General features: G+C 70.2%; 104 protein-coding genes (1 of these 104 running past the window's edge). 43 read left to right on the top strand and 61 right to left on the bottom strand.

All coding sequences use genetic code 11. The features are described from left to right. The 3 genes in view from ACFVRO_RS18230 to rsmA are tightly spaced (at most 9 nt apart) and all read right to left on the bottom strand, a layout consistent with a single transcriptional unit that may run on beyond the window. Window positions 1-113 carry the 5' portion of a 4-(cytidine 5'-diphospho)-2-C-methyl-D-erythritol kinase gene (locus ACFVRO_RS18230; protein WP_386954990.1) on the bottom strand. It extends 820 nt beyond the left edge of the window, so only the first 113 of its 933 coding nucleotides appear in the window; it begins with the start codon at window positions 111-113; its stop codon lies beyond the left edge, outside the window. Window positions 114-120: 7 nt separating this feature from the next. Beyond that, the gene (gene mgrA / locus ACFVRO_RS18235) at window positions 121-1188 is read right to left on the bottom strand and encodes an L-glyceraldehyde 3-phosphate reductase (protein ID WP_386954992.1); all 1068 of its coding nucleotides are present in this window, start codon (window positions 1186-1188) and stop codon (window positions 121-123) included. A 9-nt stretch (window positions 1189-1197) separates the two neighbouring features. Continuing rightward, window positions 1198-2055, bottom strand: a complete 858-nt coding sequence (gene rsmA / locus ACFVRO_RS18240) for a 16S rRNA (adenine(1518)-N(6)/adenine(1519)-N(6))-dimethyltransferase RsmA (RefSeq protein WP_105672286.1) — start codon at window positions 2053-2055, stop codon at window positions 1198-1200. Window positions 2056-2091: 36 nt separating this feature from the next. Here rsmA and ACFVRO_RS18245 point away from each other — a divergent pair, with 36 nt between their 5' ends. Then, the gene (locus ACFVRO_RS18245; RefSeq protein WP_386954995.1) at window positions 2092-3315 is read left to right on the top strand and encodes an MFS transporter; all 1224 of its coding nucleotides are present in this window, start codon (window positions 2092-2094) and stop codon (window positions 3313-3315) included. Here the strand turns inward: ACFVRO_RS18245 and ACFVRO_RS18250 are convergent. From ACFVRO_RS18250 to rsmI, 5 genes are read right to left on the bottom strand one after another with little or no spacing between them, the layout of a single operon-like run. Further along, on the bottom strand, window positions 3297-4172 hold the full coding sequence (locus ACFVRO_RS18250) for a TatD family hydrolase (protein ID WP_386954998.1): 876 nt from the start codon (window positions 4170-4172) through the stop codon (window positions 3297-3299). The two genes, ACFVRO_RS18245 and ACFVRO_RS18250, sit on opposite strands and share 19 nt — an antisense overlap. 3 nt (window positions 4173-4175) lie before the next feature. Beyond that, a complete protein-coding gene (metG, locus tag ACFVRO_RS18255) occupies window positions 4176-5753 on the bottom strand; it encodes a methionine--tRNA ligase (protein ID WP_386955001.1) in 1578 nt (525 codons plus the stop codon). 42 nt (window positions 5754-5795) lie between these two features. Further along, the gene (locus ACFVRO_RS18260) at window positions 5796-7313 is read right to left on the bottom strand and encodes a molybdopterin-dependent oxidoreductase (RefSeq protein ID WP_386955004.1); all 1518 of its coding nucleotides are present in this window, start codon (window positions 7311-7313) and stop codon (window positions 5796-5798) included. Continuing rightward, window positions 7310-7963: a class I SAM-dependent methyltransferase gene (locus ACFVRO_RS18265; RefSeq protein ID WP_386955006.1), complete on the bottom strand. Its 654-nt coding sequence runs from the start codon at window positions 7961-7963 to the stop codon at window positions 7310-7312. The genes ACFVRO_RS18260 and ACFVRO_RS18265 overlap by 4 nt, the downstream gene beginning before the upstream one ends. Then, complete coding sequence (gene rsmI, locus ACFVRO_RS18270; protein ID WP_386955009.1) at window positions 7960-8781, bottom strand: 16S rRNA (cytidine(1402)-2'-O)-methyltransferase; 822 nt, start codon at window positions 8779-8781, stop codon at window positions 7960-7962. Before rsmI ends, ACFVRO_RS18265 begins: the two co-directional genes overlap by 4 nt. Window positions 8782-8816: 35 nt before the next feature. Between rsmI and ACFVRO_RS18275 the strand changes: the two genes are divergently transcribed. Continuing rightward, window positions 8817-10370, top strand: a complete 1554-nt coding sequence (locus ACFVRO_RS18275) for a dolichyl-phosphate-mannose--protein mannosyltransferase (RefSeq protein ID WP_386955011.1) — start codon at window positions 8817-8819, stop codon at window positions 10368-10370. After that, window positions 10370-11260, top strand: a complete 891-nt coding sequence (locus ACFVRO_RS18280) for a DUF2262 domain-containing protein (protein WP_386955014.1) — start codon at window positions 10370-10372, stop codon at window positions 11258-11260. Before ACFVRO_RS18275 ends, ACFVRO_RS18280 begins: the two co-directional genes overlap by 1 nt. On the opposite strand, the gene ACFVRO_RS18285 is transcribed toward ACFVRO_RS18280, so the two are convergent. Genes ACFVRO_RS18285 through ACFVRO_RS18295 form a run of 3 tightly spaced genes read right to left on the bottom strand, consistent with a single transcriptional unit; the run spans window position 11257 to window position 14189 of the window. Beyond that, window positions 11257-11739: an Lrp/AsnC family transcriptional regulator gene (locus ACFVRO_RS18285; RefSeq protein ID WP_386955017.1), complete on the bottom strand. Its 483-nt coding sequence runs from the start codon at window positions 11737-11739 to the stop codon at window positions 11257-11259. The genes ACFVRO_RS18280 and ACFVRO_RS18285 overlap by 4 nt on opposite strands. Before the next feature lie 3 nt (window positions 11740-11742). Next, window positions 11743-13131 carry an amino acid permease gene (locus tag ACFVRO_RS18290; RefSeq protein WP_386955020.1) on the bottom strand — a complete coding sequence of 463 codons (1389 nt, stop codon included), beginning with the start codon at window positions 13129-13131 and terminating at the stop codon, window positions 11743-11745. Next, window positions 13128-14189: a histidinol-phosphate transaminase gene (locus ACFVRO_RS18295; protein ID WP_386955023.1), complete on the bottom strand. Its 1062-nt coding sequence runs from the start codon at window positions 14187-14189 to the stop codon at window positions 13128-13130. The genes ACFVRO_RS18290 and ACFVRO_RS18295 overlap by 4 nt, the downstream gene beginning before the upstream one ends. Window positions 14190-14499: 310 nt before the next feature. On the opposite strand from ACFVRO_RS18295, the gene trpS reads away from it, so the two are divergent. Both trpS and ACFVRO_RS18305 read left to right on the top strand, forming a co-directional pair. Beyond that, a complete protein-coding gene (gene trpS / locus ACFVRO_RS18300; RefSeq protein ID WP_386955026.1) occupies window positions 14500-15549 on the top strand; it encodes a tryptophan--tRNA ligase in 1050 nt (349 codons plus the stop codon). A gap of 22 nt (window positions 15550-15571) precedes the next feature. Then, a complete protein-coding gene (locus ACFVRO_RS18305; RefSeq protein ID WP_386955029.1) occupies window positions 15572-15790 on the top strand; it encodes a hypothetical protein in 219 nt (72 codons plus the stop codon). 1 nt (window position 15791) lies between these two features. Here the strand turns inward: ACFVRO_RS18305 and ACFVRO_RS18310 are convergent, their stop codons facing one another. The 4 genes from ACFVRO_RS18310 to ACFVRO_RS18325 form a co-directional block, all read right to left on the bottom strand. Further along, window positions 15792-17591 carry a thioredoxin domain-containing protein gene (locus tag ACFVRO_RS18310; protein ID WP_386955032.1) on the bottom strand — a complete coding sequence of 600 codons (1800 nt, stop codon included), beginning with the start codon at window positions 17589-17591 and terminating at the stop codon, window positions 15792-15794. 25 nt (window positions 17592-17616) lie between these two features. Next, window positions 17617-18186 carry an FMN reductase gene (gene msuE / locus ACFVRO_RS18315; RefSeq protein ID WP_105672420.1) on the bottom strand — a complete coding sequence of 190 codons (570 nt, stop codon included), beginning with the start codon at window positions 18184-18186 and terminating at the stop codon, window positions 17617-17619. 76 nt (window positions 18187-18262) lie between these two features. Beyond that, window positions 18263-19099, bottom strand: coding sequence for an aldo/keto reductase (locus ACFVRO_RS18320; RefSeq protein ID WP_386955035.1), 837 nt, complete (start codon window positions 19097-19099; stop codon window positions 18263-18265). 20 nt (window positions 19100-19119) lie between these two features. Next, complete coding sequence (locus ACFVRO_RS18325) at window positions 19120-19707, bottom strand: TetR/AcrR family transcriptional regulator (protein ID WP_386955038.1); 588 nt, start codon at window positions 19705-19707, stop codon at window positions 19120-19122. A 79-nt stretch (window positions 19708-19786) separates the two neighbouring features. Here ACFVRO_RS18325 and ACFVRO_RS18330 point away from each other — a divergent pair, with 79 nt between their 5' ends. After that, window positions 19787-20572, top strand: coding sequence for an SDR family NAD(P)-dependent oxidoreductase (locus ACFVRO_RS18330; protein WP_386955041.1), 786 nt, complete (start codon window positions 19787-19789; stop codon window positions 20570-20572). 5 nt (window positions 20573-20577) lie between these two features. On the opposite strand, the gene ACFVRO_RS18335 is transcribed toward ACFVRO_RS18330, so the two are convergent. Continuing rightward, entirely contained in the window at window positions 20578-21714 is a 1137-nt protein-coding gene (locus ACFVRO_RS18335; protein WP_386955044.1) for a heparan-alpha-glucosaminide N-acetyltransferase domain-containing protein, read from the bottom strand. Window positions 21715-21757: 43 nt separating this feature from the next. On the opposite strand from ACFVRO_RS18335, the gene hrpA reads away from it, so the two are divergent. The 3 genes from hrpA to ACFVRO_RS18350 are packed head-to-tail and all read left to right on the top strand — an operon-like array spanning window position 21758 to window position 27385. Then, window positions 21758-25588, top strand: coding sequence for an ATP-dependent RNA helicase HrpA (gene hrpA / locus ACFVRO_RS18340; RefSeq protein ID WP_386955047.1), 3831 nt, complete (start codon window positions 21758-21760; stop codon window positions 25586-25588). 52 nt (window positions 25589-25640) lie between these two features. Beyond that, window positions 25641-26585 carry a zinc-binding alcohol dehydrogenase family protein gene (locus ACFVRO_RS18345; RefSeq protein ID WP_386955050.1) on the top strand — a complete coding sequence of 315 codons (945 nt, stop codon included), beginning with the start codon at window positions 25641-25643 and terminating at the stop codon, window positions 26583-26585. After that, the gene (locus ACFVRO_RS18350) at window positions 26582-27385 is read left to right on the top strand and encodes an alpha/beta fold hydrolase (protein ID WP_386955052.1); all 804 of its coding nucleotides are present in this window, start codon (window positions 26582-26584) and stop codon (window positions 27383-27385) included. Before ACFVRO_RS18345 ends, ACFVRO_RS18350 begins: the two co-directional genes overlap by 4 nt. 3 nt (window positions 27386-27388) lie before the next feature. On the opposite strand, the gene ACFVRO_RS18355 is transcribed toward ACFVRO_RS18350, so the two are convergent. From ACFVRO_RS18355 to ACFVRO_RS18390, 8 genes are all read right to left on the bottom strand, one after another. Further along, window positions 27389-27997, bottom strand: coding sequence for an alkylhydroperoxidase domain protein (locus ACFVRO_RS18355; protein ID WP_386955055.1), 609 nt, complete (start codon window positions 27995-27997; stop codon window positions 27389-27391). Continuing rightward, the gene (locus ACFVRO_RS18360) at window positions 27994-28578 is read right to left on the bottom strand and encodes a CMD domain protein (RefSeq protein ID WP_386955058.1); all 585 of its coding nucleotides are present in this window, start codon (window positions 28576-28578) and stop codon (window positions 27994-27996) included. Before ACFVRO_RS18360 ends, ACFVRO_RS18355 begins: the two co-directional genes overlap by 4 nt. Continuing rightward, window positions 28575-29591: a putative FMN-dependent luciferase-like monooxygenase gene (locus ACFVRO_RS18365; protein WP_105672307.1), complete on the bottom strand. Its 1017-nt coding sequence runs from the start codon at window positions 29589-29591 to the stop codon at window positions 28575-28577. The genes ACFVRO_RS18360 and ACFVRO_RS18365 overlap by 4 nt, the downstream gene beginning before the upstream one ends. After that, window positions 29588-31279, bottom strand: coding sequence for a dipeptide ABC transporter ATP-binding protein (locus tag ACFVRO_RS18370; protein WP_386955061.1), 1692 nt, complete (start codon window positions 31277-31279; stop codon window positions 29588-29590). Before ACFVRO_RS18370 ends, ACFVRO_RS18365 begins: the two co-directional genes overlap by 4 nt. 61 nt (window positions 31280-31340) lie before the next feature. Then, complete coding sequence (locus tag ACFVRO_RS18375; protein ID WP_386955064.1) at window positions 31341-32219, bottom strand: ABC transporter permease; 879 nt, start codon at window positions 32217-32219, stop codon at window positions 31341-31343. Next, window positions 32216-33163 carry an ABC transporter permease gene (locus ACFVRO_RS18380; RefSeq protein ID WP_386955066.1) on the bottom strand — a complete coding sequence of 316 codons (948 nt, stop codon included), beginning with the start codon at window positions 33161-33163 and terminating at the stop codon, window positions 32216-32218. Before ACFVRO_RS18380 ends, ACFVRO_RS18375 begins: the two co-directional genes overlap by 4 nt. After that, window positions 33163-34797 (bottom strand): TIGR04028 family ABC transporter substrate-binding protein, encoded by a 1635-nt coding sequence (locus tag ACFVRO_RS18385; RefSeq protein WP_105672311.1) that lies wholly within the window; start codon window positions 34795-34797, stop codon window positions 33163-33165. The genes ACFVRO_RS18380 and ACFVRO_RS18385 overlap by 1 nt, the downstream gene beginning before the upstream one ends. Before the next feature lie 110 nt (window positions 34798-34907). Beyond that, a complete protein-coding gene (locus ACFVRO_RS18390; RefSeq protein ID WP_386955068.1) occupies window positions 34908-36278 on the bottom strand; it encodes an NtaA/DmoA family FMN-dependent monooxygenase in 1371 nt (456 codons plus the stop codon). A 117-nt stretch (window positions 36279-36395) separates the two neighbouring features. Here ACFVRO_RS18390 and ACFVRO_RS18395 point away from each other — a divergent pair, with 117 nt between their 5' ends. The 3 genes from ACFVRO_RS18395 to ACFVRO_RS18405 are packed head-to-tail and all read left to right on the top strand — an operon-like array spanning window position 36396 to window position 39680. Further along, window positions 36396-37688 (top strand): O-acetylhomoserine aminocarboxypropyltransferase/cysteine synthase family protein, encoded by a 1293-nt coding sequence (locus ACFVRO_RS18395; protein WP_386955071.1) that lies wholly within the window; start codon window positions 36396-36398, stop codon window positions 37686-37688. Window positions 37689-37717: 29 nt separating this feature from the next. Then, on the top strand, window positions 37718-38728 hold the full coding sequence (locus tag ACFVRO_RS18400) for a Gfo/Idh/MocA family protein (protein WP_386955074.1): 1011 nt from the start codon (window positions 37718-37720) through the stop codon (window positions 38726-38728). Further along, window positions 38721-39680 (top strand): NYN domain-containing protein, encoded by a 960-nt coding sequence (locus tag ACFVRO_RS18405; RefSeq protein WP_386955077.1) that lies wholly within the window; start codon window positions 38721-38723, stop codon window positions 39678-39680. Before ACFVRO_RS18400 ends, ACFVRO_RS18405 begins: the two co-directional genes overlap by 8 nt. Before the next feature lie 13 nt (window positions 39681-39693). Here ACFVRO_RS18405 and ACFVRO_RS18410 read toward each other — a convergent pair whose 3' ends face one another. Both ACFVRO_RS18410 and ACFVRO_RS18415 read right to left on the bottom strand, forming a co-directional pair. Then, a complete protein-coding gene (locus tag ACFVRO_RS18410; protein WP_386955080.1) occupies window positions 39694-40833 on the bottom strand; it encodes a Gfo/Idh/MocA family protein in 1140 nt (379 codons plus the stop codon). Beyond that, window positions 40833-41639: a sugar phosphate isomerase/epimerase family protein gene (locus tag ACFVRO_RS18415; RefSeq protein ID WP_386955082.1), complete on the bottom strand. Its 807-nt coding sequence runs from the start codon at window positions 41637-41639 to the stop codon at window positions 40833-40835. The genes ACFVRO_RS18410 and ACFVRO_RS18415 overlap by 1 nt, the downstream gene beginning before the upstream one ends. A gap of 112 nt (window positions 41640-41751) precedes the next feature. On the opposite strand from ACFVRO_RS18415, the gene ACFVRO_RS18420 reads away from it, so the two are divergent. Next, on the top strand, window positions 41752-42381 hold the full coding sequence (locus tag ACFVRO_RS18420; RefSeq protein ID WP_386955085.1) for a TetR/AcrR family transcriptional regulator: 630 nt from the start codon (window positions 41752-41754) through the stop codon (window positions 42379-42381). Here ACFVRO_RS18420 and ACFVRO_RS18425 read toward each other — a convergent pair. From ACFVRO_RS18425 to ACFVRO_RS18455, 7 genes are all read right to left on the bottom strand, one after another. Then, window positions 42359-43375 carry a sugar phosphate isomerase/epimerase family protein gene (locus ACFVRO_RS18425; protein ID WP_386955087.1) on the bottom strand — a complete coding sequence of 339 codons (1017 nt, stop codon included), beginning with the start codon at window positions 43373-43375 and terminating at the stop codon, window positions 42359-42361. The two genes, ACFVRO_RS18420 and ACFVRO_RS18425, sit on opposite strands and share 23 nt — an antisense overlap. 10 nt (window positions 43376-43385) lie before the next feature. Next, entirely contained in the window at window positions 43386-44336 is a 951-nt protein-coding gene (locus tag ACFVRO_RS18430) for a sugar phosphate isomerase/epimerase family protein (RefSeq protein ID WP_386955088.1), read from the bottom strand. A 19-nt stretch (window positions 44337-44355) separates the two neighbouring features. Next, window positions 44356-45183, bottom strand: a complete 828-nt coding sequence (locus ACFVRO_RS18435; protein ID WP_386955091.1) for a carbohydrate ABC transporter permease — start codon at window positions 45181-45183, stop codon at window positions 44356-44358. Further along, window positions 45180-46136, bottom strand: coding sequence for a carbohydrate ABC transporter permease (locus ACFVRO_RS18440; RefSeq protein WP_386955094.1), 957 nt, complete (start codon window positions 46134-46136; stop codon window positions 45180-45182). The genes ACFVRO_RS18435 and ACFVRO_RS18440 overlap by 4 nt, the downstream gene beginning before the upstream one ends. A 4-nt stretch (window positions 46137-46140) precedes the next feature. Then, entirely contained in the window at window positions 46141-47451 is a 1311-nt protein-coding gene (locus ACFVRO_RS18445) for an extracellular solute-binding protein (protein WP_386955097.1), read from the bottom strand. 170 nt (window positions 47452-47621) lie between these two features. Continuing rightward, complete coding sequence (locus ACFVRO_RS18450) at window positions 47622-49106, bottom strand: GMC oxidoreductase (RefSeq protein ID WP_386955099.1); 1485 nt, start codon at window positions 49104-49106, stop codon at window positions 47622-47624. Between the two features lie 14 nt (window positions 49107-49120). Continuing rightward, a complete protein-coding gene (locus tag ACFVRO_RS18455; protein WP_386955100.1) occupies window positions 49121-50233 on the bottom strand; it encodes a Gfo/Idh/MocA family protein in 1113 nt (370 codons plus the stop codon). Window positions 50234-50347: 114 nt separating this feature from the next. Here ACFVRO_RS18455 and ACFVRO_RS18460 point away from each other — a divergent pair, with 114 nt between their 5' ends. From ACFVRO_RS18460 to ACFVRO_RS18470, 3 genes are read left to right on the top strand one after another with little or no spacing between them, the layout of a single operon-like run. Further along, complete coding sequence (locus ACFVRO_RS18460) at window positions 50348-51565, top strand: ROK family protein (RefSeq protein ID WP_386955103.1); 1218 nt, start codon at window positions 50348-50350, stop codon at window positions 51563-51565. Window positions 51566-51574: 9 nt separating this feature from the next. Next, the gene (locus ACFVRO_RS18465) at window positions 51575-52195 is read left to right on the top strand and encodes a DUF4166 domain-containing protein (protein ID WP_386955106.1); all 621 of its coding nucleotides are present in this window, start codon (window positions 51575-51577) and stop codon (window positions 52193-52195) included. Next, a complete protein-coding gene (locus ACFVRO_RS18470; RefSeq protein WP_386955108.1) occupies window positions 52192-53151 on the top strand; it encodes an epimerase in 960 nt (319 codons plus the stop codon). Before ACFVRO_RS18465 ends, ACFVRO_RS18470 begins: the two co-directional genes overlap by 4 nt. Here ACFVRO_RS18470 and ACFVRO_RS18475 read toward each other — a convergent pair. The 3 genes from ACFVRO_RS18475 to ACFVRO_RS18485 all read right to left on the bottom strand — a co-directional run bounded on the left by ACFVRO_RS18475 (window position 53148) and on the right by ACFVRO_RS18485 (window position 54848). Continuing rightward, window positions 53148-53522, bottom strand: a complete 375-nt coding sequence (locus tag ACFVRO_RS18475; RefSeq protein ID WP_105672321.1) for a PLDc N-terminal domain-containing protein — start codon at window positions 53520-53522, stop codon at window positions 53148-53150. The genes ACFVRO_RS18470 and ACFVRO_RS18475 overlap by 4 nt on opposite strands. A 28-nt stretch (window positions 53523-53550) precedes the next feature. Next, window positions 53551-54480 (bottom strand): aldo/keto reductase family oxidoreductase, encoded by a 930-nt coding sequence (locus tag ACFVRO_RS18480; protein ID WP_386955111.1) that lies wholly within the window; start codon window positions 54478-54480, stop codon window positions 53551-53553. Window positions 54481-54596: 116 nt separating this feature from the next. After that, window positions 54597-54848, bottom strand: a complete 252-nt coding sequence (locus tag ACFVRO_RS18485; protein WP_386955113.1) for a hypothetical protein — start codon at window positions 54846-54848, stop codon at window positions 54597-54599. 93 nt (window positions 54849-54941) lie between these two features. On the opposite strand from ACFVRO_RS18485, the gene ACFVRO_RS18490 reads away from it, so the two are divergent. Genes ACFVRO_RS18490 through ACFVRO_RS18500 form a run of 3 tightly spaced genes read left to right on the top strand, consistent with a single transcriptional unit; the run spans window position 54942 to window position 56354 of the window. Then, window positions 54942-55325, top strand: coding sequence for a helix-turn-helix domain-containing protein (locus tag ACFVRO_RS18490; protein WP_223586105.1), 384 nt, complete (start codon window positions 54942-54944; stop codon window positions 55323-55325). 8 nt (window positions 55326-55333) lie between these two features. Continuing rightward, window positions 55334-55717: an ImmA/IrrE family metallo-endopeptidase gene (locus ACFVRO_RS18495; protein ID WP_105672324.1), complete on the top strand. Its 384-nt coding sequence runs from the start codon at window positions 55334-55336 to the stop codon at window positions 55715-55717. Between the two features lie 34 nt (window positions 55718-55751). Then, window positions 55752-56354 (top strand): GNAT family N-acetyltransferase, encoded by a 603-nt coding sequence (locus ACFVRO_RS18500; RefSeq protein ID WP_386955116.1) that lies wholly within the window; start codon window positions 55752-55754, stop codon window positions 56352-56354. An 18-nt stretch (window positions 56355-56372) separates the two neighbouring features. Here the strand turns inward: ACFVRO_RS18500 and ACFVRO_RS18505 are convergent, their stop codons facing one another. Both ACFVRO_RS18505 and ACFVRO_RS18510 read right to left on the bottom strand, forming a co-directional pair. Further along, window positions 56373-56576 (bottom strand): hypothetical protein, encoded by a 204-nt coding sequence (locus tag ACFVRO_RS18505; protein WP_386955119.1) that lies wholly within the window; start codon window positions 56574-56576, stop codon window positions 56373-56375. Window positions 56577-56629: 53 nt separating this feature from the next. Beyond that, window positions 56630-57634, bottom strand: a complete 1005-nt coding sequence (locus ACFVRO_RS18510) for a hypothetical protein (RefSeq protein ID WP_386955121.1) — start codon at window positions 57632-57634, stop codon at window positions 56630-56632. 23 nt (window positions 57635-57657) lie between these two features. On the opposite strand from ACFVRO_RS18510, the gene pgi reads away from it, so the two are divergent. Further along, the gene (gene pgi, locus ACFVRO_RS18515; RefSeq protein WP_386955124.1) at window positions 57658-59337 is read left to right on the top strand and encodes a glucose-6-phosphate isomerase; all 1680 of its coding nucleotides are present in this window, start codon (window positions 57658-57660) and stop codon (window positions 59335-59337) included. 31 nt (window positions 59338-59368) lie between these two features. On the opposite strand, the gene ACFVRO_RS18520 is transcribed toward pgi, so the two are convergent. The 5 genes from ACFVRO_RS18520 to ACFVRO_RS18540 all read right to left on the bottom strand — a co-directional run bounded on the left by ACFVRO_RS18520 (window position 59369) and on the right by ACFVRO_RS18540 (window position 63758). Next, window positions 59369-59734: a cupin domain-containing protein gene (locus tag ACFVRO_RS18520; RefSeq protein ID WP_386955126.1), complete on the bottom strand. Its 366-nt coding sequence runs from the start codon at window positions 59732-59734 to the stop codon at window positions 59369-59371. Next, window positions 59731-60696, bottom strand: coding sequence for an acyltransferase (locus ACFVRO_RS18525; RefSeq protein WP_386955129.1), 966 nt, complete (start codon window positions 60694-60696; stop codon window positions 59731-59733). The genes ACFVRO_RS18520 and ACFVRO_RS18525 overlap by 4 nt, the downstream gene beginning before the upstream one ends. 116 nt (window positions 60697-60812) lie before the next feature. Continuing rightward, window positions 60813-62177 (bottom strand): NAD-dependent succinate-semialdehyde dehydrogenase, encoded by a 1365-nt coding sequence (locus ACFVRO_RS18530; RefSeq protein WP_386955132.1) that lies wholly within the window; start codon window positions 62175-62177, stop codon window positions 60813-60815. Between the two features lie 95 nt (window positions 62178-62272). Continuing rightward, window positions 62273-63007, bottom strand: a complete 735-nt coding sequence (locus ACFVRO_RS18535; protein ID WP_386955135.1) for a cache domain-containing protein — start codon at window positions 63005-63007, stop codon at window positions 62273-62275. After that, window positions 62991-63758 carry a FadR/GntR family transcriptional regulator gene (locus tag ACFVRO_RS18540; RefSeq protein WP_105672332.1) on the bottom strand — a complete coding sequence of 256 codons (768 nt, stop codon included), beginning with the start codon at window positions 63756-63758 and terminating at the stop codon, window positions 62991-62993. Before ACFVRO_RS18540 ends, ACFVRO_RS18535 begins: the two co-directional genes overlap by 17 nt. 113 nt (window positions 63759-63871) lie before the next feature. Between ACFVRO_RS18540 and ACFVRO_RS18545 the strand changes: the two genes are divergently transcribed. The 3 genes from ACFVRO_RS18545 to ACFVRO_RS18555 are packed head-to-tail and all read left to right on the top strand — an operon-like array spanning window position 63872 to window position 67663. After that, entirely contained in the window at window positions 63872-65029 is a 1158-nt protein-coding gene (locus ACFVRO_RS18545; RefSeq protein WP_386955138.1) for a CaiB/BaiF CoA transferase family protein, read from the top strand. Further along, window positions 65026-66216 (top strand): acyl-CoA dehydrogenase family protein, encoded by a 1191-nt coding sequence (locus ACFVRO_RS18550; protein WP_386955141.1) that lies wholly within the window; start codon window positions 65026-65028, stop codon window positions 66214-66216. The genes ACFVRO_RS18545 and ACFVRO_RS18550 overlap by 4 nt, the downstream gene beginning before the upstream one ends. A gap of 1 nt (window position 66217) precedes the next feature. Further along, on the top strand, window positions 66218-67663 hold the full coding sequence (locus ACFVRO_RS18555) for an aldehyde dehydrogenase (NADP(+)) (protein WP_386955143.1): 1446 nt from the start codon (window positions 66218-66220) through the stop codon (window positions 67661-67663). Window positions 67664-67729: 66 nt separating this feature from the next. On the opposite strand, the gene ACFVRO_RS18560 is transcribed toward ACFVRO_RS18555, so the two are convergent. After that, window positions 67730-69151 carry a flavin monoamine oxidase family protein gene (locus ACFVRO_RS18560; RefSeq protein ID WP_386955146.1) on the bottom strand — a complete coding sequence of 474 codons (1422 nt, stop codon included), beginning with the start codon at window positions 69149-69151 and terminating at the stop codon, window positions 67730-67732. Between the two features lie 206 nt (window positions 69152-69357). On the opposite strand from ACFVRO_RS18560, the gene ACFVRO_RS18565 reads away from it, so the two are divergent. Beyond that, complete coding sequence (locus ACFVRO_RS18565; protein WP_386955149.1) at window positions 69358-70053, top strand: TetR/AcrR family transcriptional regulator; 696 nt, start codon at window positions 69358-69360, stop codon at window positions 70051-70053. A gap of 105 nt (window positions 70054-70158) precedes the next feature. Here the strand turns inward: ACFVRO_RS18565 and nrdF are convergent, their stop codons facing one another. The 5 genes from nrdF to ACFVRO_RS18590 form a co-directional block, all read right to left on the bottom strand. Beyond that, on the bottom strand, window positions 70159-71139 hold the full coding sequence (gene nrdF / locus ACFVRO_RS18570; protein WP_105672337.1) for a class 1b ribonucleoside-diphosphate reductase subunit beta: 981 nt from the start codon (window positions 71137-71139) through the stop codon (window positions 70159-70161). 31 nt (window positions 71140-71170) lie between these two features. Further along, window positions 71171-73315: a class 1b ribonucleoside-diphosphate reductase subunit alpha gene (nrdE, locus tag ACFVRO_RS18575; protein ID WP_386955152.1), complete on the bottom strand. Its 2145-nt coding sequence runs from the start codon at window positions 73313-73315 to the stop codon at window positions 71171-71173. After that, window positions 73312-73773: a class Ib ribonucleoside-diphosphate reductase assembly flavoprotein NrdI gene (nrdI, locus tag ACFVRO_RS18580; protein ID WP_386955155.1), complete on the bottom strand. Its 462-nt coding sequence runs from the start codon at window positions 73771-73773 to the stop codon at window positions 73312-73314. Before nrdI ends, nrdE begins: the two co-directional genes overlap by 4 nt. 6 nt (window positions 73774-73779) lie before the next feature. Continuing rightward, window positions 73780-74013 (bottom strand): glutaredoxin-like protein NrdH, encoded by a 234-nt coding sequence (nrdH, locus tag ACFVRO_RS18585; protein WP_067118559.1) that lies wholly within the window; start codon window positions 74011-74013, stop codon window positions 73780-73782. A 330-nt stretch (window positions 74014-74343) separates the two neighbouring features. Beyond that, window positions 74344-75204, bottom strand: coding sequence for a GNAT family N-acetyltransferase (locus tag ACFVRO_RS18590; RefSeq protein ID WP_386955157.1), 861 nt, complete (start codon window positions 75202-75204; stop codon window positions 74344-74346). Window positions 75205-75418: 214 nt separating this feature from the next. On the opposite strand from ACFVRO_RS18590, the gene ACFVRO_RS18595 reads away from it, so the two are divergent. The 5 genes from ACFVRO_RS18595 to ACFVRO_RS18615 all read left to right on the top strand — a co-directional run bounded on the left by ACFVRO_RS18595 (window position 75419) and on the right by ACFVRO_RS18615 (window position 80448). Beyond that, window positions 75419-76582 (top strand): MFS transporter, encoded by a 1164-nt coding sequence (locus tag ACFVRO_RS18595; RefSeq protein WP_263294797.1) that lies wholly within the window; start codon window positions 75419-75421, stop codon window positions 76580-76582. 20 nt (window positions 76583-76602) lie between these two features. Further along, a complete protein-coding gene (locus ACFVRO_RS18600; RefSeq protein ID WP_386955159.1) occupies window positions 76603-77361 on the top strand; it encodes an alpha/beta fold hydrolase in 759 nt (252 codons plus the stop codon). Beyond that, complete coding sequence (locus ACFVRO_RS18605) at window positions 77358-78518, top strand: acyl-CoA dehydrogenase family protein (protein WP_386955162.1); 1161 nt, start codon at window positions 77358-77360, stop codon at window positions 78516-78518. The genes ACFVRO_RS18600 and ACFVRO_RS18605 overlap by 4 nt, the downstream gene beginning before the upstream one ends. Window positions 78519-78598: 80 nt before the next feature. Then, window positions 78599-79066 carry an Lrp/AsnC family transcriptional regulator gene (locus ACFVRO_RS18610; protein ID WP_105672344.1) on the top strand — a complete coding sequence of 156 codons (468 nt, stop codon included), beginning with the start codon at window positions 78599-78601 and terminating at the stop codon, window positions 79064-79066. Next, the gene (locus ACFVRO_RS18615; protein WP_105672345.1) at window positions 79063-80448 is read left to right on the top strand and encodes an aspartate aminotransferase family protein; all 1386 of its coding nucleotides are present in this window, start codon (window positions 79063-79065) and stop codon (window positions 80446-80448) included. Before ACFVRO_RS18610 ends, ACFVRO_RS18615 begins: the two co-directional genes overlap by 4 nt. Here ACFVRO_RS18615 and ACFVRO_RS18620 read toward each other — a convergent pair. Next, the gene (locus tag ACFVRO_RS18620) at window positions 80445-81983 is read right to left on the bottom strand and encodes a PucR family transcriptional regulator ligand-binding domain-containing protein (RefSeq protein WP_386955164.1); all 1539 of its coding nucleotides are present in this window, start codon (window positions 81981-81983) and stop codon (window positions 80445-80447) included. The two genes, ACFVRO_RS18615 and ACFVRO_RS18620, sit on opposite strands and share 4 nt — an antisense overlap. Before the next feature lie 97 nt (window positions 81984-82080). Between ACFVRO_RS18620 and ACFVRO_RS18625 the strand changes: the two genes are divergently transcribed. Then, window positions 82081-83565 carry a CoA-acylating methylmalonate-semialdehyde dehydrogenase gene (locus ACFVRO_RS18625; protein WP_386955167.1) on the top strand — a complete coding sequence of 495 codons (1485 nt, stop codon included), beginning with the start codon at window positions 82081-82083 and terminating at the stop codon, window positions 83563-83565. A 28-nt stretch (window positions 83566-83593) separates the two neighbouring features. Beyond that, window positions 83594-84982 carry an aspartate aminotransferase family protein gene (locus ACFVRO_RS18630; protein ID WP_386955170.1) on the top strand — a complete coding sequence of 463 codons (1389 nt, stop codon included), beginning with the start codon at window positions 83594-83596 and terminating at the stop codon, window positions 84980-84982. A 69-nt stretch (window positions 84983-85051) separates the two neighbouring features. Here the strand turns inward: ACFVRO_RS18630 and ACFVRO_RS18635 are convergent, their stop codons facing one another. From ACFVRO_RS18635 to ACFVRO_RS18665, 7 genes are all read right to left on the bottom strand, one after another. Next, entirely contained in the window at window positions 85052-85894 is an 843-nt protein-coding gene (locus ACFVRO_RS18635; RefSeq protein ID WP_223586094.1) for an ABC transporter permease, read from the bottom strand. Beyond that, complete coding sequence (locus tag ACFVRO_RS18640; RefSeq protein ID WP_386955174.1) at window positions 85891-86781, bottom strand: ABC transporter permease; 891 nt, start codon at window positions 86779-86781, stop codon at window positions 85891-85893. Before ACFVRO_RS18640 ends, ACFVRO_RS18635 begins: the two co-directional genes overlap by 4 nt. Further along, a complete protein-coding gene (locus tag ACFVRO_RS18645; protein WP_386955177.1) occupies window positions 86774-87952 on the bottom strand; it encodes a spermidine/putrescine ABC transporter substrate-binding protein in 1179 nt (392 codons plus the stop codon). The genes ACFVRO_RS18640 and ACFVRO_RS18645 overlap by 8 nt, the downstream gene beginning before the upstream one ends. Further along, window positions 87949-89067 (bottom strand): ABC transporter ATP-binding protein, encoded by a 1119-nt coding sequence (locus ACFVRO_RS18650; RefSeq protein WP_223586093.1) that lies wholly within the window; start codon window positions 89065-89067, stop codon window positions 87949-87951. The genes ACFVRO_RS18645 and ACFVRO_RS18650 overlap by 4 nt, the downstream gene beginning before the upstream one ends. Window positions 89068-89203: 136 nt before the next feature. Next, the gene (locus ACFVRO_RS18655; protein ID WP_105672353.1) at window positions 89204-89476 is read right to left on the bottom strand and encodes a metal-sensitive transcriptional regulator; all 273 of its coding nucleotides are present in this window, start codon (window positions 89474-89476) and stop codon (window positions 89204-89206) included. 38 nt (window positions 89477-89514) lie between these two features. Then, window positions 89515-89925: a type II toxin-antitoxin system VapC family toxin gene (locus ACFVRO_RS18660; RefSeq protein WP_386955180.1), complete on the bottom strand. Its 411-nt coding sequence runs from the start codon at window positions 89923-89925 to the stop codon at window positions 89515-89517. Window positions 89926-89928: 3 nt separating this feature from the next. After that, complete coding sequence (locus ACFVRO_RS18665; RefSeq protein WP_386955183.1) at window positions 89929-90204, bottom strand: type II toxin-antitoxin system prevent-host-death family antitoxin; 276 nt, start codon at window positions 90202-90204, stop codon at window positions 89929-89931. A gap of 126 nt (window positions 90205-90330) precedes the next feature. Between ACFVRO_RS18665 and ACFVRO_RS18670 the strand changes: the two genes are divergently transcribed. The 3 genes from ACFVRO_RS18670 to ACFVRO_RS18680 are packed head-to-tail and all read left to right on the top strand — an operon-like array spanning window position 90331 to window position 93074. Then, a complete protein-coding gene (locus ACFVRO_RS18670; RefSeq protein ID WP_386955185.1) occupies window positions 90331-91608 on the top strand; it encodes a DUF445 domain-containing protein in 1278 nt (425 codons plus the stop codon). A gap of 3 nt (window positions 91609-91611) precedes the next feature. Beyond that, window positions 91612-92529, top strand: coding sequence for an arginase family protein (locus tag ACFVRO_RS18675; protein WP_386955188.1), 918 nt, complete (start codon window positions 91612-91614; stop codon window positions 92527-92529). Further along, window positions 92526-93074, top strand: a complete 549-nt coding sequence (locus tag ACFVRO_RS18680) for an AAA family ATPase (protein WP_344011359.1) — start codon at window positions 92526-92528, stop codon at window positions 93072-93074. The genes ACFVRO_RS18675 and ACFVRO_RS18680 overlap by 4 nt, the downstream gene beginning before the upstream one ends. On the opposite strand, the gene ACFVRO_RS18685 is transcribed toward ACFVRO_RS18680, so the two are convergent. Continuing rightward, window positions 93049-94053, bottom strand: a complete 1005-nt coding sequence (locus tag ACFVRO_RS18685; RefSeq protein WP_341941587.1) for a LacI family DNA-binding transcriptional regulator — start codon at window positions 94051-94053, stop codon at window positions 93049-93051. The two genes, ACFVRO_RS18680 and ACFVRO_RS18685, sit on opposite strands and share 26 nt — an antisense overlap. A gap of 169 nt (window positions 94054-94222) precedes the next feature. On the opposite strand from ACFVRO_RS18685, the gene ACFVRO_RS18690 reads away from it, so the two are divergent. Genes ACFVRO_RS18690 through ACFVRO_RS18705 form a run of 4 tightly spaced genes read left to right on the top strand, consistent with a single transcriptional unit; the run spans window position 94223 to window position 99259 of the window. Further along, window positions 94223-95473, top strand: coding sequence for an extracellular solute-binding protein (locus tag ACFVRO_RS18690; RefSeq protein ID WP_223586089.1), 1251 nt, complete (start codon window positions 94223-94225; stop codon window positions 95471-95473). 2 nt (window positions 95474-95475) lie between these two features. Continuing rightward, complete coding sequence (locus tag ACFVRO_RS18695; protein WP_386955191.1) at window positions 95476-96561, top strand: carbohydrate ABC transporter permease; 1086 nt, start codon at window positions 95476-95478, stop codon at window positions 96559-96561. Continuing rightward, window positions 96558-97397, top strand: a complete 840-nt coding sequence (locus ACFVRO_RS18700) for a carbohydrate ABC transporter permease (protein ID WP_258132419.1) — start codon at window positions 96558-96560, stop codon at window positions 97395-97397. Before ACFVRO_RS18695 ends, ACFVRO_RS18700 begins: the two co-directional genes overlap by 4 nt. Continuing rightward, the gene (locus ACFVRO_RS18705; RefSeq protein ID WP_386955194.1) at window positions 97394-99259 is read left to right on the top strand and encodes a glycogen debranching N-terminal domain-containing protein; all 1866 of its coding nucleotides are present in this window, start codon (window positions 97394-97396) and stop codon (window positions 99257-99259) included. Before ACFVRO_RS18700 ends, ACFVRO_RS18705 begins: the two co-directional genes overlap by 4 nt. A 24-nt stretch (window positions 99260-99283) precedes the next feature. On the opposite strand, the gene hutI is transcribed toward ACFVRO_RS18705, so the two are convergent. From hutI to hutH, 3 genes are all read right to left on the bottom strand, one after another. After that, window positions 99284-100450: an imidazolonepropionase gene (hutI, locus tag ACFVRO_RS18710; RefSeq protein WP_386955196.1), complete on the bottom strand. Its 1167-nt coding sequence runs from the start codon at window positions 100448-100450 to the stop codon at window positions 99284-99286. An 88-nt stretch (window positions 100451-100538) separates the two neighbouring features. Further along, window positions 100539-102191, bottom strand: coding sequence for a urocanate hydratase (gene hutU, locus ACFVRO_RS18715; RefSeq protein ID WP_223586086.1), 1653 nt, complete (start codon window positions 102189-102191; stop codon window positions 100539-100541). After that, entirely contained in the window at window positions 102188-103726 is a 1539-nt protein-coding gene (gene hutH / locus ACFVRO_RS18720) for a histidine ammonia-lyase (RefSeq protein ID WP_344011367.1), read from the bottom strand. The genes hutU and hutH overlap by 4 nt, the downstream gene beginning before the upstream one ends. 52 nt (window positions 103727-103778) lie before the next feature. Between hutH and ACFVRO_RS18725 the strand changes: the two genes are divergently transcribed. The 5 genes from ACFVRO_RS18725 to ACFVRO_RS18745 all read left to right on the top strand — a co-directional run bounded on the left by ACFVRO_RS18725 (window position 103779) and on the right by ACFVRO_RS18745 (window position 107985). Next, window positions 103779-104558, top strand: coding sequence for an IclR family transcriptional regulator (locus ACFVRO_RS18725; protein ID WP_386955198.1), 780 nt, complete (start codon window positions 103779-103781; stop codon window positions 104556-104558). A gap of 70 nt (window positions 104559-104628) precedes the next feature. Further along, window positions 104629-105819, top strand: coding sequence for an OmpA family protein (locus tag ACFVRO_RS18730; protein ID WP_386955200.1), 1191 nt, complete (start codon window positions 104629-104631; stop codon window positions 105817-105819). A 20-nt stretch (window positions 105820-105839) separates the two neighbouring features. Further along, window positions 105840-106349, top strand: a complete 510-nt coding sequence (locus tag ACFVRO_RS18735) for a hypothetical protein (RefSeq protein WP_386955203.1) — start codon at window positions 105840-105842, stop codon at window positions 106347-106349. A 2-nt stretch (window positions 106350-106351) separates the two neighbouring features. Continuing rightward, window positions 106352-107059, top strand: a complete 708-nt coding sequence (locus ACFVRO_RS18740; RefSeq protein ID WP_105672369.1) for a response regulator transcription factor — start codon at window positions 106352-106354, stop codon at window positions 107057-107059. Next, on the top strand, window positions 107056-107985 hold the full coding sequence (locus tag ACFVRO_RS18745) for a sensor histidine kinase (protein WP_386955205.1): 930 nt from the start codon (window positions 107056-107058) through the stop codon (window positions 107983-107985). Before ACFVRO_RS18740 ends, ACFVRO_RS18745 begins: the two co-directional genes overlap by 4 nt. The last annotated feature ends 224 nt before the right edge of the window (window positions 107986-108209 follow it).

The raw sequence follows: 108209 nt of genomic DNA on the forward strand, positions 1-108209 counted from the left end.
ACCGTCGCCAGCGCGTGATAGCCGTCGTCATGCCGTCCGCCGACGCCGAGGTACACGTTGATCTTCCCCGGTGCGCGCACGTGCACGCGGGGCGACGACGATGCCATGCTCATGACCCGCTCAGAGCTCCGAGGACTTCGCCCACAGGTTCACGTCGATCGCGCCGGCCAGCTCGTCGATGCGCGCCAGCTCCTCGACGGTCAGCTCGGGACCGTTCACCGCGGCGATGTTCTCGTCGAGCTGCTCCGGACGGGAGGCGCCGATGAGGGCCGAGGCCACCACCGGGTCGCGCAGGGTCCACTGCAGTGCGAGCTGGGCCAGCGACTGGCCGCGCTCGCGCGCGACCTCGTTCAGCGCGCGGAGCGTCTGCACGGCCTCCTCGGTGAGAGGGGCGTCAGGCAGCGAACCGCGCTTCTGCGCCCGGCTCGCCGTGCCGTCGCCGAGGTACTTGTCGGTGAGCAGCCCCTGCGCGAGCGGGGTGAAGGCGATCGCGCCGAGCCCGCTCTCCCGGAGGGTGTCGGTCAGGCCGTCCTCGACCCAGCGGTTCAGGATCGAGTAGGCCGGCTGGTGGATGACCAGCGGGGTGCCGAGTTCCCTCGCCACCTCGACGGCCTCCGCCGTGCGCTCCGCGCTGTACGAGGAGATGCCGACGTAGAGCGCCTTGCCCTGACGGACGAGCGTGTCCAGCGCGCCGACGGTCTCGGCGATGGGCGTCACGGGGTCGACCCGGTGCGAGTAGAAGATGTCGACGTAGTCGAGCCCCATCCGCGTCAGCGACTGCTCGGCGCTCGCGAGGATGTACTTGCGGCTCGCGAAGTCGCCGTAGGGGCCGGGCCACATGTCCCATCCCGCCTTCGACGAGACGATGAGCTCATCGCGGTACGGACGGAAGTCCTCGGCGAAGATGCGGCCGAAGTTCTTCTCCGCGGATCCGTAGGGCGGGCCGTAGTTGTTCGCGAGGTCGAAGTGCGTGATGCCGTTGTCGAACGCGTGACGCAGCAGCGCGCGCTGGTTGTCGAGCGGGATGTTGTCGCCGAAGTTCCACCACAGGCCGAGCGAGATGGGCGGGAGGTACAGGCCGGAGCTGCCGACCTGGCGGTAGCCGAACCGCTGATAGCGGCTCTCGTCGGCCGCATACGGGCGGTGCAGTTCGGGAACGTCGGGTCGGAAGCGCGGAGACTCTGTCACCGTGCCAGATTAGTCCTCCGCGGCGGACAGGGCGTGCTGAGCGATGCGCTGATAGTCATCGACCGTAAGATCCTCGCCGCGCGCCGTCGGGGCGACGCCGGCGGAGACGAGCACGGCGGATGCCGCGGCGGAGCTGCCGAAGAGCCCGGACAGCGCCTGGCGGAGCATCTTGCGACGCTGGTTGAAGGCCGCGTCCACGATCTCGAAGGTGCGCCGCCTCTCCTCGATCGGGCCGCGCTCGCCCTCGGCGCGGTCGAACCCGACCAGGAGGCTGTCGACGTTCGGCACGGGCCAGAAGACCTGGCGCGACACGGTGCCCGCGAGCTTCCACTCGCCGTACCAGGCCGCCTTCACACTGGGGGCGCCGTAGATCTTGGAGCCCGGCTTCGCCGCGATCCGCTCGGCGACCTCGGCCTGGACCATGACCACTCCGCGCTGCAGATAGTCGAAGTTCTCCAGGAAGTGCAGCAGCACGGGGACCGAGACGTTGTAGGGCAGGTTCGCGACCAGCACCGTCGGCTCGCCGGGCAGTTCGGTGATGCGCAGCGCATCCGCGTCCACCACCGTCAGCCGCTCGGGGTCGACCCCGTGCTCGACGGCCGTCTGCGCGAGACGGGCGGCGAGACGGTGATCGATCTCGACGGCGGTGACGGATGCCCCCGTCTCGAGGATCGCGAGGGTCAGCGACCCGAGGCCGGGGCCGACCTCCACGACGCGCTCCCCCGGCTGCACGCGGGCCGCGTGCACGATCTTGCGCACGGTGTTGGCGTCGACGACGAAGTTCTGTCCGAGCTTCTTGGTGGGGGTGACGTCGAGCTCGGCGGCAAGACTGCGGATCTCGGTGGCGCCGAGGAGGGTGACGGTCATCCTCCCATTGTCCCCTACCCTCAGTAGTCTTCTGGGATGCCCTCCATCGGTGAACTGATCGCGCCCCGCCGCATGGGTCGGGACTTCCGGTGGCTGCTGGCGTCGTCGTGGACGAGCAACGTCGGAGACGGGGTGGCTCTCGCCGCCGCTCCCCTGCTGATCGCGTCGATGACGTCCTCGCCGATCCTCGTCGCCGCCGGCGCCATCCTGCAGTTCCTGCCGTGGCTGGTCTTCGGCCTGCACGCGGGGGCCATCGCCGACCGCTTCGACCGCCGCCGCCTGGTGATGATGGCCAACGCGGCGAGAGCCGTCGTGCTGCTCGCCCTGTGCGTCTTCCTGGTGACGGGCACCGCGAACATCTGGGTCGTGCTCGCGGTGGCGTTCCTGTACGGCACGGCCGAGGTGTTCGTCGACACCGCGGGCAGCACGCTGCTGCCCATGTTGGTGCAGCCGGCCGACCTCGGGATCGGCAACGCACGGCTGCAGGCCGGATACCTCGTGGCGAACCAGTTCGCCGGCCCTCCCCTCGGTGCGTTCCTCTTCGCGGCGGGCACGGCGTGGCCGTTCCTGCTGGAGGTCGTGTGCGTGGGGTTCGCCGTCGTGCTCATCTCCCGCATGGCGAAGACGCCGGTGCCGCGCGAGACCCACGCCCCCGTGCACACCGACATCGCGGAGGGCGTGCGCTGGCTGTGGCGCAATCCCCCGGTGCGGATGCTCGTGCTGATCATCCTGCTCTTCAACGTCACGTGGGCCGCCCCGTGGGGCGTGCTGGTGCTCTACGCGACCGAGCACCTGCACATGGGGCCCGTGGGCTACGGCGCCCTCACGACGGCGTCGGCGGCCGGCGGTCTGCTCGCCACGGTGAGCTTCGGCTGGCTGGAGCGCCACGTGTCGTTCGCGACGCTCATGCGCGTGGTGCTGTCGCTCGAGGTGATCATGCACCTCGCGTTCGCCCTCACCACCGCGGGCTGGGTCGCCCTGATCATCATGTTCGTCTTCGGCGCGTACGCGTTCGTGTGGGGCACGATCTCGACGACCGTCCGGCAGCGGCTCGTACCCGCGGCTCTGCAGGGCCGGGTGGCCTCGGTCAACATGGTCGGGGTGTTCGGCGGCATGGTGATCGGCCAGGCGCTCGGCGGAGTGATCGCCGAGGTGTGGGGTCTCACCGCGCCGTGGTGGTTCGCCTTCGCCGGAGCGGCCCTCACGCTGCTGTTCGTGTGGCGGCCCATCTCCGCCATCGTTCAGGCGAAAGCGCCGTAGACGCGGAGCGTGTTGGCGGCCAGCTGCGCGCACAGCTCGTCGACGTCGACCTCGAGCTCGGCGGCCATGAAGCGCACCGTGATCGGCACGAGGTAGGGCGCGTTCGGGCGCCCGCGCAGCGGAGTCGGGGTGAGGAACGGCGCGTCCGTCTCGACGAGGATGCGCTCGATCGGGGTCACCTTGAGCGCATCGCGGAGGTTCTGCGCGTTCTTGAAGGTCACGTTGCCGGCGAACGACAGGTGGTAGCCGGCATCCGCGCAGGTCCTCGCCATGACGTCGTCGCCGGAGAAGCAGTGGAAGACCGTGCGCTCGGGCGCGCCGACCCTCGCCAGCGTCTCCAGCACGGCGTCGTGCGCGTCGCGATCGTGGATCTGCATCGCGATGCCGTGCTTCTTCGCGAGCGCGATGTGCGCCTCGAACGACTCGAACTGCGCATCCCTGCGGTCGGGCTCCGTGCGGAAGAAGTCGAGCCCCGTCTCGCCGATCGCACGCGTGCGGGGGTGCGCCGCGAGCTCGTCGATCACCGCGATCGCCTCGTCGAGGCGCCCCTGCTCCGCGTACACGGGGGCGTCGTTGGGGTGGATCGCCACGGCCGCGAGGACGCGGGGGTCGGATGCCGCCGCCTCCACGGCCCACCGTGACGACTCGATGTCACCCGAGGCCTGCACGACACCGGCGATGCCGACGGCCTGCGCCCGATCGAGCTGCTCCGTCAACGAGAGCGGCTCGTCGCCGTCGAGGATCTCCAGGTGCGCGTGGTTGTCGTACACCGGGACGGCGAGGGGCTCAGGAGCCGCGGGGTACCGCAGATCCTTGCGCCCGTCGCCGGCCCGGGACTGCACGTAGGTGTGAGCCATGGGTCAGACGGTCGACTCCACCCGCGGGAACAGCGGTGCGAGACCGTTGACGCTCGTGCCTGGGCGCAGCACGCCCCAGGCTCCGGCCTCGCGGATCGGCTGGTCCTGCAGACGTCCGAGCGTCTCGGCCGCGCCCAGCGCGATCCACAGCTTCTCGGTCGACTTCGGCATCACCGGCGAGAGCAGCACGGCGAGGGCGCGCAGCCCCTCCGCGCACGTGTACAGCACGGTGCCGAGGCGGGCGCGCTGATCCTCGTCGCGGGCCAGCGCCCACGGCTCGTTCTCGGTGATGTAGCCGTTGAGCGCGTCGACGATGGTCCAGATCTCCTTGATGGCCTCGTCGATGCGGAACTGCTCGATCGCGGCGTCCGCGTTCGACGCGGCATCCGCGACGATCCGCTGGATCTCCAGGTCCTTCTCGGTGTACTCGGCCGCGGGCGGCACGATCCCCTCGAAGTACTTCTCGATCATCGCCGTGGTGCGCGAGGCCAGGTTGCCGAACCCGTTGGCGAGCTCGGCCTGGTAGCGGGCCGACAGGTCCTCCCAGGAGAACGAGCCGTCCTGCCCGAACGCGATCGCCGACAGGAAGTAGAAGCGGTACGCGTCGGAGCCGAAGACGTCGGTGATCTCGGTCGGCGCGATGCCGGTGAGCTTCGACTTGGACATCTTCTCGCCGCCGACGAGCAGCCAGCCGTGCGCGAACACGCCCTTGGGCACGTCGAGCCCCGCGGCCATCAGCATCGCGGGCCAGATGACGGCGTGGAAGCGGAGGATGTCCTTGCCGACCACGTGGTACGCGGGCCAGCGGCGGGCGAACGTCTCCTCGTCCTCGCCGTAGCCGACGGCGGTGGCGTAGTTGAGCAGCGCGTCGACCCACACGTAGATGACGTGGGAGCTGTCCCACGGGACCTCGATGCCCCAGTCGAACGCGGACCGCGAGATCGACAGGTCCTTGAGCCCCTGGCGCACGAACGAGACGACCTCGTTGCGGGCCGACTCGGGGCGCACGAAGTCGGGCTCCGTCTTGTACAGCTCGAGCAGGCGGTCCTGGAACTCGCTGAGCTTGAAGAAGTAGTTCTTCTCCTGGAGCAGCTCCAGCGGCTTCGAGTGGATCGCGCAGACCTTCAGCCCCTCGAACGGACCGATGCCGTCGAGGATCTCGGACTCGGGCTTGAACTCCTCGCAGCCCACGCAGTACAGCGCCTCGTACTCGCCCGCGTAGATGTACCCGCGGTCGTAGATGGCCTGAACGAACTTCTTCACGCGCTCCTCATGCCGCGCCTGCGTGGTGCGGATGAAGTCGTCGTTCGCGACGTCGAGGGTCGCGAGCTGCGGGAACCATGCCTCGGTGACGAGCTTGTCGACCCACTCCTGCGGCGTGACGTTGTTCGCCGCCGCGGCGCGGAGCATCTTCTGCCCGTGCTCGTCGGTGCCCGTCAGCATCCAGGTGTCGTCACCGCCCTGGCGGTGCCAGCGCGCGAGCGCGTCGACAGCCACCGACGTGTACCCGTGGCCGATGTGAGGCACATCGGAGGGGTAGTAGATGGGCGTGGTGATGTAGAACGATTCGCCTGCGGGCATGGGGACAATTCTAGGTGGGATGCCGAGGGTCGTTACGCCGCGTCAGCGCACCGTCACCGAGATGCGGTGCCACCCCGTGGCGCCGTCCGGAGCAGGGGGCGCGAGCGCATCGGTCTGCGTGACGCCGTCGGCGCCGACCGCCCGGCATTCGATGTCGTGCTGCCCGCTCTCGGCCGCCCACGGGAGGCTCCACTGCACCCAGGTGTCGTCGGAGATGGCCGTCGCGAGCGTCGCGGGCCGCCACGATCCTCCGTCGATGCGCACCTCGACGCCGCGGACGCCGACGTGCTGCTGCCAGGCCATGCCGGCGATGACCGTGTCGCCCGCGTCGACCGAGCCGCGCGGCACGTCGATGCGCGACTGCAGCTTGATGGGCCCGTGCTCCGACCACCCCCGGGTCGTCCAGTACGCCGTCGCGCGGTCGAAGCGGGTGACCTCGAGCTCGGTGACCCACTTCGTCGCCGACACGTAGCCGTAGAGCCCCGGCACCACGAGCCGCACGGGAAAGCCGTGCGGTATGGGCAGCGGTTCGCCGTTCATCCCGATCGCGAGCAGCGCATCGCGATCGTCGGTGAGGGCTTCGAGCGGGGTGGACGCCGTGAAGCCGTCGATCGACGTGGACAGGACCATGTCGGCATCCGCATCCACCCCGGCGCGGGCGAGCACCTCCCGCACGGGGAGGCCGAGCCACCGCGCGTTGCCGATGAGATCGCCGCCGACGGTGTTGGAGACGCACGCGAGCGTCACATCGGCCTCGGTGAGCGGCGAGGCGATCAGCTCGTCCCACGTGAGCACGACCTCCCGATCGACCATCCCATGCACCCGCAGCGACCAGTCCTTCGGGTCGACCTGGGGAACGACGAGCGCGGTGTCGATGCGGTAGAACTCGGCGTTCGGCGTGACGACCGGCGCCAGGCCGGGGATGCCGAGCTCCGCGGTCGCGGGCACGGCCGGCGCCGACGTCGCGGGCGCGGGCAGTCCGAGGGCGGCGCGCACGGCCTCGACGGCCCTGGACGCTCCCGTCGCGATGCGCGAAGCCGCGACGGCCAGGAGGCCCGCGGCCGTCGCGGCTCCCGTCCAGATGAGGAACCGCCGCCGGTCCTGGTCCTGGGCGCTCTCCTGCTCGGTCTCGCCGAGAGACACGAGCGCGCGCAGCGTCATCGCTCCGGCGCCGCCCGCGACGAGGGAGGGCAGCGCCGCCAGCAGGCCGAGGTCGGTGCGGATGACGGCGATGACCGCACCGGCGACGCCGATCGCCGCGACGACGGCCGCGCCGACGGAGCGACGCCGTCGCTCCAGCATCCCCGCACCGAAGGCGACGGCCGCGAGGACGATGGCGATCCCGGTGAGCAGGGCGATCTTGTCTCCCGTGCCGAACAGGGCGATCGCCGTGTCCTTCGCCCAGGCCGGGGCGAGGTCGATCAGCGCGCCGCCGACCGCGGCGAACGGGCTGGCCGACGCGGCGAAGAATGCGGCGACGAGCTCGCCGAGGCCGGCGCCGAGCAGCACGGCGACGATGCCGAGCACCCCCGTCCGAAGCCCCGATCGCCTGCGCGTCATGGAGAGAGCGTACGCTCTCGCCGCGTCGACGGAGAGCGGACCGCCGCGACCGCCGCATGCGGGCGCACGCTGATCTCCGCCGCGTCGCGCCCGCGGACCTCGGTGCGTGTCACCTCGAATCCGGCATCCGCGAGCAGCTCGCTCATGGTCGCCGGCGTCCAGAACCAGGCCGGCGCCACACGGTGGTCGAAACCCTGCCGCGACGGCCCGTCGAAGAAGCCGAGCAGAAGGCCCCCTCCGGGCGCGAGCGCGCGGGCGAACTCCGCGAGCACGGCGGGGACGTCGTCCGGATCGGTGTGGATCAGCGAGTACCAGGAGAGGATGCCGCCCAGCGAGCCGTCCTCGACGGGGAGCGCGCGGAACGAGCCGACGTCGAACCTCAGCTGCGGGTGCGCGGCGCGAGCCGCGGCGATGAACGCGTCCGACAGGTCGATGCCGCGCACCTCGCGTCCCCCTCGGGCGAGGAACTCCGCCCACAGCCCCGGACCGCATCCGGCGTCGAGGAGCGGGCCGGAGCATGTGTCCCGCCACTGCGCGATCGTGTCACGGTCGCGCTGATCCATCTGCGCGAGCGTGCCGGCCACCTCGATGTACTCGTCCGCACGCGCGTCGTAGGCGGCGCCGACCGCGGCATCCGCGGAGGGCGTCACGGCTTCTTCGCGGCGAGCGCGGCCTGGTACAGATCGCGCGAGGACAGGCCGGTGAGTCCGGCGACCTCCGCCGCGGCCTCCTTCAGCCGGACGCCCGACGCCACGAGCGACTGCACCTGCGCCAGCGCATCGTCGGGCGAGGCCTCGCGGCGCGGTGCGCCCTCGACGACGACGACGATCTCGCCCTTCACTCCGTCGGCGGCCCACTCCGCGAGCTCGGATGCCGAGCCGCGGCGCACCTCCTCGTAGAACTTGGTCAGCTCGCGGCACACGGCGATCCGCCGGTCGTCTCCGAAGGCGGCGCCCATGTCGGCCAGCGACGAGGCGAGCCGGGACGGGGACTCGAAGAACACCATGGTGCGCGGCTCTGCGGCGAGCGCGCGCAGCGTCGAACGCCTCTCCCCCGGCTTGCGAGGGAGGAAGCCCTCGAAGGTGAAGCGGTCGGTCGGCAGGCCCGAGATCGCGAGCGCCATGAGCACCGCGCTCGGGCCGGGGATCGCCGTGACCGTGACCCCCTGGGCGACGGCCTCGGCGACGAGACCGTAGCCGGGGTCGCTGATCGCCGGCATCCCTGCATCGCTCACCACGACGACGTCCGATTCGAGGGCGAGGGCCGCGAGCTCCCCGGCCTTCTGCTTCTCGTTGTGGTCGTGCAGGGCGATCAGCCGCGGGCGGTTCGCGATCTGCAGCGCCTGCAGCAGGCGGCCGGTCGTGCGGGTGTCCTCCGCGACCACGACCTCGGCGTTCTCCAGCACCTCGATGAGGCGGCGAGAGACGTCGCCGAGATTTCCGATGGGCGTGGCGGCGAGGATGATCACACGCTCAGCCTATGCGCGTTGTCTAGGCTGTACCCGTGACCGCGCCCGTGCCCCTGCTGCCCGCCCCCGAGGAGCGCCTCACCCGCTACGGACAGCTGCGCGACAGCATCCTGCGCAGCCCCGACTGGGGGCGGATGATCCACTGGTTCGCGCCGCTGGTCATCGCCCTGCTCGCCGGTGTGCTGCGACTGGTGAACCTCGGGCACCCCCATCAGCTGGCCTTCGACGAGACCTACTACGTCAAGGACGCCTGGTCGCTGTGGACCCTGGGGTACGAGGGGACGTGGGGCGAGAACGCGAACGAAGCTTTCATCACGCTGCAGCAGCTCCCGCTCGACGCGAAGGGCGCGTTCGTCGTCCACCCGCCGCTGGGCAAGTGGCTCATCGCTCTCGGCATGGCTCTCGGCGGACCCGACAACAGCGTCGGCTGGCGCCTCGCCACCGCTCTCCTCGGCACCGGGACCGTGCTGCTCACCTACCTCATCGCGCGCAGGCTCACCGGCTCGGTCGTCGTGGCGTCGGTCGCGAGCGGCCTGCTCGCGATCGACGGGCTCAGCATCGTGCTCTCGAGGATCGCCCTCCTCGACGGCATCCTCACCTTCTTCATCATGCTCGGCGTCCTGTTCATCCTGTACGACAGGGAGCGCACGATCCCCCTCCTGGAGCGCAGGGACGACGACGCCCCCGATCCGATGTGGGGGCGCGTGCTCTGGCGACGCCCATGGCTCATCGCCGCCGGGCTCGCCTTCGGCGCCGCGTGCGCCGTGAAGTGGTCGGGGCTGTACGTCCTCGCGGCCTTCGGACTCTACGTCGTGGTGACGGATGCCCTCGCCCGGCGCCGGGCGGGAGTCGTGCTGTGGCCGACCGCCGCCGCCGTCAAGCAGGGACCCGTGTCGTTCGTGCTCCTGGTGGTCCCGGCGTTCGCCGTGTACCTCGCGAGCTGGACGGGCTGGCTCGTCACCTCCGGCGGCTACAACCGCGACCTCGACCCGAACCCCTTCGCCTCCCTCTGGCGCTATCACCAGGCGATCCTGAACTTCCATGTCGGCCTCACCAGCGGGCACCCGTACGCGAGCCCCGCGTGGGAGTGGCCCCTCCTGCTGCGTCCCACCGCCGTGTGGGTCGGCGCTGAACCCAGCGGGTGCGGCACCGACCACTGCATCGCGGTGATCTCCAGCATCCCGAACCCGCTCATCTGGTACGCGGCGGTGGCGGCATCCGTCTACCTGCTCTACCGTCTGGTACGCAGCTGGATCGCGAAGCAGCCGCTCGACCCCGCGCTCACCTACCCGCTGATCGGGCTGGCCGCGACCTACGTGCCGTGGCTGCTGTTCCCCGAGCGCACGATCTTCCAGTTCTACACGGTCGCGATGATGCCGTTCATGGTGATCGGGCTCGCCGTCACGATGCGCGTGATCGCGGGGCGTCGTGAGGATCCCCTGCATCGGAGGCAGTCCGGCGAGCGCACCGTGCTGATCTTCCTGGCGTTCGCGCTGCTCGTCTCCGCGTTCTTCTACCCGGTGTGGACCGGCATGAGCGTGCCGTACGACTTCTGGCTGCTGCACAACTGGCTGCCGGGCTGGGTGTGATGGACGCGGCTCACCAGCTCGCTCTGCAGGATCAGAAGTTCGAGCGGAGCACCGAGGACATCACCGTCGTCACGGGCCCCAACGGCGTCTCGGCCTCGAAGCACGGCGCACAGCACCCGTCCGGACCGGCCGAGCTGTGGGCCGCGTCGATCGAGATCGCGGCCTGGATCGACGGGGACATCGACGCCGGCGCTCCCCTCATCAGCAAGAGCTGCCGACTGGAACAGCTCGTCGACGACGACGGCCTGGCTGCTCTGCGCGGGCGACTCACCGGAGACAGCATCCTGACCGTGCGGGTGCGGCGCTCCAACGGCTACCTCTCCCCCGAGGAGGCCGATGCGCGACGCCAGCTCGAAGAGCGAGGATTCTCGTTCGCCGACCCGCGCCGCTTCCTCCTGGTCGAGGTTCTTCCCACCAGGTCCGTCCCCGCGCTGGAGTCGTTCCTCGCGGCGCGGAGGACGCCCAAGACCTTCCTGTCCGCCGATCTCGGCGCGCTGACCGAGGACCGCTCCACGGGGTGGTACTCGACACGACGGGAGTGGATGGGGCGCGACGCCGAGGTGTCGATCGTCTCGTCGACGGATGCGCGGATGACGATGATGTGCGGCACGATCGCCGCGCTCCTCTCCGCGCCCTCGGAGTGGCAGTCGGCGGCCACGGGGTTCGCCGCCGAGGCGCTCCTGGCGCTGTACAACGAGAGCTGGGCGGAGAGCGAGGAGGCGCGGCTGACGGGCGCCGAGTTCGCCGCCCGGTTGCGACTCATCTCGATCCACGTCGCGCACGACGACGGCTCGTTCTCGCTGGAGTTCGACGACGCAGACATGTTCGGCGGGCACGGCGTGCATCTGGACGGCACGCTGACCGGCGAGTTCTCGAACGCGGGTATCTAGCCGTTCTCCGCCTCGGCGACGTGCTCGACGAGCGGGAGCACGCGGCCGGACAGGTGGGTGCGCATCGCGATCGAGGATGCTGTCCGCGCCACCCCCGGCACCAGCGCCACCCTGTCGAGGACCTCCTGCAGCTGGGCGGCGTCCCGAGCGACGAGGCGCAGCTGCATGTCGCTCGCCCCGGTGACGGTGTGCATGTCGACGATCTCTGGCACCGCGTCGGCGAGGGCGACCGCGACCTCGTCGTGACCGACCTTCTGGTCGATCTCCACCAGGCAGAACGCCACGACCGAGTAGCCGAAGCCGGCGGGGTCGAGCTGCGGCACGATCGCCTGGATCACACCTCCCTCGTGCAGACGCGCGAGCCTGCTCGTCGCGGTGCCCCTGGCGACGCCGAGCCGCCGTGCGCACTCGAGGATCGGCAGCTGCGGCTCCTCGGTGAGCAGGCGGATCAGCGCCGCATCGAGACGGTCGATCCGCACGGGCTACTCCCGCACCACGCCGGGCCGTGCGACCCCGCGCGTGAGGCGGGCGACGACGAGGAGCACCGCGGTGAGGCCGATCGTGAGCAGCAGCTGCACGCGAGCGCGCCCGTCGATCATCGCGAGGGCGATGACGACGCCGAGCAGCACCAGGCACAGCCACGACAGCCACGGGAAGCCCCACATCCGCATCGGCATCGCCTCGCCGTCGCGGTCGGCGCGACGGCGGAGGATGATCTGCGACACGGCCGTCGCGGTCCAGATGACCAGGATCGTCGAGCCGACGACGTTGAGCAGCGCGGGCAGCACGGCGTCGGGGTAGATCCAGTTCAGCGCCACGGTCACGAAGCCGAACGCCACCGACGCGAGCACGGCGACGTAGGGCACGCCCTTGACGCTCGTGCGGGTGGCGACGAGGGGGGCGAGGCCGCGCTCGCCGAGCGAGTACGCCATGCGCGAGGCGCCGTAGATGTTCGCATTCATGGCCGAGAGCAGCGCGATGACGACGATGAGGTCCATCACAAGCCCCACACCGGGCACGTTCAGCGTGTCGAGCACCGCGGAGAACGGTCCCTTCTTCACCGCCGGGTCGTTCCATGGGAGCACGGCGACGATCACGAAGATCGAGCCGACGTAGAAGATGAGGATGCGCACGAGCACCTCGCGGACGATGCGGCGGATGTTGCGAGAGGGGTCGTCGGATTCCGCCGCGGCGATGGCCACGACCTCGGTGCCGCCGAACGCGAACACCACGATGAGCAGCGCGGCGGCGATGCCGGTCATGCCGCTCGGAGCGAAGCCGCCGTGGTCGACGATGTGGGAGACGCCCGTCGCGGGGACACCGGGGATCAGCCCGATGATGGCGCACACGCCCACCACGAGGAAGGCGATGATCGCGGCGACCTTGATCGCGGCGAACCAGAACTCGAAGCGTCCGTAGTTGCGCACGCCGAACAGGTTCACGGCGGTGAGGGCGACGACGAAGACCAGCACCCAGGCCCAGGCCGGGATGCCGGGCACCCACTGGGCGATGATGCCGCCGGCGCCCGTCGCCTCGGCGGCGATCACGACGACGAGCTGGATCCAGTACAGCCACCCCACGGCGCTGCCCGCGCTGCGGCCCATCGCCTTCTGCGCGTAAGAGCTGAACGCCCCGGAGCTGGGGCGGGCGGCGACCATCTCGGCGAGCATCGCCATCACGAGGACGACGATGCCGCCGGCGACGAGGTAGGAGACGAGCACGGCGGGACCCGCGATGCTGATCGCCTGGCCGGATCCGACGAACAGGCCGGCGCCGATCGCGCCGCCGAGCCCCATCATGGAGATCTGCCGACGGGTGAGTCCCGGATGCAGGCCCTTGGTCGTGGTCGTGGTGGTGGGCACCTCGGTCATACGGTCGCCTCCTTGCGAACGAGCGTGGCAGCCACGCGGTCGATGTCGTCGATGCTGCCGGACGAGATGCGCACGCCCTCGCCGGGGAAGGCGCGCGCGATCACGCCGCCCTCGTGGAGCAGCGCCTCCAGCTCCGCGGTGCGCTCCCCCGCTGGCACCCACACGAAGTTCGCCTGAGAGGCGACGGCCGGCCACCCGGCATCCACGAGGAGAGCCTTCAGGCGGTCGCGCTGCGCGACGACCTCCTCGATGCGCACGGCGAGTTCGTCCTCGGCATCCAGAGACGCCCTGGCCGCCGCCTGCGCGAGGTCGGTGACGCCGAACGGCACCGCGACCTTGCGCTGATTGTCGGCGACCTCGCGCGGGGCGATCGCGTAGCCGACACGGAGACCGGCCAGCCCGTAGGCCTTCGAGAACGTGTGCAGCACCGCGACGTGCGGATGCCGGCGGAACAGCTCGATGCCGGCGCCGTAGCTGTCGGTGCGGTCGAAGTGCACGTACGCCTCGTCGATCACGACGAGGATGTCGTGCGGCACCGCGGCGACGAAGCGCTCCAGCTCCGCCGCACTCACGACGGTGCCGGTGGGGTTGTTGGGGTTGCACACGAAGATCGCGCGGGTGCGCGGGGTGATCGCGGCGAGCATCGCGTCGAGGTCGTGCGCGTGCTCGGCGTCCAGCGGCACGGCCACGGGAACGGCCCCGGCGATGCGCACGAGCGAGGGGTAGGCCTCGAACGATCGCCACGCGAACATCACCTCGTCGCCCTCGCCCGCGACGGCGTGGATGAGCTGTGCGGCGAGCTCCACCGAGCCCGCGCCCACCGTGACGAGCGCGGCGTCGACGTCGTACCTGGCCGCGAGGGCGTCGCGCAGCGCGGCGGCGCTCATGTCGGGATAGCGGTTGATCGTGCCGAGACGATCCTGCACGGCGGCCACCACCGAGGCGAGCGGCGGGTGCGGAGACTCGTTCGAGGAGAGCTTGGACGCGCCGGCCGGCGCCGAACGGCCTTGACGATAGGCGGGAACGGCCTCGAGGCCTGGACGGGTGGGGAGGGACATCGTCAGAGCATCCTTGCTGAGATCGGAGGCGACCGGCGTCGGCCGCTGTCGCGCAACACTAGACCGGATGCCGCCCGCTGGGCAAACGGTGCAGCATTCCCTGCGCAGGGCGCGCAGCCGAGCGGGTGCTTCCCTCGAATCGCTGAGCAGTCTGCACAGTGATTCCCCCGCCGTAGGATGGATGCATGCGTTCTCTCCTCTCGGTGAGCTGGTGGCTGCGGTAGCAGCCCTCTGACGCATGTCTCGCGGGCTGCACGGCGGCCCGCGACCCGCGGATGTCCGTTCGTGCACCCATCGACCTGGAGCACACATGGATTCCTTCACCGCGACCGCCGCACGCATGCCCTCCCTGGAGCGCCGCATCGCCGACGACCCGTCCGGCTTCCGCATCCTCACGGGAGAGCGCCCCACCGGCGCCCTCCACCTCGGCCATCACTTCGGCACGATCAGGGAGCGCGTGCGGCTCCAGGAGCTCGGGGTCGAGACCTTCGTGATCCTCGCCGACTATCAGGTGATCACCGACCGCGACGCGTCGGACGGCGTCGCCGCGAACGTCCGCTCGGCGATCCTCGACTACCTGGCCGCGGGGCTCGACCCCGAGCGCACGACGATCTTCACGCACTCCGCCGTGCCGGAGCTCAACCAGCTCCTGCTGCCGTTCCTCAGCCTGGTCAGCGAGGCGGAGCTGCACCGCAACCCGACCGTGAAGGCCGAGCACGCGGCATCCGGCAGGGCTCTGAACGGACTGCTGCTGACCTACCCCGTGCACCAGGCGGCCGACATCCTCTTCTGCAAGGGCACCCTCGTGCCCGTGGGGAAGGACAACCTCCCCCACGTGGAGATCACCCGGCTCATCGCCCGGCGGTTCAACGAACGCTACGCCGCGGTGTTCCCCGAACCCGAAGCGCTCGTGACGGAGACGCCGGAGCTGCCGGGACTCGACGGACGAAAGATGTCGAAGAGCTACGGGAACGCGATCTCCCTGTCGATGACGGCGGACGAGACGGCTGCCCTGATCCGACGCACCCCGACCGATTCGGAGCGCCTCATCACCTTCGACCCCGAGCGGCGCCCCGGAGTGTCGGGGCTGCTCCAAGCCGCCGCGGCATGCCTCGGCACGACCCCGGAGCGCGTCGCGGAGGAGGTCGGCACGGCGGGCTCCTCCGGACTCAAGACCCTCGCGATCGAGGCCGTCAACGGCTTCCTCGCCGGGCATCGGTCCCGCCGGGCCGAGCTCGCCCAGGAGCCGGGTCTCGTCGACGACGTGCTGCGCAGGGGCAACGCCCGCGCCCGCTCGATCGCCGACGCCACCCTGCGCGAGGTCAGGTCCGCGATGGGCATGGGCTACGCCAACGTCTGATGTCACGGTCTACGATCGCCTCATGGCGGCCCCGGCAGGATTCGAGTACGTGGTGCGCGGAGGCGACGTCGTCATCCGCCATCACGGCACGACGGCGACCGTGCTGCGCGGAGCGAAGGCCGCCGTCTTCCTCGCCGAGGTCGACGCCGGCGACCCGCAGCTGCTGATGGCGCGGGTCACCGGCAACTACCGCCGCGGCAACGAACGCGCGGCGAAGCGGCATCCGCGCAACGCGAGTTGACTCAGCGCGTCGCGACGACCTCCGCCGGATCGCTCACGGGGAGACGGCACACGAACGCACGGCAGTCGTGCACGCGCTCCGGCACCGCGTCCTTGCCCTCGAACAACTCGAACCCGGCCTCCGCGAAGGCGCGCGCCTGCGCGGGCGAGACCACGGCGACCGCCTCGGCATCCGCCGCGCGCGCCGCGACCGCGAGAGGGCCGTCCGGCGCCGATGTCACGGCGACGACCTGCCGCGGCGCATCGACGAGCCCTGCGGCCGCGCGCAGCATGCTGCCGTGCGCGAAGGGCTGCGCCACCGAGGCCGCGCCGTGGACGCGCACGATCTCGGACGCCGCCTCCCGATAGCGCTCCCCCGCTCCCAGCCGCCACGCCGTCAGGGCGGCCGCCGCCACGGCGGACGCACCCGACGGGAGGTCGCCGTCGGAGTGATCGGGTGAGGCGGCGATGCCCTGCGCGGACAGCAGCGGATCGCCCGCGACGCCGGCGAGCGCCTGGTCGAGCAGCTCCCGTGCCGTGACCGCCCATGCGACCTCTCCTCTCGCCAGGGCGAGCGCGAAGAGCCCGTCGGCGAGCAGAGCGAGATCGGATGCCGTCGTGGCGGCGGACGACGGGATCCCCGCGAGCGATGTGCGCACGAGCCGGCCGTCCGGGGCGCGGTTGGCGCGCAGCACGGACTCCGCGGCCTCCGCCGCGGAGTCGATCCAGGTGCTCTCCCCGAGCCGAGCGCCCGCCCGTGAGAGCGCCCCGATCGCGAGTCCGTTCCAGCCCGTGATGATCTTGCCGTCGACCTCCGGGGGTTCGAGACCGGCGCGCTCCTGCGCGGTCCTCGCGTAGTAGCCGCCCTCGCTGCGGGTTCCGTCGATCCACGACTCCGAATCCTGGGCGGCGCCGAACCCTCCGCCCTCGCGGCGCAGGGAGCCCCGCAGGAACGAGACCACCCCCTCGACCGTCGCGTCGTCGCCGGAGGCGAGAGCGACGTCGAGAAGCTGCGCGTTGTCGGTCAGCATCCGCTCGTAGTGCGGCACCGTCCAGTCTCGCTGGGTGGCGTAGCGGAAGAACCCGCCGTCCCGATCCCGCAGCTCGGAGCCGACCATCGCGAGGAGCGCTCTCTCGGCGGCAGCGGCCGCCTCGGGAGCCTCCCGGCGCACCAGCGGCGTCTGCAGGAAGCTCAACGCGGTCGCCACCGGGAACTTCGGCGCTCCGCCGAACCCTCCGTGGACCCGATCCTCTCGATGGGCGATCGCCGTGGCCGCAGCGGCCAGATCAGCGGCGGTCGGCAGGTCGGAGGGCGCCGACCCCGTCGCTCTGGCGAGCGCGTCGGACACCGCATCCGCCGACTCCTCCGCCTGCGCGCGCCGCAGCGTCCAGGCCTCGCGCACCGCCGCCAGCACCTCGCGGAACGACGGCATCGGCGGGCGTGACTCCGGCGGCCAGTAGGTGCCGGCGTAGAAGGCGCGGCCGCGCGGGGTCGCGAACACGGTGAGCGGCCAGCCGAGGCTCTGCGTGAAGGCGGATGCCGCCGCCATGTAGGCACCGTCGACGTCAGGGTGCTCCTCCCTGTCGACCTTCACCGCGACGAACCCCTCGTCGATCAGCGCCGCGATGGCCTGATCGGCGAAGGACTCGCGCGCCATCACATGGCACCAGTGGCAGGTGGAGTAGCCGATCGAGATCAGCAGCGGCACATCCCGGCGCTGGGCCTCGGCGAAGGCCTCGGGACCCCAGGGGTACCAGTCGACCGGGTTCTCGGCGTGCGCGCGCAGGTACGGGCTGAGGGCGTCGGCGAGCCGGTTGGTCATAGCCTCACCGTACGCCGCCGTCGGATCAGCCGGCGAGCAGCTCGACGGGTCTGGTGGCCGCGTAGCCGACGAGGGGCAGCGCACGCTCAGCGGCGAGGGCGATCCTGCTGTGCAGGACCTCGGAGCTGATCTCGTACCCCGCGAAGTCCGTGTCGCTCGCGTACACGCCGAGCGGAAGCGTGAGCGCCTGGAAGAACGCGAACAGCGGACGCAGCTGGTGCTCGATGATCAGGGCGTGGCGCTCGCCGCCGCCCGTGGCGGCCAGGAGCACCGGCTTGCCGACGAGCTCGTACTGCCCCACGAAGTCGAACAGGTGCTTGAACAGACCCGTGAACGACGCCCGGTAGACGGGGCTGCCGACGATCAGCAGATCGGCCTTCTCGACCGCGAGGAGCTTGTCCTCCACCCGCGCGGGCAGCTGGTCGCGGCGCAGCGCACCGGCGAGGTCCGGACCGATGTCGGTGAGCTCGATGAGCTCGAACTCGATGTCGGCGCGCTCGGCGATCGCGGCGCCGATGGCGCGGATGAGAGCGGTGGTCTTGCTCGGTTCGTGCAGGGAACCCGAGACGGCGACGACACGGTAGGCAGCTGTCATGCCGACGAAGCTACCCGCGACGACGCCCTGTGTCGCGGGCCGCGACACAGGGCGTCATGCAAGGAACGAGAGGGACTCAGTTCACGTCGTCGGGGTGGGATCCGACGCGGCCCGACCCGTCCAGCGGGTCGAGTGCGTCGATCGCGGCGATCTCGTCCGCGGTGAGCTCGAAGCCGAAGACGTCGAGGTTCTCGCGCAGGCGCTCGGCGCGCACCGACTTGGGGAACACGATGTTCCCCTTCTGCAGGTGCCAGCGCAGCACCGCCTGCGCCGGGGTGACGCCGTGGGCGGCCGCGGCATCCGCGACAGCGGGCACGCCGAAGAGGTCGTACTTGCCCTGGCCGAGCGGTCCCCACGCCTCGATGCGGACGTCGCGGGCTTCGGCCCACGCGACGACATCGCGCTGCTGGTAGGCGGGGTGCAGCTCGATCTGGTTCACCGCGGGCACGACCCCCGTCTCCGCCACCGTGCGCTCCAGGTGGGGCACCAGGAAGTTCGAGACGCCGATGCTGCGCGTGAGCCCTGCCTCGCGCAGCTCGATCAGCTTCGCGAAGGCGTGCACGTAGTCGTCCTTCGCCGGCGTCGGCCAGTGCACGAGGTAGAGGTCGACGCTGTCGAGGCGCAGCTTGTCGAGGCTCTCACGGATCGCGGCACGGGGCTCGTCGTCGTGGTGGCGGTCGTTCCACAGCTTGGTGGTGACGAACAGCTCCTCGCGCGGGACGCCGGATGCCGCGATCGCCGCCCCCACGCCCTCCTCGTTGCCGTAGATCGCGGCCGTGTCGATGTGCCGGTAGCCGATCTCGAGCGCCTCGCTCACCGCGCGCTCGGTCTCCGCCGGCGGCACCTTGAAGACGCCGTAGCCGAGCTGCGGGATGGAGTGGCCGTCGTTCAGTTCGAGAGCAGGAATCGTCATGATCTCCACCCTACGACCGCTCAGTCGAGCCCGGAGATCCCCGCGGACATGAGACGGAACATCTCGACGGCGAGCACGTCGGGCCGTGGTCCGTCGTCAGTGGAGGCCCACTCCTCGAAGGCGATGCGGATCGCGTCCGTCGCCACGGCGGCGAGGATCCGCGCATCGGCTCCGGCTGCACCGCGGCGCTGCAGGATCTCCCTCAGCCGCCGCTCGGAGTCATCGTTGACGCGCAGCCACACGTCGCGCAGCGCATCGTCGGACTCGATCCCGATCAGCAGCGCGCGCATGACCTGGAGGTCTCCCTCGCCGTCGGCGCCGAGCTGGCCGGCGATCACCGCGGGGATGCGGTCGCGGAGAGGACCCTCCCCCGCTTCCGCGAACGCCGCCTGCCAGCGGGCGGCGCCGACCGTGAGGATCGGCGCGATCGCGTCCTCCTTGCGCGCGAAGTAGCGGTAGAACGTGCGCACAGACACCCCGGCGCGCTGGGCGATCTGCTCGGCGGTGACCTGCGCCACGCTCTGCTCCGCGAAGAGGGCGGCCGCCGCGCCCGCGATGTCGCGCTCGGTCGCAGCCTTGCGCCGCGCGGTCAGGGTCTGCGTCTCCACCGCCCCAGAGTACTGGTTGGCACATCGTGCCAACCAGACATATCCTGCCAAGTGATCACACATCGACGAAGGGAAGATCATGAACCGCTACGAAGGACGTCGGGCGCTCGTCACCGGCGGAGGCTCTGGCATCGGCCAGGCCACCGTGCTGCGGATGCTGAGCGAGGGCGGCAGCGTCGTCGCCGCCGACGTCAGCGCCGCCGGCCTCGACGACACGGTCGCGAAGGCAGGGGCGCTCTCCGACCGCCTCACCACCGTCACCATGGACATCGGAGACGAGGCGTCCGTCCGCGCCGGGGTCGCCGCCGCCGTCGAGGCCCTCGGCGGGCTCGACGTGCTCATCAACGCCGCCGGCATCCTGCGCTCCTCGCACACGCACGAGACGACGCTCGACCAGTTCGAGCAGATCATCCGCATCAACCTGGTCGGCACGTTCCTCGTGATCCGCGAGGCGATCCCCGCGCTGCGCGACGGCACCTCATCGGCCGTGGTGAACTTCAGCTCGACGTCGGCCGGCTTCGCGCACCCCTACATGGCCGCCTACGCGGCCAGCAAGGGCGGCGTGCAGTCGATGACCCACGCGCTCGCCGCGGAGTACGCCACGAGCGGCATCCGCTTCACGGCCGTGCAGCCGGGCTCGATCTCCTCCGGCATGACGGACGGCTCAGGCCAGAGCCGTCAGAGCATCGGCCCCGGCCTGCCCGAGGACGCCGACATGAGCCTCTTCATGAAGCTCGCCCCCGCGATCGGCCAGGGCTTCGCCGGACCGGAGTCCGTCGCCGGCGTCGTCGCGATGCTGGCGAGCGAAGACGGCACCTTCATCACCGGCACCGAAGTGCGCATCGACGGCGGCACGCACTTCTGATCGACTCACCTCGTCGGCACCGCAGCCATCGCCGTGGCCGCGGTGCCGACGAGCCGCTCCAGCGGACCACGCCCGAAGAAGATCGACCACACGGTGGCCAGCAGGAGCAGCACGACGGCCGTGAGCGCCCAGAACGCGTTGCTCTGGATGAAGCCGCCGGGGCCCGCGATGAGCGACACCGACACGACGTGCAGGCTGTATGCCGACAGCGGCATGGACCCCAGGGCGCCGAGCGGCAGCAGCACCCGACGCAGCGGGCGGCTCAGCAGCAGGCACAGCGCGATCACCACGAGCACGAATCCCCCGGAGCCGAGGATCTCGGCGGTGCCCCCGGAGTGCGGGTACGACGCGAAGATCGCTGACAGCACGGCGCCGAAGGGGTCGGCATCGGCCAGCGCGTCCGGATATCCGCTCCAGCCATCGCCTCCCGACCACGCCCCCTCGGACTCCGACGTCCCGATGCCCGCGACCGCTCCGACCACCTCGAGCGCGAAGCCGATCACCGCGAGCCCGAGCCCGACGCCGAACGCGACGAGGGCGGTCTCGACGCGCTCGACCCGCAGACGGCCGAGTGCCAGGCCGCCGAGGACGAACGCCAACCAGACGGTGATCGGATAGGAGCCGTACAGGGCGAAGGAGATCCCCGCGCCGTAGGGATGCAGCGTCACGGCGGTGATCAGCGCCAGAACCGCGGGCCCGGCGACGGCGAGCAGCCCCGCGAGCAGGAGCAGCTGCGAGGGACGCCACCGCAGGAACGGGATGATCGCGACGTAGAGGATGCCGTAGAGGGTGAGGATCACCGCGATCGGGGTGTTGAACATCTCCAGCACCAGGCCGATCGCGAAGATGACGGCGCCCCGTCCGACGAGGTTGAGTCGCAGCGCCGGCATCCTGGCGGGATCCGGCAGCTCGCTGCGCCCGGTCATGAGCGCGATCGAGACGCCGGCGAGCACCGCGAAGAGGATCGACGAGCGGCCGTGCACGATCGCCAGCCAGGTCGAGGGGTCGAGCAGATCGAACTCCCCCGTCTCGCCGACGTGGGCGCCGGCCATGCCGAGGATCGCGAGGCCGCGGGCGATGTCGAGCCCCAGGATCCGCGGAGGGAGGCCGAACTCGCGGAACCATCGCAGCACTCTCGTCACCCGATGATCGTATGCGCTCGATCCCGGCATACGATGGAGGGCTATGTCTTCTCCCGTGATCTCCTACCCCCCTGAGCTGCCCGTCAGCGCGGCCAGGGAGGAGATCGCCGACGCCATCCGCGATCACCAGGTCGTGATCGTCGCCGGCGCGACGGGCTCGGGAAAGACGACGCAGCTGCCGAAGATCTGCCTCGAGCTGGGTCGTGAGCGCATCGCCCACACCCAGCCGCGCCGCCTCGCCGCGCGCACGATCGCCGAGCGCGTCGCCGAGGAGCTGCAGGTCGAGCTCGGCGGCGCCGTCGGCTACAAGGTCCGCTTCACCGACCAGGTCTCCGACGCCACGCGCATCGCGCTGATGACCGACGGCATCCTGCTCAACGAGATCCACCGCGACCGGCTGCTCCGCCGCTACGACACGATCATCATCGACGAGGCCCACGAGCGCTCCCTCAACGTCGACTTCCTGCTCGGATACCTCGTGCGGATCCTCCCCGAACGCCCCGACCTCAAGGTCGTCATCACCTCAGCCACGATCGATCCGGAGAGCTTCGCGGCGCACTTCGCCGATGCCGACGGGCGCCCCGCGCCGATCATCGAGGTCTCGGGCCGCACGTACCCCGTCGAGGTCCGCTACCGCGCGCGCACCGAGGAGACGGAGGACGACGAGGTCGCCGAGATCGTCACGGCGCTGCGCGAGCTCGACCGGGAGGCGCCGGGCGACGTGCTCGTGTTCCTCCCCGGTGAGGCGGAGATCCGCGATGCGGCCGACGCGGTGCGCGGCGCCTACCGCTCGCAGACCTCGCCGGTCGAGGTGCTGCCCCTGTACGGGCGACTCTCCGCCGCCGAGCAGCACCGGGTCTTCGAGCGCTCCACGGTCGCGGGGCTGCGGCGCCGCGTCATCCTCGCCACGAACGTCGCCGAGACCAGCCTCACGGTGCCGGGCATCAAGTACGTCGTCGACACCGGCACCGCGCGCATCTCGCGCTACAGCAACCGGTCGAAGGTGCAGCGCCTGCCGATCGAGCCGGTGTCACAGGCGTCGGCCAACCAGCGCTCCGGTCGCGCAGGGCGCACGAGCTCCGGCATCGCCATCCGCCTGTACGGCGAGGACGACTACGACAAGCGCCCCGAGTTCACCGAACCGGAGATCCTGCGGACGTCACTCGCCTCCGTCGTGCTGCAGATGCTGTCGCTCGGCTTCGGCGACATCACCGAGTTCCCCTTCCTCACCCCTCCGGATTCCCGCGGGGTCAAGGCCGCGTTCGACCTGCTCACCGAACTGGGAGCGGTCGCCGACGGCAGGCTCACCCGCATCGGCCGGGACCTCGCGCGGATGCCGATGGACCCGCGGTTCGCCCGGATGCTCGTCGAGGCCTCGCGCACCGGCGTCACCGCCCAGGTGCTGCCGATCGTGGCCGGCCTGACGATCCAGGACGTGCGCGAGCGCCCGTCGGCAGACGCCCCGCAGGGGGTGCGTGACGAAGCGGAGCGGATGCACGCGCGCTTCGCGGATCCGACCAGCGACTTCCTCGCCGTGCTGAACCTGTGGAACCACCTGCGCGAGCAGCAGCGGGAGCTCGGCTCCAGCGCGTTCCGTCGGATGTGCCGCAGCGAGCACCTGAACTACGTGCGCGTGCGGGAGTGGTTCGACGTGCACCGGCAGCTGCGCTCCCTGGTGCGGGAGAAGGACGGCTCCGGCACCGCCGACCCCGACGCGATCCACAGGGCGCTCCTGTCCGGGCTGCTCTCGCAGATCGGCATCATCGACGAGCGCAGCACCGCCAAGGGCAGCACCCCGAAGAAGCGGACGGTGTCGGAGTACCGCGGGGCCCGCGGCATCCGCTTCTCGATCTTCCCCGGGTCAGGGCTGCGCAAGAAGAGCCCGCGCGCCGTGATGGCGGCCGAGATCGTGGAGACCTCGCGGACGTTCGCGCGCACGGTGGCCGAGATCGACCCCGCATGGGCCGAGTCCCTCGCCGGCGACCTCGCGAAGCGTCAGATCAGCGAACCGCACTGGTCGAAGGATGCCGGAGCGGCCGTCGCCTTCGAGAAGGTGACGCTGTTCGGCGTGGAGATCATCCCCCGGCGCCGCGTGCAGTTCGCCCGTATCGACCGCGCCGCCTCCCGGGAGATGTTCGTGCGGCACGCGCTCGTCGAGGGCGAGTGGGACCCGACCCGGATCGACAAGAGGGTGAGCGCGTTCTGGCGCAGCAACGCCGAACTGCGCAAGCGCCTCGAGAAGCTGGAGGAGCGCGAGCGCCGCCGCGACATCCTCGCCGGAGACGAGGCGGTGTTCCGCTTCTACGACGAGCGCATCCCGTCCGAGGTCTTCGACGTGCGGTCCTTCGAGAAGTGGTGGCGCGAGGCCCTGACGGCGACGCCGAAGCTCCTCGTGATGCGCGAGGCCGATCTGCTCGACGACGACGGCCGCGCGGACCAGAGCGAGTTCCCGACCCGGTGGACGCAGGGCGACCAGGTGCTCGGGCTCGCCTATCGCTTCGAGCCCGGCGCCGCCGACGACGGCGTGAGCGTCGTGGTGCCGCTCGCACTCCTCGCGCAGATCGAGGACACGGGCTTCGACTGGCAGGTGCCCGGACTGCGCGCTGAGCTCATCACCGGACTCCTGCGCGCCCTCCCGAAGGCCATCAGACGGCACGTGGTGCCTGCAGCGGACTGGGCGGAGAAGTTCGGCGTCGAGCTCGCAGGGCAGGGACCGGAGTCGCACGACGGCCGCCCGTCACGCACTCTGAAGGAGGCGCTCGCCCGTCTCATCCAGCCGCTCGCCAACCAGCTCGTCTCGGCTGCGGAGTTCGAGGACGACCGGGTGCCGGCGCATCTGCGCATGAACTTCCGCGCGGTCGATGAACGCGGACGCGTGGTCGGCTCCGACCGCGACCTCGCCGCGCTGCAGAAGGGCCTTGCCGACCGCGCGCGCAGCAGCGTGGCTCGTTCGGTCGCCTCCCCTCGTCCCGCGGGTCCGAAGGGACCGTCGGCACCGGCCGCCACGGCCTCCATCGAGCGCAGCGGGCTCACCACGTGGACCTTCGGCGATCTCCCCGAGGTGCTCGACACCAGAGTCGCCGGCGGAGTCGTGCGCGGATACCCGGCGATCGTCGACCAGGGCAGGACCGTCGCGGTGCGGGTCGAGGCGACGGCGGATGCCGCGGCGGCGGCGACCCGCGACGGCGTACTGCGCCTTGCGCTCCTCGCCGTGCCGACGCCCTCCTCGTACATCCAGGAGCACCTGACCAGCCAGGAGAAGCTCGCACTCGCGGCATCCCCGTACCAGAACGCCGCGGCGCTCATCGAGGACGCCCGCACCGCCGTCGCCCGCCGCGTGCTCGATGCGCGCGGCCCGCTGCGCACCGAGGCCGCGTTCGCGCAGGCGAGGGACGCCGTGTCCGCGACGCTGGTCGACGACCTGTTCGCGTGCGTGTCGCTGGTGGCGCGCATCCTCACGAAGGCGCGCGAGGTGGAGCGCGGCATCAAGTCGCAGAACTCGCTCTCCCTCCTCGGGCCGCTGAACGACATCCGCACCCAGCTCGCAGGGCTCCTGCACCCCGGGTTCATCTCGGCGGCCGGTGTCGACCGTCTGGCGCACTTCCCGCGCTACCTCGACGGCATGCTCGACCGGCTGAAGACGCTCGCGAGCGAGCCGGGCAAGGACCGTTCGCGCATGAGCGAGTTCGAGCGGATGGCGAAGGCGTTCGAGGACGCCGGCGGTACGATCCCGCTCGCCGCCGACACCGCACCCGCCCTCGTGGAGACGCGGTGGCTGCTGGAGGAGTACCGGATCAGCGTGTTCGCGCAGCGCCTCGGCACCGCGCAGCCTGTATCGCCGCAGCGCATCACGAAGGCGCTCGCGGCCCGCTGAGGGGTTGCCGGCTGTACGCCCCCTGACCGGCTCACGGAGCTAGCCTGGAGACATGGCTCGCGCGATCGTCTACACAGAGTTCGGTTCCCCTGACGTCCTCCACCTCAGCGACATCCCCGACCCGGTCGCGGGCGCCGGCGAGGTCGTCGTCCGCATCGAGGCAGCGGGCGTGAATCCGATCGACGCGAAGCTCCGCGGAGGCAGGAGGCCCTCGGCCCCGATCACCGAGCCGCGCAGGATCGGCTTCGACGGCGCCGGCGTGGTCGAAGCCATCGGCGAGGGCGCGGAGGGGTTCGCCGTGGGCGACCGCGTCGCGATCCGCGACACTCTCGGCACCTACGCCTCGGCGCTCGCGGTCCCGGCTGCTCATCTCGCACCGCTCCCCGACAGCGTCACCGTCGCCGAGGGCGCGGGGATCGCCATCCCCGCGGGTACGGCGCATCAGGCGCTGCGCTCACTCGCCGTGACCGCCGGCGACGTCCTCCTCGTCCACGCGGGCTCCGGGGCTGTCGGCCAGGCGGCCGTGCAGTTCGCGGTGGCCTGGGGTGCGACGGTCATCGCGACCGGGAGCCCGGCACGACACGATCAGCTGCGCGAGCTCGGCGCGATCCCCGTCGCCTACGGGGACGGGCTGCTCGATCGCGTGCGCGCCGCCGCGCCGGACGGGGTGACCGTCGCCCTCGACTGCGCGGGCACCGACGAGGCGATCGAGACCTCGCTCGCCCTCGTCTCCGACCGCGACCGCATCGCGACGATCGTGCGCGGACCGGACGCCGCGTCCTTCGGCATCCGCGCGTTCTCCGGCGGATCGCCGATCCCGCTCACGGAGCAGGAACTCGCCTGGCGCGCCGAGGCGCTGCCCGCCACGATCGCGCTCATCGCCGCGGGCGACTTCACGATCGAGCTCGGTCAGGAGCTGCCGCTCGCCGAGGCGGCGCGGGCCCACGAACTCGTGGAGTCCCACGCCGCCGACGGCAAGCTCATCCTCGTCCCGTGACTCTGATCACCGTCGCCTCCGGGCGCGCGCAGCTCGCCACCGAGGCGACCGGTCACGGCGGCGCCGTGCTGATGATCCACGCCGGTGTGACCGACAGGACATCGTGGGACTCCCTGGTCGCACGGCTCGGAGACGGTTTCCGCACGGTCAGGTTCGACGCCCGAGGGTACGGGGAGACCGCCTACGAGACCGAGGACGGGTGGTCACCCGTCGCAGACGCGCTCGCCGTCTTGGATGCCTGCGAACCGGGCGCCGCAGTCGTGATCGGATGCTCGATGGGCGGCAGAACGGCGCTCGATCTGACGCTCGCGCACCCGGACCGGGTGTCGGCGCTCGTGCTCATCGCACCAGCCGTGAGCGGTGCTCCCGCGCCCGTGCTCGCCCCGAGGGTTGCTGAGCTGGATCAACTGATCGACGCAGCAGACGCCGACGGAGACGTCGATGAGGTGAACCGCCTCGAGGCGATCGTCTGGCTCGACGGGCCGGAACGCCCCGGTCGCGCCTCGCACACGGCCCGCGAGCGTTTTCTGGCGATGAACGGCGTGGCCCTGCGCGCAGCCGATCCGGGTGAGCAGTCCGAGCCTGGCGACGCCTGGACGCGCCTCGGCGAGATAGCGGTGCCGACGCTCGTCGTCGTCGGCGACCTCGACCTCGAACACATCCGGCGCTACGCCCTCCACGTCGCCGCGAGCATCCCCAATGCGACGTTCCTCGAGCTGCGGGATGTCGCTCACCTCCCCCATTTGGAGGCGCACGACGGAGCACTCGACGCCGTCGCGGGGTTCCTTGCGGCGCGATGAGGATCAGTCCGGCGCAACCGGACGCCCGATCGACAGCATGAGCCGGTTGGCCCAGTTGAAGAACGCGGCGCCGTGGATGACGTCGGAGATCTCGAGATCGTCGAGACCCGCCGCACGCAGCCGGGCGACCTCGGCGGGGCCGAAGGCGCTCGGAGTGTCGGTGAGGGCGACGGATGCCGCGACCACGGCGTTCCACCGCTCGCCGAGATCGGCGTCCGTCCCCTCCACGAGCAGGAGGTCGACGTCGTCGGGCCGCTTGCCGTAGTGCGCCGCGAACCGCGAGTGCACGGAGGCGCAGAACACGCAGCCGTTGCGACGAGACGCGGCCGTCGCCGCCAGCTCGCGCTCCGCACGGGGAAGACCCTCCGCGACGTTGTAGAAGATGTCCTTGTCGACCAGGGTGCGAGCCTTCAGCACCTCGGGGTCGCGCGCCAGCAGCCGGAAGTAGTCGTTCTTCGCGCGCGCCGCCTCGACGAGTCCGTCGTAGTGGCGCTCGGTGAGCTCCTCTTCGGCGAGCGGCGCGAGGTGGGGTCGCCAGCCGACCTCGGCACGCGTGAAGGCGTGCGGATGCGGGGCGTCATGGTGCACGAGCACGGAGTCCGCGACGGTCATGCCGCCGCCCCCAGGACGCGGAGGCCGGTGACGACCCGCTGCTGGAAGGCGAGGAAGGAGACGAGCTGCGACAGCGTGACGATGCCGTCGGCCGACCAGCCGGCGTCCAGCAGTCGCTCGATGTCGTCGCCCGACGCCTCGCGCGGCCGGAGCACGAGCAGGTGCGTGTGCGCGAGCGCAGCGGCCAGCCGCGACCCGAGCGCCTCGACGGCGTCACCGTCCGGGGTGTAGCGGGGTCCGTCCGTGCTCTCGGAGCGCAGCCCCTCCTCCGTGTAGGCGCCGTACGGGCCCGCCGTCGCGGCCTCGGCGGCCTCCGCGAGGACGATCGCCGCTCGCCGCGGGTCCGCGGCGAGCGCGCGGTCGGCGTAGAACGTGCCCGTGGCGTCGGTGTCGCCGGCGAGCCTCGTCGCGAAGGCCGCGACCAGCTCCCTCTCCTCCTGCGAGACGTGCGCGACGGAGACGGGCCGGAACAGCGCGTCGAAGCTCGCCTGCAGCTGCTCCCTGGTCACCGGACGGCGGCGCCGCAGCTCGTCGAGCTCGGGCGTCACCCCCGCGATCTGATCGACGATGTCGGTGGTCATGCCTTCTCCTTGATGGTGTCGAGGGTGTAGCCGAGGGCCGGGGCGACCCTGTCGGCGAAGAGCTCGATCGAGCGCAGCACGTGCTCGTGCGGGGCGTCGACCGAGTGCACCTGGAACGCGACCTCCGTGGCCCGCGCGAGCGTGGTGTCGGCGGCGAGCGACTCGGCGACCTCGTCCGGCGTGCCCAGGTGGGTGTCGAGCGCCGCGATGAGGTCATCGAGGTCGTCGCCGGGGATCGTCTGCCCCTGACTCCGGAAGCCCTCGGCGGCCCGGCGCAGCCCGACCTCGGCGAAGCGCAATGCCTCAGCCCTGTCATCCGCCACGAACACGGTGCGCGACGCCGTGATCCGCGGCGCGACGCCCTCGGGCAGCGCCTCGAGGTACGCGTCGATGATCGGGTCCTGCAATGCCGACAGCGGGGCGTGCAGGTCGTCGGCGCGACGCGGCTGCGTGCGCGAGAGCAGCAGGCCGTGACCGTGCACGCCGGCCCTGTGACCGCCCGGCGCCGAGAACGTCGCCTGCCAGATGCGGTCGGCGAGCGAGCCGGCATCCGGGTAGAGCGTGTTGTCCGCGCCGATGTCGCGTCCGGCGAGCGCGTCGAGCAGCACACCGAGCTTGCGGTCGTAGGTCGCCGCCTTCGCGCGCACGTCCTCCCCGAAGGGCGCGAACGACGACGGCGTGCCGCCGCTGCCGAGACCGAGGTCCAGCCGCCCACCGGAGAGCAGGTCCGTCACGACCGCGTCCTCCGCGACCCGCACGGGGTCCTCCAGAGGCAGCGTGATGACGCCGGTGCCGAGGCGGATGCTCGTGGTGCGCGCCGCGACGTTCGCGAGCAGGACGAGCGGCGACGGCAGCCCTCCCTCCGCCGCGCGGAAGTGGTGCTGCGCGACCCAGGCGCGGCCGACGCCGTACCTCTCCGCCTGCTGGATCTGCTCCGTCGCGAGCGCGTAGCGCTCCGCCGGGGCGGCGTCGTCGAGCAGCCGGGTGAAGAAGGCGACGGTGGGCGCGGTCATGAGAGGGCTCTTCCTGTGAGTGCGGCGGTGAGTGCGGCTGCCGGTTCGGTCGTGCGTTCGACTGCGCGTCCCGGGACCGCGGCGAGCAACTCCCTGGTGTAGTCGTGCTGCGGGTCGCGGAAGAGCTCCTCGGTGGCGCCCTCCTCGACGATCCGGCCGCGGCGCATGACCGAGACCGTGTGGCTGATCCTGCGGACCACCGCGAGGTCGTGCGAGATGAACAGGTACGTGAGTCCGAGCTCCGCCTGCAGCGAGGCCAGCAGCTCGAGGATGCGCGCCTGCACGGTGACGTCGAGGGCGGACACGGCCTCGTCGAGCACGAGGATCTCGGGGTCGATGGCCAGCGCCCGCGCAATCGCGACGCGCTGCCGCTGGCCTCCGGAGAGCTCGCGCGGAGTCCGCCGGGCCAGATCGGCGGGCAGCGCCACCCTGTCGATGAGGGCGAGAGCGCGCTCGCGCCGCTCGGCCTTCGACCCCACGCGGAAGTTCTGCAGCGGCTCGGCGACGATATCGGCGACCTGCTGTCGCGGATCGAGCGAGGCGAAGGGGTTCTGGTACACGAGCTGGATCCGTCGTCGCAGCGCCCGCAGTCCCTCGCCGGACACCCCGGTGACGTCCTCCCCGTCCAGCCGTATCGTTCCGGCATCCGCCCGCTGGAAGCGCGTGATCAGCCGCGCCGTCGTCGTCTTGCCCGACCCCGACTCCCCCACCAGCGCGTGGGTGGTGCCGCGGCGCACACGGAAGGAGACGTCGTCGACCGCACGGAAGCTCTCGCGCCTCTTGACCCGGAACTCCTTCACGAGCCCCTCGGCGACGATCGCGTACGGGTCCTCGGCGGCGACGGCGGCGGCGTCGCGCAGGAACGGCGGCGCCTCCGGACGACGGAATCCGGTGACGAACGCCGGGGCGTCGGCGAGGAGCTGCCGCGTGTAGGCGTCGGAGGGGGCCGCCAGCACGTCGGCGCTCGCGCCCTGCTCGACGATGGCGCCGTCCTTCAGCACCACCAGCTGCTGGGCACGGTCGGCGGCGACGCCGAGGTCGTGGGTCACGAGCAGGATGCCGGTGCCCTCCTCTCGCCGCAGCTCGTCGAGCAGATCGAGCACGCGCCGCTGCACCGTGGCGTCGAGCGCACTGGTCGGCTCGTCGGCGATGAGCACGCGCGGACGCAGGGCGATCGCCGTGGCGATCAGCACGCGCTGGCGCATGCCGCCGGAGAGCTCGTGCGGATACTGGCGCGCCCGCAGGTCGGGGTCGTCGATGCCGACCCGGTCGAGCAGCTCGAGCACGCGGGCGCGACGACGGCGGCGGTCGCGATGACCGTGCAGGCGCAGGATCTCCTCGACCTGCGCGCCGATCGGCCGCACGGGGTCGAGGGAGGTCACCGGATCCTGCGGCACGAGGCCGACGATCGGACCGCGGATGCCGCGCAGCGCCCGGTCCGACCACCCCGAGACGTCGAGGTCGCCGAGGCGCACCGAGCCCGCGTCGACGCGGCCGCCCTCCGGCAGGAGCCCCAGGATCGCGTGCGCGGTCGTGGACTTGCCCGATCCGGACTCCCCGACCAGGGCGAGGGTCTCCCCCTCGTTCAGCTCGAACGACACCCCGTGCACGACCTCTCGGCCCGCGTACGAGACCCGCAGGTCGGTGGCCGTGAGGACGGTCCCGCCCGTTGCCGCGTTGACGCTCATCGGACGTTCCTTCCGAGACGATGGCTGATCTGGACCCGCACACCCGTGGGAGCGTGGACGCTCATCGGATGTTCCTTCCGAGACGATGGCTGATGCGGTTGGCGCTGAGCACGACGGCGACCACGACGAGACCGGGGAGAGCCGTGAGCCACCACGACGTCCCGATGTAGTTGCGTCCCTCCGCGATCAGCAGACCCCACTCCGGGGTGGGCGGCGGGGCCCCGTACCCCAGGAAGCCCAGGGTGGAGATCGCGAGGATCGCGGTGCCGAACTGCAGGGCGGCGAGCGCGACGATCGGCGTGAGCGAGTTCGGGAGCACGTGCCGGCGGAGCACGGCGAAGAAGGTGCCCCCGCTCCCGTACGCGGCCTCGACGTACTCGGTGCGCCGCACCCGCGCGACCTCGGAGCGCATCAGCCGCGCGAAGGCGGCGATGCTGCCGAGACCGACGGCGATCGCGGCGTTCACGGTCCCGAACCCGAGGAGGATGATGACCGAGAGCGAGAGCAGCAGTCCGGGGATCGCGAGCAGCACGTCGACGACCCGCATGAGGATGTCGTCGACGATGCCGCCGAGTGCCCCGGCGACCGCGCCGATCAGGGTGCCGAGGCCGAGCCCGACCGTCACGGCGATGAGCGCCCCGGAGAGCGAGTGCACCGACCCGTGCACGACGCGCCCGAACAGGTCCCTGCCGAGGGCATCGGTGCCGAACCAGTGCGCCCCGCTCGGCGGCAGGAGCTTGTCGGCCGGCGCCCCGGAGAGCGGATCCCCCGGAGCGAACACCCCGGGGATCACGGCCCACAGCACGACCAGCGCGACGAGGGCCACCGCGACGTAGAGGCCCCACGGGCGACCGGGCCGACGGGTCCGACGGGGAGCGACGGCCTGGGCGACGTCCTCGGATACCGGCGCAAGGGCAGGAGGAGCGACGAGGGCGGTCATGAACGGACTCCGATCGCGGGGCGGACACGCTGACGCGGGTCGATGAGCGGGGTGACCAGATCGACGGCGAAGGAGATGAGCACGAAGCCGAGGGCGGACAGCAGCACGACGCCCTGCAGCACCGGGATGTCCTGGTTCGCCACGGCCTGTTCCGTGAGCCTGCCGATGCCCGTGCGTCCGAACACCGTCTCGGTCACGACGGCGCCGCCGACGAGCTCGCCGAACAGGACGCCGGCGATCGTGAGCGCGGGGACGGCCGCGTTGCGCGCGACCGATCGCGTGAGCACCCACGCCGGAGGGGCGCCCTTCGCGCGCACCACGGTGATGAAGGGCTGCGCCTGCACCTGGTCGACGGCGCGCACGAGCACCTGGGCGAGCGGAGCCGAGATCGGGACGGCGAGCGTGAGCACCGGCAGGATCAGACCCCGCACCGGATCGGCGCCCACGATCGGCACCCAGCCGAGGCCGAAGGAGAACACCTGGATGAGGAGGATGCCGAGCCAGAACACCGGGACGGCGACGAAGAGGCCGGGCACCTGACGCAGTCCGTCGCGAAGCCACGCGAACGGGGCCAGAGACGACACGGCCGCGATGAGCACGGCGAGCAGCAGGGCGACGACGAGACCGAGCGCGGCCAGCAGCAGCGTCGCGGGCAGCGCCTCGGCCAGCATCCTGAGCACCGGGGTGCCGAACTGGGTCGAGTAGCCGAAGTCCCCGGCGACGAAGCCGAGGCCCGCGTGCACGTACTGCTGCCACCACGGCACGTCGGCGCCGTAGGCCGCGCGGATGCCGTCGAGCTGCTCGGGCGAGAGCCCCAGACTCGGGTCGGAGAACTTGATGAGGATCGCATCCCCCGGCAGCAGCTGCAGCAGGAAGAAGGTGGCCGTGAAGGCCGCGATCAGAACGATCGCGGCCTGCCCGGCTCGTCGGAGGACGAAGGTCATCAGTGCTCCTGGAGCCAGACCTCGGAGAAGGTCGGGCGGCCGACCGATTCGGACGCGAAGCCCTGCACGTAGGTCGCCGCGCCGTACACCTGCGGCTCCTCGAACAGCGGGATGACGTACGCCTGCTCGGCGATGTAGTCCTGCACCGCCTGCGACGCCTTCACGCGCTTGTCTGCGTCGGGCTCGGAGGCCACGGCGAGCAGCAGGCGGTCGAGCTCGGCGTCCTCGGAGATGAGCACGTCCCGGTTCTTCGTGAAGAACTGGCTCTTGATCACATCGAGATCGGCGCGGCCGACCATCGAGTGGTAGAAGCCCGTCTTGAGCGGATCGCGCGTGTCCTCGGCGTAGCTGCCCGCGTCTCCGGGCTTGACGGTCAGCTCGACGCCCGCCTTGGCGAGCTGCTGGGCGACGAGCTCGAGCGTGGCCTTCGACTGCGGCTGCGGCTTGGCCTCGTAGACGGTGATCGAGAGTCGCTGGCCGTCCTTCTCGCGGATCCCGTCGCCTCCGACCTCCCACCCGGCCTCATCGAGGAGCTTCTTCGCCTTCTTGAGGTCGTACACGTAGTGCTCGGACTCGTCCTTGTAGCCGAGCGCCTCGGAGGAGAGCACAGACGTGGCCACCGGGTAGTTCTCGGTGAAGAGGGTGTCGACCACCTCCTTGGCGTCCACCGCCGCGACGAGCGCCTGCCTGACCGTGATGTCGCTCAGGATCGGGTTCCCCGGGCGGAGGGCGATCGAGTTGTTCACACCACGGGTCTGCGGCGCGTACAGCGTGAAGCCGGCGCCCGAGACGCGGGCCTCGTCGAAGGCCTGGACGTACCGGACGAGGTCGGCCTGACCGGCGAGCAGCGATCCGATGCGCACGGAGTCCTCCGGCGTCACGATCACGTGCACGTCGTCGAGGTACGGGCGGCCCTGGTTCGCGGCGCTCTCGGGAGCCCACGCGTAGTCCTTCCGCGCCTGGAGCGTGTACTCGGTGCCGAGCTTCTCCCCCGTCACGGTGAACGGGCCGGAGCCGATGATCTCGGCCGCGTTGCCGGCGCCGAAGTCCTCGATCGTGCCGTCCAGCGTGTCTGGCGAGAGCAGCCCGGAGTTGATGGTCGACGTCGCCTGCAGGAACCCGGGCGACGGGGCGGAGAAGCGGAACGTGACGGTGTCGTCGTCGACGACCTCGCTGCTGGCGTAGTTGTTCACCGCCTCGGAGACCGTGAGCCCCCGATCCGGGGCTCCGAGCCCGTAGGTGTCGAAGTTCTTCGCGACCGCCGCGGCGTCGAGCGGGGTGCCGTCGGAGAACGTGACCCCGGGGCGGAGGTCGAAGGTGTACTCGGTCGCGTCGTCGTTCACCGTCCAGTCGGAGGCGATCCAGGGCTCGATCTCGAGCGTCTCCGGGTTCTGCCACGTCAGACGAGCGGTGATGTTGTTGACGATGCCGCCGTTCGGGTAGAACCCGGCCTGCGGCGGGTACAGGTTCGTGTAGGTCTGGTGCTCGAGGTAGGTGAGCGTGCCGCCCGTGACGGGGTCGCCGCCGGCGGAGGGCGCGTTCGCCGGCGCCGGAGACGAGGCGCAGGCGGCGAGACCGGCCGCCATGACGAGCGGGAGTGCGACGGCGACGGCGCGGACAAGGCGACGATTCATGCGGGGGCCTCCTGGAGGGTTCGGGTATGTAGGGTGCGACTCACGTTAGGGACGAGGGATGCCGGGCGACGATGCGGCGGACACGACCGTTCACGAGCGGTCACCCGCTGTCACGCATCGACATGCGACGTAATGCGCAGGCGGTCGCGGAGGGTGCCGCCGTCGCGTCCGAGCAGCCCTCTGCGGCGCAGCTCGGGGGCGGCGAGCCGGGTGAACGCCTCGAACTGCGCGGGTTGGAAGGCGGAGAGCACGTTGAATCCGTCGGCCGCCCCCTCGTCGCGCCAGGTCTCGAAGTGGTCGGCTATCGCCGGGGCGTCGCCGACCACGAAGGCCGCCGGCACCGCGTGCGCGGCCACGAGATGACGCCAGGTCACCGGATGATCGCCGCCGACGCCGAGCCCGGCGATGCGCGCGACGCGGGCGATCAGCGCCTCTCCCGCCGATCCGAGCCGCGCGGCCTCCTGGGCGGTCACCGGCGCATCGAAGGACGCCGCCCTGAGCGGGTCGTCGGCGGCGACCCCGAGCGCATCGGCGACCGCCTCGACCGTGCGGTTCGGAGGGAAGGCCGTCCGATCCCGCTGATGCCCCTCCGCCAGCGGCACGAGGGAGAGCAGCCTCTCGACGATGCGGTGGGCCTCGGCGTCCGACTCCGCGACCACCGGGAGCACGGGGGCGATGACCTTCACGTCGTCGGGAGACCGTCCGGCCTCTGCGGCGATGTCGCGCAGGGTGCCGCGCGTCGCGATCGCGTCCGCGAGGGTCGGCGCCGCGATGAGCGCGAGATCGGCCTCGGTCGCGGCGAGGTGGCGCGACCGGGGCGAGGTGCCGGCGTGCACGATCGGGATCTGTCCCTGCGGAGGTCGGGCGACGTTGAGAGGACCGTCCACCCGCACGTGGTCGCCGCGGACGTCGGCGGGGCGCAGACCCTCCGGATCGATGAGCACGCCGCGCTGGGCATCTGCGACCCAGGCGTCCTCGCTCCACGAGTCCCACAGTCGGCGGAGAGCGGTGACGAACTCCTCCGCCCTGTCGTAGCGGCCCTCGTTGTCGGCGTGCGCGTCGCGGCCGTGGTTGCCCGCAGCCCGCGGCTCGGCGCCGGTGACGAGGTTGACGCCGGCGCGGCCCCCGGAGAGCACGTCGAGCGAGGCGAGCGAGCGCGCCGTCGTGTAGGGATCGGCGTAGGTGGTGTTCACCGTCGCGATGAGCCCGATGCGGGAGGTGAGCCCGGCGAGGAACAGCACGGCGCTCACCGGGTCGATCCGCGCGAGCAGGTAGGGGTCGCGGAACTCGAGGTCGGGCCCCGTGGCCAGCCAGTCGCCGAAGAAGAGGTAGTCGAGACCGGCATCCTCCCCCTCCTCCGCGATGCGCCGCAGGACGGCGTGGTCGGCGGACGGGTCGCGGTGGGCGCCGGGGTGACGCCACCCGGAGGGGTACGCGCCGAGAGTGCGCACCATGGCGCCGATGATGAGCGGTTCGGTCATGGCGGCCACGGTACGAGCGGTCGCTCCACCGCGCCACGGCGGCGATTCGGGGGTTCACGCGGTGCAACAGTTCGACACACGCCGAAGCACGGACCGTTCGCTCATCACAATGGTCTGATGAGCGAGTTCGCGACCCGGCAGATCCAGGCCGGCTACGTCCCAGGGACACCCCAGAACAGCGCCGTGCCGCCGATCTACCAGACGGCCGCGTACCAGTTCTCCTCGCTCGCGGATGCTGCGGACCTGTTCGCGCTGCGCACCACGGGCAACCTCTACAGCCGCAACGCCAGCCCGACCCAGCAGGTTCTGGAGGAGCGCGTCGCGGCGCTCGAGGGCGGCGCGTCCGCGGTCGCCGTCGCCTCCGGTCAGGCCGCCGTCGCGGTGACCCTGCTCGCGCTCGTCGGCGTGCGCGGCCACATCGTCGCCGCGAACCAGCTCTACGGCGGCACCGTCGACCTGTTCCAGGACACGTTCGAGGATTTCGGCATCGGGGTGACCTTCGTCGATCAGGACGACCCCGACGCCTGGCGGGCCGCGATCCGTCCGGAGACCCGCACCCTGTTCGCCGAGTCCGTCGCGAACCCGGTCGCTCAGGTGCTCGACATCAGACTCGTCGCCGACATCGCGCACGAGGCCGGGGTGCCGCTCGTGATCGACAACACCGTGGGGACGCCGTACCTGGTGCGCCCCGGCGAGCACGGCGCCGACTTCGTCGTGCACTCGGCCACCAAGTTCCTCTCCGGGCACGGCACCTCCCTCGGCGGGGTCGTCGTCGACCAGGGCACGTTCGACTTCGGAGCGGAGCCCGACCGCTGGCCGCAGTTCACCGCCCCGTACAAGCGCTTCGGCGAGCTCGTGCTGTGGGAGCGGTTCGGCATCGGGCAGGCGTTCGCGGCGCTGGTGAAGTCGAAGTACGTGCACGACCTCGGCCCGTCCCTCTCGCCGTTCAACGCCTGGCAGATCCTGCAGGGCATCGAGACCCTCGACCTGCGCGTGTCGCGGCAGAGCGCCACCGCCCTCGCCGTCGCCCGCTTCCTCGCCGAGCACCCCTCGGTGTCCAGGGTCAACCACCCCGGTCTCGAGGGCAATCCCTGGCACGGGCTCGCGCAGCGCTACCTGCCGGACGGCGTGCCGTCGGTGTTCTCCTTCGACCTGGCCGGCCCTGCGGACGAGGGCGCCCAGGAGCGCGTCGGCCGGGTGATCGACGCCCTGCGGGTGGTCCGTCTCGTCGCGAACATCGGCGATGCGCGCAGCCTGGTGGCGCACCCCGCGTCGATGACGCACTCGCACCTGAACGCCGAGCAGCGCGAGGCGGCCGGCATCTCGCTCACCACCATCCGACTGTCCGCCGGCCTCGAGGATCCTCGCGACCTCATCGCCGACCTGGATCAGGCGCTCGCGAAGGCCTGACCGCGCCCCTCACCCTCTACGCTGAGACCATGACTGGTCTTCGTTGGGGAATCCTCGCGACCGGCGGCATCGCCGGCGCGTTCGCATCCGATCTGCGCAGCGCAGGGCTCGATCTGGTGGCTGTCGGCTCACGCTCCCAGGAGTCCGCCGACGCCTTCGCCGCCGCGCACGGCATCGCCCCCGAGCACACCCATCCCACCTACGAGGCGCTCGTCGCCGACCCCGACGTCGACATCGTGTACGTCTCGACGCCGCACCCGATGCACCACGACAACGCGCGACTCGCGCTCGAGGCCGGCAAGCACGTCCTCGTCGAGAAGGCGTTCACGGTCAACCGGGCGGAGGCCGAGTCCCTGCAGCGCCTCGGCGCCGAGCGCGGCCTGCTCGTGATGGAGGCCATGTGGACGCGCTACCTCCCGCAGATGGTGCGGATGCGGGAGCTCATCGCCTCTGGCGCCCTGGGCGAGATCCGCACGGTGTCGGCCTCGCACACCCAGTACCTCCCCTCCGACCCCGCGCACCGCCTCAACGCGCTGGAACTCGGCGGCGGCGCTCTGCTCGACCTCAGCATCTACCCGATCTCGTTCATCTGGGACGTGCTGGGCGCCCCGACCAGCATCCAGGCCGCGGGCCGTCTCGTCGAGACCGGCGCCGACGCCGAGGTCGCCACGGTCATGGTCCACGAGGGCGGCGCCGTCTCCACGAGCTTCTCCTCGTCGAGAGCGGCTGGGTCGAACACGGCGTCGATTCTCGGCACCAGGGCGCGCATCGAGATCCAGCCGGCGTGGTCGTCGGCATCCACCCTCCGCCTCATCGCCCCCGACGGCACCGTCCTCGAGGAGATCGGGGGCCCGCCGGCTCCGGATGCGCCTCGCGGCATGGAGCACGAGGCCCACGCCGCCGAGCGCCTCGTGCGCGACGGGCTCCTCGAAGGAGACATCCTGCCGATCGCCCAGACCGTGGCGATCATGGGCACGCTCGACGAGATCCGCGCTCAGATCGGCGTGACCTACCCCACAGAGGAGTCGCACAATGGCTGAGGCATCGGAGGCCCGCGTCGCGGTCTACCTCGACTTCGACAACATCGTCATCTCCTGGTACGACCGGGTGCACGGGCGCAACGCCTACGGCAAGGACCGCCAGCGCATCACCGAGCGCCCCGACGACCCCGAGGTGACCGAGCGCCTGCGCGCCGCGATGATCGACGTCGGCGCCATCATCGACTACGCCGCGTCGTTCGGCACCCTCGTCCTCACGCGCGCTTACGCCGACTGGTCGTCGCCGGTGAACGCCGAGTACCGCACGCAGCTCGTGGCCCGCGCCGTCGACCTGGTGCAGCTCTTCCCCGCCGCGGCGTACGCGAAGAACGGCGCCGACATCCGCCTCGCCGTGGATGCCGTCGAGGACATGTTCCGCCTCCCCGACCTCACCCACGCCGTGATCGTCGCCGGCGACAGCGACTACGTGCCCCTCGCCCAGCGCTGCAAGCGGCTGGGGCGCTACGTGATCGGCGTCGGCGTCGCCGGCTCGACCGCGAAGTCCCTCGCGGCCGCGTGCGACGAGTTCGAGTCGTACGACTCGCTGCCTGGCGTGGTCAGGCCGACGCGGATCGCCGCTCCTGCCCCCGCGCCCGAGACCGTCGAGCAGGTGGAGCCCGCCGCCAAGGCCAAGGCGGCGCCCAAGGCCAAGGCCTCCCGCACGAAGGCCGCATCAACGGCGGATGCGCCCGCTCCCGCGAAGCTCGACGAGCAGGGCGAGGCGACCGCGCTGCTGCAGCGCGCGCTGCGTCTGGGCCACGACAAGGCGGATGCCGACGAGTGGCTGCACAGCTCGGCGGTGAAGACCCACATGCGGCGCATGGACCCGTCCTTCAGCGAGAAGGCCCTGGGCTATCGCTCGTTCTCCGACTTCCTCAAGTCGCGCGATGACATCGCCGAGCTCGAGGAGACCGGCCACGAGCGCCTGGTCAGGCTCCGCGAACCCGCGGTCTGACCAGGCGCCCGCCTCAGAACGTCCTGGCGTACGGATCGAACGACGCGTCCAGCGCCCCGACCTCGTCGAGAGTGCTCTCCACGGCGACGAAGGAGCGCGACGCCGCGGCCTCCTCGATCGACAGCAGCGTGTCGAGCACGTGGTAGCCGAACTCGCCGGTCGCCACGTGCGGACGGCCGTCGCGCACCGAGCGCACCATGTCGAGCAGTCCGAGGCCGCGCCCGGAGAGCACGCCGTCCTGCTCGACGTCGACGATCTCCTGCTCGATGGGCTCCGGCGGGATGAACATCCGCGTGAGCGGTCGGGTGATCGAGATCGCGCCGCCGAAGGTGTTCGGATCGGGGATCACGAGCGTCCCCTCCGTGCCGGTGATCTCGACGATGCCCTGACGGAGCATCGGGGAGTCGGTGCTGTACAGGCTCTGCGCCTGACCGCCGCGCTCGAAGTCCATCAGCACGCTCAGCGTCGAGGGCACCTCGACGGGGAACTCCTGTCCGGCCAGAGGCCCCTGCTGCACGCGCCGCGTCTCGGCGCCTTTCAGCCCGAGTGCGGCGACGGACGCGACCGGGCCGAACACGTGCACGAGGGTGGAGACGTAGTACGGCCCCATGTCCAGCAGCGGACCGCCGCCCTTGGCGTACAGGAAGGCGGGGTCGGGGTGGAAGATCTCCGGGCCCTGCCACTGGAAGGTGGTCTGCGCGAAGAGCGGACGGCCGATGTCGCCGCGGGCGATCAGACGCTTGGCGGTCTGCACCCCCGGGCCGAGCACGGTGTCGGGCGCCGCGCCGACGCGGAGGCCGGCGGCATCCGCCTTCTCCAGCAGTCCGCGCGCCTCCTCGCGGCTCACGCCGAGCGGCTTCTCGGTCCACACGTGCTTGCCGGCGGCGATGATCGCCTCCGAGACCTCGACGTGCACCGCGGGGGGCGTGATGTTCACGACGATCGCGATATCGGGGTCGTCGAGCACCGTGTCGATGCCTCCGTGCCGGGGGATGCCGTAGGCCTGTGCCTGCGCCTGCGCGCGCTCCTCGATGACGTCGGCGATCGCGAGCACCGTCAGGTCGGGGAAGCTCGTGAGGTTGCTGAGGTACTGGTCGCTGATGTTGCCGGCGCCGATGACGCCGACGCCCACCGTCGTGCTGTCGGTCGCCATCAGCCGGCCACGTTCTCGTCGAGGTAGACACGGCTGCGCTCGACGGCGTCGAACAGGTCGCCCTCGTAGTGGTCGAACTCGACGATCGCGAGCTCGAGCGCCGGCGCGGCCGCGATCGCCGCGACGAGCGGCACGGCGCCGTCTCCTGCGGGGACCTGGTCGGCGGGCGGGTAGGCGTTCACGAGCTCCGGATCGAGCGTGCCGTCCTTGGCGTGCACGGCGACGACACGGCTGCCGAGGCGCTGCAGCAGGGCGACGGGATCGACGCCGCCTCGGGCGACCCAGTACAGGTCGACCTCGAGCACGACGCGCTCGTCGAGGAGCCCGGCGAGGACTTCGAGACCGGTGACGCCGTCGAAGACCGCCTCCAGCTCGTGGGCGTGGTTGTGGTATCCCACGCGGATGCCGGATGCGGCGCCGATCTCTGCGGCCGCGTTGAGCAGGCGCGCGGTCTCCGCGATCTGCTCGACCGATTCCCAGCGGGCGGGCTCGGTGTAGGGGTCGATGACGGTGCCCATGCCGAGCGTCTTCGCCGCAGCGAACACCTCGGCGGGGGTCGGCACGGGGATGCTGGTGCCGCTGCCGTCGGGGTTGACGAAGGACTCCGAGGCGAGGAAGGCGTGCCCGCTGGGTGCGACCAGGCCGGCGGCGGCGAGGGCCGCGGCGAGCGGCTCGGCGCGGTGCACGAAGTCGTAGGGCTCGACGGCGACGAATCCGCGGGCGGCGACGGCGGCGAGCGTGCCGTCGAGATCGGCGTCGAGCTCGTTCTTGAGCGTGAACAGCTGGATGGATGTCTGAACCGTCATCGGTGGTGCTCCTTCGTGGTCTTCGGTGACGCGCGGGCCGGTGCCGCCCTGTGCACAGGAGGCTATCACCGAAAACCTCCAAGCGGAAGTTTTAATTCGATAGACTCGCGTCATGTCCGGACAGAACGAGCGACCACGCCAGCGGGGGGCCTACGCCAAGGGCGTCGCGCGACGCCAGGAGATCCTGGACAGGGCGATCGAGGTGTTCGCGGCGAGAGGCGCCGACCGCACGAGCCTGCGGGCGATCGCCAAGGAGGTCGGCGTCACGCACGCCGCCCTCACCCACTACTTCGGCTCTCTGGAGGAGCTCCTCGTCGCGGTCTACCTCGCCAGCGGCGATGAGGACGACGAGCGCCAGCCCATCCCCGACGACATGACGCCGGTCGAGCTCATGATCGAGTCGGCCCGCACCAACCGCGAGGTGCCGGGGCTCGTGCAGTTGTACTCCTCGCTCATCGCCACCGCCCTGGAAGAGGGGCACCCCGCGGCGCGGGAGTTCGCGACCACCCGTTTCGCCCGACTGCGCGACGAGCTCTCCGAGCGCGTACGGCTGCAGCAGGAGTCGGGTCTCATCCGCGACGACGTGCCGCCGGACGCGGTCGCCGCTCTCGTCATCGCGGCATCCGACGGCCTGCAGACGCAGTGGCTGCTCGACGACAGCGCCCCGCAGCACGACGCCCTCGCCGCGCTCGAACTGATGCTGCGAACCGGCCCGTCCGTCACTCCGAGCGCTGCGAGCTGAACGCGGCGTCGAAGGAGGAGGCGGGCTGCGGCCAGAGCAGTGAGCGCACGAAGCCCACGGCCTCGGCGGCGCCGTGCAGCCGATCCATGCCTGCGTCCTCCCACTCGATCGAGATGGGACCCGCGTAGCCGATGGCATCCAGGGCGCGGAAGGCGTCCTCCCACGGCACGTCGCCGTGCCCCGTCGAGACGAAGTCCCAGCCGCGCCGCGGGTCGCCCCAGGGCAGGTGCGACCCGAGCACCCCCGCACGGCCGTTGCGCGGCCGCATCCTCGTGTCCTTGCAGTCCACGTGGTAGATCCGGTCGGCGAAGTCGACGATGAAGCCGACAGGGTCGACGTTCTGCCACATCATGTGCGAGGGGTCCCAGTTGAAGCCGAAGGCCTCCCGATGGTCGATCGCCTCCAGCGCGCGGACGCTCGACCAGTAGTCGTAGGCGATCTCCGAGGGGTGCACCTCGTGGGCGAATCGCACGCCCTCGCCGTCGAAGACATCGAGGATGGGATTCCAGCGCGCCGCGAAGTCCTCGAATCCGGCGTCGATGACCGAGGCGGGCACCGGCGGGAACATCGCCACGTACGGCCAGATCGACGACCCGGTGAACCCGACGACGGTGTCGACGTCGAGCTTGCGCGCCACGCGGGCCGCGCGCGTCATGTCCTCCGCCGCGCGCCGACGCACTCCCTCGGCATCCCCATCGCCCCACACGTAGTCGCGCAGGATCGCCCGATGCCGGAAGTCGATGGGAGCATCGCACACCGCCTGGCCGGCGAGATGGTTGGAGATCGCGAAGACCCGCAGCCCGTGCCGGTCCAGGATCTCCCTGCGGGACGCGAGGTAGGCGTCGTCCTCGTCTGCGCGCTTCAGGTCGAGATGATCGCCGGATGCCGCGATCTCGAGACCGTCGTAGCCCCAGGACGCGGCCAGTCGCGCCACCTCCTCGAACGGGAGGTCCGCCCACTGTCCGGTGAACAGGGTGACCGGGTGCTCAGCCATGCTCGTCTCCTCAGGACTTCCTCGCGTCGGCGAGCCAGCGCGCCGTGTAGATCGCACTCTCCCCCGGGTCCATGCTGGCACGGTCCACCTCGATCAGCACCGTGCCGTCGAAGCCGTCGGGCAGCGCGCCGAGGATGCCGTGGAGGTCGAGCCCGCCGAGTCCCGGCTCACGGTACAGCCCGAGGTTGGTGGCCTTCGTGTAGCTCAGCCCCTCCTCGCGGGTGCGGCGGGCGATGTCCAGGTCGATGTCCTTGACGTGCAGGTCCTGCACGCGCCCGGCCCACTTCTCCAGCATCGCGCGCGAGTCGATGCCCGCCCACTCCAGGTGGCCGATGTCGAAGGCCGCGCCCATGCGGGAGGCGTCGATGGCGTTCAGCACGTACTCGGTCTCCGCCTCGGTCTCGACCCATGTCCCGACGTGATTGTGCAGCCCGGGGCGCACGCCCTCGGCGTTCAGCACGTCGACGGCCTCGCCCAGAAGTTCGACCTGCTCGTCGAGGCGGTCCTGGTCGAAGTCGAACCCGACCGCCGGGCGCTCCCAGCGCACGCCGGTGTAGTCGACCTCCGCCGCGAGGAAGATCCGGGACAGCCCCATGTGGTTCGACTCCTCGGCCTTGCGCCGCACTCCGTCGAACCAGTGCGCCCGCTCGAAGGTCCCCTTCTCCAGGCGACCGCCGTGCGCCGATCCCAGCGGGACCTGCACGTACCCGGGAGAGACCTTCAGACCGGCGTCCTCGATCATGCGGGCGTAGTTCTGCAGGGTCTGGGTGCCGAGCACCTCCATCATCGTCAGCTCGAACCCGGCGTCGCGGATCTGCGCGAGGACGTCGGGATACTCCTCGACGAAGGTGGGATCAGCGAAGCGCCACAGGCTGGGTCCGTCCGGGTCGGACGGATCGGCCAGCACGTTGATCCACTGGATGGCGTTGAGGGAGAAGGTCAGGTCGGAGATCGATGCCATGGCGAAGCCTTTCGCGTCGTCACTTCAGTCCAGCGGTGGCGACACCCTGGATGAAGTACTTCTGGAGGAACAGGAAGAGGATGAGGATCGGCAGCAGCACGACCATCGCGGCCGCGAGCAGGAGCCCGAAGGACACGGTGTTCGAGGCCTGCGAGGCCACGGACAGGCCGATCGGAGCCGTGTAGGTGCCCTGCGACTGGGCCACGACGAGTGGCCACAGGAAGTTGTTCCACGAGGCGAGGAACGACAGGATGCCGACCGTGGCGAGCGCGGGTCCGGACAGCGGGAGGAAGATGCGGAAGAAGATCCGCGGCTCGCTCGCCCCGTCGATCCTCGCCGCCTCCATGAGCTCGAAGGGCACGGAGTAGGCGAACTGCCTCATGATGAACACGGAGAGCGGCGCGATGAGCACCGGCAGGATGATGCCGGTGAGAGTGTCGACCAGGCCCATCTGCACCACGATCACGAACTGCGGAACGAACAGGGCGACGTAGGGCACGATCATCGAGACGATGACCAGCGGGAAGACGAGACCGCGTCCTCGGAAGCGCAGCTTGGCGAGCGCGTAGCCCGCCATCGCGCTGAACAGGATGTTGCCCAGCACCGCGACGACCGAGACGATGATGCTGTTTGCCATGTAGGTGCCGAAGCCGCGCTCTGCGAAGAGCTGGATGTAGTTCTCGATCTGGAAGGTCTCGGGGAACCACGCGCCCGGGTTCGACAGGAACTCCGCCTGGGTCTTGAACGACCCGAAGAAGAGCCACACGAAGGGCAGCAGCATGAAGACGGTGATGATGGCCAGGATCGCGTAGAGCACCGCCTGGCGGGCGGGAGCGAGGGTTCTCAATGTTTCGGCCTCAGCATTCTGAACTGGACGATGGCGACGAGGCCGACGAGGAGCAGCAGCAGCACGGAGCCCGCCATTGACGCCGAGACGTTGCCGAACCCGAACTGCTCGTACACCCAGAGGGCCATGGAGCGCGTCGATCCCAGCGGGCCGCCCTTGGTGAGCAGGTACGGCTCCTCGAAGATGTTCAGGAACATCACGGTCATCAGGACGGTGACCAGCAGCGTGGTGGGGCGCAGCAGCGGCAGCACGATCGACCACAGCCGTCGTGCGGCGCTCGCCCCGTCGGTCGCCGCGGCCTCCAGCACCTCCTCCGGGATCGCCTGGAGCCCTGCGAGGAAGAGGATCATCGCGGTGCCGGCGGTGCGCCACACGCCCATGAGGACGACGGTCGTGATCGCCCAGCCCGAGTCCCCCAGCCAGTTCGGCTCGGGGAGTCCCAGAGCGCCCAGGGTGGAGTTCACGGGACCCGTGATGGAGAACGCGTACTGCCAGATGACGGCGGCGGCCACGATGTTCGTGATCACCGGGACGTAGACGGCCGCGCGGAAGAAGGTGCGAAGACGCCGGATGCCGTTGTTGAGCATGATCGCCAGCGCGAGGCCGATGGCCATGCTGATCGGCACGCACAGCACGACGAACATGATCGTGTTCAGGAACGACGACTGGAAGGTCGGGTTGCCGATCACCTTCGCGAACGTCTCGAACCCGACGAAGTTCACCGCGAGGGGGTCGCGGATGTCCCTGGCGCTCATGTCGGTCATGCTGGCGCCGACCGCCAGCATGGCGGGGACCGCCGTGAAGACGAGGAAGATCAGCAGGAACGGGACGAGGAACAGCCAGCCCGTCACGGCTTCAGCGCGCGTCCCCTCGTGGGTGCGTGCCCGACCGCCGCCGCGGGGGCGGCGCTGCGCCCCCGCGGTGACGACCATGCGTGTGGTGGTGGAGGACATCGTCCTAGTTGCCCATCCCGATCTGCTCCGCCTGCTTCTGCGCCTCGTCGAGAGCATCCTGAGCGGAGGCGCCTCCGCGCACGACCTTCTCCATCTGCTGGCCGATCATGTCGCCGACCTGCGCCCAGGTGGACACGGCCGGACGGTTGACGCCGGTCTCGAGCGATGCCCGCACGGTGTCCAGCAGCGCGGAGCCCTGCAGCGCGGGGTCGTCCCACGCGGCCTTGACCGCTGGCATGTTCTTGAAGATCTCGTACCACTTGACCTGCTGCTCGGGAGCGGACATCCAGCGCGCGAACTTCCACGCGGCGTCCTTGTTGCCGCTGTCGGCCGGGACCATCCAGCTGCCGCCGCCCATGCTCGATCCGGCGTCGCCGCTCGGGCCCACCGGGTTGGGCACGAAGGCGAGGTGCTCGTCGCCCCAGCCTGCGCCGTTCGCGTCGTCGAACCACGAGGCGAACCAGGGGCCGCCGTCGACGATCGCGGCGTTCTTGCCCTGAGACGACCAGGGCACGGTGTCGAGGAAGGCGGGGCCGTCGGGAGAGGCGAGCCCGTCGGTGATGAGGCCGGCCCAGTACTCCAGAGCCTCGACGTTCTCCGGGCTGTTGATGGTCCACTCGGAGAGGTCGTCGCTGATCATCGCGCCGCCGTTCTGCGCCGCCATCACCGCGAGCTGCTGCGCGCTGTACTGGTCGTAGTTCACGGCGAGCGCGAGCGGGAACTCGGAGCCGCCCGCCTTGAGCTTCTCCGCGAAGTCACGGAGCCCGTCCCAGTCCTTCGGCTCCTCGGCGCCGGCCGCCTCGGCGAGGTCGGTGCGGTAGATCAGCAGGTTCGCGTAGGCGTACCACGGCACCCCGTAGGCGACGCCGTCGACGACGGAGTTGTTCCAGATCGCGTCGAAGAAGTCGCCCTTGTCGACGAGGCCGTCCGGCACGGGGTCGAATCCGCCCGTGGCGAGAAGACCGGGCTGGTTCTCCGTGAACGCGTAGATCAGGTCGGGCACGGTGCCCGCAGTGATCGCCGCCGTCATCTTCGACGCGAACTCCTCGCCGGGGACCTCGGTCATCTTGATCTCGACGTCCGGGTTGTCCTTCTTGAACTCCTCGAACATCTCGGGGAGCTTCGCGCCGTCGGCGCCCTGCGTCCACAGCTCGACGACGCCCTCGGCGGGCTTGTCGTCGATCGTGGTCGAGTCGCCGCCGGCGGACGGGGTGTCGCCGCCGCGGCCGCAGCCGGTCAGCAGCAGGGCGCTGGATGCGACGAGCGCTACTCCGAGCATCGTCGCTCGGCGTCGCGAGGAAGGGTAGGTGTGCATCGCGATCATCTCCTTGGTTGGTGTTCTCGGGTGGTGCGGTGTTCTCGGGTGGGTCAGAGGGCCGCGCCGTCGGCGCGGGATCGTCGGATGGGTCAGAGGGCCGCGCCGTCGGCGCGGGATCGTCGGATGGGTCAGAGGGCCGCGCCGTCGGCGCGGGATCGTCGGATGGGTCAGAGGGACTCGACGAGGGCGCGGGCTATGCGGATCGAGAGGGTCGCCCCTGTGAGCGTCGAGTTGCAGGTCAGGGCGGTGGGGATCACGCCGTTGCCGGCGAGGAAGAGATTGCCGAATCCCCACACGCGGCCGTCGGTGTCGACCACGCTGGTGCCGTCGTCGACCGGCCCCATGCGCACAGTGCCGGTGTAGTGCAGGGACGCCCCGGCCGGCAGCACCTCGGACTCGACGCTCGCGAAGTCGCCGACGGCTTCGGCGGCGGCCCGCTGCACCTCCTGGGTGCGGCGGATCTCGGCCAGGTCGCGCTCCGAGTAGTCGAAGTGCACGGTCATGTGCGGCATCCCGAGCGCGTCCGTGAGCGTGTCGGAGAACTCGATCCGGTTCTCCGGCCGGATCTCGGTGGCGCAGTACCAGCCGACACCGAGCACGTGGCGGCCGTCGAACTCGCGCTCCATGAGCTGGCCGTGCGCGGGCCGCTCCGCCCCGATCGACGGACTCCAGTACGAGCCGATGAAGGGCTCGCCGGGCGGCGGCGTGGGGATGTCGGCGTCGGTGAGCCCGAGCCGGGCCGCATCGATCACGACGTCGCCGTCGATCGAGGCGTGCTCGTTGAGCCGCACGCCGAGGGCGGCGGGGCGGATGCCTGAGGCCCACAGCAGCTGCGGGGTGCGCAGCGCGTCTCCCGCGATGAGCACCTGCGCCCCTCGGTACACGGTCTCCTCGCCGGTGACCACGTCGCGGCCGACGAGGCCGGTGACCTGCGTGCCGTCGTGCTCGACGCGGGTGATAAAGACCCCGGTCTTCAGCTCGACGTTCGGTGCGCTCCCGTCGAAGAGGAAGGGCGCAATGTCACGGGGACCGGTGCGGGCGAACGGGCGGTCCGAGTGCGGCACGCCGGCCATCGGCATGTGACCGAACTCGCGCGCGGGGTCGAGGCTCGGCACGGCCGCGCGGATGGCCTCGAAGATCGGCTCGCTGAACGGGTTCTCCACGAGCGGACCCACGTAGGTCCGCAGCCGTCGACGTGCGGTCTCCTGGTCGGCATCCCACTCCGCGCGGTCGAGGAAGCCGGGGATCTCCTCGGCGTAGGGCCACGGCGTCGCCGCCGTCCAGTGCACGCCCATTCCGCCCACGTTCCAGGAGACCGAGGCCCCGGGGAACGCGGCGAAATTGTGCCCGAAGAACGCCGCGGGGAACACGCCGGGGACGTCGGCCGACCAGGCGTCCCCGTCGATCTCGTTCATCGACACCGCACCCTTGACGTACTCGATCTGCCGCGCGCGGCGCATGAGGTCCTCGTAGGAGGCGTTCATCGCGCTCTCGTCGGCCTCGACGAGGTGCTCGCCGGCGACGCGCGTGATCTCACGGCCCGCCTCGAGGACGAGGATGGACGCCGCCGGGGCCTGCTCGTGCACCTGCGCCGCGATGATCGCGCCGTTCGGCCCTGAGCCGACGATGACGAGGTCGTAGTTGTCGGTCATCGGGTTCCTCCCGCTCATGCCCGCACCGGGGCGACGTCGATCCAGCGTTCTTCTGCGGCCGCGCGGAGCACGGCCTCGGTGAGCTGCGCGGCGCGCACGCCGGCAGCGAAGGTCGGGAGCCCGTCGGGGGCCTCCCCCTCGATCGCCGCGTAGACATCTGCGACGAATCCGTTGAAGGCGTCCTGATAGCCCTGCGCGTGACCGGTGGGGACGCGGGAGAACCGCTCGACCCCCGGATGCGCCGTGGCCGGATCGCGGAAGAGCTGCTCGTTGCCGCGGCGGCGGCCGATCCACAGCTCCTCAGGGCGCTCCTGGTCGAAGCGGATGCTGGAGTCGGCGCCGTGCAGCTCGAGCGTGAGCGCGTTCTTGCGACCAGCGGCCATCTGCGAGATGAGCAGGGTTCCGATCGCGCCCGAACGCATCTCCACGAGGATCGACACCGCATCCTCGTTGGCGACGTCGTGACCGCCGCGCTGCGCGTACACGCGTCGGGTGCGCGCCGTGAGCCGCACGATCGGCTCGCCGGCGACGAACTCGAGGAGGTCGCACAGGTGGGAGCCGATGTCGGCGAAGGCGCGCGAGGGCCCTCCGTCGGCCGATGTGGCTCTCCAGTCGTCGTCGCCGGGGAGCAGCATCCAGTCCTGCAGGTAGGCGCAGTCGACCGTCAGCAGCGCGCCGATCTCTCCTGCGGCGATCCTGGCCCTCGCCTCCCGCACCATGGGGTGGTAGCGGTAGACGAACGGCACGGCGGCGACGACGCCGCGCTCCGCGGCCGCGTCGGCGAGGGCGATGGCGTCGTCGAGCGTCGTCGCCAGCGGCTTCTCGCAGATGACGTGCATGCCCGCGTCGATGACGCGCAGCGCGAGCTCTGCGTGGGTGGCGTTCGGTGTGCAGACGTGCACGACGTCGGCCTCGCCCGAGAGGACCTCCGCGATGCCCTGCGCCGCACGCTCGATGCCGAGGCTGCGAGCGGCCTCGATCGAGCGCTGGGGCGTGGAGCTGGCGATCACGGCCAGCTCGGCGCCGGCCGCGCGTGCCGCGCGGCTGTGCACCTGTGCCATGAATCCCCCGCCGAGGAAGCCGGATCGGATCGTCCCGACCTCGGTGTCAGTGACGTCCGTTGTCATGTCGATGATTCTGACACAGCTCGACACACTTTTGCTAGTTTCTCGTCAAAAGTTTTCTCTTGATCGGCAGATGGGTTCCGCGATGACGCGAAAGCCATGTGATTTACTGACCCTATGAGTGACGCCGACCGCGCCTTCGCCGGCGCCTCGAACGGAGCCGGCGACATCTTCCAGCTCCTCCTCGACGGCCATGCCCGCACCAAGGCCGACCTCGTGCACCTCACCGGTCTCGCGAGATCGACCGTGTCGTCACGGGTCGACGCCCTGCTCGCCTCCGGCCTGGTGATCGCGGCCGGCGAGGCGGCATCCACCGGGGGCCGCCCCCCGTCGCGCGTCGCGTTCAATCCTCGAGCAGGTCTCGTGCTGGCGGTCGACCTCGGCGCCTCGCACGCCACCGTCGCCGTCTCCGACCTCGCCGGCAGGATCCTCGCCTCCGCCACCGAGCTCCTCGACATCGCCAGCGGCCCCGAGGCGGTGCTCGACCGCGTGGTCGCCGTCGGGACGGACCTCCTGAAGGGCGACGTCCCCCAGGGCATCCCCGTCGTCGGCGTCGGCGTCGGCGTGCCCGGCCCGGTGGAGCACTCCACGGGGCGCCCGTACAACCCTCCGATCATGCCGGGGTGGGATCGCTTCGACATCCCCGCGTACGTGCAGCGGACCTTCGCCGTGCCGGTGCTCGTCGACAACGACGTGAACGTCCTCGCCCTGGGCGAGCAGACGGCGAGCTTCCCCGACACCTCCGACCTCATCTTCGTGAAGGTCGCGACCGGCATCGGCGCCGGCATCATCGCCGGAGGCGTCCTGCAGCGGGGCGCGCAGGGCTCTGCGGGAGACATGGGCCACGTGCGCGTACCGCGCACCCCCGACTCTCCGCGCGAATCCGACGAGGACAGGGATCTGGAGGACCTCGCGGGGGGCAGCGCGATCGCGGCGACGCTCAGCGCCCAGGGGGTCGCCGCCGAGACGAGCCACGACGTCGTCGAGCTCGTGCGCTCCGGCAACGCGGCGGCGATCGAGGCGCTCCGCCAGGCCGGGCGCGATGTGGGCGAGGTGCTGGCCACGGTCGTGAACCTGCTGAACCCCTCGGTCATCGTGCTCGGCGGGAGCATCGCCCGCGCCGGGGAGCACCTGCTCGCCGGCGTCCGCGAGGTCGTCTACCGCCGCTCCATCCCCCTCGCCACGCAGCACCTCGCGATCGTGCAGTCGCCCACGGGCGAGCGCGCCGCCGTCCTCGGTGCGGCGGTGCTGGTCGCACGAGAGGTGCTGTCCCCCGCCAACGTCGACAGCCGCGTCGCCGCGGCCGCGCAGGGGGCGGCGCGCGCGACCCCGTAGGCTCGGAGCGTGACGCCGGTTCCGCAGTCTCCGTATGCCAGGGCGCTCGGCGACCGCATCGAGGAGCTGCATCCGCGCCTCCGCGAGTACTTCCGCGGCGTCCCCGACGGCCATGTCGGTGTCGGCGAAGGGGTCTTCCAGCGCGTCGGCACTCCGCGGCGCTGGCTGTGGCCCCTGCTGCGCGCCCTGGAGCGCCGCGGCGTCGTGGCCGCCCGATGGGAGCGCGACGTGCCGTTCCGGGTCGAGAACGTGACCGTGGCCTCGCGGGCGATCGGCATGCGCCGGTTCGACTTCCCCACCGGCGCCTGGACCATGCGCGATGCCGTCGTCCTCTCCCGCCACGGCCGCGTGGTCGATGAGCTCGGCGAACCGGGCGTCGTCGTCGCGTGCTTCGACGTGGACGTGCGAGACGGCGCTCTCCGCCTCACGAGCCGCGCGGTCGGCGTCCGCCTCGGTCGCCTGCGGCTCCGCGCGCCGCGCGCGCTCTCCCCCGTCGTGCGCCTGACCGAGAGGTTCGACGACGAGGTCGGACGCCAGCGCATCGCCCTCACCGTCGATGCGCCGTTCATCGGACGCGTGTACGAGTACCGCGGAGACTTCGACTATCGCATCGAGGAGGCACAGGGATGAGCACGGGTCACGTCGTGATCGGCGGTTCCACCGGATTCATGGGCGGGTATCTGCAGCAGCGGCTGCGCGAGGCCGGGCGAGAGGTCATCACGATCTCCCGCTCGCACGCCGACCTCCGCTGGGGTGACCAGGCGGGCATCGACCGCGCCGTCGACGGCGCCGCTCTCGTCATCGGCCTCGCCGGCAAGAGCGTGAACTGCCGCTACACCCCGGAGAACCGGGCGGAGATCTTCCGGTCGCGCCTGGACACGACCTCCTCCCTCGCCACAGCCATCGCTCGGGCCGATACCCCGCCGCCGCTGTGGGTGAACTCCTCGACCGCCACGATCTACCGCCACGCCGAAGACCGCCCGATGACGGAGTCCACGGGTGAGACCGGAACGGGCTTCTCCGTCGATGTCGCCACGGCGTGGGAGAAGGCCCTGTTCGCGCAGGACCTCCCGTCGACACGCAGGGTGGCGCTCCGCAGCGCGATCGTGCTGGGCGACGGCGGAGTCCTCGGCCCGCTCCGCACCCTGGCGAAGCTCGGCCTCGGCGGCCCCCAGTACGACGGCCGCTGGCCCGTGAGCAGAGCGCGGCGTGCGGCCGGCACCGGCCACTTCCCCGGGGCGAAGCGCGGACGGCAGCGGTTCAGCTGGGTGCACGTCGAAGACGTCGCCCGCATCATCGACTTCCTCGAGCAGACCCCGTCGCTCGACGGCCCGGTCAACGCGGCGTCGCCGAACCCCGTCGACAACGTCGGCTTCATGGCGGCGGTCCGGGCGGTGCTCGGGGCGCGCATCGGGCCGCCGATGCCGCGGTGGATGCTCGAGCTCGGAGCCATCGGCATCCGCACCGAGACGGAGCTCGTGCTGAAGAGCCGCTGGGTGCTGCCCGAGAAGCTCACCGCCGCGGGCTTCGAGTTCCGCTATCCGCTTCTCGACGAGGCGCTGCGGGAGTCCTTCGCGCGGGCTTAGCCCTCTGCCGCCGGCGGCTGGTCGCGCTTGCGCTTCTCGAGCTCCTCGCGGAGCCGCCACTCCTCGATCTCACGGTCGAGGTCGGCGATCTGCTGCTCGGTGGTCCGCAGGTCGGCGGGCGGAGCCGGCGGAGCGGGCGCCGTGCGGGTCGTCGGAGCGGCGCGGCGCATCTGCGGGATCCGGATGCCGCCGTCGCCGTACTCCCTGCCGAGCGCGAACCAGAGCAGGCCGCCGATCAGCGGCAGGAGGATGACGAGGATGATCCACACCATCTTCGGGAGGTACTTCACCTGCGAGTCCTCGCGCGTGATGATGTCGATCAGCGCGCCGACCATCAGCGCGATGACGAGGAGCGAGAACAGGAACGGCATGATCTCAGGGTAGACGACGCCCGCCGGATCAGGGCAGCAGGTGCCCGGCCGCCCGGAACAGCTCGTACCACTCGGCCCTGGTCAGCTCCACGTCGGCTCCGGCCGCGGCATCCCGCACCCGCTCGGGCGTCGTGGTGCCCAGCACCACCTGCATCTTCGCAGGGTGGCGGGTGATCCACGCCGTCGCGATCGCGATCGGGGCGACGCCGTAGGAGGCCGCGAGCCGGTCGATCACCGCGTTGAGGTCGGCGTACTCGGGGTTGCCGAGGAACACCCCGGTGAAGAAGCCGCCCTGGAACGGCGACCAGGCCTGGATCGTGATGCCGTTGATGCGGCAGTAGTCGACGATCCCGCCGCCGTCGCGGACGACGCTCTGCTCCTCGCCCGCCATGTTGGCGGCGATCGGCTGGGCGATGATCGGTGCGTGGGTGATCGACAGCTGCAGCTGGTTCGCGACGAGGGGCTGACGAACGGCGGTGCGCAGCAGGTCGATCTGCCGGGGCGTGTGATTCGAGACGCCGAAGGCGCGGACCTTGCCCGCGGACTCCAGCTCGTCGAAGGCGCGAGCGACCTCGTCGGGCTCGACGAGGGCGTCGGGGCGATGCAGGAGAAGCACGTCGATGTACTCGGTCTGAAGGGCCCGCAGCGAGCCCTCCACCTGGCCGATGATGTGCTCGTAGGAGAAATCGAACATCCCTCGATCGGGGACGATGCCGCACTTGGTCTGCAGCACGATCTCCTCGCGCTCCGCCCGGCTGAGCTGCAGCGCTCCGGCGAACCGCTCCTCACAGAAGTGCATCCGCCCGCCGTAGATGTCGGCGTGGTCGAAGAAGTCGATCCCCGAGGCCCTGGCCGTGTCGTAGAGCGCGCGGATCTGCGCATCATCCTTGTCGTCGATGCGCATCATGCCGGCGATGACGGCGGGGGCGGCGGCGGAGCCGAAGGGCACAGTCTTCATGCGTGCAACGCTACCCTCATGCGCGCAGCGCTACCGGGCGGAGTGCTGAGGGTGCGCGTGCGATCCCCGGAGCGCGCGCTCATCTTCACGCTGATGCGGCCGTGTGCCGCTGATCATCAGCGCTGATGATCTGTCGCTCGCGAGGCGTCGCCGCTCGGCTGCGGGAACAGGGTCGCTATCGGGATGCCGAGCGCGACGGCGATGTCTGCGAGGTCGGTGACGGTGAAATCGGTGCGCAGCGTGAGCTTGTCACGCAGGTCGTCACGGTCGATGCTCGCCCGCGCGGCCAGCCATCGCTCCGTGTGTCCGGAGGCGGCGAGCGCGGACCTGACGGCGTCAGCCACCTTTCGTCGCACTTCTGTCGTCACCTGACGACACTATCGCCCCGACTGTGAGCGATCAAGCATTCAGCAACCAGAATGACGGCATCTTGGCTTCACCCCGGTGCTATCGTGACACGGGTGAAGACACAGGGCGAGCAGTTCAACGCGGCCGTGGGTCGCCAGCTGCGGGCCGAGATCGCCGCCGGCGGCAGCAGCATCGCCGCGATGGCGCGCGAGGTCGGCATCGCGAGAAGCGGACTCGACAACTACGTCACCGGCAAGCGCTCCATCCCGATCCCCGTGCTCTACGGCGTCTGCGTCGCCCTCGACGTCGAGCCGCACGTCGTCCTCGCCCGCGCAGAGGAGCGGCTCCGCGCCGACGACGCCCGGCGAGCGGGCGCCGGAACGGTCACGCCCATCCGCCGCCGCTCCGATGTCCCCGGTCGACGCGAAGATGATGCTGAGGTCGCCTTCGAATCGCACCTCACCCACGACGGCGACACGGACGACCTCTACCAGTAGGAGAGCGCATGGACCAGCTCCTTCCCCTCATCGAGGAGCATGGCCTGCGCATCGTCGAGAGACCCGGAGGAACCCCGGGCGGTTTCGACCCGTGGTCGCGTACGATCCGCCTCGCTCCCGGCATGAGCGAGCGCATGAAGCGGAGCGTGCTCGCGCACGAGCTGGCGCACGCCGTCCTCGGACACCTTCCGACGACGAGGGCCTCGCTCCGCGACCGACAGGAGCGTCGAGCCGACGAATGGGCGGCTCAGCTGCTGATCACGCCCGCCTCGTACGCCGAGGCGGAGGCGACCCGCGGCCCTCACGCGCCCAGCATCGCCTTCGAGCTGGGGGTCACCGTCGAACTGGTCTTCGGGTTCCAGCGTCTGCTCCAGCGGGCCCGTGCGGCGTGACGCCGCATCGTCGCCGCGCTGGTTGAATGGCCGCATGGCATTCCGCACCGCTCCGCTCCCCGTCACCCTCACCGGACGCCTCGTCGAACTGCGCCCGCTCGACCGCTCGCACCACGACGGCCTCCTCGACGCCCTGCAGGAGGGCGACCTGTGGCAGACCGCCTGGTACACGTCTGTGCCGTCTCCCGACGGCCTCGCCGCGGAGATCGACCGCCGCCTCGGTCTGATCGAGTCGGGTGAGATGGTGCCGTTCACCGCGTTCGACACGTCCGGCCGCGTGCTCGGCCTCACCTCGCTGTACGACCTGGTAGCCGATGTGCCCCGTGTGCACATCGGCTACACGTGGAATCGCCCTTCGGCGCACGGCACCGGCACGAACGCCGAATCGAAGCTGCTCCTGATGCAGCACGCGTTCGAGACGCTCGGCGCGTTCCGCGTCGGACTGACGACCCAGTGGGTGAACTTCCAGTCGCGCGCCGCCATCGAGCGACTCGGCGCCAAACAGGACGGCGTGATGCGGGCGATGAGCCGCTACCGCAACGGCGCCCTGCGCGACAGCGTCGAGTACTCCGTCATCGAGCCGGAGTGGCCCGCCGTCAAGGCGAACCTCGAGGCGCGTCTCTCGAAGAGACGCTGAGGCGCGGAGGCGCGGGGGCTACTCCGCGGCCTTGCCGGACCAGTTGTTCGAGCGGCGGGTGGCCGAGCCGCCCTGGCGCATCATGAACGCGAGAGACAGGCTCACGATCAGCAGGCCCGCGATGAACACGATCGCCTGGAAGTCCTCGAGCGACTGTGCGAGACCCATCAGATAGATGCCTCCGAGGAAGAGGATCATGAAGAAGATGAAGCTGAGGATCACGGGGTCTCCTGTCGTAGCGGCCGCCTACCAGGATACCTCCGCCCGTTCGCTGCTCAGACCGCGCGCGAGAACGTGATGACCTCGTCCCGCCGGGACTTCGCCACGACGAGACCCGCGAGCTCCAGCCTGCGGAAGACGCGTCGAGGCAGCACCGGCAGCTCGGAGGTGCGCCCGGGAGGCGCCTTGGCCAAGCCGGCGAACAGCGACAGGTCGACGCCGGGACCGCGCACCTCGATGCGCGCGTAGTCGCTGCGGCAGCGCCAGCGCAGGTGCTCCAGCTCGGAGAAGCGCACGACGGATGCCGAATCGCCGAGCCGGATGCGGATCTCATCGTTCCCGAACGCCACCGTGCACTCCTTCGTGCGCTTCCTGAGCGTCGCGGTGAGCACGAGGTAGGCGGGGAGTCCGAGCACCAGCCCCACGAGGACGATCGCCAGACGGGGCGGGAAACGCATCACGACGTCGCTGAAGGAGATGAGCAGGGCGATGCCGATGAGGCCGACGAAGACCGTGATCCCGATGATCGACAGGGTCAGCTCGCGCATCCGCATCTCGATCGCCGGGAACCGCACGAACGAGCCGTCGCCGCGCTCATCGCGCTCCCACTCCGGAGGGACGCGCACCGGAGTCTTCTTGCGCTCGCGCCGGGTGAGGGCATCGGTCACCCTGCCCAGAAGACCCAGCACGATCCACCCCGTCGCGGGGATCGCCGCCATCCAGAGCACGAGGAGCACGCCCTTCACCGTGTCGGGGAGCGGGTCGAGCAGGCGCGACCCGTACTCCGTGACGACGAGCATGGTCGCCACCAGGACGATCGCGACGGCGAGGTGCAGCACGAGCCCGTTGCGCCGCATCCCGAAGGTCGTGTTGACGAACGCGAGGCCGAAGCACCACCCGCCGACGAGCATGAGGAGGAACTGCGGGAGGTCGATGTCCTGCGTCCCCAGTGTCAGCGCCGTCGCGGCCGCGAGCAGTGCCGTCCCCCAGAGCACCGGGTTGAACAGCATCCGCCGCCACACCGGCACGACGATCCGTGCCGGTGCCGTCGTCTCGCTCATCTCCGCAATCCTAGGATGTACCCATGACCGCTCCCGTTGACCCGACCCGCACGTCCGCCTGGTCCGAGCTCACCGCGCTCCGCGGCGGGTTCGTCCCCGACCTTCGCGGCTGGTTCGCCGCCGACCCCGCGCGCGCGGAGCGCTTCTCGCTCCCCCTCGCCGATCTGCACGTCGACCTGTCGAAGAACCTCGTCACCGACGACGTGCTCGCAGCGCTCCTCCGCCTCGCTGAGGAGACCGGGGTCGCCGAGCGCTACGCCGCCATGCTCTCGGGGTCGCACCTCAACACCACCGAGGACCGTGCCGTGCTGCACACGGCGCTGCGCCGCCCCGCGAACGCCTCTCCGGCCCTCGTCGTCGACGGGCAGGACGTGGATGTCGATGTGCAGGAGGTGCTCGGCGCGCTCTCGGCCTTCGCCGACCGCGTCCGCTCCGGCGACTGGCGCGGCATCACCGGCAAGAGGGTGACGCACGTCGTGAACATCGGCATCGGCGGCTCCGACCTCGGCCCCGTCATGGTCTACGAGGCGCTCAAGCCCTATGCGGATGCCGGCATCCAGGCCCGTTTCGTCTCGAACATCGACCCGACCGACCTCGCGCAGAAGACGTCGGACCTCGACCCCGAGACGACGCTGTTCATCGTCGCGTCGAAGACCTTCACGACCCTGGAGACGCTCACCAACGCTCGGCTCGCCCGCGACTGGCTGTGGGCCGGTCTCACGGCATCCGGAGCGATCGACGGCGGCGAGCAGTCCCGCACCGACGCCGTCGCGCACCACTTCGTCGCGGTCTCCACCGCTCTCGACAAGGTCGCGGCCTTCGGCATCGACCCGACGAACGCCTTCGGCTTCTGGGACTGGGTGGGCGGCCGCTACTCGGTCGACTCCGCCATCGGCCTGTCGCTCGCGATCGCCCTCGGACCCGACACGTTCCGCGACCTCCTCGCGGGCTTCCACGCCGTCGACGAGCACGTCCGCACCACTCCCCTGGAGCGCAACGTCCCGGTCCTGATGGGGCTCCTGAACGTCTGGTACGTGAACTTCTTCGACGCGCAGTCGCACGCCGTGCTCCCCTACGCGCAGCAGCTCAGCCGCTTCCCCGCATACCTGCAGCAGCTCACCATGGAGTCCAACGGCAAGTCGGTGCGCTGGGACGGCACGCCCGTCACCACCGACACCGGAGAGGTCTTCTGGGGCGAGCCCGGCACCAACGGCCAGCACGCGTTCTACCAGCTGATCCACCAGGGCACGCGGCTGATCCCCGCCGACTTCATCGCCTTCGTGAACCCGGCCTACCCGCTCACCGACGGCGGGCAGGACGTGCACGCGCTGTTCCTGGCGAACTTCCTCGCGCAGACCAAGGCGCTCGCGTTCGGCAAGACGGCCGCCGAGGTCGAGGCCGAGGGCACCACGGGGGCTCTCGTCGCCGCCCGCACCTTCGCCGGGAACCGCCCGACGACGTCGATCTTCGCGCCGGCGCTCACCCCGCAGGTGCTCGGCCAGCTCATCGCGCTCTACGAGCACATCACGTTCACGCAGGGCACGATCTGGGGCATCAACTCGTTCGACCAGTGGGGCGTCGAGCTCGGCAAGCAGCTCGCCATGCAGATCGCCCCGGCGATCGAGGGCGATGCGGATGCCGTCGCCGCGCAGGACCCGTCGACGAAGGCGCTGCTGGAGTACTACGCCGAGCACCGGAACTAGCTCCCCGCCGCGGCGCGGAGGACCGGTCGGGTCAGCGGAGCTCGCGCAGCTCCGAGGTCATGTCCCCTCCGGCATCCCCGGTGTTGACCGTGCCCTTCGGCTCGAACAGGAGGGCGTGGACCTCGTCGTCGGCCTTCGGGCAGTGCTCGACGGCGCGCGGCACCACGTACACGTCGTTCGGGCCGAGGACGACGTCGCCGTCGCGGAGCTGGATGGTCAGCGTGCCGCTGATCACCATGAACAGCTCGTCGGTGTCGGGATGGGTGTGCCAGACGAACTCGCCCTGCAGCTTCACCACCTTGACGTCGTAGTCGTTCACGCTGGTCAGCCGATGCGGCTGCCAGTGCTCGGTGATGGCCGCGAGGGCGTCGTGCACGTTGCGAACGTCGTCTGTCATACGGCGGAGCCTATCGCCCGCGCGCCCCGCACCCTGGCCTGCCCGGTGATCCACGGGGAGAGCGGAGTGCGCAGCGCGACCAGCCCCAGGGCGAGCGGCACGAGGATGCCGAGGGTGAACTGCGCCCACGGCGGCGCCCCCAGCCAGAGCACGAGCGGATGCAGCAGGACCACGGTCAGCAGCGGCAGGGCGAGAAGAGTGCAGGCCCTGGCGAAGCGCCCGGGGCGCACGACGCTCTCGGCCACGAGGATCAGGCCGATCGAGATCGCGCTCGACGCGAGAGCGGACACGGCCGGTGTGCCGTCGTCGCCGAGCTTGATGTCCAGCGGCGCCGCCGCGCCGACCGCGACGAGCACGGCGCCGACGGCCAGAGCCACGGCGCCGGAGACCAGCGGCATCGCGATCCGGTCCCGCATGCGACGCAGCGCATCGCCGACCAGCAGGTAGAGCAGACAGGTGGCGATGTAGCCGACCCCCAGGGGCGTGCGCGACAACGGTCCGCTCCATGCCCACGCCGCGAGGGCGCCTGCTGTGCCGATGCCCCACTGCGCGGCGTACGGGAGCCGCTCCATCGCCCGGAACACGACGGCGGTGAAGAACAGCGCCGAGACGAACCACAGCGTCACGTAGGGCATCTGCGCGAACCGGCCGCCCTCCACACCCCCGGCGATCGTGTGCAGCGCATCGACCGGCTTCACGATCAGCAGCACCGCGGTCAGCACGGCGAAGGCCGCCACGTAGGGGCGCCCGAGGCTGAGCGCGCGACGGGAGACCTCGGTGCGCAGCATCCGTCCGGGTTTCCAGAGGTACCCCGTCAGGATGAAGAACACGGCCACGTGCCACGAGTACAGCCACGCCTGCGTGACGTCCTTCGTGAACGCGTGCCCTGCGACGATCGCGGCGACCGCGAGGAGCCGCACGAGGTCGATCGCACCGGAGCGGTCGGGGAGCTGATCGAGCATCACCCCAGTATTCGCCGCGCTCCCTATGAGCGCAGTGGGCTTGACGGATGCGTCCGAGCGACCCGTTCCCGCGACCCGAGCGCCCCGTTCCCCCGATCCGATCCGATCTGCCCCGATCAGCCGATGCGGATCATCTTCTTGTTCACGAACTCGTCGGCCCCGAAGCGGCCGAGCTCACGGCCGGAACCGCTGCGCTTGACGCCGCCGAACGGCAGCTCGGCTCCGTCGGCGCCGACGACGTTGACGAAGACCATGCCGGCCTCGATCCCATCGGCGACGCGCAGGGCCTGCTCGGGGTCGGTGGTGAAGACGTACGACCCGAGGCCGAAGGGCGTGTCGTTGGCCAGCTCCACGGCTGCCGCCTCGTCGGCCACGCGGAAGACCTGGGCGACCGGGCCGAAGAACTCCTCATGGAACGCATCGCTGCCGGGAGCCACGTCGGTCAGGATCGTCGCCGGGTAGTAGTTCTCCCGACGAGCGCCGCCCGAGTGCAGCGTGGCGCCCTGGGCGACCGCGCGGTCGACCTGCTCGGCGAGGATCTCGGCGGCGCGAGCCGACGAGAGCGGCCCGAGAGCGGTGCCCTCCTGCGCGGGGTCGCCCTCGACGACCGCGTTCATCGCTGCGGTGAACCTGTCGAGGAACGGCTGGTAGAGCTCATCGACGATGATGAAGCGCTTCGCCGCGTTGCACGCCTGTCCGTTGTTGTCGACACGGGCGAGCACGGCAGCCTCGACGGTCGCGTCGAGATCGTCGGTGGAGAGCAGGATGAACGGGTCGGATCCGCCGAGCTCGAGCACGACCTTCTTCAGGTGGCGTCCCGCGATCTCCGCGACCTTGGCTCCGGCGCGCTCGGATCCGGTGAGCGAGATGCCCTGCACCCGCGGATCGGCGATGACCGTCTCGATCTGCTCGTGCGAGGCGTAGAGGTTGACGTACGCGCCCTGCGGGTACCCCGCGTCGAGGAAGATCCTCTCGATCGCCGCAGCGGACTCGGGGCACTGCTCGGCGTGCTTGAGCAGGATCGGGTTGCCGATCACGAGGTTCGGGCCCGCGAAACGCGCGACCTGGTAGTACGGGAAGTTCCACGGCATGATGCCCAGCAGGACGCCGAGCGCGGAGCGGCGCACGAAGGCCGACCCCTCTCCGGCGAGGAGCTCGATCGGCTCATCCGCCAGCAGCGACTCGGCGTTGTCGGCGTAGTACTCGAAGATCGCGCTGGCGAACTCCACCTCTCCGACCGCCTGCTCGATCGGCTTGCCCATCTCGCGGACGATGATCTCGCCGAGCTCCTGGGCGCGCTCGGCGTGCAGCTCGGCCACGCGGCGCATCAGCGCCGCCCGCTCGGGCACCGTCGACGTCTTGGTCCAGGTGAGCCGCACCCGCTCGGCATCCGCGATCGCCTGCTGGAGGGCGTCTTCGCCGATGGTGTCGTACGTGCGCTCGATGACGCCGGTCGTCGGGTTCGTCACTGCGTAGGTCATGGGGCTCCTTCGATCCATGCGGGCGTGCGCTCGATCCGCACGCTGTTGAAAAAAGATACTACACAGGATGTTTCAGGAGGAGGCGTGATCCCTGATCATCCTCGCACCGGATCCGGCTGCGGGTCCGTGACGACCGCGAACGGCGCGCTGCGGCACGCCAGCGCAGCGCCGTCCTGCCATCGAGCCCGCGAGCCCGGCACGATCTCCGGCACCGTGGAGAGCACCACCCGGCCGCCCGCTCCGACCAGCGCCAGCGGGGCGGAAGACGCGGCGAAGCCGGGAAGGAGTTCGCGCTCGAGGGTGCTCACGGCGATGTCGGCGCCCACGACGCCGACCACGGTCGCGGATTCCGACGCCCCCGACGACAGCGGCATCGTCACCGTCACGATGTAGTCGCAGGTGCACAGATGATCGACATAGGGCCCGGTGACATGAGCCCGCCTGGTGTCGACGGGCACGCGATACCACTCGCGATCCCGGAAGTCCCGCACGTACTCGACGTAGCCGCGAGCGGACAGGTCGAGCGGCGTGGGCTCTGTCGTCGCGCGAAGCACCGGGTTGGTGCTGAGCGGCCCCAGCCACCACGCGAAGTGCATTCCGCCCGGGCCCTCGGATGCGTCGTCCGCGATCGCACCGGCACCGACGAGGAGCGGATTCGCCCGCGCCAGCTCCGGCACCACCAGCGACTCCACGCAGGCGTCGAGTTCGACGCGGCGGTCTCCCCCCTCGGCCAGCACCTGCTCTGCACGCTCCCGCCAGCCGTGCAGGGTCGCCACGACGCCGTCGAAGAGGGCGTCGGCGTGCGCCGCGGCGTCAGCTCGCGCGTCCATCGCTCACCTCCTGCCGTGCGCCCTCGATGCGGCTGGCCAGCACGCGCCGGAGGAGCGCCTGCTCGAGCGCTTCCACCGCAGAACGCGCAGCCCCCGGCTGTCGCCGCTGGACCGCACGGAGGATGCGCCGATCGGCTGCTCTGACGTCGCTCCGCGTGGCCTCGTCGTCGAGACCCGCCAGCAGGACGGAACCCGACTCCGCCTGGAGGCGGATCTGCTCGCGCACGAGCCGCGGAGACTGGCTCAGCACGGCGAGTTCGAGCTGGAAGCCGCCCTGGTTCATCCGCGCAGCCGCAGCCGACGAGTAGTCCGCCGCATCCAGCCAGCGCGTCACTCTGGCGACCTCGTCCTCGGTGGCGCGCTCCGCGGCGGCGGCCGCCGATGCGGACGCGAGCGCTCCGAAGATCACGGCGATGTCGGCGAGCTCCATCGGACTCAGACGCCGCACTCTGGCAGCGAGCATGTCGTCCTGGTCTCCGCCCTGCCCGACGACGAAGCTCCCTCCTCCGCGACCGCGGCGGGTCTCCAGAACCCCGGCCGTGCGGAGTATCCCGAGTGCCTCGCGCACCGTGATGAGCGCCACGCCGAAGCGTCGCACCAGCTCCGGCTCGCTGGGCAGCCGCTCACCGGGCTGCAGCACACCGAGCGCGATGCCGTCGGCGAGCCGCTGCGCCACCTGCTCTGCGCGACCGGCGTCGGTGAGCTGAGCGAACACCGCCGCCTTCACGCCGGGTCCAAGGTTCGAGGGCATGTCCTCACGATAGTCGAGCCCGGCCGCGCGCCGAACGCTTGAGCCCTTTGAAAGATTCCATATAGGATCAATACCGGTTGCACGCTGCACCCGACATGCGAAGGCGGATGACGATGACCGATTCAGCGCGCTCCGGACGACACGGAGTCCTCGACGGCGTGCGCGTCGCGGACTTCTCACGTGTGCTGGCCGGCCCCTACGCCACGATGACTCTGGCCGACTTCGGCGCCGATGTCCTGAAGATCGAGCCGCCGCTCGGCGACGACACCCGGCACTGGCTGCCTCCGATCGACGAGAACGGGATGGCCACCTACTTCGGCAGCGTGAACCGCAACAAGCGCTCTGTCGCGCTCGACCTGACCGACGAGGCGGATCGCGCGCGCGCACTGCGTCTGGCGGCATCCGCCGATGTCGTCGTCGAGAACTTCCGTCCAGGCGTGATGGCGCGCTTCGGTCTGGACCACGACGCCGTGCGCGCGGTCAATCCGGCTGTCGTCTACTGCTCGATCACCGGTTTCGGCGACGGGGCCGGCGCCGCCCTGGCCGGCTACGACCTGCTCGTGCAGGCCGTGGGAGGGCTGATGTCGATCACCGGCGACCCCGATGGCCCCGCGGCCAAGGCCGGCGTCGCTCTGGTCGATGTGCTGTGCGGGCAGAACGCCGTCGCGGGGATCCTCCTCGCCCTCCGCGAGCGCGACCGCAGCGGGGTCGGGCAGCGGATCCAGGTCGACCTCCTGCACAGCCTGCTGTCGGCCCTGACCAACCAGGCCGCCTCCACCCTCGCCACCGGCACGCCCCCGCGGCGCCTCGGCAACGAGCATCCGTCGATCGCGCCGTACGCGCTGTTCCGCGCCGCCGATCGCGACCTCGTGATCGCCGTCGGCAACGACAAGCAGTTCCGCGCACTGTCCGCGGCGCTCGATCTGCCGGGGCTCCCGACGGATCCGCGCTTCGCGAGCAACGCCGACCGCGTCGCGCACCGCGACGAGCTCACCGCCATCCTCGAGCATCGCCTGGCGACCGCCCCGGCGACGGAGTGGGTCGCGCACCTGAGCGCCGCGGGCATCCCCGCCGGTCTCGTGAACGACGTGGCCGAGGCGATCGCCTTCGCCGAACGGCTCGGACTGGACCCGGTCGTCGAGCTCGGCGCATCGCGCACGATCGCGAGTCCGATCGGCCTGAGCGAGACCCCCGCGGACTACCGCACCGCGCCCCCTGAACTGAACGACGCGCACCCCGCCGCATGGCTCACCGGAGAGGAACTCCCATGACACACGCCCCCCGCATCGACACCGTGTTCGACTTCGACGCGCTGCTCACCGACGAAGAACGCGACTGGCAGCAGCGAGCGCGAGCGTTCGCGCAGGAGCGCATCCAGCCGGTCATCGAGCAGGACTTCGAGGACGCGCACTTCCGTCGAGAGCTGATCCCCGAGCTCGGAGCACAGGGCTTCCTCGGCATGCACATCAGCGGATACGGATGCGCGGGCGCCGGCGCCGTGTCGTACGGTCTGGTGTGCCTGGAGCTGGAGGCCGCGGACAGCGGCTGGCGCACCTTCGTATCGGTCCAGGGTTCGCTGGCGATGAGCGCGATCGCCAAGTACGGCTCCGAAGACCAGAAGCAGCAGTGGCTGCCGCGGATGGCGACGGGTGAGGCCGTCGGATGCTTCGCCCTCACCGAGCCGCAGGGCGGGAGCGACCCCGCAGCGATGACCACCACCGCTCGGCGCGACGGCGACGACTGGGTGATCGACGGCGCCAAGCGCTGGATCGGACTGGCGTCGCTCGCCGACGTCGCGATCGTCTGGGCGCGCGTCGACGACCCCGCGTACGGCGAAGGGGGACGCGCGGTGCGCGGCTTCCTGGTCCCGACGAGCACACCCGGCTTCACGGCGACGCCGATCTCAGGAAAGCTGTCGATGCGCGCGTCCGTGCAGTGCGATGTCACGCTCGACGGCGTGCGGCTGCCGAGCGACGCGATCCTCCCCGGCGCCGAAGGGCTCTCCGGCCCGTTCGGGTGCCTGAACGAAGCACGGTACGGGATCATCTGGGGCGCCATGGGCGCCGCCCGCAGCTGCCTCGAGGCGGCGCTCGGGCGATCGATCTCCCGCGAGGTGTTCGGCAAGCCGATCGGCGCGAACCAGCTCACCCAGGCCAAGCTCGCCGACATGCTGCTCGAGGTCGAGAAGGGCACGCTCCTCGCGCTGCACCTCGGCAGGCTCAAGGAGCGCGGTGCTCTGACCGCGACGCAGATCTCCGTCGGCAAGCTGAACAGCGTGCGTGAGGCGCTGAAGATCGCGCACGAGGCCCGCACGATCCTCGCGGGAGACGGGATCACGAACGAGTTCCCGGTGATGCGGCATGCCGCCAACCTCGAGTCCGTGCGCACCTACGAGGGCACCGACGAGATCCACCAGCTCGTCATCGGACGCGCTCTGACCGGCCTGAGCGCGTTCTGACATGAGTGCGCACGATGCCATGGAGGATGCCGTCCTCGCGGCCGCCCGTTCCGGCCTCGCCGACTCCTCGCGCGGCGATCGCGCGGTCTGGCTGCGCGCGATCGCCGATGCGCTCACCGCGCACGCCGACGAGCTGATCGCGCTCGCCCACGTCGAGACCCATCTGAGCCTCGCGAGACTCGGCGGAGAAGTCGTGCGCACCGCCACCCAGTTGCGCTTCTTCGCCGACGTGATCAGCGAGGGCTCCTACCTGGAGGCCACGCTGGACAGCCCTGACCCCGCACTGATCCCGCCTCGGCCCGACCTGCGCCGCATCCTGCGGCCGCTCGGGGTGGTCGCGGTGTTCGCCGCGTCGAACTTCCCGTTCGCGTTCTCCGTGCTCGGCAACGACACCGCCTCGGCGCTGGCCGCGGGGTGCCCCGTCGTCGTGAAGGCCCACCCCGGCCACCCCGAGCTGTCCCGCCGGGTGGCCCAGATCGCCCGCGAGGCGCTCGTGGCAGCGAACGGCCCCGCAGACGCACTGACGCTCGTGGAGGGCCTCAGCGCAGGAGCCGCACTCGTCCAGCATCCGCTCATCGCCGCCGTCGGATTCACCGGATCCACCCGCGGTGGGCGCGCGCTGTTCGACCTCGCCTCCGCGCGCCCCGCGCCGATCCCGTTCTACGGCGAGCTCGGCTCGGTGAATCCGGTCGTGATCACGCCGCGGGCGGTCGCGGCATCCGGCGCCGGCATCGCGGCCGGCCTGGCCGGCTCGTTCACGCGCGACGGCGGGCAGTACTGCACCAAGCCGGGGCTGGTGTTCGTGCCGCCGAGCGCCGAGTTCGACGAGGCGCTGACCGCAGCCGTCGCCGCATCAGCCGGGCAGCGGTTGCTCACGAGCGGGATCTCCTCCGCGTTCGGGGAGGGCGCGGCGGAGCTCGAGGCGGAGGCCGACGTGGAGGTCCTCGCGCAGGCGCCGTCCGTGGACGGGGAGGCCGCGCCCGTGGTCGCCGCGATCGGCGCCGACGCCTTCCTCGCAGAAACGGAGAGGTTCCAGCAGGAGCACTTCGGTCCGCTCACCCTGCTGGTGCGATACGGCTCCGCCTCGCAGCTCGATGCCGCCCTGGCCGTGCTCGAGGGGAGCCTGACCGGCACCGTCTGGCACGCACCCGACGACGACGACGTTCTCGTCTCGGCGGCGACGACGGCGCTGTCACGGATCGCCGGGCGCGTGCTCTACAACGGCTGGCCGACCGGCGTCGCGATCGCGTGGAGCCAGCACCACGGCGGACCCTGGCCGGCCTCCACGGCGTCCGTGCACACCTCGGTCGGGGCGACGGCGATCCGACGCTTCCTCACTCCGATCGCGTACCAGGACGCCCCGCAGAGCGTGCTCCCCGCGGAGCTGCGCGACGGCAACCCGCTGTCGGTGCCGCGCCGCGAGGACGGACGTCCGGTCGGGGGCTGACCCGCTGCGGAGGAACGACGAAGGGCGGTGCCGATCGGCGCCGCCCTTCGTCCTGTCACGTCGAGGTCACACGCGTTCGGAAAGAGCCTCCACGATCCGCGCTGCCGTGTCCATGCCGATCCGCACGCCGCCGTCGACGTGCTGGTATCCGCTGCCCTGGATGTCGCTGCTCGCGAAGAACATCGGTCCGACCGGCTGGTTCTGCTGGTGGCCCCAGCGGCTCAGACCGCCCAGATCGTAGCTCGTGGCGAACGCTCCGCGGGTCCACTGCTCGCTCCCCCAGTCGGAGACGTAGTAGGCCACGGGCTGCGTCGCCTGCTCGCCGAAGTACGCGGCGAACGAGCTCAGGATCGCGCGACGACGTTCGTCCTCCGGGAGGGACCAGGCACGGTCCGCGGCCTCCCCCGCGATGAATCCGACGAGCATGCCTCTGCTCTCGTGCGGAGAGCTGTTGTCGTAGACCTCGCAGACGAGCTCGTGGGAGGCGAAGCCGGTCCCGCTGAGACCCCTTTCGCGCCAGAAGGGACGATCGTAGGCGGCCTGCACCTTGATCACGAGACCCATCGACACGTGCTGATGAGCGACCTGCCTCTCCCTCGGCAGCTCCGGCACGTAGTCGATGCGCGAGTACAGGTTCGGCGGGACCGCCACGACCGCGAAGCGCGCCCGCACCCGCAGTCCGTCGCTGACGGCGAGCACCTCGCCGGGTACCCCGTCGCCGTCCGCACTCCAGTGCAGCGAGCGCACGGGGGCGTTCACGCGCACGACGTCCGCGCCCAGTTCGGCGGCGATCTGCTCCGAGACCGACTGCATGCCTCCGACCACGCGCTCGTCCAGCAGCAGATCCTCGTCGATGAGGTTTCCGAAGTTCTCCGCCGACGCGATCATCAGCAGCGCCTGCAGCACGGAGAAGGCGTGAGCAGGCTTGGTGAGCATGCCCGCGGCGATGTAGTGCTCGACGATGCGACGGGCCTGAGGGTCACCGGAATGCTCGGAGAGCCAGGTGGCGAACGAGATCCGATCCAGCTCCGTCGCCCGAGGGTGCGCCCACGGCGCACTCACGTCCATCTGCGCCGCCAGCTCGTCCAGCCCCTCGACCAGACGCCCGATCTCGGCCAGCGTGGCCGGAGCGACCGGGAAGTCCCCGTCGAACTCGTGGCGCACCCCGTCGGGGGTCACGAAGACGGAGTCGCCCTCTCGGTACCGGTGGAAGGTCTCCTTGCCCAGCTCGGCGAGCAGGTCCTTCAGCGCGGTCTGCTCGACCGAGATCCACTGCCCGCCGATCTCGAAGAACGAGCCGTCGATCGTCTGAGACCAGGTGCGTCCGCCCACGCGATCCCTGGCCTCCAGCACGGCGACCGAATGCCCGGCCTGGGTCAGGCGGCGCGCGGTGACGAGACCGGATATGCCCGCTCCGATCACCACGACGTCACGGTCGAGGACTTCCGTTTCGTCCCCGTCACCGGCAGTGGATCGTGCACCCGTCATGGTCTTCCTCTCGCTCCGGACCGCGCAGGGCGGACCCGCTCACAGCGTGGCCGGAGTACCGAGCCGAATCAGCGCTGATGGCCTTCCAAGCCTAGGCAAGCGGTCGCATCACGCTCCAGGAGATCACCGGGACCGTACATTTATCGGGCGCAGGAGCGCATAGAATCAGCTCGAGCCCAATTCCGATCGTTCATTAATGAGGACCCATGTCGACATCGCGCGCCGTCGCTGCGCCGTCCGTCCGGCGCGCGCCGGGAAGGCCCCGCGAGCGCGTGCTCGATCGCGACCTGATCGCCGAGGCGGCGTTCGCCGAGATCCGCGCCGCGGGGATCCGCGGGCTCACGATGCGCGCGCTCGCGCGACGATTGGGGGTGACTCCCAGCGCCCTCTACAACCACGTCGCCTCCCGTGACGACGTGCTGGCGCTGTTGCAGGAGCGCTTCGCTGCGACCGTTGACACGACGGGCTTCGGCGTCGTGCCCCTTCGCGAGGCGCTCTCCCGCTGGGCCTGGAGCTATCTGGAGAGTCTTCGCGCACGTCCCGAGCTGGTGCCGCTCATCGTCGCGGTCCCTCTGGCTCATACGCCCTACACGGCGCTGATGTATCAGCGCGTGGTGACCGGGTTCACCGAGGCGGGGTGGCCGGATGAGAGCATCATCACCGCGATGAGCATCCTGGAGACCTACATCTTCGGCGCCACCGCCGACTCGGAATCCCCGGATGACGTGTACCAGCCCAAGGACCCGGGCCGCTCTCCCGTGCTGGCGCGCACGGCGACGGCGTTCGCCGCCACGGTGGCCGAACGCGACCTGCGCCCGCGTGACCTGCTGTTCACGATCGGCCTCGATGCGCTCCTGACCGGGATGCATCACCGCTGGGGGGCGAGCGGACGCGCCCGCTGACGCAGAACACCGCGGACACGACAAAGGCCCCAGGGGGTTCGCTCGGTTCGAGCGAGCGCCCTGGGGCCTTTCGTCGTCACAGATTCTGCGACTGACGGGCTCCGTCTAGAAGTCCCAGTCGTCGTCTTCCGTGGCCTCGGCCTTGCCGATCACGTAGGACGAACCCGAACCGGAGAAGAAGTCGTGGTTCTCGTCGGCGTTCGGCGAGAGCGCTGACAGGATCGCCGGGTTCACGTTCGTGACCGTCGACGGGAACATCGCCTCGTACCCGAGGTTCATCAGCGCCTTGTTGGCGTTGTAGTGCAGGAACTTCTTGACGTCTTCGGTGAGGCCGACGCCGTCGTAGAGGTCCTGCGTGTACTGCACCTCATTGTCGTAGAGCTCGAACAGGAGGTTGAAGGTGTAGTCCTTCAGCTCCTGACGGCGCTCCTCGGTCTCGTTCTCGAGACCCTTCTGGAACTTGTAGCCGATGTAGTACCCGTGCACGGCCTCATCGCGGATGATGAGGCGGATCAGGTCGGCCGTGTTCGTCAGCTTCGCCTTCGACGACCAGTAGATCGGCAGGTAGAAGCCCGAGTAGAAGAGGAACGACTCGAGCAGCGTCGAGGCGACCTTGCGCTTGAGCGGGTCGTCGCCCTGGTAGTAGTCCATGATGATCTGAGCCTTCTTCTGAAGGTTCGGATTCTCGGTGGACCAGCGGAACGCCTCGTCGATCTCCTTGGTCGACGCGAGCGTCGAGAAGATCGAGGAGTAGCTCTTCGCGTGCACCGACTCCATGAACGCGATGTTGGTGTACACCGCCTCCTCGTGCGGAGTGATCGCGTCGGGGATCAGCGACACGGCGCCGACGGTGCCCTGGATCGTGTCGAGCAGCGTCAGGCCGGTGAACACGCGCATCGTGAGCAGCTGCTCGTCAGCGGTCAGCGTGTTCCACGACTGGATGTCGTTCGACAGCGGCACCTTCTCCGGCAGCCAGAAGTTGTTCACCAGACGGTTCCAGACCTCGAGGTCCTTGTCGTCGATGATGCGGTTCCAGTTGATCGCCTGCACGCTGTCGACCAGCTTGATCGGGGTGTGGGGAGTCATCTTCTCGTCGTTTCTCGGGTTCAGGGACAGGTCAGAGCATGCAGGAGACGCACTCGGTCATGTCGGTGCCCTCGAGCGCCATCTGACGCAGACGGATGTAGTAGATCGTCTTGATGCCCTTGCGCCATGCGTAGATCTGCGCCTTGTTGATGTCGCGCGTGGTGGCGGTGTCCTTGAAGAACAGCGTCAGCGACAGGCCCTGGTCGACGTGCTGCGTGGCGGCGGCGTACGTGTCGATGACCTTCTCGTAGCCGATCTCGTACGCGTCCTGGTAGTACTCCAGGTTGTCGTTCGTCATGAACGCAGCCGGGTAGTAGACGCGACCGAGCTTGCCTTCCTTGCGGATCTCGATCTTCGACGCGATCGGGTGGATCGACGACGTCGAGTTGTTGATGTACGAGATCGAACCGGTCGGCGGCACGGCCTGCAGGTTCTGGTTGTAGATGCCGTGCTCCTGGATCGACGCCTTGAGCGCGACCCAGTCCTCCTGGGTCGGGATGTGCTTGCCCGCGAAGAGCTCCTTGACCTTCTCGGTCGCCGGCACCCACGCCTGATCGATGTACTTGTCGAAGAACTCCCCCGACGCGTAGGTCGAGTCCTCGAAGCCGTCGAAGGCCTGCTTGCGCTCGATCGCGAGGTTGTTCGAGGCGCGCAGCGCGTGGAACAGCACCGTGTAGAAGTAGATGTTCGTGAAGTCGATGCCCTCTTCGGAGCCGTAGTACACGTGCTCGCGAGCGAGGTAGCCGTGCAGGTTCATCTGGCCGAGGCCGATCGCGTGGGAGCGGTCGTTGCCGTCCTCGATCGAGCGCACGGAGCGGATGTGGCTCTGGTCGCTGACCGCGCTCAGCGCGCGGATCGCCGTCTCGACCGTCTGGCCGAGGTCATCGGCATCCATCGACAGCGCGATGTTCATCGAGCCGAGGTTGCAGGAGATGTCCTTGCCGATCTGGTCGTACGACAGGTCGTCGTTGTACGTGGTCGGCGTGTTCACCTGCAGGATCTCGCTGCAGAGGTTGGACATGTTGATGCGGCCCTTGATCGGGTTGGCCTTGTTCACCGTGTCCTCGAACATGATGTACGGGTAGCCCGACTCGAACTGGATCTCGGCGATCGTCTGGAAGAACTCGCGCGCGTTGATCTTCGTCTTCTTGATGCGAGGGTCGTCGACCATCTCGCGGTACTTCTCGGTGACGGAGATGTCGCCGAAGGGCACCCCGTAGACCTTCTCGACGTCGTACGGCGAGAAGAGGTACATGTCCTCGCCGTTCTTCGCGAGCTCGAACGTGATGTCGGGCACGACGACGCCGAGCGACAGCGTCTTGATGCGGATCTTCTCGTCGGCGTTCTCGCGCTTGGTGTCGAGGAACCGCATGATGTCGGGGTGGTGCGCGTTGAGGTACACCGCGCCGGCACCCTGACGGGCACCGAGCTGGTTGGCGTAGCTGAAGGAGTCTTCGAGCAGCTTCATCACGGGGATGATGCCGGAGGACTGGTTCTCGATCTGCTTGATCGGCGCACCCGCCTCGCGGATGTTCGAGAGCAGCAGCGCCACGCCGCCGCCGCGCTTGGAGAGCTGGAGGGCGGAGTTGATGCCGCGGGCGATCGACTCCATGTTGTCTTCGATGCGCAGGAGGAAGCAGCTGACGAGCTCGCCGCGCTGAGCCTTGCCCGCGTTGAGGAACGTCGGGGTCGCCGGCTGGAAGCGGCCGGAGATGATCTCCTCGACCAGCGCGACGGCGAGCTTCTCATCGCCGTCTGCGAGACCCAGGGCGGTCATCACGACGCGGTCCTCGAAGCGCTCGAGGTAGCGCTTGCCGTCGAACGTCTTGAGCGTGTAGCTCGTGTAGTACTTGAAGGCCCCGAGGAACGTCTCGAAGCGGAACTTCTTGCCGTACGCCAGGTCGTTGAGCTTCTGGATGAACTCCATCGAGTACTGCTCGATCACGGCGGGCTCGTAGTACTCCTTCTCGACGAGGTAGTCGAGCCGCTCCTTGAGCGAGTGGAAGAACACCGTGTTCTGGTTGACGTGCTGCAGGAAGTACTCCCGCGCCGCGCGCTTGTCGGCGTCGAACTGGATCTTGCCGTCCGCGTCGTACAGGTTCAGCATCGCGTTGAGCGCGTGATAGTCGAGCCCCTCATAAGAGGGGTTCGCCTTGAAGGCCACCGTCTCGGTCACTGCGTCACGCTCTGCGTGCTCGTCGACTGCAATACCCACCGTCGTTCCAATCCGTCGGTCACCCGATCGACATCGTCCTGTGTGCCGAAGATTTCGAGCCGGTACAAGTGAGGCACGTGGCACTTGCGGCTGATGATTTCGCCGGCGAGGCAGAAGGACTCGCCGAAGTTGGTGTTGCCCGCGGAGATGACTCCGCGGATGTGACGCCGGTTGTTCTCGTCGTTGAGGAACCGGATCACCTGTTTGGGCACGGCTCCGCGCTCGACGCCGCGCCCCTCACCCCCGCCATAGGTGGGGGTGATGAGCACGAACGGCTCGTCGATGACGAGCGGCTCTTCCTGCGGTCGAAGCGGAATACGACGGGCCGGAAGCCCGAGCTTCTCGACGAAGCGTGCGGTGTTGCCCGACACGCTGGAGAAGTAGACCAGGAGCGGCGCAGCGGTCGCGACGGCGCTCATGGGTGATCAGGCCAGACGGGACGCGAGCTCGTCGATCTTGTCGGGACGGAAGCCCGACCAGTGGTCCTCATCGGTCACGACGACCGGCGCCTGCATGTAGCCGAGCGACTTGACCTGCTCGAGCGCCGCCGGGTCCTCCGACAGGTCGTGGATCTCGTACTCGATGCCCTTGGCATCCAGCGCACGATAGGTGGCGTTGCACTGAACGCAGGAAGGCTTCGTGTAGACCGTGATCGACATCGTGAATCCCCTCAAATCTCTGGTTTATCCGGCAGACCCCCGCCGGGAGTTCAATACTACATATAGGGACGGACATTGGAGGCGACCACAAGGGGTAGTAGTTACATCCGTGTAGTTTTCCACCGTTCTCCACCGATACAACACAGGTTCTCCACCGTTTCTTCCACAGCCCCGAGGGTGTCGAACCGGGCGTCGAAACGCGTAAACTCGCGGCTCCGGAGAGACCCGCTCGGATCCATCCACAGGGGGCACGCTACGCGCGGCATCCGACATTCGATTTTCTGTGGAAACTGCGTTCCGGCGTGTCGCGGCGTGTCCGCGACACGGACCTCAGCGCACCGACGGACGACGCTGCCAGGTGGTCGTGACTGGCCGGTAGCCGAGGCGCGACCAGAACGGCCCCGACTGCGGATTCGCCACCGAGTAGTCGAGCCGCACGGAGCCCGCGCCCTCCCCCGCGAGGATGCCGTGGACGGCGTCGACCACCCTCCGGCCGAGTCCGGCTCCGCGCGCATCCGGGGCGAGGTACATGGCGTCGAGGTAGGCGCGAGGCGGAGAGCCGGGCGTCTCCGAGTCGGGGAAGGCGTGCACGTAGCCGAGCGCCGCGCCGTCCTGCTCGATCAACCACGTCCAGTCCGGCCAGGACCGCAGTCGATCCGTCATCGACGCCAGAAGCAGCTGCTCCGCCCCCTGCCTGCGGAACACGGCGCCGAAGTCGGCCTCATGGGAGAGGAGAAGGGCGTCGAAGGCGGCGAGCGCCGGGGCGTCAGATGCCGAGGCCGCACGCAGCAGCGCCCCGTCTCCGAGTCCGTGCACGGCGGCGAGTCCGTGCGCGGCATCCGATCGGCCGGAGGAGGACAGCCTGCGGGCCGCGTCGATCGTGACGGGAGCGAAGCCCCTCGTCAGCAGGGCGAGGACGAGGTCGGTGTCGTCGCTCGGCAGCCGCACCGTGCAGGACGACTCCTCATCTCCGGGCTCCTCGACGGCGAGCACGTCGTCCAGCCAGACGTCGAGCACCTCCCCCACGGCCGCGCGGCGGGCATCCCGGTCGCCGTCTCCGCAGCTCAGCTCGAGGGTGTGGCGACGCAGCGCGCCCCACAGGGCCTCCGCCTCGTCGGCGCGGAAGGAGGAGAATCCAGCCGTCGCCTCGGCCGGAACAGCTCCTCGTCGGGCTCTCAGCACCTGGGTCATCGGGTCCTCCTCGGCGACCCGACCGGGCGCCGGGTCCGCGGTCCACGTTCGCGCGCGTGCCCGCGAGGGAGCAAGAGGACGCGATCAGCCGTTCACCGGGAGGCAAGCGCCGTGCGCGACGCGCACACGCGGGTTCCTCCGTGTCCCCGCCGCCCGGTAGCGTTGACCCGTGGCGGGATACCGGGATCTTCTTCGCACGCCGGGAGTGGCGCGCATGATCGCTGCTCAGCTGACCGCGCGCTTCCCGAACGGGATGAGCTCCCTCGCGATCCTGCTGCACGTCGAGCAGCAGACCGGCTCGTACGGCGCCGCCGGTCTCGTGCTCGCGGCGACCAGCGTCGGCCAGGCCGTCGCCGGCCCGATCACGAGTCGGTGGATGGGTGTCTGGGGCATGCGGCGCGTGCTCACTCTCACGCTCAGCGTGTGCGTCGTCGCCGTCCTGGGTCTCGCCCTGCTGCCTCTCACCTTGCCGGGTTACATGATCCTCGGTCTGATCGCCGGGCTCTCCACCCCGCCGATCCAGGCAGCGGTGCGGACGATCTACCCCAAGCTGGTGAACTCGTCCCAGCTGACGCCGCTCTTCTCCCTCGACGCCTCCCTGCAGGAGATCATCTGGATCCTCGCTCCGGTGGTGATCACCCTCGTGTCCACGCAGATCGGCACGGTGGAGGGCCTGCTGCTCGTGGCGATCGTGCTGGTCGGCGGCGGCTCGTGGTTCATCCTCTCCCCCGAGGTCGGCCGCGTCCGCATCCCGCGCAGCCGCAACCCCCTCGGCACTGTCGTGCTCAAGCCGCCGGTGATGCTGGCGACCGTGATCGGCTTCCTCCTGATCGGCGCGTGCGCCGCGGTCGAGGTCGGCGTCGTCGCCACCTTCGAACACGGAAGCCTGGAGGCGGGGCTCGTCCTCGCGGTGTTCTCCGCGGGCAGCCTGGCGGGCGGACTCGCGTTCGGCCACCTCCCCATCGGCCCCTGGGCGATGGCCAGGCGACTGCTGATCGTCACGGTCGGCCTCGCGCTGACGATGGTGATGCTGAACGTGTTCTGGCTCGGCGGCACCCTGATCCTCGCGGGGATCGGCATCGCCCCCGCCCTCGCGATGCTCTTCGCGATCACCTCGGCGAGCGTGAAGTTCAGCGAGACCGCCGAGGCGTTCGGCTGGGCGGGCACCGGTCAGCTCATCGGCGCGGCTGCGGGCTCCGCGGTCGCCGGCTTCCTCGTCGACGTCACCGACTGGCGCGGGGCGTACCTCGCGGCCACACTGTTCGCCGCGGTCGGGCTGGTGGTGTCGATCGTGTTCGTCCGAGCATTCCCCGACCTACGAGGCCGCGACGCGAGCCCCCGCCCCGACACGGAGCCGCTCGCCGTCACCCCGTCCTGAGCGGATCGTAAGCTGGGCTCATGCCCGCGCCGCTCAGCCTCCCCCGCATCTCCTGGGGAGATCCCGCGTCCTCCAGACGAGCGCTCCTCGTGCACGGTCTCGGCTCCTCGGCCGCTCTCATGTGGCGTCTGGGCGACGCCCTGGCCGGGGCCGGATGGCACGCCACCGCCGTCGACCTGCGCGGTCACGGAGACGCGCCCCGCTCCCTCGACTACACGATCGCGGCGTACGCCGCCGATCTCGCGGCGACCCGCCCCGAGGGAGACGGGGCCTGGGATGCCGTGATCGGCCACTCCCTCGGCGGCGCCTCCGGCACGGTGGCCTCGGCATCCTCTCCCGGATGGACGCTCCGACTCGTCCTCATCGATCCTGCCATCGTGCTCGACGGACGCGATGCGAACGTCATCCGCAAGAGCCAGGAGCGCGCGTTCGCCGACAACCGCATCGACGCCGTGCGCGACGAGCATCCGCACTGGCACCCGCAGGACGTCGAGCTGAAGGTGGACGCCGTGCACCGCGCCAGCCGCTGGGCGGTCGAGCAGACGAGCGTCCAGAACCGGCCGTGGGATGTCCGTCCAGAGGCTGCGCAGCTGTCCGTCCCCACGCACGTGATCGCCGCGGATCCGACCGTCTTCAGTCTGTTCGCCGGAGACTCGGCCGCGGAGATCCTCGCATCGAATCCGCGTCTCACGATGAGCGTGGTCGAGGGAGCCGGCCACTCGCTGCACCGCGACAAGCCGGAGGAGTCCGTGCGTCACCTGTTGGAGGCCCTGTCATGAGCGAATTCGATCCCGCCGCGTACCTGCCCGACGACCTCCTGGAGCGCATCCGCGAGCGCGCACCGATCCACGACCGCGAGAACACCTTCCCCCAGCAGGACCTCGACGAGCTGCGGGATGCCGGCTACCTCTCGATCCTCGTGCCGGCCGAGCGCGGCGGCGCGGGGCTGGGTCTCGCCGAGGCCGCGCTCCTGCAGCAGCGGCTCGCCGGCGCGGCCCCGGCGACCGCGCTGGCGATCAACATGCATCTCGTCTGGACGGGCGTCGCGAAGGTCTTCTCCGACCGCGGGGTGCCTGGTCTCGAGTTCGTGCAGGACGGCGCCGTCGCCGGGGAGGTCTTCGCGTTCGGCATCAGCGAGGGCGGCAACGACCTCGTGCTGTTCGGCAGCGACACCGCTGCCGAGCCGACAGGAGACGGCGGCTACTCCTTCACGGGGACGAAGATCTTCACCTCACTGGCCCCGGTCTGGACGAAGCTCGGACTGCACGGGCTCGACACCACGAGCGACGACGCCCCTAAGCTCGTGTTCGCCTTCGTGGAACGCACGGCGGCCGTCGAGACCGGAGACGACTGGGACACCCTGGGCATGCGCGCGACCCAGTCGCGCACCACCCGGCTGAAGGGCGCGGTGGCGGATGCCGCGCACGTGGTCCGCCGCATCGACCCCGGGCCCACGCCCGATCCGATCGTGTTCGGCATCTTCTCGGTGTTCGAGATCCTGCTCGCCTCTGTGTACACGGGCATCGCGCGCCGCGCCCTCGATCTCGCGGTGCTGACCGCGCAGAAGCGCACCTCGAAGAGGACCGGCCTCCCCTACGCCCAGGACCCGGACATCCGCTGGCGGATCGCCGACATGGCCCTCTCCTACGATGCGCTGCCGCCGCAGATCGCCGCGCTCGCGCGCGACGTCGACGAGAGCGCAGACCACGGCGCCCGCTGGTTCTCGCTGCTGTCCGGTGTGAAGCATCGTGCGATCACCACCGCCAAGCATGTCGTCGACCAGGCGATGCTCACGGCGGGCGGCGGATCGTACTTCTCCTCCAACGAGCTGTCGCGGCTCTACCGCGACGTGCTCGCCGGGGCGTTCCATCCCTCCGACCCCGAGTCCGCGCACGCCACGGCGGCGAGCGCGTGGCTGGGGCCGATCGAGGCCTGAACCCGCGATTTCGCAGATTTTCTGAATTTCTCCTGCGGAATCGGTTGCCGATCGACCCTTGGTGATGCGAGGATCGCACCATGGGTTCGACGAAGAAGCTCCCCACCCTCGACGACGTCTCCAAGACGATCATCGAGCTGCTCCAGGAGGACGGGCGCCGCTCGTACTCCGATATCGGGCGCGTCGTCGGCCTCAGTGAGGCCGCCGTCCGCCAGCGCGTGCAGCGCCTCACCGACTCCGGGGTCATGCAGATCGTCGCGGTGACCGATCCGATGCAGCTCGGCTTCAGCCGGCAGGCGATGATCGGCATCCGCGTGACCGGCGACACCCGGGTCGTCGCCGAGGAGATCGCCGCGATCGAGGCGATCGACTACGTCGTGATCACGGTCGGTTCGTTCGACATCCTCGCCGAGGTCGTGTGCGAGGACGACGACGATCTGCTCGCGCTGATCAACGACAGCATCCGACCGATCGACGGAGTCCTGTCGACCGAGACCTTCATCTACGCCAAGCTGCAGAAGCAGCTCTACAACTGGGGGACCAGATGAGCACCACACCCACCGAAGCCGAACTCCAGGCGATGGCCAAAGACCACCTCTGGATGCACTTCACCCGGCAGTCCACGATGGAGAAGTCGGGCGTGCCCATCATCGTCAAGGGCGACGGCCACCGCATCTGGGACTCCAAGGGCAAGGAGTACTTCGACGGCCTCGCCGGCCTGTTCGTGGTCAACGCGGGTCACGGCCGTCGCCGGCTCGCCGAGGCTGCGGCGAAGCAGGCGTCTGAGCTGTCCTTCTTCCCGCTGTGGTCGTACGCCCACCCCGCGGCGATCGAGCTCGCCGATCGGCTGGCCGAGGAGGCGCCGGGCGACCTGAACCGCGTCTTCTTCTCCACAGGCGGCGGCGAAGCGGTCGAGACCGCCTTCAAGCTCGCCAAGCAGTACTGGAAGCTGATGGGCCAGCCCACCAAGCACAAGGTCATCTCGCGCGCGGTCGCCTACCACGGCACCCCGCAGGGCGCTCTGGCGATCACCGGCATCCCCGCCATGAAGGCGATGTTCGAGCCGGTCACCCCCGGTGGATTCCGTGTGCCGAACACGAACTTCTACCGCGCCGCCGAGATGGGCGCGCCGTCTGACGACATCGAGCTGTTCGGACGATGGGCCGCCGACCGCATCGAGGAGATGATCCTCTTCGAAGGCCCGGAGACGGTCGCCGCGGTGTTCCTCGAGCCCGTGCAGAACTCCGGCGGGTGCTTCCCGCCGCCTCCCGGCTACTTCGCCAGGGTCCGTGAGATCTGCGACAAGTACGACGTGCTGCTCGTGTCCGACGAGGTCATCTGCGCCTTCGGTCGTCTCGGCCACACCTTCGCGTGCACGGGACTCGGCTACGTGCCCGACATGATCACGTGCGCCAAGGGCATGACCAGCGGCTACTCCCCGATCGGCGCGACCATCGTCAGCGACCGCATCTACGAGCCGTTCTCGAAGGGCGACACGACCTTCTATCACGGCTACACCTTCGGCGGGCACCCCGTGTCGGCCGCGGTCGCGCTGGAGAACCTCGCGATCTTCGACGAGGAGAACCTCAACGCGCACGTGCGGGAGAACTCCCCCCTGTTCCGCGCCGAGCTCGAGAAGCTCAGCGACCTGCCCATCGTGGGCGACGTCCGCGGCGACGGGTACTTCTTCGGCATCGAGCTGGTCAAGGACAAGACGACCCGGGAGACGTTCGACGACGCGGAGTCCGAGCGCCTGCTGCGCGGCTTCCTCTCCCCCGCGCTCTACGAGGCGGGGCTGTACTGCCGCGCCGACGACCGCGGCGACCCCGTGATTCAGCTCGCACCGCCGCTCACGATCGGGCCGTCCGAGTTCCGCGAGATCGAGCAGATCCTCCGCGATGTGCTGACCCGCGCGCAGGGGGTCCTCTAGCTCCCCGCGGTGCTCCGCCTCGCCAGCAGCGCGAGGTGGAGCGCCGCGAGCGTCTCGCCGTCGTCGAGGTCGGCGTCCAGCAGATCGCCGATCAGCGTGATCCGCTGGTAGAACACCGACCGGGAGAGATGGCTGGCGGATGCCGCCGCAGAGCGGTTGCCCGGATGAGCGACGAGTGCGCCGAGCACGTCGAGCAGATCGCCTCGGCGTTCGCGGTCGTAGGCGACGAGGGGCGCGAGCATCCGCTCGCTGTGCGCGTGCAGGCGGTGGTCGTCGCGCAGTGAGGCGACCAGGCGCTCGAGCGGACGATCGTCGACGCGACGCACCCGAGCGCCCGCGTCGGAGCGATCGCTCGCCGCCAGGTCGCGCGCGGCGCGGAGGGAGGAGAGCAGATCGAGCACGCCGTCGGCCGGTGGTCCGACGAAGACCGCCCGCTCGCCGCCCGCGATGCGGACCACCAGCTCGTCGGTGAGCACGACGGATGCCGGCAGCGACAGCAGCGCCACGTCGTCGTCGCCCACCCGGGCGGCCACGACGGCGCATCCCGCCTGCCTGGCGCGATACGCGAGCTCGCTGGCCGAGCGTGCACCGCGAGCGACGATTCCGTGGCACTGTCGATCCGCGACGGCGAAGCCCCCGGCGGCGAGGCGCGCGGCGATGTCGTCGGGGCTCGCGAACCGCGCCCCGAGCAGGTCGTCGATGATGCCGCTCTGGGCGAGCACCGACCACTCGGCGTCGCCGCCGTCGGCGAGGCATCCGAACGCGAGCGCGGTCGCCCCCTGCTCCAGCACCGTGAGGCGACCCGCAGGATGCGCGGGTCCTGGCAGCGCCAGGAGCGTCCCCCACCGCACCCCTCTCGCCTGCACCGGGACGCGATCGGCCTCCCCGAGATCCGTCAGCGCCTCGGCCACCGGCATCCGCAGCGCCTCCAGCGCGATCACCTCGTGCGCGAGGTTCTCCAGGACGACCGGGGCGCCCAGCGCCTTCGCCGTCTCCGACACCACGACGTCGGCCGGGGCTCCCTGAAGGCTCAGCGCTGTGAACAGCTCGTGCAGTCGCTGGCGCTCACGAAGCGCGTCGGTCTGCGCCGCGATCAGCGCCCGGTGCACGGCCTCGGTGACCGTGACGAACTTGATCTCCGCGTGCAGCGCGATCAGCGCCAGCTCCACCTCGACGCACACGTCGATCACGGGAGCGGGGACGCGCGCGTGCCCGGAGCCGAGCTCGACGACGATGCCCGCGATCCCGGCGCGATGCAGCGCCTGTGCGAACGAGCGCAGCTCCCCCGCATCCGACGGCCACCCCGCCCCGGTGCTGAGCAGCAGCTCTCCGCCGTCGAGCAGGCGGGCGACGGCGGCGCTGTCGGAGACGTGCGCCCAGCGCACCTCGGCGTCGAGGGCTCGTCCCCCGACGATCACCTCCGGAGAGCCCGCCTGCAGCACCGGCTCGGCGAGCACATCCGCCACGGTCAGCAGCGCATCCCGTCGCACCGGACGATCTGTCTGATCTGCGCCGAAGTCCTGACGTTCTGACATCGCTGATCGCCGTTCCCCTCTGTGATCATTGAGAAGTACCAGCGTATCGAACCCCGGTCAGAGTGTTCGATAAGCGCTTCCAGCTCGAAGGAGAACCGTGGACATCGTTCGTCACGTCATCGACGGAGCGGAGACCGCCGAGGCGGCCCGCACCGGCAAGATCTTCAACCCCGCCACCGGCGAGGTCGCCAGGGAGGTCGCGTTCGCGTCGACCGCCGAGGTCGAGACCGCCATCGCCGCCGCTGCCGCTGCCCTGCCCGCGTGGCGCGAGACGAGCCTGATCAAGCGCGCCGACGTGTTCTTCCGCCTGCGCCAGCTTCTCAAGGAGCGCACCCCCGAGCTCGCCGCGATCGTCACGAACGAGCACGGCAAGGTGCTGTCGGATGCCGCGGGCGAGGTGTCGCGAGGCATCGAGAACGTCGAGTTCGCCGCCGGCCTCGTGCACCTGCTCAAGGGCGAGCGCAGCGAGCAGGTCGCCCGCGGCGTCGATGTGCACTCCGTGAAGCAGCCGGTCGGCGTCGTCGCCGCGATCACCCCCTTCAACTTCCCGGTCATGGTGCCGCTGTGGATGGTCGCCTCCGCGATCGCCTGCGGCAACACGGTCGTCCTCAAGCCCAGCGAGAAGGACCCGTCGGCGGCGATCTGGCTCGCGAAGCTCTTCCAGGAGGCGGGCCTGCCCGCCGGCGTCCTCAACGTCGTCAACGGCGACAAGGAGGCTGTCGACGCGCTGCTCGAGTCGCCGCGCGTGAACGCGATCAGCTTCGTGGGATCCACCCCCATCGCCCGCTCGATCTACCAGCGCGCCTCTGCCGCCGGCAAGCGCGTCCAGGCGCTGGGCGGCGCGAAGAACCACATGGTCGTGATGCCGGATGCCGACATCGACGCCGCGGCCGACGCCGCGATCTCCGCTGCCTACGGATCCGCCGGCGAGCGCTGCATGGCCGTCTCGGTGCTGGTCGCGGTCGGCGACGTCGCCGACGACCTCATCGCCGCGATCTCCTCGCGCATCCAGGGGCTCACGATCGGCGACGGAACGGATGCCGCGAGCGAGATGGGTCCGCTCATCACGCGCGAGCACCGCGACCGCGTCGCCTCCTACGTCACGGGCGCAGCGGCCGAAGGCGCGACCGTCGTCGTCGACGGCACCACTCAGCAGTTCGACTCCGACGGCTTCTTCATCGGCGTGAGCCTCGTCGACCACGTCCGTCCCGGCATGAAGGTCTACGAGGACGAGATCTTCGGCCCCGTGCTCTCCGTGGTCCGCGTGGAGAGCTATGCAGACGCCGTGGAACTCGTGAACTCCAACTCCTACGGCAACGGGACCGCGATCTTCACACGCGACGGCGGCACCGCACGTCAGTACGAGTTCGACATCGAGGTCGGCATGGTCGGCGTGAACGTGCCGATCCCCGTGCCGATCGGCGCGTACTCCTTCGGCGGCTGGAAGGACTCGCTGTTCGGCGACTCCCACATCTACGGCCCCGAGTCGGTGCACTTCTACACTCGGTCCAAGGTGGTCACCACCCGCTGGCCCGACCACACCCCCTCGCAGATCGACCTGGGCTTCCCCAGCAACCACTGATCGGACACGGTTCTCGAAAGGCACCGACATGACGAACTACACCGACCGACACGGAGCCGCGCACGCGCTGCCCGACGCGGCTGCCGAGGCTCAGGTGCGTGCGGACGACCGCGGGCACGTCTTCCACTCGTGGAGCGCGCAGGGCCTCATCGACCCGCTTCCGGTCGCCGCGGGCGAGGGCTCGACGTTCTGGGACTACCAGGGCAACGCCTACCTCGACTTCTCCAGCCAGCTGGTGAACCTGAACCTGGGACACCAGCATCCCGATCTCGTGTCGGCGATCCAGCAGCAGGCCGGGCGCCTGGCGACCATCCAGCCGTCCGTGGCGAACGACGTGCGCGGTGAGCTCGCACGGCTCATCGCCGAGGTCGCGCCCGACGGCATGGAGAAGGTCTTCTTCACCAACGGCGGCGCCGAGGCCAACGAGTACGCCGTGCGCATGGCGCGGCAGTCGACCGGGCGCCGCAAGGTGCTCTCGATGTACCGCAGCTACCACGGCTCCACGGCCACGGCGATCTCGCTCACGGGCGACCCTCGCCGCTGGGCGAACGACACCGTCGACTCCGGCACCGTGCGCTTCTTCGGGCCGTACCTGTACCGCTCGCCGTTCCACTCGGAGACGCCGGAACAGGAGGCCGAGCGCGCGCTCGCCCACCTCGAGCAGACCATCCAGCTCGAGGGTCCGCAGACGATCGCGGCGATCATCATCGAGACCGTCGTCGGCACCAACGGCGTCCTGATCCCGCCGCCCGGCTACCTGCAGGGCGTGCGCGAACTGTGCGACCGCTACGGCATCGTCTACATCGCCGACGAGGTCATGGTCGGCTTCGGTCGTCTGGGCGAGTGGTTCGGCATCGACGCGTTCGACGCGAAGCCCGACCTCATCACCTTCGCGAAGGGCGTGAACTCGGGCTACGTCCCGCTCGGCGGCGTCGTCATCTCGGACTCCATCGCGAAGGCGTTCGACACCGTGCCCTTCGCGGGCGGCCTGACCTACTCCGGTCACCCGCTCGCGTGCGCTGCCGGTGTCGCCACGTTCGAGGTGTTCCGTCGTGACGGCATCCTGGAGCGCGTGCGCGACCTCGGCGCCCGCGTGGTGGAGCCGACGCTGCGATCCTGGGCTGAGACGCACCCGAGCGTCGGCGACGTCAGAGGACGCGGCCTGTTCTGGGCGATCGAGCTGGTGCGCGACCGGGAGACCCGCGCGCCGCTGGTGCCCTTCAACGCCTCAGGCGCGGATGCCGCGCCCATGGGCGCCTTCGCCGCCGCCGCGAAGAAGGCCGGCGTCTGGCCGTTCACGCACTTCAACCGCGTGCACGTCGCTCCCCCGCTGGTCATCTCCGAAGAGGAGCTCGTGCGCGGCCTGTCCGCGATCGATGAGGCCCTCACCGTCGCGGACGAGCACGCCGCGAGCTGACCCGTCATCGAGAACTCCTCCCGAGCCATACAGGTTCGGGAGGAGTTCTCGCGTTCGGGAGGAGACCCCTCAGCCGCCCGCCATCGTGCGGGCGATGTCGGTGGCGGAGTCGCCGGCCTTCTTCAGCACCACGGCCACCAGCGCGAGCGCCAGCAGCGTCACGAGCAGCATGATCGTCGACACCGCGGCGATCTCGGGGCGCAGGCCGCTGCGCAGCGCGCTGAGCACGTAGACCGGCCACGGGGTCGTGCCCGAGACCTGCACGAACGCCGAGACGACGGTGTTGTCGAGCCCGAGTGTGAACGAGAGCAGGAATCCGGCGAGCACGGCCGGCATCGCGAGCGGCAGCGTCACCTTCATGAACGTGCGGAACGGCGGGGCGTACAGATCCGCAGACGCCTCCTCGAGCCGCGCGTCCAGACCCACCAGCCTCGCCCGCACGATGTACGACACGATTGCGATGGAGAACAGCGACTGCCCGACGACGAGCCGCACCGTGCCGTCGTTGAAGACGCTCATCCCCAGGTCCTGCCCGAGGAACACCATCCACGGCAGCAGCGCCACCGCGTCCACGATCTCCGGCGTCACCGAGATCAGCAGCAGCATCGCCAGGAACCAGCCGACCCACCTGCCGGGCGTCCGCGCCATGGCGATGCCGGCGAGCGTTCCCAGGGCGGTCGCGAAGACCGCCGCGAGCAGGCCCGTGCGCAGAGACACCAGGACGGCGTCGCGGATCGCGGGCTTCGTGACGATGGCGGCGAACGAGTCGAACCCGAAGTGGTCCCACGACACGAGCAGCCGACCGACGTTGAAGGAGTACACGATGATCACGATGATCGGCAGGAACAGGAAGAGGAACACCAGAGTCGCCCAGATCGGCAGAAGGTGTCGTGTGATGCCGCGCCTGGTCATGATGCCTCCCCGAGGATGAGACGGTTGCGTCGTCGCACCGGGATCGTGACGAGCCACAGCAGCAGCGCCGCCACCCCGATCGACAGGGCGATGGTGAGGATGAGCAGCACAGCCATCGCCGAACCGAGCGCCCAGTTCTGCGCCGTCTGGAACTGGCTGGCGACGATCTGGCCGACCATGTTGCCTTTCGCGCCGCCGAGCACGGTGGCGGTGATGTAGTCGCCCATGAGAGGGATGTACACCAGAAGGATGCCGGCGATGATCCCGGGGCGCGCCATCGGCACCGTGACCCGCAGGAACGTCGTGACGCTGTTCGCGCCGAGGTCCTTGCTCGCCTCGCGCAGCGGTCCGCTGACGCGGTCGAACGCGACGTACAGCGGGAGGATCATCAGCGGCAGGTAGTTGTAGACGACGCCGAGGAGCACCGCCCCTCTGGTGTTGAGCATCTCGAGCGGGCCGGGGATGACGCCGATGAACTGCAGCGCCTGCGAGAGCCACCCCTCGGGGGCGAGGATCACCTGCCATCCGATGGTCCGCACCAGGAAGTTCGTCCAGAACGGCACCATGACGAGGGCGAGGAGCATCCCCCTCCGCGACGGCGCGGCCTTCACCGCGATCCAGTAGGCCACGGGCGCGCCGATCAGGAGGCACAGCAGCGTGCCGGTGACGCCGACCCAGAGCGTGTTCTGGAACGTCGTGAAGAAGGTCGGCGACAGCGCCTCGATGTAGCGATCGAACGACAGCCTGTCGTTCGAGTTCGTGGCGAAGATGCTCGGCTTGTATCCGAAGCTGTACCAGATCACCACGCCGATCGGCACGAGGAAGAAGACGATGAGCCACACCCACGCGGGGAGGGCCAGGCCGAAGCGGATCCTGAGCTTACGCACCGGCGGCCGCCTTCGTCGCATTCCAGATCGAGACGATCCGCTCCTGCGCCTCGGTGAACTCCTGCTCGTGCATCGTCTCCACCTGCCCGTCGTCGAAGTAGACCATGTCGAGCCTCTCGAGCCCGGCGTCCTCCGCCTTCTTCTGCGTGCCCTGCACACCCGTGTCGTAGCCGATGTAGTCGACCTGCGCGAGCTGCACGTCGGGCGCGATCATGAAGTCGATGAACGCGTGGGCGGCCTCGGGGTGCGGTGCGCCCTTGGCGATCGCCCAGTTGTCCATCCAGAGCTCGGTGGCGGGGGCGCCGAGCACCCACTGCCAGCGTTCGGGGTCGTCGGACTCGTTCATGCCGGTGCGCGCGTCGCCGCTGTACGACTGCACGAGCGCGGCGGAGGCCTGCGGGATCACCTGCCCTCCCGGCGCGGAGTCGAAGGTCGAGACGTGCGGGGCGAGCTCCTTCACGAGGAATCTCTCGCACGCGTCGAGGTCCGCCTTCCTCGTGGTGTTCCAGTCGATGCCGTGCGACCAGAAGTAGATGCCGCACATCGGAGCGGGATCGTCGAGCAGCGACACCTTGCCCGACGCCTCGTTCTGCGCCGCATCGATGAAGTCCGCCCAGTCGGTCAGCTCCCTGGTGATGACGCGCCGGTCGTAGACGAAACCGGTCGTGCCCCACGCCTTGCAGATCGAGTGCCGGTTGCCGGGGTCGAAGGAGCGATGGATGAAGTTCGGATTCATCGTGGCGAAGTTCGGGATCAGGTCGAGGTCGAGCTCCTCGAGCAGTCCGTTCTCGGCCATCGGCGTGACGAACAGGCCGCTGGGCACGACGATGTCGTATCCGCTGGTGCCCCGCGCCGCGACCAGCTTCGCGATCAGCTCCTCGTTCGAGTTGAAGGCATCGACGACGATCCTGGGCCCCTTCTTCGCACTGAACGCATCGAGGACCTCGGGGGCGTCGTAGTCGCTCCACGTGTAGATCGACAGCTTGTCCTCGAGCGGACCGCCGTGAGCCTGCGGGGCTGCGCCGACCTGGCCCGGAGCGCACGCGGTGAACAGCACCGTCCCGGTCGCGGCGAGCGCGGTCGCGAGGAACCCTCGCCTGGTCAGCTCGGTGCGGATGATGTGCGCCGCGCCGCGGTTCGCCAGCACGCGCACCGGGGGCGCCCCGGTCATGCGGCGGCCTTCGGCAGTGCGATGACGTGCGTCGCCGTGGTGGGGATGCCGTCGGCGGCGAACAGCCGCACGTCCGCGGCGTCCCATACGCAGCGCACATCGTCATCCACCTGGATCCGCGGCGCCGTGGGGGCGGGCATCCTCGAGAGGAAGGTGGACTCGCCGCCGACCTGCACGGCGACCTGCAGGGTCTCGCCGAGGTGCGACACCCCGAGGACGCGACCGGGGATGCCGGCCTCTCCCTCCGCCTCGAGGCGCACGTACTCCGGCCGGATCGCGGCCACCGCCGCCTGCCCCGATGCGACCCTCTCGCCGCCCCACCGTCCGCCGATCACGCCGATCCCGGTGTCGAGGGAGGTGCCGTCGGCGCGCACGGCGCCGTGCACGAAGTTCTGCTGTCCGATGAAGGACGCCACGTACGCGGATGCCGGTTCGGCGTAGATCTCCGCGGGCTCGGCGAGCTGTTCGATGCGGCCGGCCCGCATCACCGCGATGCGGTCGCTCATCGACAGCGCCTCGGCCTGATCGTGGGTGACGAAGACGAACGTGGTGCCGAGCCTCGCCTGCAGCAGCTTGAGCTCGAGCTGCATCTCCTCGCGGAGCTGACGGTCGAGGGCGGCGAGTGGCTCGTCGAGCAGGAGCACGCTGGGCCGGTTGATCAGCGCGCGCGACAGGGCGATGCGCTGCTGCTGCCCTCCGGAGAGCTGGGTGGGCTTGCGATCGGCGAAGCGGCGCAGTTGCACCATGTCGAGAGCCTCGGCGACGCGCTCGCGCTGCTCGGCCTTGGGCACCCTGCGCTGCTGCAGGCCGTACGCCACGTTCTCGGCGACGGTCATGTGCGGGAACAGCGCGTAGGCCTGGAACACGGTGTTGACCTCGCGCTTGTGCGGAGGCAGGTCGAGGACGCTGCGACCGGAGATGCGGATGTCGCCGGCATCCGGGTACTCGAACCCGGCGATCATCCGGAGCGTCGTCGTCTTGCCGCAGCCGGAAGGTCCGAGCAGGGAGAGGAACTCGCCGGGCTGGATGTCGAGAGTCAGATGGTCGACGGCCGTGGCGGCGCCGTAGAGCTTGGTGACGCCGTCGATGCTGACGCCGCCGGTGGAATCGGGCATGAAGCCTCCCCATTGAGAATCACTGGGGGACAGTCAAACACACGAACCGCATCAGGTACAGCGAAAACCGAGGTCAGTTGGGCCTCTCGCAACGATTTCCGTTGCGAGATCACGAATCAACGTGCGATCAAGTCGTCTACTTCGAGTCGAAGTCGAACGCCTTGAGGAGCTCGACGACCGCCTTGTCGCGCTCGTCGCCGCCCTCCTCGAACATGTGCGTGACGTGCGTGCGCAGGTGGTTCTCCAGCAGGAGCCTGTTGAGGGATTCCAGGGACTTCTGGATCGCACGGGACTGCGTGATGATGTCCATGCAGTACTCCTCGTTCTCGATCATCCGCGCGACGCCGCGCATCTGGCCCTCGAGGATGCTGGTGCGGTGCAGGGCGCGCTTCTTGATGTCTTCGATCACGGAATCGAGCGTACTCGCGTGGGCCGGACGCCGGCCGATCAGCTCGAGAAGGGGTTGATCACCGCGAGCCCGGGGACGTCGAAGTCCTTCTCGTTGCGAGTGACGACGGTCAGCCCGTGGTGCAGTGCGGTGGCGGCGATGAGCGCGTCCGCCCACGGCCGCCGATTCGGCACGTTGAGCGCGGCGCACGTCCGCGCGATCTCGGGAGAGACGGGGAGGATGCGCGGGCCGAGGCTCTGGCGGATCACACTCAACCACTGCCTGAGCGCCCTCGCCTGCCGCGGGTCGCGTCTGTGAAGTCCGAGAACTCCGAGCTCCAACTCGTAGTCCGTGATCGCACTCATGTGCAGGGCGTCAGGGACCACTCCTTCCATCCACGTCCGCGCAGCGCTTCCGATCTCTCCCCCGCGCCGCGCCTCGGAGAAGGTGTTCGTATCGACCAGATACATCGCTCAGAACTCGATCGGAGGGCGACCGAAGTCGTTCTTCCGGTCGGCGACGATCTCGTCGATGATGCGGTCGAACGCGCCGTCGTCGTTCGCGAGGTCGTCATCATGCATCGCGAGAAGCTCGAGCATCGACCCCGGTCGGGCTGGAACGATCCGTTCGTACTCCGCGATGCTGAGCAGCACATACGCCGGCTCGCCGCGCTTGGTGATCAGCACCGGCTCACCGTCGGCGACACGCTGCGCACGCGCAACGGACTGATTGAACTCTCGAGCGCTCATGGTGAACATCGTGCACCTCGATTCAGAATGTAGTGATGGTACTACACAGGTGATCCTGTCTGGGCGCCGAGACGCTTCATCCCCCCGACCACGCCCCGCCCGGTGATCGCGTGAAAGGATGACTCCATGCCGCGAACGCCGATGACGCAGCTCTCCCCCGCCGACCAGGACCGACTGCGCGCGCTCCGCCGCATGAAGGCCGTCGCGCTCGGCGCGCTGATCTTCATGGCGCTCGCCTTCGTCATCGCCTTCGCCCTTCAGGAGCGCGTCGGCTGGCTCTCCTATGTGCGCGCCGCGGCAGAGGGCGGCATGGTCGGCGCCCTGGCCGACTGGTTCGCCGTGACGGCGCTGTTCCGGCATCCGCTCGGCATCCCGATCCCGCACACGGCGATCATCCCGAGCCGCAAGGACGAGATCGGCCGCACGCTCGGGGAGTTCGTGGAGACGAACTTCCTCGCGGCGGACGTCGTGCGCACGAAGCTCTCCAGCACCCCGATCGCGCTGCGGGCCGGCGAGTGGCTGCGCGAGCCCGCGCACGCCGAACGCGTCGGCACGGAGGGAGCGACGGTCGCCACCGCGGTGCTCAACGCCCTCAGCGACGATGACGTGCGCGACCTCATCACCGACCTCGCCCGCGAGCACCTCGTCGCCCCGGAGTGGGGCACGCCGGCCGGAGTGTGGCTGGAGAAGATCGTCGCGGCCGACGCGCACCACGGCGCCGTCGACCTCGCCGTCGACAGCATCGCCACCTGGCTGAACGCCAACGCCGTCGCCTTCAACGGACTCATCTCCCGCCGCCTGCCCTCGTGGGTGCCTCGCCTGGCGCATCGGTTCGTCGACGAGACCGCCTACAACGAGGCCGTGCGGTTCGTGAACGCGGTGAGGGCCGACCCCCGGCATCCCGCTCGGCTCGCGATCGACGGCTACCTCACCCGCCTCGCCGACAACCTGCAGCACGACCCGGCGACGCGCTCCAAGCTCGAGAACGCGAAGGCCTCCCTGTTCGACAGCCCTCGGGTCGGCGCCCTCGCCGCCGAGGCGTGGAACACGGCGAAGAACGGTCTCCTCTCCGCCCTCGCCGACCCCGGGAGCGGACTTCGGCGCCGGCTCGTGCAGGCGCTCCAGGAGGTCGGCGAGCGCCTCACGACGGATGCCGCGCTGCAGCACCGCGTCGACACCTGGGTCTCGGACGCCGCGGTCTTCCTCGTCGACCGCTACCGGCACGACATCGCCTCGATCATCACCGACACCGTCGAACGCTGGGACCCGGCCGAGACCACGGAGAAGATCGAGCTCATGGTCGGACGCGACCTGCAGTACATCCGTCTTAACGGCACCGTCGTCGGCGCTCTCGCCGGACTCGCCATCTTCACCATCGCCCACGCCCTGATCCCCGGAGTCTGAACCATGGCACTGTCGCACGATCCCCGCTGGCCGCGCGCAGGAGGCTGGCCGGCCTTCGACTCCACGGCGGATGCCGTGCTGCTCGGCGTGCCGGTGTGGCGCACCTCGCTCTCCCCGACCGGCGCCCACGCGACCCCGGCCGCGATCCGCGAGGCGCTGCCCCGCTACGGCGCCACGCTGATGGGGCCGCCGATCGTCGATCTGAACGAGGCGCTGCGCATCGCCGACGCCGGCGACGTCCACGAGCCGGACGGCGACGAGGGAGAGTCCGATGTGATCTCCCGCGTGCGGGAGCTCGCGGCATCCGCCGAGCTCGTGATCGCTCTCGGCGGCGACAACTCCCTCACCTACCCCGTGGCCCTCGGCGCCGAGGCCACCGGCCTCATCACCTTCGACGCGCACTTCGACCTGCGCGACGGCGTCTCCAACGGCACGCCCGTGCGCAGGCTCGTCGAAGACGCTCCCGCTGCAGCCACGGTGGAGACCTCGCGCATCGACCCCGCGCGCATCGTGCAGATCGGCATCGCCGACTTCGCGAACTCCGCGGCGTACGCGAAGCGGGCGGCCGACTGGGGCATCCGGGTGATCACACTCGACGAGCTGCGCCGCCGCGGCATCGACGACGTCGTCGCGGAGGCGCTGGAGATCGCCGGGGCCGGGGCCGCGCCCCGCGTGCACCTGGACATCGACGTGGACGTGTGCGACCGCTCGGTGGCGCCGGGGTGCCCTGCGAGCATCCCCGGCGGGCTCGCCGCCTGGGAGCTCCGCGCGCTGACGCGCGCTGTCGCCGCGGACCCCCGGGTCGTCAGCGCCGACCTGGCGGAGGTCGACGCGACGGCGGATGCCGACGACGCCCGCACCGTCCGCCTCGCCGCGCTCTGCGTGCTGGAGCTGCTCGCAGGACTGCACTCCCGACGATGAGGATCGTCGTCTCCGGAACCCACGCGAGCGGCAAGAGCACCCTGATCGCCGACCTCCGCGCCGCGCTGCCCGAGTACCTCGTGCTCGGCGACCCCTTCGACGACATCGACGACGACGCCCCCACGGGAGAGCGCAGCTTCGCCGCACAGCTGGCGGTCACCGCCGCACGGCTGCGCGAGACCGCGCACGAGCCCTCCGTCGTCTCCGAGCGGGGGCCGCTGGACTTCGTCGCCTATCTCACCGCCCTGGAGTCCCTGGGGCGCAGCGACGGGTCTCTTCTCGCCAGAGCCACGGAGATCGCCGCCGCCTCCCTGCGCGAGATCGACCTCGTCGTCGTGCTCCCCCTCGACAGGCGGCATCCGATCCTCGTCCCCGACGATGAGGACCCCGAGCTGAGGGACGCGATGGACGACGCGCTCCTGGAGATCGTCGACGACCTCGAACGCGACGGAGCCCTGCCTGCTCTCCTGGTCGTCTCCGGCGATCCGCAGGAGCGCCTCGCGCACGTGCTCGAGGCGGTCAGCGCACCACGAGCTCAGGGGTGATCAGGGCGTGCGCCGAGCCTGACTGGACACGGCGCGGGGCGACGACATCGCCCGTCGGACCCATCATGAGCTCCAGGATGGCCGCGGCCACGTCCTCCGGGCGCTGCTCGACGCTGGAGAACCCCAGAGCCTCGGCGGTCGGCGTGTTGTCGAAGCCGATGACGGGAACCGACCGCCGCGCATCGGAGAGTGCGAGAAGAGCGCCGACGGCGAGCGAATCGCTCGCGCAGACGACGGCGTCGGCATCCAGTCCCTCGTCGAGGGCGCGCGCGACGCTCGCCCTCACCTGGGGCACGGAGTCGTCGGCGACGACCCGCGCACCCTTCGCGCCGGCCGCGCGCATCGCCTCGATCCACCCGCGCTCGCGGTCGTCGCCCGTGCCGGAGCCGGATGGCCAGCCGAGGAACGCGACACGGCTGCCGAAGGTCAGCGCATGCTCCGTCGCCGCGCGGGTGCCGGCCGCGCCGTCGACGTCGACCCACAGGTGCCGCGGGTCGGCGATGTCGTCTTCTCCCCACGGCCGTCCGAACGAGATGAACGGCAGTCCCGAATCGTCGAGCCTGCCCACGCGGGGGTCGTCGCGCATGGTGCCGGTGATGATCGCCGCGTCGATCTCGGACCCCTCCCACAACTCCGCGAGTCGGGCGATCTCCTCCTCCGGAGTGCGGGCGGCGTAGACGAGCATGCGCATGCCCCGCTCACTCGCGTGCTCGGTGATGGCGTGCACGAACCTGTCGAGCACGACTCCGGAGATGCCGCCGACGTAGGGGTCGAGGCGGATGCCGATGGTCGAGCTGCGCCGCAGTCGGAGCTGTCGCGCGGCGGCATGGCGTCGATAGCCGAGGGCGTCGATGGCGGCGAGCACGCGCTCCCTCGTGGCCGGACGCACGATGTCGGGAGTGTTGAGCACGTTCGAGACCGTCTGGCGGGAGACTCCGGCGTGCTCGGCGACGTCTTCGACAGTGGGCGCCTTCGCCATCGCACCTCCTCGTTCACGGCCTGGGTCACAGGTGCGGGGTTGACACTTCCGCGCCCTCGCCCCTAGCCTATTCCACACAGGATTTGATCGTTCAAATTCCTACCCTTCCCGAACTCGCACGAGCCGCACGCGGCCGTCGCCCGCAGTGACTCATCAAAGGAGAGAGACCATGACACGGCACATCACACGCGCAGTCCTCGGCACCGGAGCGGTGCTGATCAGCAGCACCCTGGTGCTCACCGGCTGCGGATCAGGTTTCTCCGGAGGAGACGCGAAGCCGGATGCCGGCGGCCTCACCTCCTCCGACGACGCGCTCACCGTTCTCATCGGCTCCTCGGGCGATGCCGAGACCGCCGCCGTGCAGAAGGCGCTCGACGACTGGACCGCGAAGTCCGGCACGAAAACCTCCCTCCAGGTGGCCAGCGACCTCAACCAGGAGCTCTCCCAGGGGTTCGCCGCGGGCAAGCCCGCCGACCTCTTCTACCTCTCCACCGACCAGATCGCCGGCTACGCATCGAACGGCTCTCTGAAGGCCTACGGAGACGACCTGAAGAACAAGGACGACTTCTACCCCTCGCTCGTCGAGAACTTCACCGTCGACGGCGACTTCTACTGCGCGCCGAAGGACTTCTCCACCCTCGCGCTCGTCATCAACACGAAGATGTGGGCGGATGCCGGCCTCACCGACGCCGATCTGCCGAAGACCTGGGACGACCTGGCCTCCGTCGCGCAGAAGCTCACGACGCCCGAGCACGTGGGCCTCGCGTTCGGCGCCGAGTACCAGCGCGTCGGCACCTTCATGGCGCAGGCGGGCGGCGGCCTCGTGAAGGACGGCAAGGCCATCGCGAGCGACCAGGCGAACGTCGACGCTCTGACCTACGTGAAGTCGCACCTCGCGGACGGCACCTTCGCCTTCGCCAAGGACGTCGGCGCCGGATGGGGCGGGGAGGCACTCGGCAAGGGCTCCGCCGCGATGGTGATCGAGGGCAACTGGATCACCGGGGCGATGACCAACGACTACTCGTCCGTCGACTACACCGTCGCAGAGCTCCCCGCCGGCCCCAGCGGCCAGGGCACCCTGCAGTTCACCAACTGCTGGGGCATGGCGGCCGACAGCCCCAACCAGAAGGCCGCCCTCGACCTCGTGGAGTACCTCACGAGCGCCGACAGCCAGCTGGCCTTCTCGAAGGCGTTCGGCCCCATGCCCTCGATCAAGTCGGCAGCCGACGCCTGGACGGCCGACAACGCCGCCCTCGCCCCCTTCCTCGCGGGCGCCGACTACGCGCAGTTCCCGCCGAACCAGGACGGGGCGGCCGACGTCGTCTCCGACTTCAACGCGCAGCTCGAATCGCTGAAGACCGCCGACCCCGCGACGATCCTCGACTCCGTCCAGTCCAACCTCGAAGCGGTCGTCAAGTAACCATGACCGCTCTGGCCACGCCTCGTCGCGGCGGATCCTCCGGGCTCCGCCGCGGCGAGGCCGCAGCCGGGTGGCTGTTCACCGCGCCGGTGATCGCCATCCTCGGCGTCTTCCTCCTCGTCCCGGTGCTCATGGCGCTGTGGGTGAGCGTCTCCGACTGGGCGGGCCGCGGAAGCCCCCTCGCCGGCTCGGTGTCGTTCGTGGGCGCCGACAACTACGCCGCGGTCCTCACCGACGGCGGACTCGCCACCAAGGACTTCGGCACCGCGCTGCGCAACAACGCCTGGTACGTCGTGCTGGTGGTGCCGCTGCAGACGGCGCTCGCGCTGTTCCTCGCGGTCCTCGTCAACAGGGCGATGCTGCGCGGCCGCGGCTTCTTCCGCACCGCCTACTACTTCCCCTCCGTCACCAGTTCCGTCGCGATCACCGTGCTGTGGATGTTCCTGTTCTCGGCGAGCGGAGCGGTCAACGACGTGCTGTCCTGGTTCGGCCTCAACGGGCCGAACTGGTTCAACGACCCGCGCGGCATCCTGCATCTCGTCCTCGGCGACAGCGGACCCGCTGCGCTCGCCCAGGGCGGGATGCTAGGGGTCTCCTGGTGGGACTGGCTCTCCGGCCCGTCCATCGCGATGAGCGCCTACATCCTGATGGCGGTCTTCACGACGTCCGGGACGTTCATGCTTCTCTTCCTCGCCGGGCTCCAGAACCTCGGCGGCGACGTCGAGGAGGCCGCGATGATGGACGGCGCGAACGGCTGGCAGCGCTTCTGGCGGATCACCCTCCCCCAGCTCCGGCCTACCCTGTTCACGGTCCTGACCCTCGGCCTCATCGGATGCTGGCAGGTCTTCGACCAGATCTACGCCGGAACCCGCGGCGCTCCGAGCAAGACCACGCTGACGCCCGCCTACCTCTCCTACCAGTCGGCGTTCAACAACCAGGAGTGGGGCCAGGGCGCCGCGATCGCCTTCATCCTCTTCGTGATCATCGTCGTCTTCACTCTCGTGCAGCGCTGGGTGCTGCGCGACCGCCCCGTGTCCCCGCGCCGCATCCGCGCCTACCAGGTCACGGAGAAGGGCGGTGCATCATGAGGCTCTCCCGCAAGCAGCTGACCTGGCAGATCGTGCTGTACGCCGTGCTCATCGGGCTCGCGCTCATCTACATCTACCCCTTCCTGGTCCAGGTCGCGACGAGCTTCAAGACCGACGAGGACGCGGCATCCAGCGGCATCTCGCTCATCCCCCAGGTGTGGACCTTCGCGGCCTATGAACGCCTGTTCGCGAACTCCGACTTCCCGTCGTGGTTCGTCAACAGCGCGATCGTGACGATCTTCGTGACGGCGGGCCGGGTCTTCTTCAACTCGCTCGCGGGGTACGCGCTCGCACGTCTGCACTTCCGAGGGCGGGGCGTCGTCTTCGCGGCTCTGGTCGCCGTCATGTCGGTGCCGGCGGTCGTGCTCCTGATCCCCAAGTTCCTCGTGATCAACCAGCTCGGGATCTTCAACTCCTATGCGGGGATGATCCTGCCGCTGCTCGTCGACGCCGCCGGAGTCTTCATCATGAAGAACTTCTTCGAGTCGATCCCGGTCTCCGTCGAGGAGCAGGCGCGCATCGACGGAGCCGGCACGTTCCGGCTGTTCTGGTCGGTCGTCCTGCCGATGGCGACCCCGGCGCTCGTGACGATCGTGATCCTGTCGTTCCAGGGCTCGTGGAACGAGCTGAGCCATTTCATCGTGTCCACCAACGATCCCGCTCTGACCACGCTGACGAAGGGCGTCGCGTCGCTCGCGAGCGGCCAGCTCAGCCAGGGCACGCAGTACCCGATCAAGCTCGCGGCGGCGCTCCTCATGACGATCCCCGTCGCCGTGATGTTCTTCATCTTCCAGCGCCGCATCATGAACACCACAGAAGGAGCCGTCAAGGAATGACCCCCACCCCGCCGCTGCAACCGCTGCTGCACGACGCAGTGATCGCCCTCGAGGCGCCGACCCAGGTGTGGTCGGACGCCGAGGGGCGCATGGGAACCGCGCCCATCCACGGGGTCTATCACGGCGACGTGCGGCACATCAGAGCGATCGACGTCGCCGTGCGCGGCACCGAGCTGGAATCGATCGGCTGTGCCTCCCCCACCCCCCGCCGTGTGCTCCTCGTCGACGTGCTGCGCGGCATCGACGACGACTCGGCCGACCCGAAGGTGCGGCTCGACCGCGAGCGCACCGTGACGGCCGGCGCGTTCTCGGAGCGTCTCCGCGTCTCCGCTCACCTCGACGACGGCGTGCCCGTCGACCTCACGGTGCGCATCGTCCCCGACTTCGCGCCCATGCAGGAGGTGAAGGCCGGGCTCTCCGCCGAGGCGTCCTGGTCGTGGGACGGCGCGGTCTGCCGTGCCGACGAGGCGTCCTTCACGCTCGCCGCCGCCGGAGCGACCGTGACCGCCGACGAGCACGGCATCACGATGACCTGGGGTGCAGTGATCCCCCCGCACGGCTCGCTCGATCTCTCCTGGTCCGTGACCATGGACGATCCGACGCTCGTCGTCTCCGCCGCCGCCCCCGCGGAACCCCACCGGCTCGCCTCCCCGGCCGACCCCCGAGCGTCCCGCTGGCTGGACAGGGCGACCGCCGATCTCGACGCTCTGCGGCTGGCTCTGCCCGACCGCCCCGACGATGCGTTCTACGCCGCGGGCGCGCCGTGGTTCTTCACCCTGTTCGGCCGCGACTCGATCTGGGCGGCGCGACTGGCTCTCGCCGCCGCGCCGGAGATGGCGGCCTCGACGCTGCGGGTGCTCGCCCGCCTGCAGGGGACGACGACGGATGCCGACTCGGCGGAGGCCCCTGGCAAGATCCCGCATGAGCTCCGCAGCGGCATCCTCTCCCTGCCGAACGAGGGCGTGCACCTGCCGCCCCTCTACTTCGGCACGGTGGACGCGACGCCGCTGTGGGTGTGCCTCCTCGCCGACGCGCGGGACGCGGGGATGCCCGACGACGAGCTGCGCGAGCTGCTTCCCGCCCTGCGTGCGGCGCTGGACTGGATGATCATGCACGGCGACTCCTCGGGCAGCGGCTTCATCGACTACGCCGACGAGTCAGGGCACGGCCTCGCCAACCAGGGCTGGAAGGACTCGGGCGACTCGATCCAGTGGCGCGACGGCCGGCTCGCCGACGGACCGATCGCCCTCAGCGAGGTGCAGGCCTACGCCTACGAGGCGGCGGTGCGCGGGGCCGGGCTGCTCGATCAGCTGGGAGAGACGGGTGGCACCGCACTGCGCGAGTGGGCCGCCGATCTGCGGGCCCGCTTCCGCGCCGCGTACTGGGTGCGCACCGAGGAGGGGCACTATCCCGCCATCGCGCTCGATGCGCACGGCGCCGCGGTCGATTCCCTGACGAGCAACATCGGCCACCTGATCGGCACCGGCATCCTCGACCCCGAGGAGGAGCGCGCCTGCGCGGCTCTGCTCACGGGACCGTCGATGTCCAGCGGATTCGGCATCCGGACTCTCTCGACCGGAGCCGCCGGCTACTGGCCGCTGAGCTATCACGGCGGCAGCGTGTGGACCCACGACACGGCCATCGCCGTCCACGGCATGCTGCGCGCCGGTCTCGCCGACGAGGCGCGCGCGGTCGCGGCGCAGCTGATCGACGTTGCCGAGGGATTCGACTACCGGGTCCCCGAGCTGCACGCCGGCGACGAGAGGGTGCCCGGCGGGCGCCCTGTCCCCTACCCGGCCGCGTGCCGTCCGCAGGCCTGGTCGGCCGCCGCGGCCGTGGTCTGCGCTCGCGCGCTCGCGTGAGCGGACGGGGTCGTCGTCGTCCGCTCAGGCGACGACGACCCCGTCCTTCCACACCTGGTCCACGAGCGGCACGCCGGGACGGTACGCCAGGTGGATGCGCGTGGGGGCCTTCAGCAGCACGAGATCCGCGCGATACCCGGGGGCGATGACGCCGACGTCGTGGCGGCGCAGCGCCGCCGCGCCTCCGGCGGTGGCGGCCCAGACCGCCTCGGCCGGCGTCATCCCCATGTCGCGGACGGCGACGGCGATGCAGAACGGCATGGAGCTCGTGAAGCTCGACCCGGGGTTGGTGTCGCACGCGAGCGCCACCGTCACGCCCGCGTCGATGAGACGCCGGGCGTCGGGATAGGGCTGGCGCGTGGAGAACTCCACGCCGGGCAGCAGCGTCAGCACCGTGTCGGACCCTGCGAGCGCCTCGACATCGGCATCCGTCAGGTAGGTGCCGTGGTCGATGGATGCCGCGCCCAGCTCGACGGCGAGGCGCACCCCGTCCCCGGGGCCGAGTTGGCTCGCATGCACGCGCGGAGCGAGTCCGCGGGCGATGCCCGCTTCGAGGACCCGGCGGGACTGCTCCACCGAGAACGCACCTGTCTCGCAGAACACGTCGATCCACTTCGCGTGAGGAGCGCACGCGTCGAGCATGGGCCCCGTGACGAGGTCGACGTACTCGTCGCCGCGGTCCGCGTACTCGGCGGGCACCACGTGCGCGCCGAGGAACGTGACCTCCGGCGTCACCTCCGCGGCGAGGCGGACGAGCCGCTCCTCGTCGACGACGCTCAGTCCGTAGCCGCTCTTGATCTCGACGGTCGTCGTTCCCTGAGCGCGCAGCTCCTCGATGAAGCCGCGCAGACGCGCACGCAGCTCATCGTCCGTCGCAGCCCTGGTCGCGGCCACCGTGGAGCGGATGCCTCCGGCCGCGTACTTCTGCCCCGCCATCCGCGCCTCGAACTCGACGGCGCGATCGCCGCCGAACACGAGGTGGCTGTGGCTGTCGACGAATCCGGGGATGACCGCGGCGCCGCCGGCGTCATCCGTCTCGTCGGCCTGAGGGGCATCGGCCGCAGCACCGACCCAGACGATCCGCCCATCGTCGATGAGGACGGCGGCGTCGTGCAGGGTTCCGGTCGGGTCGCCGTCGGTCGAGCGGACGTTGGTCGTCAGCTCGCCGATGTTCGTGATCAGCACGGTCATCCGGAGTCTTCCTTCCGTGAGAGGTCAGGGACCGTCGCTTGCCGGGGTCCGGAGCGACGTCCTCTGACCTCTCATGAGGTTGTCACAGTCAGAGCATCGGGACCTTGAGGCCGCGCTCACGGGCGACCTCGCGGGCGTGCTCGTAGCCGGCGTCGACGTGGCGCATGACGCCGGTGCCGGGGTCGTTCGTCAGCACGCGCTCGAGCTTCTCGGCGGCGAGCGCTGAGCCGTCGGCCACGGTGACCTGCCCCGCGTGGATGGAGCGACCGATGCCGACGCCGCCGCCATGGTGCAGCGACACCCAGGAGGCGCCGGATGCCGTGTTCAGCAGCGCGTTCAACAGCGGCCAGTCGGCGATCGCGTCGGAGCCGTCCTTCATGGCCTCGGTCTCGCGGTACGGCGAGGCGACGGAGCCCGAGTCGAGGTGGTCGCGGCCGATCACGATCGGAGCCGACAGCTCGCCCGACGCCACCATCTCGTTGAACCTGAGTCCGGCGAGGTGGCGCTCCTTGTAACCCAGCCAGCAGATGCGGGCGGGAAGACCCTCGAAGTGGACCTTCTCGCCGGCCTTCTCCAGCCAGCGGTGCAGAGCCGCGTCCTCGGGGAACAGCTCGGCGATCGCACGATCGGTCTTGCGGATGTCCTCGGGGTCGCCGGAGAGCGCAGCCCAGCGGAACGGGCCGCGGCCCTCCTCGAACTGCGGGCGGATGTACGCCGGCACGAAGCCGGGGAACTCGAACGCCCTGTCGAAGCCACCCAGCTGGGCCTCCGCGCGGATCGAGTTGCCGTAGTCGAACACCGCGGCCCCCGCATCCTTGAAAGCCACCATGGCCTCGACGTGCGCGGCCATGGCGAGACGGGAGCGACGCGTGAACTCCTCGGGGTCGCGCTCGGCCTCGGCCTTCCAGTCCTCGACCGAGATGCCGATCGGCAGGTAGGCGAGCGGATCGTGCGCGCTGGTCTGGTCGGTGACGATGTCGATCGGGACGCCACGACGGAACAGCTCGGGGAAGACCTCGGCGGCGTTGCCGACGATGCCCACGGACAGCGCCTCGCCGGCTTCCTTGGCGGCGACCGCCCGAGCGATGGCCTCGTCGAGGTCGGTGTAGTAGACGTCGAGGTAGCCGTGGTCGACGCGACGCGCGAGGCGGGTCTCGTCGACGTCGACGATGAGCACGGCGCCGTCGTTCATGGTGACGGCGAGCGGCTGCGCGCCGCCCATGCCGCCGGCTCCGCCCGTGAGCGACAGCGTGCCCTTGAGCGACTCGCGTCCGAGCGACCGAGCGACGGCAGCAAAGGTCTCGTAGGTGCCCTGCAGGATGCCCTGCGAACCGATGTAGATCCACGACCCGGCCGTCATCTGCCCGTACATCATGAGACCGAGCTGCTCGAGACGGCGGAACTCGGGCCAGTTCGCCCAGTCGCCGACGAGGTTGGAGTTCGCGATGAGGACGCGGGGAGCCCACTCGTGCGTGCGGAACACGCCGACCGGCTTGCCCGACTGCACCAGCAGGGTCTCATCGGGCTCGAGCTCGTCGAGCGTGCGGACGATCGCGTCGTACGCCTCCCAGTTGCGAGCGGCCTTGCCGGTGCCGCCGTAGACCACGAGGTCCTCGGGGTGCTCGGCGACCTCGGGGTCGAGGTTGTTCATCAGCATCCGCTTGGCGGCCTCGGCGCCCCAGCTCTTGGCAGTGCGCTCGTTGCCGCGCGGCGCCCGGATGTTCGTGTGGGTGGTGCTCATTTCGCGTGCTCCTTTGCGATGCGTGCGATGGCGCCGGACTGCACGAGGGCGGTCACGGCCTCCATCTCGGGAGAGAGGAAGCGGTCGGGGCCGGGACCGGCGGCGACCGTGCGGACGAGGTCGCGGACGGCGCCGGTGGCCGCTCCGGCCTGGAGGGGCGCGCGCAGGTCGAGGGCGCGCGCGCCGGTGAGGATCTCGATGGCGAGGACGCGACCGAGGCCGTCGATTGCGCGGCGCAGCTTGCGTCCGGCTGCCCAGCCCATCGACACGTGGTCCTCCTGCATGGCCGACGACGGGATGGAGTCGACGGATGCCGGGACGGCGAGGCGCTTGAGCTCGGACACGATGCCGGCCGCCGCGTACTGCGCGATCATGAGACCGGAGTCGACGCCGACCTCGTCGGCGAGGAACGGCGGGAGGCCGTGGTTGCGCGCGGGGTCGAGGGCGCGGTCGGTGCGGCGCTCGGAGACGGAGGCCACATCGGCGACCGAGATGGCGAGGAAGTCGAGGACCGCCGCGACCGGGGCGCCGTGGAAGTTGCCGTTCGACTCGATGCGTCCGTCGAGAGTGATCACGGGGTTGTCGATGACGCTGGCGAGCTCGCGGTCGGCGATGGTCGCGGCGTAACCTGCGGTGTCGCGCGCGGTGCCGTGCACCTGCGGCGTGCAGCGCAGCGAGTAGGCGTCCTGCACGCGGCCATCCTCCGGGCCCTTGTGGCTGTGCACCATCGGGGAGTCGCCGAGGAACGCGCGCAGGTTCGCGGCGGAGGTTCCCTGACCGACCTGCGGACGCAGCGCCATGAGGTCGGCGGCGAACACGGCGTCCGTGCCGAGCTGCGACTCGATCGACATCGCGGCCGCGATGTCGGCGGTGATCAGGAGCTCCTCCAGGTCATGCAGCGCGAGCACCAGGGTGCCGAGCATGCCGTCGGTGCCGTTGATGAGGGCGAGGCCCTCCTTCTCGACGAGGGTGAGCGGCTCGATGCCCGCAGCGGCGAGCGCCTCGGATGCCGGGAGCAGCGTGCCCGCGGCGTCGCGGACGTCTCCCTCGCCCATGGTGGCGAGCGCGATGTGCGCGAGCGGCGCGAGGTCGCCGGAGCAGCCGAGCGAGCCGTACTCGCGCACGATCGGGGTGATCCCCGCGTTGAGGAGGGCGGCGTAAGTCTCGACGACGACCGGTCGCACGCCGGTGCGTCCCGATGCGAGCGTCTGCAGGCGCAGCAGCTGAAGGCCTCGCGTGACCTCGCGCTCGATCTCCGCGCCGGTGCCGGCGGCGTGCGAGCGGATCAGGCTGGCCTGCAGCTGCAGGCGGCGCTCGGGGGCGATGAACGTCGTCGCGAGCGCGCCGAAGCCCGTGGAGACCCCGTAGTGCGGGTTCGGGTCCGCGGCGAGGCCGTCGATCACGGTGCGGGTCTCGGCGACGCGGGCGAGAGCCTCGGGGGCGATGACGACGGGGGCGCCGTATCGGGCGACGGCGACGACGTCGGCGTGGCGCAGGGGCTCGACGCCGACGAGAACGGGGGACTGATCACTCATACGTCGATTCCACACCGTCACGGTCGCGCGCGGCACCGGTTCATGGCATCCTTTGTCTGTGATCCCAGACATATCGGATGCCGCCTCCGCCCAGGTGCCGGCGGCGGAGAACACGCTCCGCATCCTGCGCTACCTCGCCGGACGACCGGCGCCGGTCGCGGCATCCGCCATCGCCAGGGAGCTCGCACTCCCCCGGTCGACCGTGTACCACCTGCTGACGACGCTCGCCGCGCACGGCTTCGTCCTCCATCTCCGCGAGGAGCGGCGCTGGGGTCTCGGCACCTCGGCGTTCGAGCTCGCCGGCGGCTACGCCCGGCAGCAGCCCCTCGCCCGTCTCGGGCGTCCGCTCGTGGCCTCCCTCTCCGATCGCCTCGGCGAGAGCACGCACCTCGCCGTGATGAGCGGCGGAGACGTGCTCTACATCGTCGAGGAGCGCGCTCCTCGACGGCCCGCGCTGATCACCGACGTCGGCGTGCGGCTCCCCGCGCACCTGACGGCGTCGGGACGCGCCATGCTCGCCTCCCTCCCCCGTGAGCAGGTGCGGGCGCTCTACCCGAGCGCCTCTTCGTTCCCTGACCGCACCGGCCTAGGCCCCCGCAGGCCGGGTGAGCTCCGCGAGCTCCTGCGCGAGGTGCGCGGCCGCGGATACGCCACGGAAGATAGCGAGGTCGCCGACGGGCTGCGCAGCGTGGGCGTCGCGGTGCGCGATCACGCCGGATGGCCGATCGCCGCCGTGGCCGTCACCTGGGCGGACGGCGACCTCGACGAGAGCGCTCTGGCGGATGCCGTGCGCGACACCGCGGCGACGCTGGAGTCCCGCCTGAAACGCTGAGTATCGGAATGTCGCAGACCTGCGACATTATGGCGACAGTCCCGCCACACCCACTGGCTACTGTCGAAGCATGACCTCCTCGACCAGCACCATCCGTCGCCGCGGCCTCGTTCTCGGCCTGGCCGCGACCCTCCTCTTCACCGGCTGCGCAGCCGAACCGGCCTCCGGCGGGAAGAAGCCGCCCGCATCGTCCACTCCGTCGGCCTCCGCTCCCCGGAACTCCGTGGTGCCGGGGTATGACGTGGGACAGTTCCCTGCCGTGCCGCTGTTCGTGCTCCCCGACCTGGCGCTGCTCGACACCTCGGCATCCGCCTTCACGATCGAGGTGAACGACGCGCTCTCCGACATCCCCGGCGTCACGGCCACCCCGGCGCACTGCGATGCGTCGGGCGGCGTGGTGTCCGGCAACGGCACGTCGTTCCTCTACGGCGACGGCTCCGGCACGTTCACCGGCGCAGACGGAACCGTGCAGAACTTCGGCGATGGCTCCGGCAACTCCACGATCAACGGCGTCACGATCCAGAACTTCGGAGACGGGTCGGGCAACTACTCCGACGGCACCGTCACGATCCAGAACTTCGGAGACGGCTCCGGCAATTACTCCGACGCGACGAAGACCGTGCAGATCTTCGGAGACGGGTCGGGCAACTACTCCGACGGCGCCGTCACGATCCAGAACTTCGGAGACGGCTCCGGCAACTTCTCCGACGGCACCGTCACGATCCAGAACTTCGGAGACGGCTCCGGCAACTACTCCGACGGCAGGATCAGCATCCAGAACTTCGGAGACGGCACCGCGCTCATCGACGGCGAGACCGTCGACGCCGACAAGCTCCCTCCCGTGCCGAAGCTCGGCTCCTTCCCTCCCCTGGGCGCACTCGCCCCTATCGAATCCTGCGGCACGACGCTCACCTTCGACGACGGTGTCCTGTTCGACTTCGATCGGAGCGACATCCGCCCGGACGCGGCCACCACCCTGGATGCCGTCGCCGAGGTGTTCGGCTCGCTGTCCGTCGCCCAGGCACAGGTCTCAGGCCACACGGATGCGATCGGTTCGGACGACGCCAACCAGAAGCTCTCCGAGGACCGAGCCCAGTCCGTCGTCGCGGGTCTGGAGAAGCGGGGTGTGACGGCGTCGCTCACGGCGGAGGGCTTCGGCGAGTCCCGTCCCGTCGCTCCCAATGAAGTGGACGGAGCAGACAACCCCGCCGGTCGGCAGCTCAACCGTCGGGTGGAGATCTTCATCCCGGCGACGCTCTGAAAAGACGAGAGGATAGAACCATGCGAGCACCGCGTCTGATGCCCCTCCTCTCCCTCGCCCTTCTCGCTGCGGGCTTGACCGGATGCACAGTGGGGATCGTCGATCCGTCCGAACCCTCGCAGAAGGCCCCCGCGCAGGAGCAGACGTCGCAGGCTACGGATGCCGAGAAGGAGACGCCGGAGGCCGAGACGCCCGCGACCTCAGGGCTGAGCGCCGACGGGCAGGAGGAGCGCGATCGGCTCATCGCCGCGGCCACCACCACGATGCCGTGCCCTGACGGTCCGCTGACCGCCGACGGGGCGATCGTCCGGGTCGAGGGCGCATGCCCCGAGCTTGTGATCGAGATCGACGCGGGCGTCGTGATCGCCGACGACGTCGATGAGCTCACGCTCGAGGGCAGCGGGACCGTCGTGTACGCCGAGAACCTCGGTGTCGTCACGGTCACCGGAAGCGCGAGCTCGATCTTCTGGTCGGGCGCCACCCCGACGGTGCACGACAGCGGCTCGTCCAACACGCTGCGAAAGGGCTGAGCATGGACGCGCCGGACCGCCCGCGGATCCTCATCGTCGACGACGACGAGGCGATCACGGGGGCGCTCGGCGCGTTCCTCGGGCGCAGCGGATTCGACGTGCGCATCGCGGAGGACGGCCGCGCAGGCCTCCTCGAGGTCGAGCGCGACGCCCCCGACCTCGTCGTGTGCGATGTGCTCATGCCCCATGTCGACGGGCGCGAGTTCGTGCGCCGAGTACGTGCGCGCCAGCTCTGGCTGCCGATCATCCTGCTCACCCAGGTGGGCGAATCGTGGGAGCGCAGTGCCGCGCTCGACGAAGGCGCCGACGACTATCTGAACAAGCCCTTCGATCCTCACGAGCTGATCTCGAGGATCCGCGCCGTGCTGCGCCGTACCGAACAGGGTGCCGGCTCTCTCCGCTCCGCGCCACGCCTGCGCGCCCTCGACCTGACGCTCGACCGCACCGCTCGCCGGGTCTGGCGCGGTGATGCAGAGCTGACGCTCACGCCCAAGGCGCTGACGCTGCTCGAGTACCTCATGCTCCACCCGCAGGAGGTCCACACGCGAGAGCGCCTCCTCTCTACCCTCTGGGGCTTCGACTTCGCCACATCGAGCAGAGCCGTCGATCACCGGATCGCCGAGCTCCGACGGGTCCTGGGAGACGGGCGCTTCATCGAGACCGCGCAGAGCATGGGCTATCAGTTCGTCCCGAAGGTCGTGGCCGGATGAGCCGCCGCGCCGACGTCGCCCTGGGCATCGTGACCGCCGTGCCGGTGACACTGTGCACGCTCACGGCCGGCGTGATGCTGGTGGCCGGAGACGAGAGACTCCTGACGATGAGCACCACTCTTCCTGCCGCGACCTTTGCAGCGGGGCTCGTCCTGTCCGCGGTCCCGCTCACCGTGCTGCTGGCGCGCAACCGCGCCCGACGCCGCGACGTCCGAAACGACGCGCGCGCGAGGGATGCGGCGGATGCGGCAGCCCTCCACGAGCGCGCGACCCACCAGCGCTTCCTCGCCCGACTCGATCATGAGCTGAAGAATCCGATCACTGCGATCCGTGCGACCGCCGTCGCGGCTCAGGACGGCTCGCAGACCGACGCGTGGCGCACGATCGACGCCCAGGCCGCGAAACTCAGCACTCTCGTCCGCGATCTGCGGAAGCTCGCCGAACTGGAGACGCGGCCGCTCGACAGGGAGCGGGTCGACCTCGAGCAGCTGCTGAACGAATCCGTCACCGCGCTCGCGCAGCAGAACCCGACGGCCGGCGCCAGGGTCGTCCTCGCCGTCACCCGGGTCCCGTGGGCGGTCCCGCCGCTCTCCGTCGACGTCGATCTCCTCTCCGTCGCGCTGGACAACGTGCTGGGCAACGCCGCGAAGTACTCCGAGTCCGGCCCCATAGAGGTGCGTCTGCGTGAACAGGACGGCTGGGCGGTCATCGAGGTGGCGGATGCCGGTCGCGGCATCCCCTCCGCCGATCTGTCCACGGTGTTCGACGAACTGGCGCGTGCGCAGAACGCACGCGATGTGAGCGGCTCAGGAATCGGTCTCACGCTCGTGGCGACGGTGATGCGCCGCCACAGCGGCGATGTGTCGATCCGCTCTGCGGAAGGCGCCGGCAGCGTGCTGACGCTTCGCCTGCCGATCGCCCGCTGACAGCTCCAACGGCACACACGGCGTCGACGCAGAAGCCTCCATCGACGCAGAAAGCTCCGTTAACGCAGAAGAGCCACCCGGCGACGGGTGGCACTTCTCAGTGAGCGTGCGACGTACTGCGCACACAATCTGTTTTGTTGGTGTAAATGCAAAATGGCCACCCATCGATGGGTGGCCATTTTGACTAAAAGGAGTCCGGCGGTGTCCTACTCTCCCACAGGGTC

This window comes from Microbacterium sp. NPDC057944 (assembly GCF_042887445.1).
Classification (GTDB): Bacteria; Actinomycetota; Actinomycetes; order Actinomycetales; family Microbacteriaceae; genus Microbacterium; species Microbacterium natoriense.

Bases quoted from the DNA above. Each gene is read 5' to 3' on its own strand.
- rsmA (WP_105672286.1), bottom strand. From the start codon at position 2,055: ATGACCGTCACCCTCCTCGGCGCCACCGAGATCCGCAGTCTTGCCGCC.
- ACFVRO_RS18245 (WP_386954995.1), top strand. From the start codon at position 2,092: ATGCCCTCCATCGGTGAACTGATCGCGCCCCGCCGCATGGGTCGGGAC.
- ACFVRO_RS18250 (WP_386954998.1), bottom strand. From the start codon at position 4,172: ATGGCTCACACCTACGTGCAGTCCCGGGCCGGCGACGGGCGCAAGGAT.
- metG (WP_386955001.1), bottom strand. From the start codon at position 5,753: ATGCCCGCAGGCGAATCGTTCTACATCACCACGCCCATCTACTACCCC.
- ACFVRO_RS18260 (WP_386955004.1), bottom strand. From the start codon at position 7,313: ATGACGCGCAGGCGATCGGGGCTTCGGACGGGGGTGCTCGGCATCGTC.
- ACFVRO_RS18280 (WP_386955014.1), top strand. From the start codon at position 10,370: ATGGACGCGGCTCACCAGCTCGCTCTGCAGGATCAGAAGTTCGAGCGG.
- ACFVRO_RS18290 (WP_386955020.1), bottom strand. From the start codon at position 13,131: ATGACCGAGGTGCCCACCACCACGACCACGACCAAGGGCCTGCATCCG.
- ACFVRO_RS18295 (WP_386955023.1), bottom strand. From the start codon at position 14,189: ATGTCCCTCCCCACCCGTCCAGGCCTCGAGGCCGTTCCCGCCTATCGT.
- trpS (WP_386955026.1), top strand. From the start codon at position 14,500: ATGGATTCCTTCACCGCGACCGCCGCACGCATGCCCTCCCTGGAGCGC.
- ACFVRO_RS18305 (WP_386955029.1), top strand. From the start codon at position 15,572: ATGGCGGCCCCGGCAGGATTCGAGTACGTGGTGCGCGGAGGCGACGTC.
- ACFVRO_RS18310 (WP_386955032.1), bottom strand. From the start codon at position 17,591: ATGACCAACCGGCTCGCCGACGCCCTCAGCCCGTACCTGCGCGCGCAC.
- msuE (WP_105672420.1), bottom strand. From the start codon at position 18,186: ATGACAGCTGCCTACCGTGTCGTCGCCGTCTCGGGTTCCCTGCACGAA.
- ACFVRO_RS18320 (WP_386955035.1), bottom strand. From the start codon at position 19,099: ATGACGATTCCTGCTCTCGAACTGAACGACGGCCACTCCATCCCGCAG.
- ACFVRO_RS18330 (WP_386955041.1), top strand. From the start codon at position 19,787: ATGAACCGCTACGAAGGACGTCGGGCGCTCGTCACCGGCGGAGGCTCT.
- hrpA (WP_386955047.1), top strand. From the start codon at position 21,758: ATGTCTTCTCCCGTGATCTCCTACCCCCCTGAGCTGCCCGTCAGCGCG.
- ACFVRO_RS18345 (WP_386955050.1), top strand. From the start codon at position 25,641: ATGGCTCGCGCGATCGTCTACACAGAGTTCGGTTCCCCTGACGTCCTC.
- ACFVRO_RS18355 (WP_386955055.1), bottom strand. From the start codon at position 27,997: ATGACCGTCGCGGACTCCGTGCTCGTGCACCATGACGCCCCGCATCCG.
- ACFVRO_RS18360 (WP_386955058.1), bottom strand. From the start codon at position 28,578: ATGACCACCGACATCGTCGATCAGATCGCGGGGGTGACGCCCGAGCTC.
- ACFVRO_RS18365 (WP_105672307.1), bottom strand. From the start codon at position 29,591: ATGACCGCGCCCACCGTCGCCTTCTTCACCCGGCTGCTCGACGACGCC.
- ACFVRO_RS18370 (WP_386955061.1), bottom strand. From the start codon at position 31,279: ATGAGCGTCAACGCGGCAACGGGCGGGACCGTCCTCACGGCCACCGAC.
- ACFVRO_RS18375 (WP_386955064.1), bottom strand. From the start codon at position 32,219: ATGACCGCCCTCGTCGCTCCTCCTGCCCTTGCGCCGGTATCCGAGGAC.
- ACFVRO_RS18380 (WP_386955066.1), bottom strand. From the start codon at position 33,163: ATGACCTTCGTCCTCCGACGAGCCGGGCAGGCCGCGATCGTTCTGATC.
- ACFVRO_RS18385 (WP_105672311.1), bottom strand. From the start codon at position 34,797: ATGAATCGTCGCCTTGTCCGCGCCGTCGCCGTCGCACTCCCGCTCGTC.
- ACFVRO_RS18390 (WP_386955068.1), bottom strand. From the start codon at position 36,278: ATGACCGAACCGCTCATCATCGGCGCCATGGTGCGCACTCTCGGCGCG.
- ACFVRO_RS18395 (WP_386955071.1), top strand. From the start codon at position 36,396: ATGAGCGAGTTCGCGACCCGGCAGATCCAGGCCGGCTACGTCCCAGGG.
- ACFVRO_RS18400 (WP_386955074.1), top strand. From the start codon at position 37,718: ATGACTGGTCTTCGTTGGGGAATCCTCGCGACCGGCGGCATCGCCGGC.
- ACFVRO_RS18405 (WP_386955077.1), top strand. From the start codon at position 38,721: ATGGCTGAGGCATCGGAGGCCCGCGTCGCGGTCTACCTCGACTTCGAC.
- ACFVRO_RS18410 (WP_386955080.1), bottom strand. From the start codon at position 40,833: ATGGCGACCGACAGCACGACGGTGGGCGTCGGCGTCATCGGCGCCGGC.
- ACFVRO_RS18415 (WP_386955082.1), bottom strand. From the start codon at position 41,639: ATGACGGTTCAGACATCCATCCAGCTGTTCACGCTCAAGAACGAGCTC.
- ACFVRO_RS18420 (WP_386955085.1), top strand. From the start codon at position 41,752: ATGTCCGGACAGAACGAGCGACCACGCCAGCGGGGGGCCTACGCCAAG.
- ACFVRO_RS18425 (WP_386955087.1), bottom strand. From the start codon at position 43,375: ATGGCTGAGCACCCGGTCACCCTGTTCACCGGACAGTGGGCGGACCTC.
- ACFVRO_RS18430 (WP_386955088.1), bottom strand. From the start codon at position 44,336: ATGGCATCGATCTCCGACCTGACCTTCTCCCTCAACGCCATCCAGTGG.
- ACFVRO_RS18440 (WP_386955094.1), bottom strand. From the start codon at position 46,136: ATGTCCTCCACCACCACACGCATGGTCGTCACCGCGGGGGCGCAGCGC.
- ACFVRO_RS18445 (WP_386955097.1), bottom strand. From the start codon at position 47,451: ATGCACACCTACCCTTCCTCGCGACGCCGAGCGACGATGCTCGGAGTA.
- ACFVRO_RS18450 (WP_386955099.1), bottom strand. From the start codon at position 49,106: ATGACCGACAACTACGACCTCGTCATCGTCGGCTCAGGGCCGAACGGC.
- ACFVRO_RS18455 (WP_386955100.1), bottom strand. From the start codon at position 50,233: ATGACAACGGACGTCACTGACACCGAGGTCGGGACGATCCGATCCGGC.
- ACFVRO_RS18460 (WP_386955103.1), top strand. From the start codon at position 50,348: ATGAGTGACGCCGACCGCGCCTTCGCCGGCGCCTCGAACGGAGCCGGC.
- ACFVRO_RS18470 (WP_386955108.1), top strand. From the start codon at position 52,192: ATGAGCACGGGTCACGTCGTGATCGGCGGTTCCACCGGATTCATGGGC.
- ACFVRO_RS18475 (WP_105672321.1), bottom strand. From the start codon at position 53,522: ATGCCGTTCCTGTTCTCGCTCCTCGTCATCGCGCTGATGGTCGGCGCG.
- ACFVRO_RS18480 (WP_386955111.1), bottom strand. From the start codon at position 54,480: ATGAAGACTGTGCCCTTCGGCTCCGCCGCCGCCCCCGCCGTCATCGCC.
- ACFVRO_RS18495 (WP_105672324.1), top strand. From the start codon at position 55,334: ATGGACCAGCTCCTTCCCCTCATCGAGGAGCATGGCCTGCGCATCGTC.
- ACFVRO_RS18500 (WP_386955116.1), top strand. From the start codon at position 55,752: ATGGCATTCCGCACCGCTCCGCTCCCCGTCACCCTCACCGGACGCCTC.
- ACFVRO_RS18510 (WP_386955121.1), bottom strand. From the start codon at position 57,634: ATGAGCGAGACGACGGCACCGGCACGGATCGTCGTGCCGGTGTGGCGG.
- pgi (WP_386955124.1), top strand. From the start codon at position 57,658: ATGACCGCTCCCGTTGACCCGACCCGCACGTCCGCCTGGTCCGAGCTC.
- ACFVRO_RS18520 (WP_386955126.1), bottom strand. From the start codon at position 59,734: ATGACAGACGACGTTCGCAACGTGCACGACGCCCTCGCGGCCATCACC.
- ACFVRO_RS18525 (WP_386955129.1), bottom strand. From the start codon at position 60,696: ATGCTCGATCAGCTCCCCGACCGCTCCGGTGCGATCGACCTCGTGCGG.
- ACFVRO_RS18530 (WP_386955132.1), bottom strand. From the start codon at position 62,177: ATGACCTACGCAGTGACGAACCCGACGACCGGCGTCATCGAGCGCACG.
- ACFVRO_RS18535 (WP_386955135.1), bottom strand. From the start codon at position 63,007: ATGGACGCGCGAGCTGACGCCGCGGCGCACGCCGACGCCCTCTTCGAC.
- ACFVRO_RS18540 (WP_105672332.1), bottom strand. From the start codon at position 63,758: ATGCCCTCGAACCTTGGACCCGGCGTGAAGGCGGCGGTGTTCGCTCAG.
- ACFVRO_RS18545 (WP_386955138.1), top strand. From the start codon at position 63,872: ATGACCGATTCAGCGCGCTCCGGACGACACGGAGTCCTCGACGGCGTG.
- ACFVRO_RS18550 (WP_386955141.1), top strand. From the start codon at position 65,026: ATGACACACGCCCCCCGCATCGACACCGTGTTCGACTTCGACGCGCTG.
- ACFVRO_RS18555 (WP_386955143.1), top strand. From the start codon at position 66,218: ATGAGTGCGCACGATGCCATGGAGGATGCCGTCCTCGCGGCCGCCCGT.
- ACFVRO_RS18560 (WP_386955146.1), bottom strand. From the start codon at position 69,151: ATGACGGGTGCACGATCCACTGCCGGTGACGGGGACGAAACGGAAGTC.
- ACFVRO_RS18565 (WP_386955149.1), top strand. From the start codon at position 69,358: ATGTCGACATCGCGCGCCGTCGCTGCGCCGTCCGTCCGGCGCGCGCCG.
- nrdF (WP_105672337.1), bottom strand. From the start codon at position 71,139: ATGACTCCCCACACCCCGATCAAGCTGGTCGACAGCGTGCAGGCGATC.
- nrdI (WP_386955155.1), bottom strand. From the start codon at position 73,773: ATGAGCGCCGTCGCGACCGCTGCGCCGCTCCTGGTCTACTTCTCCAGC.
- nrdH (WP_067118559.1), bottom strand. From the start codon at position 74,013: ATGTCGATCACGGTCTACACGAAGCCTTCCTGCGTTCAGTGCAACGCC.
- ACFVRO_RS18590 (WP_386955157.1), bottom strand. From the start codon at position 75,204: ATGACCCAGGTGCTGAGAGCCCGACGAGGAGCTGTTCCGGCCGAGGCG.
- ACFVRO_RS18595 (WP_263294797.1), top strand. From the start codon at position 75,419: ATGATCGCTGCTCAGCTGACCGCGCGCTTCCCGAACGGGATGAGCTCC.
- ACFVRO_RS18600 (WP_386955159.1), top strand. From the start codon at position 76,603: ATGCCCGCGCCGCTCAGCCTCCCCCGCATCTCCTGGGGAGATCCCGCG.
- ACFVRO_RS18605 (WP_386955162.1), top strand. From the start codon at position 77,358: ATGAGCGAATTCGATCCCGCCGCGTACCTGCCCGACGACCTCCTGGAG.
- ACFVRO_RS18610 (WP_105672344.1), top strand. From the start codon at position 78,599: ATGGGTTCGACGAAGAAGCTCCCCACCCTCGACGACGTCTCCAAGACG.
- ACFVRO_RS18615 (WP_105672345.1), top strand. From the start codon at position 79,063: ATGAGCACCACACCCACCGAAGCCGAACTCCAGGCGATGGCCAAAGAC.
- ACFVRO_RS18620 (WP_386955164.1), bottom strand. From the start codon at position 81,983: ATGTCAGAACGTCAGGACTTCGGCGCAGATCAGACAGATCGTCCGGTG.
- ACFVRO_RS18630 (WP_386955170.1), top strand. From the start codon at position 83,594: ATGACGAACTACACCGACCGACACGGAGCCGCGCACGCGCTGCCCGAC.
- ACFVRO_RS18635 (WP_223586094.1), bottom strand. From the start codon at position 85,894: ATGACCAGGCGCGGCATCACACGACACCTTCTGCCGATCTGGGCGACT.
- ACFVRO_RS18645 (WP_386955177.1), bottom strand. From the start codon at position 87,952: ATGACCGGGGCGCCCCCGGTGCGCGTGCTGGCGAACCGCGGCGCGGCG.
- ACFVRO_RS18650 (WP_223586093.1), bottom strand. From the start codon at position 89,067: ATGCCCGATTCCACCGGCGGCGTCAGCATCGACGGCGTCACCAAGCTC.
- ACFVRO_RS18660 (WP_386955180.1), bottom strand. From the start codon at position 89,925: ATGTATCTGGTCGATACGAACACCTTCTCCGAGGCGCGGCGCGGGGGA.
- ACFVRO_RS18665 (WP_386955183.1), bottom strand. From the start codon at position 90,204: ATGAGCGCTCGAGAGTTCAATCAGTCCGTTGCGCGTGCGCAGCGTGTC.
- ACFVRO_RS18670 (WP_386955185.1), top strand. From the start codon at position 90,331: ATGCCGCGAACGCCGATGACGCAGCTCTCCCCCGCCGACCAGGACCGA.
- ACFVRO_RS18675 (WP_386955188.1), top strand. From the start codon at position 91,612: ATGGCACTGTCGCACGATCCCCGCTGGCCGCGCGCAGGAGGCTGGCCG.
- ACFVRO_RS18680 (WP_344011359.1), top strand. From the start codon at position 92,526: ATGAGGATCGTCGTCTCCGGAACCCACGCGAGCGGCAAGAGCACCCTG.
- ACFVRO_RS18685 (WP_341941587.1), bottom strand. From the start codon at position 94,053: ATGGCGAAGGCGCCCACTGTCGAAGACGTCGCCGAGCACGCCGGAGTC.
- ACFVRO_RS18690 (WP_223586089.1), top strand. From the start codon at position 94,223: ATGACACGGCACATCACACGCGCAGTCCTCGGCACCGGAGCGGTGCTG.
- ACFVRO_RS18695 (WP_386955191.1), top strand. From the start codon at position 95,476: ATGACCGCTCTGGCCACGCCTCGTCGCGGCGGATCCTCCGGGCTCCGC.
- ACFVRO_RS18700 (WP_258132419.1), top strand. From the start codon at position 96,558: ATGAGGCTCTCCCGCAAGCAGCTGACCTGGCAGATCGTGCTGTACGCC.
- ACFVRO_RS18705 (WP_386955194.1), top strand. From the start codon at position 97,394: ATGACCCCCACCCCGCCGCTGCAACCGCTGCTGCACGACGCAGTGATC.
- hutI (WP_386955196.1), bottom strand. From the start codon at position 100,450: ATGACCGTGCTGATCACGAACATCGGCGAGCTGACGACCAACGTCCGC.
- hutU (WP_223586086.1), bottom strand. From the start codon at position 102,191: ATGAGCACCACCCACACGAACATCCGGGCGCCGCGCGGCAACGAGCGC.
- hutH (WP_344011367.1), bottom strand. From the start codon at position 103,726: ATGAGTGATCAGTCCCCCGTTCTCGTCGGCGTCGAGCCCCTGCGCCAC.
- ACFVRO_RS18730 (WP_386955200.1), top strand. From the start codon at position 104,629: ATGACCTCCTCGACCAGCACCATCCGTCGCCGCGGCCTCGTTCTCGGC.
- ACFVRO_RS18735 (WP_386955203.1), top strand. From the start codon at position 105,840: ATGCGAGCACCGCGTCTGATGCCCCTCCTCTCCCTCGCCCTTCTCGCT.
- ACFVRO_RS18740 (WP_105672369.1), top strand. From the start codon at position 106,352: ATGGACGCGCCGGACCGCCCGCGGATCCTCATCGTCGACGACGACGAG.
- ACFVRO_RS18745 (WP_386955205.1), top strand. From the start codon at position 107,056: ATGAGCCGCCGCGCCGACGTCGCCCTGGGCATCGTGACCGCCGTGCCG.